114 protein-coding genes and 1 riboswitch (2 of these 115 cut by a window edge) are annotated in these 112,751 nt (G+C 67.4%); of the genes, 58 read left to right on the top strand and 56 right to left on the bottom strand.

What is annotated here, in order from left to right:
* Positions 1–908, top strand: partial view of an exodeoxyribonuclease III gene (locus tag RDCOP1_RS07995; protein WP_072699544.1) — the 3' portion only. It extends 7 nt beyond the left edge of the window; only the last 908 of its 915 coding nucleotides appear in the window; its start codon lies beyond the left edge, outside the window; its stop codon occupies positions 906–908.
* Between the two features lie 14 nt (positions 909–922).
* Here the strand turns inward: RDCOP1_RS07995 and RDCOP1_RS07990 are convergent, their stop codons facing one another.
* The 3 genes from RDCOP1_RS07990 to RDCOP1_RS07980 are packed head-to-tail and all read right to left on the bottom strand — an operon-like array spanning position 923 to position 4,432.
* Positions 923–1,690 (bottom strand): hypothetical protein, encoded by a 768-nt coding sequence (locus RDCOP1_RS07990; protein ID WP_072699543.1) that lies wholly within the window; start codon positions 1,688–1,690, stop codon positions 923–925.
* Between the two features lie 4 nt (positions 1,691–1,694).
* Positions 1,695–4,130 (bottom strand): WXG100 family type VII secretion target, encoded by a 2,436-nt coding sequence (locus tag RDCOP1_RS07985; RefSeq protein ID WP_072699542.1) that lies wholly within the window; start codon positions 4,128–4,130, stop codon positions 1,695–1,697.
* Complete coding sequence (locus RDCOP1_RS07980; protein WP_072699541.1) at positions 4,127–4,432, bottom strand: hypothetical protein; 306 nt, start codon at positions 4,430–4,432, stop codon at positions 4,127–4,129. Before RDCOP1_RS07980 ends, RDCOP1_RS07985 begins: the two co-directional genes overlap by 4 nt.
* Before the next feature lie 80 nt (positions 4,433–4,512).
* Between RDCOP1_RS07980 and RDCOP1_RS07975 the strand changes: the two genes are divergently transcribed.
* Together RDCOP1_RS07975 and RDCOP1_RS07970 are read left to right on the top strand one after the other, a co-directional pair.
* The gene (locus RDCOP1_RS07975) at positions 4,513–5,043 is read left to right on the top strand and encodes a hypothetical protein (RefSeq protein WP_072699689.1); all 531 of its coding nucleotides are present in this window, start codon (positions 4,513–4,515) and stop codon (positions 5,041–5,043) included.
* Positions 5,044–5,072: 29 nt separating this feature from the next.
* Positions 5,073–5,996 carry a ferredoxin family protein gene (locus tag RDCOP1_RS07970; RefSeq protein ID WP_072699540.1) on the top strand — a complete coding sequence of 308 codons (924 nt, stop codon included), beginning with the start codon at positions 5,073–5,075 and terminating at the stop codon, positions 5,994–5,996.
* Positions 5,997–6,040: 44 nt separating this feature from the next.
* On the opposite strand, the gene RDCOP1_RS07965 is transcribed toward RDCOP1_RS07970, so the two are convergent.
* From RDCOP1_RS07965 to RDCOP1_RS07925, 8 genes are all read right to left on the bottom strand, one after another.
* Positions 6,041–8,029 (bottom strand): SDR family oxidoreductase, encoded by a 1,989-nt coding sequence (locus tag RDCOP1_RS07965; RefSeq protein ID WP_072699539.1) that lies wholly within the window; start codon positions 8,027–8,029, stop codon positions 6,041–6,043.
* Positions 8,030–8,082: 53 nt separating this feature from the next.
* Positions 8,083–10,206: an MMPL family transporter gene (locus RDCOP1_RS07960; protein WP_072699538.1), complete on the bottom strand. Its 2,124-nt coding sequence runs from the start codon at positions 10,204–10,206 to the stop codon at positions 8,083–8,085.
* An 801-nt stretch (positions 10,207–11,007) separates the two neighbouring features.
* Positions 11,008–11,328, bottom strand: coding sequence for an ArsR/SmtB family transcription factor (locus RDCOP1_RS07950; RefSeq protein ID WP_072699688.1), 321 nt, complete (start codon positions 11,326–11,328; stop codon positions 11,008–11,010).
* A 37-nt stretch (positions 11,329–11,365) separates the two neighbouring features.
* Positions 11,366–11,824: an SRPBCC domain-containing protein gene (locus tag RDCOP1_RS07945; protein WP_072699536.1), complete on the bottom strand. Its 459-nt coding sequence runs from the start codon at positions 11,822–11,824 to the stop codon at positions 11,366–11,368.
* 119 nt (positions 11,825–11,943) lie between these two features.
* The gene (locus RDCOP1_RS07940; protein ID WP_072699535.1) at positions 11,944–12,477 is read right to left on the bottom strand and encodes a hypothetical protein; all 534 of its coding nucleotides are present in this window, start codon (positions 12,475–12,477) and stop codon (positions 11,944–11,946) included.
* Positions 12,478–12,703: 226 nt separating this feature from the next.
* On the bottom strand, positions 12,704–13,747 hold the full coding sequence (locus RDCOP1_RS07935; RefSeq protein WP_072699687.1) for a Rieske (2Fe-2S) protein: 1,044 nt from the start codon (positions 13,745–13,747) through the stop codon (positions 12,704–12,706).
* 5 nt (positions 13,748–13,752) lie between these two features.
* Positions 13,753–15,324 carry an FAD-dependent oxidoreductase gene (locus tag RDCOP1_RS07930; RefSeq protein WP_072699534.1) on the bottom strand — a complete coding sequence of 524 codons (1,572 nt, stop codon included), beginning with the start codon at positions 15,322–15,324 and terminating at the stop codon, positions 13,753–13,755.
* On the bottom strand, positions 15,321–15,509 hold the full coding sequence (locus RDCOP1_RS07925) for a hypothetical protein (RefSeq protein ID WP_143152185.1): 189 nt from the start codon (positions 15,507–15,509) through the stop codon (positions 15,321–15,323). The genes RDCOP1_RS07930 and RDCOP1_RS07925 overlap by 4 nt, the downstream gene beginning before the upstream one ends.
* Before the next feature lie 188 nt (positions 15,510–15,697).
* Here RDCOP1_RS07925 and RDCOP1_RS07920 point away from each other — a divergent pair, with 188 nt between their 5' ends.
* The 4 genes from RDCOP1_RS07920 to RDCOP1_RS07905 all read left to right on the top strand — a co-directional run bounded on the left by RDCOP1_RS07920 (position 15,698) and on the right by RDCOP1_RS07905 (position 20,933).
* Complete coding sequence (locus RDCOP1_RS07920) at positions 15,698–16,180, top strand: nuclear transport factor 2 family protein (RefSeq protein ID WP_072699532.1); 483 nt, start codon at positions 15,698–15,700, stop codon at positions 16,178–16,180.
* Position 16,181: 1 nt separating this feature from the next.
* Positions 16,182–17,105 carry an SDR family NAD(P)-dependent oxidoreductase gene (locus RDCOP1_RS07915; protein ID WP_072699531.1) on the top strand — a complete coding sequence of 308 codons (924 nt, stop codon included), beginning with the start codon at positions 16,182–16,184 and terminating at the stop codon, positions 17,103–17,105.
* A gap of 104 nt (positions 17,106–17,209) precedes the next feature.
* Complete coding sequence (locus RDCOP1_RS07910; RefSeq protein ID WP_072699530.1) at positions 17,210–20,470, top strand: error-prone DNA polymerase; 3,261 nt, start codon at positions 17,210–17,212, stop codon at positions 20,468–20,470.
* A 154-nt stretch (positions 20,471–20,624) separates the two neighbouring features.
* On the top strand, positions 20,625–20,933 hold the full coding sequence (locus RDCOP1_RS07905; protein WP_072699529.1) for a rhodanese-like domain-containing protein: 309 nt from the start codon (positions 20,625–20,627) through the stop codon (positions 20,931–20,933).
* Between the two features lie 88 nt (positions 20,934–21,021).
* Here RDCOP1_RS07905 and RDCOP1_RS07900 read toward each other — a convergent pair whose 3' ends face one another.
* Both RDCOP1_RS07900 and RDCOP1_RS21460 read right to left on the bottom strand, forming a co-directional pair.
* Positions 21,022–21,486 carry a tRNA (cytidine(34)-2'-O)-methyltransferase gene (locus tag RDCOP1_RS07900; protein WP_072699528.1) on the bottom strand — a complete coding sequence of 155 codons (465 nt, stop codon included), beginning with the start codon at positions 21,484–21,486 and terminating at the stop codon, positions 21,022–21,024.
* Between the two features lie 139 nt (positions 21,487–21,625).
* Positions 21,626–21,766: a hypothetical protein gene (locus RDCOP1_RS21460; protein WP_169619887.1), complete on the bottom strand. Its 141-nt coding sequence runs from the start codon at positions 21,764–21,766 to the stop codon at positions 21,626–21,628.
* 661 nt (positions 21,767–22,427) lie between these two features.
* On the opposite strand from RDCOP1_RS21460, the gene RDCOP1_RS07895 reads away from it, so the two are divergent.
* The gene (locus RDCOP1_RS07895; RefSeq protein ID WP_072699527.1) at positions 22,428–23,282 is read left to right on the top strand and encodes a bifunctional methylenetetrahydrofolate dehydrogenase/methenyltetrahydrofolate cyclohydrolase; all 855 of its coding nucleotides are present in this window, start codon (positions 22,428–22,430) and stop codon (positions 23,280–23,282) included.
* A gap of 19 nt (positions 23,283–23,301) precedes the next feature.
* Positions 23,302–23,586 (top strand): DUF3017 domain-containing protein, encoded by a 285-nt coding sequence (locus RDCOP1_RS07890; protein WP_072699526.1) that lies wholly within the window; start codon positions 23,302–23,304, stop codon positions 23,584–23,586.
* A 94-nt stretch (positions 23,587–23,680) separates the two neighbouring features.
* On the opposite strand, the gene RDCOP1_RS07885 is transcribed toward RDCOP1_RS07890, so the two are convergent.
* Positions 23,681–25,006, bottom strand: a complete 1,326-nt coding sequence (locus RDCOP1_RS07885; RefSeq protein ID WP_072699525.1) for an MFS transporter — start codon at positions 25,004–25,006, stop codon at positions 23,681–23,683.
* A gap of 165 nt (positions 25,007–25,171) precedes the next feature.
* Here RDCOP1_RS07885 and RDCOP1_RS07880 point away from each other — a divergent pair, with 165 nt between their 5' ends.
* Positions 25,172–26,341, top strand: coding sequence for an LLM class flavin-dependent oxidoreductase (locus tag RDCOP1_RS07880; protein ID WP_072699524.1), 1,170 nt, complete (start codon positions 25,172–25,174; stop codon positions 26,339–26,341).
* A gap of 43 nt (positions 26,342–26,384) precedes the next feature.
* Here the strand turns inward: RDCOP1_RS07880 and RDCOP1_RS07875 are convergent, their stop codons facing one another.
* Positions 26,385–27,080 carry a helix-turn-helix transcriptional regulator gene (locus tag RDCOP1_RS07875; RefSeq protein WP_072699523.1) on the bottom strand — a complete coding sequence of 232 codons (696 nt, stop codon included), beginning with the start codon at positions 27,078–27,080 and terminating at the stop codon, positions 26,385–26,387.
* Positions 27,081–27,171: 91 nt separating this feature from the next.
* On the opposite strand from RDCOP1_RS07875, the gene RDCOP1_RS07870 reads away from it, so the two are divergent.
* Positions 27,172–27,915: an alpha/beta fold hydrolase gene (locus RDCOP1_RS07870; protein ID WP_072699522.1), complete on the top strand. Its 744-nt coding sequence runs from the start codon at positions 27,172–27,174 to the stop codon at positions 27,913–27,915.
* Between the two features lie 77 nt (positions 27,916–27,992).
* Here RDCOP1_RS07870 and metX read toward each other — a convergent pair whose 3' ends face one another.
* Positions 27,993–29,120 (bottom strand): homoserine O-acetyltransferase MetX, encoded by a 1,128-nt coding sequence (gene metX / locus RDCOP1_RS07865; RefSeq protein WP_072699521.1) that lies wholly within the window; start codon positions 29,118–29,120, stop codon positions 27,993–27,995.
* Between the two features lie 172 nt (positions 29,121–29,292).
* Positions 29,293–29,404: riboswitch (SAM riboswitch) on the bottom strand.
* A gap of 267 nt (positions 29,405–29,671) precedes the next feature.
* On the opposite strand from metX, the gene RDCOP1_RS07860 reads away from it, so the two are divergent.
* The 4 genes from RDCOP1_RS07860 to RDCOP1_RS07845 all read left to right on the top strand — a co-directional run bounded on the left by RDCOP1_RS07860 (position 29,672) and on the right by RDCOP1_RS07845 (position 34,017).
* Complete coding sequence (locus RDCOP1_RS07860) at positions 29,672–30,889, top strand: NADP-dependent isocitrate dehydrogenase (RefSeq protein ID WP_072699520.1); 1,218 nt, start codon at positions 29,672–29,674, stop codon at positions 30,887–30,889.
* Positions 30,890–31,051: 162 nt separating this feature from the next.
* The gene (locus RDCOP1_RS07855; RefSeq protein ID WP_174555779.1) at positions 31,052–31,852 is read left to right on the top strand and encodes an exodeoxyribonuclease III; all 801 of its coding nucleotides are present in this window, start codon (positions 31,052–31,054) and stop codon (positions 31,850–31,852) included.
* 72 nt (positions 31,853–31,924) lie between these two features.
* Positions 31,925–32,965 (top strand): tryptophan--tRNA ligase, encoded by a 1,041-nt coding sequence (gene trpS, locus RDCOP1_RS07850; protein ID WP_072699519.1) that lies wholly within the window; start codon positions 31,925–31,927, stop codon positions 32,963–32,965.
* A gap of 17 nt (positions 32,966–32,982) precedes the next feature.
* On the top strand, positions 32,983–34,017 hold the full coding sequence (locus tag RDCOP1_RS07845; RefSeq protein WP_072699518.1) for a YhjD/YihY/BrkB family envelope integrity protein: 1,035 nt from the start codon (positions 32,983–32,985) through the stop codon (positions 34,015–34,017).
* A gap of 106 nt (positions 34,018–34,123) precedes the next feature.
* Here RDCOP1_RS07845 and RDCOP1_RS07840 read toward each other — a convergent pair whose 3' ends face one another.
* The 4 genes from RDCOP1_RS07840 to sdhC are packed head-to-tail and all read right to left on the bottom strand — an operon-like array spanning position 34,124 to position 37,519.
* Positions 34,124–34,903 carry a succinate dehydrogenase iron-sulfur subunit gene (locus tag RDCOP1_RS07840; RefSeq protein WP_072699517.1) on the bottom strand — a complete coding sequence of 260 codons (780 nt, stop codon included), beginning with the start codon at positions 34,901–34,903 and terminating at the stop codon, positions 34,124–34,126.
* Positions 34,903–36,654 carry a succinate dehydrogenase flavoprotein subunit gene (gene sdhA, locus RDCOP1_RS07835; RefSeq protein WP_072699516.1) on the bottom strand — a complete coding sequence of 584 codons (1,752 nt, stop codon included), beginning with the start codon at positions 36,652–36,654 and terminating at the stop codon, positions 34,903–34,905. Before sdhA ends, RDCOP1_RS07840 begins: the two co-directional genes overlap by 1 nt.
* 15 nt (positions 36,655–36,669) lie before the next feature.
* Positions 36,670–37,110: a succinate dehydrogenase hydrophobic membrane anchor subunit gene (locus RDCOP1_RS07830; RefSeq protein ID WP_072699515.1), complete on the bottom strand. Its 441-nt coding sequence runs from the start codon at positions 37,108–37,110 to the stop codon at positions 36,670–36,672.
* A gap of 1 nt (position 37,111) precedes the next feature.
* Positions 37,112–37,519 carry a succinate dehydrogenase, cytochrome b556 subunit gene (sdhC, locus tag RDCOP1_RS07825; RefSeq protein ID WP_072699514.1) on the bottom strand — a complete coding sequence of 136 codons (408 nt, stop codon included), beginning with the start codon at positions 37,517–37,519 and terminating at the stop codon, positions 37,112–37,114.
* A gap of 252 nt (positions 37,520–37,771) precedes the next feature.
* On the opposite strand from sdhC, the gene RDCOP1_RS07820 reads away from it, so the two are divergent.
* The 3 genes from RDCOP1_RS07820 to RDCOP1_RS07810 are packed head-to-tail and all read left to right on the top strand — an operon-like array spanning position 37,772 to position 40,596.
* Positions 37,772–38,191 (top strand): cytidine deaminase, encoded by a 420-nt coding sequence (locus RDCOP1_RS07820; protein ID WP_072699513.1) that lies wholly within the window; start codon positions 37,772–37,774, stop codon positions 38,189–38,191.
* A complete protein-coding gene (locus RDCOP1_RS07815) occupies positions 38,184–39,467 on the top strand; it encodes a thymidine phosphorylase (protein WP_072699512.1) in 1,284 nt (427 codons plus the stop codon). Before RDCOP1_RS07820 ends, RDCOP1_RS07815 begins: the two co-directional genes overlap by 8 nt.
* 19 nt (positions 39,468–39,486) lie before the next feature.
* Positions 39,487–40,596 carry an adenosine deaminase gene (locus RDCOP1_RS07810; RefSeq protein WP_072699511.1) on the top strand — a complete coding sequence of 370 codons (1,110 nt, stop codon included), beginning with the start codon at positions 39,487–39,489 and terminating at the stop codon, positions 40,594–40,596.
* A gap of 34 nt (positions 40,597–40,630) precedes the next feature.
* Here RDCOP1_RS07810 and RDCOP1_RS07805 read toward each other — a convergent pair whose 3' ends face one another.
* From RDCOP1_RS07805 to RDCOP1_RS07785, 5 genes are all read right to left on the bottom strand, one after another.
* Complete coding sequence (locus tag RDCOP1_RS07805) at positions 40,631–41,863, bottom strand: SatS C-terminal domain-containing protein (RefSeq protein WP_072699510.1); 1,233 nt, start codon at positions 41,861–41,863, stop codon at positions 40,631–40,633.
* Positions 41,864–41,920: 57 nt separating this feature from the next.
* Complete coding sequence (locus tag RDCOP1_RS07800; protein WP_072699509.1) at positions 41,921–42,220, bottom strand: YbaB/EbfC family nucleoid-associated protein; 300 nt, start codon at positions 42,218–42,220, stop codon at positions 41,921–41,923.
* Positions 42,217–42,558 (bottom strand): hypothetical protein, encoded by a 342-nt coding sequence (locus RDCOP1_RS07795; protein WP_072699508.1) that lies wholly within the window; start codon positions 42,556–42,558, stop codon positions 42,217–42,219. The genes RDCOP1_RS07800 and RDCOP1_RS07795 overlap by 4 nt, the downstream gene beginning before the upstream one ends.
* A gap of 72 nt (positions 42,559–42,630) precedes the next feature.
* Positions 42,631–43,608 (bottom strand): C40 family peptidase, encoded by a 978-nt coding sequence (locus RDCOP1_RS07790; protein ID WP_111731638.1) that lies wholly within the window; start codon positions 43,606–43,608, stop codon positions 42,631–42,633.
* Complete coding sequence (locus RDCOP1_RS07785) at positions 43,605–44,015, bottom strand: hypothetical protein (protein WP_231922911.1); 411 nt, start codon at positions 44,013–44,015, stop codon at positions 43,605–43,607. Before RDCOP1_RS07785 ends, RDCOP1_RS07790 begins: the two co-directional genes overlap by 4 nt.
* A gap of 107 nt (positions 44,016–44,122) precedes the next feature.
* Between RDCOP1_RS07785 and upp the strand changes: the two genes are divergently transcribed.
* A complete protein-coding gene (gene upp, locus RDCOP1_RS07780; RefSeq protein ID WP_072699507.1) occupies positions 44,123–44,746 on the top strand; it encodes a uracil phosphoribosyltransferase in 624 nt (207 codons plus the stop codon).
* Between the two features lie 12 nt (positions 44,747–44,758).
* On the opposite strand, the gene RDCOP1_RS07775 is transcribed toward upp, so the two are convergent.
* Together RDCOP1_RS07775 and RDCOP1_RS07770 are read right to left on the bottom strand one after the other, a co-directional pair.
* Positions 44,759–46,237, bottom strand: a complete 1,479-nt coding sequence (locus RDCOP1_RS07775; protein ID WP_072699506.1) for a phospho-sugar mutase — start codon at positions 46,235–46,237, stop codon at positions 44,759–44,761.
* Positions 46,234–47,046 (bottom strand): purine-nucleoside phosphorylase, encoded by an 813-nt coding sequence (locus tag RDCOP1_RS07770; RefSeq protein ID WP_072699505.1) that lies wholly within the window; start codon positions 47,044–47,046, stop codon positions 46,234–46,236. Before RDCOP1_RS07770 ends, RDCOP1_RS07775 begins: the two co-directional genes overlap by 4 nt.
* Positions 47,047–47,111: 65 nt before the next feature.
* On the opposite strand from RDCOP1_RS07770, the gene RDCOP1_RS07765 reads away from it, so the two are divergent.
* From RDCOP1_RS07765 to RDCOP1_RS07755, 3 genes are read left to right on the top strand one after another with little or no spacing between them, the layout of a single operon-like run.
* Positions 47,112–47,810 (top strand): enoyl-CoA hydratase/isomerase family protein, encoded by a 699-nt coding sequence (locus RDCOP1_RS07765; protein ID WP_072699504.1) that lies wholly within the window; start codon positions 47,112–47,114, stop codon positions 47,808–47,810.
* 49 nt (positions 47,811–47,859) lie between these two features.
* Complete coding sequence (locus RDCOP1_RS07760) at positions 47,860–49,020, top strand: M20 family metallopeptidase (RefSeq protein WP_072699503.1); 1,161 nt, start codon at positions 47,860–47,862, stop codon at positions 49,018–49,020.
* Positions 49,017–50,174, top strand: coding sequence for a M20 family metallopeptidase (locus RDCOP1_RS07755; protein ID WP_072699502.1), 1,158 nt, complete (start codon positions 49,017–49,019; stop codon positions 50,172–50,174). Before RDCOP1_RS07760 ends, RDCOP1_RS07755 begins: the two co-directional genes overlap by 4 nt.
* A gap of 15 nt (positions 50,175–50,189) precedes the next feature.
* Here the strand turns inward: RDCOP1_RS07755 and RDCOP1_RS07750 are convergent, their stop codons facing one another.
* Complete coding sequence (locus RDCOP1_RS07750) at positions 50,190–50,660, bottom strand: gamma-glutamylcyclotransferase family protein (RefSeq protein ID WP_072699683.1); 471 nt, start codon at positions 50,658–50,660, stop codon at positions 50,190–50,192.
* A gap of 180 nt (positions 50,661–50,840) precedes the next feature.
* Here RDCOP1_RS07750 and RDCOP1_RS07745 point away from each other — a divergent pair, with 180 nt between their 5' ends.
* The 3 genes from RDCOP1_RS07745 to RDCOP1_RS07735 all read left to right on the top strand — a co-directional run bounded on the left by RDCOP1_RS07745 (position 50,841) and on the right by RDCOP1_RS07735 (position 53,566).
* The gene (locus RDCOP1_RS07745; RefSeq protein ID WP_072699501.1) at positions 50,841–52,238 is read left to right on the top strand and encodes an NAD(P)H-quinone dehydrogenase; all 1,398 of its coding nucleotides are present in this window, start codon (positions 50,841–50,843) and stop codon (positions 52,236–52,238) included.
* A 69-nt stretch (positions 52,239–52,307) separates the two neighbouring features.
* Entirely contained in the window at positions 52,308–52,733 is a 426-nt protein-coding gene (locus RDCOP1_RS07740; protein ID WP_072699500.1) for a VOC family protein, read from the top strand.
* A complete protein-coding gene (locus RDCOP1_RS07735) occupies positions 52,730–53,566 on the top strand; it encodes a MerR family transcriptional regulator (RefSeq protein WP_072699499.1) in 837 nt (278 codons plus the stop codon). Before RDCOP1_RS07740 ends, RDCOP1_RS07735 begins: the two co-directional genes overlap by 4 nt.
* Here the strand turns inward: RDCOP1_RS07735 and RDCOP1_RS07730 are convergent.
* The gene (locus RDCOP1_RS07730) at positions 53,539–54,180 is read right to left on the bottom strand and encodes a TetR/AcrR family transcriptional regulator (RefSeq protein ID WP_072699498.1); all 642 of its coding nucleotides are present in this window, start codon (positions 54,178–54,180) and stop codon (positions 53,539–53,541) included. The two genes, RDCOP1_RS07735 and RDCOP1_RS07730, sit on opposite strands and share 28 nt — an antisense overlap.
* A gap of 62 nt (positions 54,181–54,242) precedes the next feature.
* On the opposite strand from RDCOP1_RS07730, the gene RDCOP1_RS07725 reads away from it, so the two are divergent.
* A complete protein-coding gene (locus RDCOP1_RS07725) occupies positions 54,243–55,280 on the top strand; it encodes an alpha/beta fold hydrolase (RefSeq protein ID WP_084722492.1) in 1,038 nt (345 codons plus the stop codon).
* A gap of 23 nt (positions 55,281–55,303) precedes the next feature.
* On the opposite strand, the gene glpK is transcribed toward RDCOP1_RS07725, so the two are convergent.
* Positions 55,304–56,818: a glycerol kinase GlpK gene (gene glpK, locus RDCOP1_RS07720; RefSeq protein ID WP_072699497.1), complete on the bottom strand. Its 1,515-nt coding sequence runs from the start codon at positions 56,816–56,818 to the stop codon at positions 55,304–55,306.
* A 130-nt stretch (positions 56,819–56,948) separates the two neighbouring features.
* Between glpK and glpD the strand changes: the two genes are divergently transcribed.
* On the top strand, positions 56,949–58,664 hold the full coding sequence (glpD, locus tag RDCOP1_RS07715) for a glycerol-3-phosphate dehydrogenase (RefSeq protein ID WP_111731639.1): 1,716 nt from the start codon (positions 56,949–56,951) through the stop codon (positions 58,662–58,664).
* Between the two features lie 6 nt (positions 58,665–58,670).
* Here glpD and RDCOP1_RS07710 read toward each other — a convergent pair whose 3' ends face one another.
* Positions 58,671–59,210, bottom strand: coding sequence for a hypothetical protein (locus tag RDCOP1_RS07710; RefSeq protein WP_072699495.1), 540 nt, complete (start codon positions 59,208–59,210; stop codon positions 58,671–58,673).
* 4 nt (positions 59,211–59,214) lie between these two features.
* Positions 59,215–60,252, bottom strand: coding sequence for an oxygenase MpaB family protein (locus RDCOP1_RS07705; protein ID WP_084722491.1), 1,038 nt, complete (start codon positions 60,250–60,252; stop codon positions 59,215–59,217).
* 51 nt (positions 60,253–60,303) lie between these two features.
* On the opposite strand from RDCOP1_RS07705, the gene RDCOP1_RS07700 reads away from it, so the two are divergent.
* Positions 60,304–60,921, top strand: a complete 618-nt coding sequence (locus tag RDCOP1_RS07700) for a TetR/AcrR family transcriptional regulator (protein WP_072699494.1) — start codon at positions 60,304–60,306, stop codon at positions 60,919–60,921.
* Here the strand turns inward: RDCOP1_RS07700 and RDCOP1_RS07695 are convergent.
* The 5 genes from RDCOP1_RS07695 to RDCOP1_RS07675 all read right to left on the bottom strand — a co-directional run bounded on the left by RDCOP1_RS07695 (position 60,897) and on the right by RDCOP1_RS07675 (position 69,870).
* Positions 60,897–61,691: a DNA-formamidopyrimidine glycosylase family protein gene (locus RDCOP1_RS07695; protein WP_072699493.1), complete on the bottom strand. Its 795-nt coding sequence runs from the start codon at positions 61,689–61,691 to the stop codon at positions 60,897–60,899. The genes RDCOP1_RS07700 and RDCOP1_RS07695 overlap by 25 nt on opposite strands.
* Positions 61,692–61,693: 2 nt before the next feature.
* Entirely contained in the window at positions 61,694–66,253 is a 4,560-nt protein-coding gene (locus RDCOP1_RS07690; protein WP_072699492.1) for an ATP-dependent helicase, read from the bottom strand.
* A gap of 31 nt (positions 66,254–66,284) precedes the next feature.
* Entirely contained in the window at positions 66,285–66,848 is a 564-nt protein-coding gene (locus RDCOP1_RS07685) for a hypothetical protein (RefSeq protein ID WP_072699491.1), read from the bottom strand.
* A gap of 83 nt (positions 66,849–66,931) precedes the next feature.
* Positions 66,932–68,323 carry an FAD-binding oxidoreductase gene (locus RDCOP1_RS07680; protein WP_072699490.1) on the bottom strand — a complete coding sequence of 464 codons (1,392 nt, stop codon included), beginning with the start codon at positions 68,321–68,323 and terminating at the stop codon, positions 66,932–66,934.
* Between the two features lie 2 nt (positions 68,324–68,325).
* Positions 68,326–69,870: an AMP-binding protein gene (locus tag RDCOP1_RS07675; protein ID WP_072699489.1), complete on the bottom strand. Its 1,545-nt coding sequence runs from the start codon at positions 69,868–69,870 to the stop codon at positions 68,326–68,328.
* Positions 69,871–70,025: 155 nt separating this feature from the next.
* On the opposite strand from RDCOP1_RS07675, the gene RDCOP1_RS07670 reads away from it, so the two are divergent.
* Together RDCOP1_RS07670 and RDCOP1_RS07665 are read left to right on the top strand one after the other, a co-directional pair.
* The gene (locus tag RDCOP1_RS07670) at positions 70,026–70,280 is read left to right on the top strand and encodes a DUF7218 family protein (protein WP_072699488.1); all 255 of its coding nucleotides are present in this window, start codon (positions 70,026–70,028) and stop codon (positions 70,278–70,280) included.
* Between the two features lie 55 nt (positions 70,281–70,335).
* The gene (locus RDCOP1_RS07665) at positions 70,336–71,277 is read left to right on the top strand and encodes a hypothetical protein (protein WP_072699487.1); all 942 of its coding nucleotides are present in this window, start codon (positions 70,336–70,338) and stop codon (positions 71,275–71,277) included.
* A 32-nt stretch (positions 71,278–71,309) separates the two neighbouring features.
* Here RDCOP1_RS07665 and amaB read toward each other — a convergent pair whose 3' ends face one another.
* Positions 71,310–72,812, bottom strand: coding sequence for an L-piperidine-6-carboxylate dehydrogenase (gene amaB / locus RDCOP1_RS07660; protein ID WP_072699486.1), 1,503 nt, complete (start codon positions 72,810–72,812; stop codon positions 71,310–71,312).
* A gap of 36 nt (positions 72,813–72,848) precedes the next feature.
* Here amaB and RDCOP1_RS07655 point away from each other — a divergent pair, with 36 nt between their 5' ends.
* The 3 genes from RDCOP1_RS07655 (at position 72,849) to RDCOP1_RS07645 (ending at position 75,588) form a co-directional block, all read left to right on the top strand.
* Complete coding sequence (locus RDCOP1_RS07655) at positions 72,849–73,298, top strand: Lrp/AsnC family transcriptional regulator (RefSeq protein ID WP_072699485.1); 450 nt, start codon at positions 72,849–72,851, stop codon at positions 73,296–73,298.
* A 66-nt stretch (positions 73,299–73,364) separates the two neighbouring features.
* On the top strand, positions 73,365–74,741 hold the full coding sequence (gene lat / locus RDCOP1_RS07650) for an L-lysine 6-transaminase (protein ID WP_072699484.1): 1,377 nt from the start codon (positions 73,365–73,367) through the stop codon (positions 74,739–74,741).
* A 10-nt stretch (positions 74,742–74,751) separates the two neighbouring features.
* Entirely contained in the window at positions 74,752–75,588 is an 837-nt protein-coding gene (locus tag RDCOP1_RS07645) for a tyrosine-protein phosphatase (RefSeq protein ID WP_072699483.1), read from the top strand.
* A gap of 35 nt (positions 75,589–75,623) precedes the next feature.
* Here RDCOP1_RS07645 and RDCOP1_RS07640 read toward each other — a convergent pair whose 3' ends face one another.
* The 6 genes from RDCOP1_RS07640 to RDCOP1_RS07615 form a co-directional block, all read right to left on the bottom strand.
* Positions 75,624–75,983 carry a VanZ family protein gene (locus RDCOP1_RS07640; RefSeq protein ID WP_072699482.1) on the bottom strand — a complete coding sequence of 120 codons (360 nt, stop codon included), beginning with the start codon at positions 75,981–75,983 and terminating at the stop codon, positions 75,624–75,626.
* 43 nt (positions 75,984–76,026) lie between these two features.
* Positions 76,027–76,407 (bottom strand): DUF1707 SHOCT-like domain-containing protein, encoded by a 381-nt coding sequence (locus RDCOP1_RS07635; RefSeq protein ID WP_072699481.1) that lies wholly within the window; start codon positions 76,405–76,407, stop codon positions 76,027–76,029.
* A 330-nt stretch (positions 76,408–76,737) separates the two neighbouring features.
* Positions 76,738–78,528, bottom strand: coding sequence for an acetyl/propionyl/methylcrotonyl-CoA carboxylase subunit alpha (locus RDCOP1_RS07630; RefSeq protein ID WP_072699480.1), 1,791 nt, complete (start codon positions 78,526–78,528; stop codon positions 76,738–76,740).
* A 120-nt stretch (positions 78,529–78,648) separates the two neighbouring features.
* Entirely contained in the window at positions 78,649–80,091 is a 1,443-nt protein-coding gene (locus RDCOP1_RS07625) for a condensation domain-containing protein (protein WP_072699479.1), read from the bottom strand.
* A gap of 21 nt (positions 80,092–80,112) precedes the next feature.
* A complete protein-coding gene (locus RDCOP1_RS07620) occupies positions 80,113–80,526 on the bottom strand; it encodes a SufE family protein (RefSeq protein WP_072699478.1) in 414 nt (137 codons plus the stop codon).
* Positions 80,523–81,416 carry a sulfurtransferase gene (locus RDCOP1_RS07615; protein ID WP_072699680.1) on the bottom strand — a complete coding sequence of 298 codons (894 nt, stop codon included), beginning with the start codon at positions 81,414–81,416 and terminating at the stop codon, positions 80,523–80,525. Before RDCOP1_RS07615 ends, RDCOP1_RS07620 begins: the two co-directional genes overlap by 4 nt.
* Before the next feature lie 63 nt (positions 81,417–81,479).
* On the opposite strand from RDCOP1_RS07615, the gene RDCOP1_RS07610 reads away from it, so the two are divergent.
* Together RDCOP1_RS07610 and RDCOP1_RS07605 are read left to right on the top strand one after the other, a co-directional pair.
* Entirely contained in the window at positions 81,480–81,878 is a 399-nt protein-coding gene (locus tag RDCOP1_RS07610) for a group III truncated hemoglobin (RefSeq protein WP_072699477.1), read from the top strand.
* Positions 81,879–81,975: 97 nt separating this feature from the next.
* Positions 81,976–82,344 (top strand): PLD nuclease N-terminal domain-containing protein, encoded by a 369-nt coding sequence (locus RDCOP1_RS07605; RefSeq protein ID WP_072699476.1) that lies wholly within the window; start codon positions 81,976–81,978, stop codon positions 82,342–82,344.
* 25 nt (positions 82,345–82,369) lie between these two features.
* On the opposite strand, the gene RDCOP1_RS07600 is transcribed toward RDCOP1_RS07605, so the two are convergent.
* The 5 genes from RDCOP1_RS07600 to RDCOP1_RS07580 all read right to left on the bottom strand — a co-directional run bounded on the left by RDCOP1_RS07600 (position 82,370) and on the right by RDCOP1_RS07580 (position 86,363).
* Positions 82,370–83,011 carry a DUF6308 family protein gene (locus RDCOP1_RS07600; RefSeq protein ID WP_174555778.1) on the bottom strand — a complete coding sequence of 214 codons (642 nt, stop codon included), beginning with the start codon at positions 83,009–83,011 and terminating at the stop codon, positions 82,370–82,372.
* 1 nt (position 83,012) lies between these two features.
* Complete coding sequence (locus RDCOP1_RS07595) at positions 83,013–83,594, bottom strand: hypothetical protein (protein WP_072699474.1); 582 nt, start codon at positions 83,592–83,594, stop codon at positions 83,013–83,015.
* Between the two features lie 43 nt (positions 83,595–83,637).
* Positions 83,638–84,300, bottom strand: a complete 663-nt coding sequence (locus RDCOP1_RS07590) for a Maf family protein (protein WP_072699473.1) — start codon at positions 84,298–84,300, stop codon at positions 83,638–83,640.
* 1 nt (position 84,301) lies between these two features.
* Positions 84,302–84,640: an acyl-CoA carboxylase subunit epsilon gene (locus RDCOP1_RS07585; protein WP_072699472.1), complete on the bottom strand. Its 339-nt coding sequence runs from the start codon at positions 84,638–84,640 to the stop codon at positions 84,302–84,304.
* Positions 84,641–84,722: 82 nt separating this feature from the next.
* Entirely contained in the window at positions 84,723–86,363 is a 1,641-nt protein-coding gene (locus RDCOP1_RS07580; protein WP_072699471.1) for an acyl-CoA carboxylase subunit beta, read from the bottom strand.
* 116 nt (positions 86,364–86,479) lie between these two features.
* Here RDCOP1_RS07580 and RDCOP1_RS07575 point away from each other — a divergent pair, with 116 nt between their 5' ends.
* From RDCOP1_RS07575 to RDCOP1_RS07560, 4 genes are read left to right on the top strand one after another with little or no spacing between them, the layout of a single operon-like run.
* On the top strand, positions 86,480–87,325 hold the full coding sequence (locus RDCOP1_RS07575) for a biotin--[acetyl-CoA-carboxylase] ligase (protein WP_072699470.1): 846 nt from the start codon (positions 86,480–86,482) through the stop codon (positions 87,323–87,325).
* A gap of 48 nt (positions 87,326–87,373) precedes the next feature.
* Entirely contained in the window at positions 87,374–87,940 is a 567-nt protein-coding gene (locus RDCOP1_RS07570; protein ID WP_072699469.1) for a PH domain-containing protein, read from the top strand.
* 37 nt (positions 87,941–87,977) lie between these two features.
* Positions 87,978–88,661: a response regulator transcription factor gene (locus RDCOP1_RS07565; protein ID WP_072699468.1), complete on the top strand. Its 684-nt coding sequence runs from the start codon at positions 87,978–87,980 to the stop codon at positions 88,659–88,661.
* A 12-nt stretch (positions 88,662–88,673) separates the two neighbouring features.
* A complete protein-coding gene (locus tag RDCOP1_RS07560; protein ID WP_072699467.1) occupies positions 88,674–89,978 on the top strand; it encodes a sensor histidine kinase in 1,305 nt (434 codons plus the stop codon).
* 28 nt (positions 89,979–90,006) lie between these two features.
* Here the strand turns inward: RDCOP1_RS07560 and RDCOP1_RS07555 are convergent, their stop codons facing one another.
* Entirely contained in the window at positions 90,007–90,537 is a 531-nt protein-coding gene (locus RDCOP1_RS07555; protein ID WP_072699466.1) for a GtrA family protein, read from the bottom strand.
* Positions 90,538–90,728: 191 nt separating this feature from the next.
* Between RDCOP1_RS07555 and RDCOP1_RS07550 the strand changes: the two genes are divergently transcribed.
* The 3 genes from RDCOP1_RS07550 (at position 90,729) to RDCOP1_RS07540 (ending at position 93,020) form a co-directional block, all read left to right on the top strand.
* Complete coding sequence (locus tag RDCOP1_RS07550) at positions 90,729–92,003, top strand: 5-(carboxyamino)imidazole ribonucleotide synthase (protein ID WP_072699465.1); 1,275 nt, start codon at positions 90,729–90,731, stop codon at positions 92,001–92,003.
* Complete coding sequence (purE, locus tag RDCOP1_RS07545) at positions 91,966–92,508, top strand: 5-(carboxyamino)imidazole ribonucleotide mutase (protein ID WP_072699464.1); 543 nt, start codon at positions 91,966–91,968, stop codon at positions 92,506–92,508. Before RDCOP1_RS07550 ends, purE begins: the two co-directional genes overlap by 38 nt.
* Before the next feature lie 155 nt (positions 92,509–92,663).
* Positions 92,664–93,020: a hypothetical protein gene (locus RDCOP1_RS07540; RefSeq protein ID WP_174555786.1), complete on the top strand. Its 357-nt coding sequence runs from the start codon at positions 92,664–92,666 to the stop codon at positions 93,018–93,020.
* Between the two features lie 7 nt (positions 93,021–93,027).
* Here the strand turns inward: RDCOP1_RS07540 and RDCOP1_RS07535 are convergent, their stop codons facing one another.
* Together RDCOP1_RS07535 and RDCOP1_RS07530 are read right to left on the bottom strand one after the other, a co-directional pair.
* The gene (locus tag RDCOP1_RS07535; RefSeq protein WP_072699463.1) at positions 93,028–93,738 is read right to left on the bottom strand and encodes a TIGR03089 family protein; all 711 of its coding nucleotides are present in this window, start codon (positions 93,736–93,738) and stop codon (positions 93,028–93,030) included.
* A 58-nt stretch (positions 93,739–93,796) separates the two neighbouring features.
* On the bottom strand, positions 93,797–95,284 hold the full coding sequence (locus RDCOP1_RS07530) for an LCP family protein (protein WP_072699678.1): 1,488 nt from the start codon (positions 95,282–95,284) through the stop codon (positions 93,797–93,799).
* 329 nt (positions 95,285–95,613) lie between these two features.
* Here RDCOP1_RS07530 and rfbD point away from each other — a divergent pair, with 329 nt between their 5' ends.
* The 4 genes from rfbD to RDCOP1_RS07510 are packed head-to-tail and all read left to right on the top strand — an operon-like array spanning position 95,614 to position 99,308.
* On the top strand, positions 95,614–96,471 hold the full coding sequence (gene rfbD, locus RDCOP1_RS07525) for a dTDP-4-dehydrorhamnose reductase (protein WP_072699462.1): 858 nt from the start codon (positions 95,614–95,616) through the stop codon (positions 96,469–96,471).
* Between the two features lie 59 nt (positions 96,472–96,530).
* Entirely contained in the window at positions 96,531–97,451 is a 921-nt protein-coding gene (locus RDCOP1_RS07520) for a glycosyltransferase family 2 protein (protein ID WP_072699677.1), read from the top strand.
* Complete coding sequence (gene manB, locus RDCOP1_RS07515) at positions 97,448–98,533, top strand: mannose-1-phosphate guanylyltransferase (RefSeq protein WP_072699461.1); 1,086 nt, start codon at positions 97,448–97,450, stop codon at positions 98,531–98,533. Before RDCOP1_RS07520 ends, manB begins: the two co-directional genes overlap by 4 nt.
* A gap of 10 nt (positions 98,534–98,543) precedes the next feature.
* Positions 98,544–99,308: an SGNH/GDSL hydrolase family protein gene (locus tag RDCOP1_RS07510; RefSeq protein WP_111731640.1), complete on the top strand. Its 765-nt coding sequence runs from the start codon at positions 98,544–98,546 to the stop codon at positions 99,306–99,308.
* 18 nt (positions 99,309–99,326) lie between these two features.
* On the opposite strand, the gene RDCOP1_RS07505 is transcribed toward RDCOP1_RS07510, so the two are convergent.
* From RDCOP1_RS07505 to cofD, 3 genes are read right to left on the bottom strand one after another with little or no spacing between them, the layout of a single operon-like run.
* On the bottom strand, positions 99,327–99,878 hold the full coding sequence (locus tag RDCOP1_RS07505) for an NUDIX hydrolase (RefSeq protein ID WP_072699459.1): 552 nt from the start codon (positions 99,876–99,878) through the stop codon (positions 99,327–99,329).
* 2 nt (positions 99,879–99,880) lie between these two features.
* Positions 99,881–101,251 carry a coenzyme F420-0:L-glutamate ligase gene (locus RDCOP1_RS07500; protein ID WP_072699458.1) on the bottom strand — a complete coding sequence of 457 codons (1,371 nt, stop codon included), beginning with the start codon at positions 101,249–101,251 and terminating at the stop codon, positions 99,881–99,883.
* On the bottom strand, positions 101,251–102,240 hold the full coding sequence (gene cofD / locus RDCOP1_RS07495) for a 2-phospho-L-lactate transferase (protein WP_072699457.1): 990 nt from the start codon (positions 102,238–102,240) through the stop codon (positions 101,251–101,253). The genes RDCOP1_RS07500 and cofD overlap by 1 nt, the downstream gene beginning before the upstream one ends.
* Positions 102,241–102,618: 378 nt before the next feature.
* Here cofD and RDCOP1_RS07490 point away from each other — a divergent pair, with 378 nt between their 5' ends.
* Positions 102,619–102,846 (top strand): WhiB family transcriptional regulator, encoded by a 228-nt coding sequence (locus RDCOP1_RS07490; protein WP_169848857.1) that lies wholly within the window; start codon positions 102,619–102,621, stop codon positions 102,844–102,846.
* 172 nt (positions 102,847–103,018) lie between these two features.
* Here the strand turns inward: RDCOP1_RS07490 and RDCOP1_RS07485 are convergent, their stop codons facing one another.
* Entirely contained in the window at positions 103,019–103,516 is a 498-nt protein-coding gene (locus RDCOP1_RS07485) for a metallopeptidase family protein (protein ID WP_072699455.1), read from the bottom strand.
* 89 nt (positions 103,517–103,605) lie between these two features.
* Between RDCOP1_RS07485 and RDCOP1_RS07480 the strand changes: the two genes are divergently transcribed.
* The 11 genes from RDCOP1_RS07480 to mtrA form a co-directional block, all read left to right on the top strand.
* The gene (locus RDCOP1_RS07480) at positions 103,606–104,001 is read left to right on the top strand and encodes a DUF3499 domain-containing protein (protein WP_072699454.1); all 396 of its coding nucleotides are present in this window, start codon (positions 103,606–103,608) and stop codon (positions 103,999–104,001) included.
* Between the two features lie 78 nt (positions 104,002–104,079).
* Positions 104,080–105,450 (top strand): phosphomannomutase/phosphoglucomutase, encoded by a 1,371-nt coding sequence (locus RDCOP1_RS07475; RefSeq protein WP_072699453.1) that lies wholly within the window; start codon positions 104,080–104,082, stop codon positions 105,448–105,450.
* An 80-nt stretch (positions 105,451–105,530) separates the two neighbouring features.
* The gene (locus RDCOP1_RS07470; RefSeq protein ID WP_072699676.1) at positions 105,531–106,619 is read left to right on the top strand and encodes a tobH protein; all 1,089 of its coding nucleotides are present in this window, start codon (positions 105,531–105,533) and stop codon (positions 106,617–106,619) included.
* On the top strand, positions 106,619–107,860 hold the full coding sequence (gene manA, locus RDCOP1_RS07465) for a mannose-6-phosphate isomerase, class I (RefSeq protein WP_072699452.1): 1,242 nt from the start codon (positions 106,619–106,621) through the stop codon (positions 107,858–107,860). Before RDCOP1_RS07470 ends, manA begins: the two co-directional genes overlap by 1 nt.
* Before the next feature lie 220 nt (positions 107,861–108,080).
* Positions 108,081–109,319, top strand: a complete 1,239-nt coding sequence (locus RDCOP1_RS07460) for an alkane 1-monooxygenase (protein WP_072699451.1) — start codon at positions 108,081–108,083, stop codon at positions 109,317–109,319.
* Positions 109,320–109,325: 6 nt separating this feature from the next.
* Positions 109,326–109,493: a rubredoxin gene (locus tag RDCOP1_RS07455; protein ID WP_072699450.1), complete on the top strand. Its 168-nt coding sequence runs from the start codon at positions 109,326–109,328 to the stop codon at positions 109,491–109,493.
* Complete coding sequence (locus tag RDCOP1_RS07450) at positions 109,490–109,675, top strand: rubredoxin (protein ID WP_072699449.1); 186 nt, start codon at positions 109,490–109,492, stop codon at positions 109,673–109,675. Before RDCOP1_RS07455 ends, RDCOP1_RS07450 begins: the two co-directional genes overlap by 4 nt.
* 66 nt (positions 109,676–109,741) lie before the next feature.
* Entirely contained in the window at positions 109,742–110,464 is a 723-nt protein-coding gene (locus RDCOP1_RS07445) for a TetR/AcrR family transcriptional regulator (protein WP_084722490.1), read from the top strand.
* Positions 110,465–110,575: 111 nt separating this feature from the next.
* Positions 110,576–112,045 (top strand): adenosylhomocysteinase, encoded by a 1,470-nt coding sequence (gene ahcY / locus RDCOP1_RS07440; protein ID WP_072699448.1) that lies wholly within the window; start codon positions 110,576–110,578, stop codon positions 112,043–112,045.
* A 31-nt stretch (positions 112,046–112,076) separates the two neighbouring features.
* On the top strand, positions 112,077–112,742 hold the full coding sequence (locus RDCOP1_RS07435) for a dTMP kinase (protein ID WP_072699447.1): 666 nt from the start codon (positions 112,077–112,079) through the stop codon (positions 112,740–112,742).
* A 5-nt stretch (positions 112,743–112,747) separates the two neighbouring features.
* Positions 112,748–112,751: the 5' end (the start) of an MtrAB system response regulator MtrA gene (gene mtrA, locus RDCOP1_RS07430; protein ID WP_072699446.1), read on the top strand. 674 nt of this gene lie beyond the right edge of the window; 4 of the gene's 678 nt are visible here — the first part of the coding sequence; its start codon is at positions 112,748–112,750; its stop codon lies off the right edge, out of view.

The raw sequence follows: 112,751 nt of genomic DNA, 5'->3' as shown, positions 1-112,751 counted from the left end.
TCGCGACCTTCAATATCAACGGTATTCGTGCGGCGCAGCGACGCGGATTCGAAGATTGGCTCCGTGAGCGCCAGCCCGACGTGGTTGCACTGCAAGAAGTGCGCGCTCCTGCCGCTGCTGTTCCGCCGGGAGTATTCGGCAAATATCACTTCACCTACGAAGAGGGTGTCATTCCGGGCCGCAACGGCGTCGCGGTCCTGACGATGGACCCTCCCGCCGCGGTACGGACGTGGAGCGGGACGGCACTGGTGCGGGCTCCCGGTGAAGATCACAGCGACACGATCACCCTCGAGCGCGGACCGCTGGCCCGTGGACTGAGGGAATTCGCAGACGAAGGCCGCTATATCGAGGTCGATCTCGCGGATGCGCCGATAACCGTCGCGTCGCTGTATCTGCCGAAAGGTGGCATCCCGGCACACCTGCAGAAACCTGGCCGCATGAGGGACGAACCGGACGGCGGGATCCGGTATGCGCGCAAGATGCGTTTTCTGGACGCGTTCGCTCGACAACTGACGCGATCCCGCCGTGAGGCGCGCGCACGGGGCAGAGAACTGCTGTTGATGGGTGACCTCAACATCGCCCACACCCGGTACGACGTCCGGAACTGGCGGCGCAGCAATCAGGCCGAGGGATTCCTTCCGGAAGAGCGGGAATGGTTCGACTCGCTGCTCTCGCCGCGCACCCTCGTCGACGTCGTCCGCACGCAGTACCCGGGTGTGGACGGCCCGTATTCGTGGTGGTCGTGGATCCCCGGATCGTTCACACGCGATGTCGGGTGGCGGATCGACTACCACCTTGCGACACCGGGATTGGCCCGAACCGCTGTCGCTGCGGGCACCGACCGGGAACCCGCAGAGGATCGCCGGATGAGCGACCACGCACCGGTCGTCGTGGACTACGACATCTGATCCAGCAATTCGGGTCAGGGACCCTCGACGCGCTGTGGCCATCCGGGAACGGAAGGTTGGGCAACGGGAGGAGTCTCGAGAGGCTGGTCGCGGGCGAAACCCCCGTTGCTGGGCGGATGGTCCAGGATGCAGTAGTCATTCAGTGCTCGATCCTCGGGTTTGCTGAGAGCGAAGAAGTCATTCCCCACGCTCGTTCCGAGACGTATCTCCCAGCCCTCGAAGACATTCCAGGACGGGTGGGACGTACGGACCGCCGTATTCACCTGAGGAGCCGGCACATTCCAACCGGTGCGGGTGATGGCGAGAACGCGGGGATGGCTGAGTGCGTAGCTGCTCGTTTTCCACGCGTCACCTGTGGGTACGGCTGTCTCGGATTCGTCGGTGCAATAGGCGACGAGATATGACGGGCGTCCGAATCTATCGGGGAGTGGACGCACCTCGAAGACGTGATTGTTCACCGTCCCGATGCGAGGGTAAGTGCGTCCGCCGTTGTCGAGAAGATATGGCACTGTCTCTGCGAATCCTTCATAGGTCGATTCGAGCCGGCCGGTGATTTCGTAGAACAGTTCGGATTCTCCGAACGCCCGTGCAAGGAGAACTTCGGGTGCGTCCAGGTCGATGCCCGGAACTGCGGTCCAGCGGACTGAAACGTCGTCGATAGCGACCCACTCGTGGGGTTGTGGTTCGGCAACACGCGTGTTGTCAGTGTGTTCTGTCGGCGTGCCGCACCCCGCCGAGAGTGTCAGGAAGGCAGCGGCGAGTATCGCTGTTGTCTGGTGCATCGTCTCAGTTCGAAGTGAAGTGAACGGTGGGAGCGACGTCGTGGTAACTCCGCCGGTATTCTTCCGTGTAACGATTGAGATAGTCAGATCCGAACCCGTTCTCCACGCCATCCTCGATGAGTGTGTGCACCCTCTGAGAGCTTCGCGTCGAGAGCGGATCAGGATTAGTCGAGAGCCTGCCGTCGTCCGCCAATATGCCTGCGTCGGTCAGAGCGCTGATCGCTCTTGGGCTCTCGGGTTCCCAGTTGGTACCGACCAGCAACCGTGCGATCCGGACATCGTTTTCCGCAGTCAGCTGCGCCTCGTTCACGGTGAACGCGAAATCTTCCGCCGGCGTTTCCGGAATCGTGAAGGTGTCGCGAACACCCGGGTTGAGCATGTCCATAGTCATGCCGACCGTGAAGTTGGCGGGAACGAACGACGCGACCGCGTTGCGCATCATCGTGTAGCCGGTGTCGTAAGCCTGGCTGCGGCGTTCGGCAACCGTGTTCGCGATGTTCTCCTGGTCCCGAGACTGTTCGACGGCGGCGGCGTAGATGCCGGTGTCGACGAGTGCCTGGATGTGGGCCGCGTTTCCGGCGGCCGCGGTATCGGGGGATATCTCACCCCACTTGTCGGGCTCGATGAGGCTGCGAACGAACGCGCGATCGTAGGTTTCGTGGAACGCAAGGGCGCCGCCCATGAAGGTGGTGTTCGCGTCGGTTCCCGTCGACATGAGGGCGAACACACGCTGAGCATGGGCAAAACGCTTGTCGCCGGCGTCACTGGATTCTGCTGCACGGTGACCCCACTCGCGGCTGTCGGTGTCGATGCCGGCGAGGTGGGGGATGTACCCGACGAGGCCCTGACTCGTCGCGTGCAGCAGCGCAGGATTCACCTCGCCGAGGTTCGCGGTGTCGGGCCCGCTCATGTCCATGAAGCGTGAGTAGTTTTCACCGTCCGAAAGGTATTGCGCCAGTCCGAGAGCCGCACGGTCCGCGCGGTCGCGGCGTTCCGTGTCGAGCGAGCCGGTCTCGCCGTGCCCGGCGAGGCTCTCCTCCGTCATCCACGATGTCAGCCGGCCGAGCGAGGCGCCGTCGTCGTTCCACTCGTGGACGAACAACGGCGTGAGGATGGCGTCGCGTCGAGTCTCGGGACTGCCGTCGCCGTCGAGGTCGCCGGTGAGGATACGAGCGTTGGTCTCGTTGTTCCGGGTGCCGACGTCGAGCATGGCTTCGCCGAGTCCGATCGGGAATGCGTACGACGCGGAGGCGATTGCCGAACGGCCATCGGAGTCGGAGAGGCCCACTTGTATCGCTGCGGATTCGACGAGTTCTACTCCGAGCCGAGTGCCGGGGATACCTTCGGCGCCGGCTACTCGTCCCCAGAACTCGTTTTGGACGCCGAGGCGCTGGGCGTAGTGGTTTCCCGGATCGCGCAGCATCTCGGCGTGTGCGCGGGCGGCCGCGCCCGGATCGGCTTCCAGCCGGGATCGCTCGAACGGCGAAAGCGAGCGCAGGTAGTCGTCGAGAGTCGCCGGTGCGGAGTCGGCCGGATTCAACTGCACGAGGGCGCGAACGTCCGGCGGAAGTCTGTCCCAGCCACCGCTGTGTCCGTCGCCGTCGACGATGTTCTCGTTCGACAGAGTGAGGATTCCGGCGCTGAGTGCCCGCCCCGCCGCCACGGCCTGCGGGCTGCCGTCCTCGTCGAGTGCGTTCTGCAAGAGAAGGAATTGTTCGGCTCCACCCCGGTGATACAACTCTTCGAGGTATCGGATCGCCCCGGTGGGCAGGTGTGTGACCTCTCTGCCCGTCGCGAGATCGGCGAGGGAGTCGGTGTCGAGGCCGGCAGCGGTCAGGTTGGCCAGCAATCGCCCGACCTCGTCGCCGTCGAGTTTTCCGTCGTCGAAGATGGCCCGGTCGCGGACTGCCTCCTCGGGGGAGAGCGGCGCAGGTTTGGGAGTGCTCGCGATGAGATCCGCAACGATCTCCCGGAGGATTTCTGCATAGTGATCGTCCAGTTCGCCGAGGGTGACCAGCGCGCGCCGGATCGCCTCGGCGTGCTCAGTGGCGGCGTCCTGGGTTGCAGCGGCCGAGTCGTCCGTGTGGCGGTCGGCTTTCACGCCGCTGTCGTCGACAGTGAAACCCGCCCGCTCGGCGTTCGCGATCGCATTGCGCACCGCCAGAACCGACCAGGTGAGCGCGGTATCGGCGCGGCGGAGTTGGTCGGCGACGTGCCGCAGATGCTCGACGACGGCCACGACGGAGCGACGTTCCGTGTACAGGTGTTTCTCCGCCGCGTCTGCTGCACGTCCTTGCCAGGACTGCCACAGCGTGCCTGCGGTGTCCGTCAGAGCGCCGCGTTCGTTGTCGAGGTGTGCAGCAACCGTGTCGACGGCTTTTGCTCTGTCGTGGAGGACGGCGGGCGTCCAGTTGCGGACACCGGTGATCGTGGGGATCACTCGGGAACTGCCTGCGCCAATCCGGCGGCGAAGTACTCGTCGGTGTTCTCGTAGTCCGCGGCGACCCGGTCGATGGTGTCGGACGTCGACCAGGCGCGGTCGGCGAGGAGTGACACTGCGCGTTGCGACGCGGACTCGACTGCTGCGAGTGCCTCGACGACCGCGGCACCGCCCGGGAAGCCCTCGGCTGCTCCCACCGAGATCGAACGGGTGTCGATACGGCCGATACGGCCTGCAATTCCCTGGAAATCCTTTGACAACGACAATAATTCGTCGATGTCTGCCCTGATCGTATCCGCCATCGTCCCCCCAGACGTTCGGTAGCGCGGACACCATAACGCACAAATCCGACACCGGGGGTGTGAGCGCTACCATCATGGGCATGGCACTGACCGAATCGGATCGCCGGCTCATCGGATCGTCGCTGTTGTTCCTGGCGTCCCAGGCAAACATGGGCCGCGTCCTCGGCCCCACCGCACTCACCGTCGGCACGATTCAGGCCACTTTCTCGGCGGACAAGTACCGGAAGATCCTCGACAACCTGGGTCCGGACGAGATCAGCCGGTACCGGCGGCACTACTACTGGGACATGGTGCATCCGTTGACGTTTGCCATCGCGCTCCGGGACGGTGCCCGTGCCCTCGATCATCACCGTCCGCTGGCACCCCGCACACGCAGGCTCCTCGCCGCCGCACCCGTGATCGCTGCGGCCGGGGATTACGCAGAGAACATCACCGGGCTGTACCTGCTCGACCATCGCAACCGCATCGACGATACGACCGTGCGCGCCGCGACGACGATCAGCCTGACCAAATGGGTGCTGGCCCTCGGCTGCTTGGGCTACCTCACGCAAGGTTTTCTGCGGGTGTGGGGGAGAGCAGGACTGCGGCGGGTGCGAGGAAACAGACGCTGATCGGGGAAACGCGCCAGGGCGCCGGTTCCATGAGCGAGCCGAGTGGCGACAATGAACCGGTGACGATCGCTGCGACAACCTGCTCCGCGCTGTCTGCCATCGACGAGCCGTTGCCCGGCACTGCCGCAACTGCGCCCGGGTACGTGTGCCTGGAAGTTCCGTCCGGGTGGGGACGGGACGTTCTCGACGGTTCGGCGCTCGGCGCGGAACTCGCTGCCGAGATCTCCGCCCGCGCGGATGCGGCGGGTGTGCGGTTCATGTTCATCCGCCGACCGGGACGCGACATCGTGCGTCCGACCCGGACGGTGCTGCTTGCCCGCACCGAGCCCGGCAACACGTGGTGTGAGCGCCTCGAAATCGCGAACCCCGACGACCTGCTCGACCTCGTGCCGCGCGTGGTGGCCGGGCCTCCTCCCGGTCTCGGCACTGCGGTCGGCGAACCGGTCGTGCTCGTCTGCGCCCACGGCAAGCGGGACCGATGCTGCGCTGTGCTGGGCCGCCCGGTTGCGGCAGCGCTCGCCGACGAATTCGGTGACGCGGTGTGGGAGTGCTCGCACACCGGGGGACACCGCTTCGCACCATCGATGATCCTGCTGCCCACCGGCTACACCTACGGTCGCCTCGACTCCGTACAGAGCGCAGAGGCGGTGCGTGCCGCGACAACCGGCCGGGTATACCTCCCGGGCCTCCGTGGGCGCAGCACGTGGGACGCGGCGGGGCAGGTGGCAGAGATCGCGGTCCGCGCGCTCACCGGCACCGACCAGCTCGACGAGTTCACAGTCGACGACAGCGCTGTGCCGGTCGTGCATCACCGTGACGGCCGGGCGTGGCGGGTGGACATCGAGAAACGTGATCTGCCGCCGCGGCCTGCGAGTTGTGGGGCTGCACCCAAGCCGGTGCGTCCGGTGGTGGCGACCCGGGCGACGCTTATCGGGGTATTCGACCGCGGGTGACCGCGTACGCAGCCGTGGGCGCCGAACACGGTTGTCCGGAACGACTACCAGTGCACGCCCGGAACGAGTCGTCCGATGCGGCGCAGGGTTGTGCCGCCGGTCAGCGCCGGAAGCGCGCCGAAAAGAGCGGGTGGAGTCGGTTTCCGTTCTTCGGTCTCACCTCGTGCTGCCCCGGAATCCGATGACGTGTGGTGGAGCCGGGACCGGACGCGATTGGCGGTCGACGGGGCGAAGAGGCTCCCGAACTCGGCGAGGGTCGAGACCGGGACGTCGATGCGCGTGGGTCTTTCGATCAGGGCGCGCACGACCATCGCCGCTGCTGCTTCGGGACTCGCGGCGGGTGCCTCGGTGTACTCGTCGGTCGGTGCGATCATCGGAGTGCGCACGAGCGGCATCCGCACGGTGGTGAAAGTGATCCCGTCGCTCAGTGTTTCACCGGCCGCGACTTCGGCAAATGCTTCCAGCGCGGCTTTCGAGGCTATGTAAGCCGCGAACCGCGGCGTGCGGGCGGGGACGCCTGCGGTGGTGATGTTCACGATGTGCCCGAAACGTCGTCGGCGCATGTGGGGAAGCAATGCCAGCACCAGACGGACGGCACCGAAGTAGTTGACGGCCATCGTCCGTTCGAAGTCGTGCATCCGGTCTGTCGAGTGGTACAGCGACCGCCGAATCGATCTGCCGGCATTGTTGACGAGCATGTCGACGTGCCCGTGGTCGGCCAGGAGCGACGACACGGTCCGTTCGACCGATGCGGCGTCGGTGATGTCGCAGGGATAGGCGTACGCGCATCCGTCCCCAGCGCGGATCTGCGCGACCACGGCGTCGAGTTCTTCTTTGCGGCGAGCCAGGAGGAATACCCGCGCACCGCGCTCCGCGACGGCGAGCGCGGTCGCCCGGCCGATACCGGAGGAGGCGCCGGTGACGATCACATGCCGGTCGACCAGTGGGCCGCGAGGGTCGTCCCGTCGTGAGCGGTCGGGATCGAGGTGCTCGCTCCAGTACCGCCACAGCGCCGGTGCATAATCGGCCAGGTCCGGAACTTCGATACCGCTGTCGTACAACACTTCCCGGGTTAGCGTGTCGTCGAACACGGTCGGGAGTGTGAGATGGTCGAGCATCACCGGCGGGATGCCGAGGCGGTCGAGCACCAACCGCCGTGCGGTGTCGAGACCGGGCACAACGGTCGACGACAGGAGTTGCCGAACGAGACCACCGGGCACGGTGGCGACGGGAACGGGTGCTCCCGCTGCGGAAGCGAACGCCGCGAACACTTCCCGCAGCGGCTGTGGACGGGGTGACACGAGGTGGAAGGCGCGACCGTCGAGCCCGGGCCGGTGCACGAGTTCGACGATCGCAGCGGCGACGTAGTCCACGGGCACCAGGTTGGTGTCGCCCAGATCGGGTACGACGAGGGGCAACCCGGAGGGCAGTGCTCCGAGTCGCGCCAGCGCGGGGAAGAAGAAGTACGGGCCGTCGATCTTGTCGATGGCACCGGTGACGGAATCGCCGACGATCGCGGACGGGCGGTACGTGCGCCAGCGGATGTCGCTCTTGCGCACTGTCTGCTCGGCCTCGAACTTGGTGCGATGGTAGGGCGTCGGGAACCGCTGTCCGAGGTCGAAATCGTTCTCGGTGAAGGTGCCGCGATGGTCACCGGCGACGGCGATCGACGAGACGTGATGCAGTGTCGCGTCGAGTCGCCGCGCCAGCGCGACGACCTTCTCGGTGCCGTCGACGTTGGTGGCGGCCTGCTCGTCCCCGGCGGTCAGGTCGTAGATCGCGCCGAGGTGGATGATGTGATCGGCCTCGGGAATCGCCTCGGGTTCGACCCCGAGGTCGCTCGCCGTCAGGTCGCCGACCAAGGCATGCAGGCGCGCTCCGCTGGGCATCGACCCGGCGAGCGCCTCGAACTTGGGAACGGATTCGCGGCGAACCAGGACGTGCACTTCGGCGTCCGGCCTGGTGGCGAGCAGTCGTGCGAGGACGTGCCGGCCGAGAAATCCTGTTCCGCCCGTGACCAGGTAAGTTGCCATGCCCGAGAACCTACTCTGAAGTAAGTAGCGTGGCCGGAAATCCGGGTCGCGATCTAGTGGCCCAGCCCCACCTTTTCATGAATTCGCTTCATCCACGCCGGCGCCCACCAGTTCGCCTCACCCATGAGCTTCACCAGAGACGGCACCAGAAGCATCCGGATGATCGTCGCGTCGATGATCAGCGCGATGATCATGCCGATGCCCAGGAACCGCATGATCGACAGACCGGAGATCGTGAAGGCGCCGGTCACCACGATCAGCAGCAGGGCGGCCGCGGTGACGACCCGGCCGGTCCGCGCGGTGCCGTATTCCACGGCTTCGACGGTGGTTGCACCCGCCGCGCGGGCCTCGACCATCCGGGACATGAGGAACACCTCGTAGTCCGTGGAGAGGCCGAACACGACCGCCAGGATCAGGACCACGAATGTCGGCTCGAGCGCACTCGGCACCACCCCGATCCACGAGGCGCCGTGTCCGAGCTGAAACACCCAGGTCAGTACGCCGAACGTGGCAGCCAGGCTCAACCCGGCCATCAGCACAGCCTTGACGGGCAACACCACCGAGCCGAATGCGAGGAACAACAGCACCAGGGTGGACGCCACCATGATCGCGATCATCCACGGCAGAGCGTCGGCGATCGCGGCGTTCGCGTCGTCCACGAGCGCGCGGCCACCGCCGACCAGCAGGTCGGTCCCGTCGGGTGTGGGAACGGCACGCAGTTCGTCGGTGATGGCACTCGCCCGGGGGGTTCCGTCGACTCCCTGCGCGTAGAGCGCCTGGAGCACCGCCACGTCGCCCTCCGAGCCCACGGTGACGGTCTGTTCGATGCCGTCGACGGACGTCGCCGCGCGGGATACCGCTCGAACCTCCTCGGGCGACGGGGTTTGTCCGTCGTCGCTACGAAGTACGAGGGTCGCGCCGTTCCCGCTGCTGGAGAAGTCATCGAGGAGTTTCTGGGTGGCGGCGCGCGCGGGACTGTTTTCCGGCAGCGCGGTGTATTCGATCTCGCCGAATCCGGCTTTCAGAACCGGGGTCGCGATCACCAGCAAGCCGCCGGTGATGACGACCGCGATGATGGCGGGCCGTCGCATCACCTTCCGCACGACACCGCCCCAGAAACGCACGGCTCGGGCCTCGCTACGTACCGAGGCTTCCCTGTCCCAGGTCCAGGCATTGATGCGGTGACCGAGCAGTGCGAGCACGGCCGGCACGGCAGTGAGCGACAGGACCGCGGCGCTGAACACCGACGCCATGGCGCCCAGTCCGAGCGAGCGCAGCACCGCCTGCGGGAACACGAGCATGCCCGCGAACGCGCAGATGAGCAGCGCTGCGGAGAACATGACAGTGCGTCCGGCGGTGAACATCGTGCGCTTGGTGGCGGCGACGACCTCGGCGCCGGCGTTGAGCTCTTCACGGAATCTGCTGACGATGAACAGGCCGTAGTCGATCGCGAGGCCCAGCCCGATCAACGAGGTGATGTTCAGCGCGTACGAGGACACGTCGGTGAACATCGTGAGCAACCGCAGGGTCGCGAGCGAGGAGAAGATCGCGAGGACACCGACGAACACGGGCACCGCTGCGGCAACGACCCCGCCGAAGATGAACACCAGCAACAACAGCGTCACCGGAATCGCGATCGCCTCCGAGACGATCAGATCGTGTTCGAGGGTCGAGGTGAATTCGACGCCGACTACGGCTCCGCCTGCGAATTGCGAGTCCACCCCGGGGACCTCGAGCATCTCGAGGACGGTCGGAAAGTTCGCGTTCGTGACCCCTGAGTTCTCGCCCAGAATGATCGATGCCGCGACACTGCGTCCATCGGTGGAGACCAGGAGCTGGTCCATCGGGGGAGGTGCCGTCCAATGGGTGGTGATGGACGTGACCGGAACATCCTCGGCGAAGGAACCGAGCGTCTGCTCGACGTCGTCTCGGATGTCGTCGATGGTCTCGCCCTCGGGAGCGGTGTACATCGCGATGATGTCTGCGGTCTGCGGCCCGAAGGTGTCGTAGATGATCTTCTGGGCCTGCATGGATTCACTGTCCGCCACGTAGTAGCCGGTCCCGGAGAGTTTTCCGAACACCCCCACTCCCCAGATTCCGGCAGCGAGGACAATCAACAAAACCGCGGCGAGAACCCACCGACTTCGGGTCACCACGATGTCGGCCCAGCGGTTCATGCACACTCCCGTTTCGGTTGCCTCGGTTACCGAACGGCAACTGTACTGGCGGGAGAATCTGGGTCCGCAGCTGTACCACTCACGAGGTACCGGAGGGCCGCTCGCGGGAGAGAGAAGAAGGCGGACCGACGCGCCCGATGCCTCACGGCGTCTCGCGCAACGTGGCTCCAGCCGGACGGTATTCCACGAAGGCCATTCATACTGGCTCCGGGGCGTACTGACGCGCCGATCCATGCGATTCCAACACAGCGGGTTCGGGAAGTATTCCCCGGTTCGTTTGGGCAGGTCAGCTGCCGTGTCGACGAACTGGGCCATCACTCCGTCGTCCTCGTGCCGCAACAGGTGGCAGTGGCATATGTACGGCATGTCAGGGTCTCGGTCGAGCCTGCCGACCCGCGGCGCACGACTATCTCGGCGCGCTCACCGGGAGAAAGCTGAACGCTGCTCACGGGCGTGGGATGTTCGAGCAGGCCACCGTCGCTGCCGACAAGGTCGAAGGGCATGCCGGACGCCCACGAGAAATTGAACACTCGCGCCGTCGACGCGTTGACCAGAACCGGACTCGTCCGACGGTGTCGACATTCGCACTCATCTATGTGTAGGCCACGGCGGAGGCATTGGCCACAGCCGCCACCAGTGCGACGGCGAAGGCCGCAACGAGGTCCCGGAGCAGACGTTTCATACATCCATGGTTGCCCTCGGCGCGATACGGCACCTCCGGTTCGGAACCGGATCTTGCCCGGGAGGACAACCCCGAAGATCAACCTCGCCGCAGTGGCAGCTTCCGGACGCAGCCTGTGCTCAACGTGGGCGCTCCGCCGCCTTCTTGACTGCGGCGAGCCGCCGGTCCCATCCCGACCCCACGGCTTCGAGCGTCCTGCCCACCGCACTCAACCGGGAGCCTGCTGCGGAGAAACGGACTTCGCGGCCGACGCGCTCCGATGTCACCAGGCCGCAGTCCTCGAGGATCGACAGGTGCTTGGCGATGGCCTGGCGTGAGACGGTGAATTCACCTGCCAGCCCGGACGCGGACGCGGGGGAGAGGCCGAGTCGCTGCAGCAGACGCCACCTCGTGTCGTCGGAGAGTGCTGCGAATACGCGGGTCGGATCGGCCGCCCGGATCGTGCCGGAGTCGTTGCGTTCGTCGGACGATTCCGAGTCACTGTGCGGCAACGGATTTTCCGCTCTCGAGGTACTGGCGTGCCAGATCCAGTTCCACGGTCCACCCTTCGACATTTCCTTCGTATCGGGTGCGGCGTTCGGCGGAGTCGCCGGGAAGCGACTCGAATCCGGTTTCCGTCACCTGCAGAACGGTCGAGGACTCCGAGACGGCATCGATCCGGAACTCGACGAGTGTGGACGGACTGTCGGGGTTCGAAGCGTCGGACAGCCAGCGGAACGCCGCGTAGTGCGGTTCCTTCAGCGTCTCGGTCCGAAATGCGAAGGCGCCGTGGACCGGATCGTGGACGACAGTGAGGTCGCCGTCGCGTTCGAGTCGATGTTCGGTGATCGCGTGGTCGTTGATGTACCAGCCGGGCTCCGCAATCAGTTCCCATACGCGTGCGGCCGGGGCTTCGATAGTGATCTTCCGTTCGATGCGGTCGAGTTCGTCGGTCATGACTGCTCCTCGTTCGATGCGGCCGGAGGTGATTCGATAAGACCGGAGTGCAACTCAATGGTTGCACTCCGGTCGACTCTCGGCAACCCTTCGGTTGCAGGTAGCGAGAAAATGTCAGGTCATGACCGTGAGATGACGTCGATGGTGCCCTGGCAGACGGCGTTCTGCGGGTTGACGAACCACCACCCCGCGCCGGTTTGCAGCGTGACGGTGAAGTCGATGGTTCCCGCACCGGTCAGGGTGCGGTTGACCGGAATGCTGGGCTTCTGTTTCCAGGCTTCCTGATCGCTCACGCTGCGACCGGACTGTCCGGTAGTGGTGTTGCGCCAGTCGACGAGGACCTGTGTGCCGTACCAGTTCGGTCCGATGCTGGGGATCAGACCGCCGGGGGGAGTGGGCAGTTCATTGCCGCCGCTGAGCAGAATGGAAGGTATGAACTCTCCCACGCCGCCGGGGCGGGACTCTCCTGACGAGGCAGTGACGGTCCAGGTGAACGGCGGTGCCCAGAAGAGGGGGTTGGCGCTCGCGCACGTCATGGTGGTGGAGGTGGGGGCGGCCTGCGCTGCACCTCCGCTGCCCACGATCATCGCAAGTCCCATCCCCGCCGCCGTGAGTACAGATGCACTCACGCGACGAAATGTTCGTTCGGCCATGTAAATACTCCAATCGAGTCGAAGGCGAGAGAACTCCCCGTTCATACCGGATTAGTGAGCGCGCCGGTGTGCATTCGTCGAACTACGGTCTGTTCGACGAATCGTGGTCCAGGGAAATCCGCAGCAGGAGAGACAATTCCGTGGTCGCCGCGAATCGGGTGAAACTCACCGGCCGACAGGAGAACTCGTGACGACCCGATTCGGGTTCTCGCCTCGGCTCGGCCCTTCAGGTCGGCGGCCGAGGGCGGGTTGTGTGATCGGTTCGGGTGCGTTGCAGGTAACGCCTTTCGGCGTAAGCGAGGTCGTCGCGCCACAGACGTCTGGCCGCACCGCGAAGCATCGGAGTCAGGGCGCGCTCCACACGGCGTGCAGTGGTGAATCCGTCACGGGGGGAGTAGGCGATGACGGCCTCGATCACAGCGGTGCGGGGGCGACCGTCCGGGCCTGGCCCCAGAGGTGTTGCGTGCGTTTCGATGACACTGCCGGTGCCTTCACCGTCGATGATGCGCATGACGACAGTGCGGGGTTCTGGGCTGGTGAACTCGGCGAGGACCGGGACGCCGATCCGGCCGGCGACGCGGAAGGTCACGGCGACGACGAAACGGTCGTCCTCGTCACCGGTTCGGTCCCGCGTGGGCGCCTCGACGACCTCGAGATGAGCGAAGGAATAGGGGTGGAACCACGCACCGTGCCACGGGTCGAGACGATTGGCGACGATGTCGGCCGGTTCGCAGACTCCGGTGAGGGTTGCTACCGCCGTCAGGTGGGCGTCGGCAGGTGGCCTCGCCGGGACGACAGGTGTATCCAGCGGCGATTCTCCGCCGATCCGGTCGAGGCGGACCCACGTGAGGACCCCGTCGTCGTGACTGGGATAGAGCGGCCACCCGCGTTCGCCGTCAGGCCCCAGACGTAGACCGTGCCATCGGCATACCAGTGCGCCGCAGTCGAGAACTGCCGACGCCAGGGGCGCGCCGAGGTGGGGGCAGGCGCCGGGACCGACGCGAAGTTGCCGCCCCGAGTCGCGCCAGGCGACGAGTTCGACGCCGGCGACGGTGGCGGCAGTGGGGCGATCGGTGCGAATGTCGCTGCTGGCCGCGAAGACGTACCAGTTGCCGGAGGGCTGCTGCTGCGTTCGATCGAGGATCGTCCGGATCAGGCGAGGGTCGGCGGCTCGATAGGTCGGCTCCTGTTTCGTCCAGGTGCTCGGCGCAACGGGTTGCAGCGGCCAGCTGTGCGGCCACCGCCGGTACAACGGTTCCAGAATGCTCATCACGGTCAGCTTTCTTGAGTCGCCAGTCGCCGGAGCAGTGCCGACCGGCCTCGGGTGGGCACGGTGTACAGATCGTGGCCGCGAATACCCCATTGGCCGAGCAGGTGATTGGCGGCCGACCAGCCGGTGGTGGCGGCCCGCTCCATCAACGCCACCGGCAGGTCGATTCGGATTCCGTCCCCGGCCAGCGCCAATCCGCGGTGCGGAGTAGCCACGGTGGGCCGCTCGGCGAAGTCTCCGGGACCGAGGCGGGGGCAGTCCCGCCGATACAACAGCCGTTCGCCGAGGACGCGGGCCTGGGCGGTTTCGGGATACAGGGCGTGCAGTCGCGCGACGATCTGCTGTTGCAGTGCATCCCGGTCCGGGTCGGAGGCCGGGGGCTCGGGCAACGCGTAAGCGTGGAGTTCGACCACCGAGCCTCCGTGCCGTTGCGCCCATTCGCGGGCCTGGCGTTCGTAGCGGTCGACGATGCTGATGTTGTCGAGTGGGTGGAGACTGCCGGTGCCGAGAAACGCCGGGCGGTCGTCGTCGACGGGCCGGTCGAGCCAGAGCCGATGTACGAGGAATTCGGGTGCAGCGTCCAGCTTCCCGATCCTGGTCTGCCAGGCGGTGTCGCCGAGGGTGGGTGAGGCCGCCACGATCCGACGGAGTGCAGTGGCGTCGGTGGCCAGAACCACTCCGTCGGCATCCATGCTCGCACCTGTGGTGTCGAAGAGCCGAAACGGGGGACCGGCGGTGGTGTCGACGGTCGAGATGGCGACACCGGTGTGAAAGCGCACGGTGCCCGTGCGGGACGGGGTCGGCTCGGCCGTCAGGTATTCGCGCAGCGGCAACCACAGTTCGTCGAAATTGGTGTCGGCCACGTCGAAGAGCAGGCCCTCGCTCGAGCCGAGGAAGTAGATGTGGAACATCGTGGCCAGCTCCGCAGCCGACATCTTGCCCGGTTCGGTGAAGAAACTGCGTGAGAACACCTCGAACGCGAGGTGCCTGGCGGCGGGTGGGAAGTTGATCTGCTCGAGAAACGTTTCGGCGTCGAGGTGGTCGAGCCGATGGTAGATCTCGGGAACCGAGACGGCGGCCAGCGGCGCGGCGGCTCGCGGATCGACGCGAATCAGGTCGAGCAAGCTGAAGGTGGGGCTGCGCAGTGCGAAGCCGAGTGCGTTCCACGGCGGTGTGCGGGGAAGACCGCGGAAGCTGTCTCGTCGACCGGATGCATCGATCAGTGGGTAGTCGTCGAGCGCGGTCAGGACCCGGAGTCCGGGGTCGCCGCGGCGCAGCAGTGCCCGCAGGTTGTAGTACTGCCGGAAGAAGGCGTGGAATCCACGGTTGACCGCGACCGGGGTGCCGTCGGCGAGGTGATCGGTCCAGCCTCCGACCCGCCCGCCGATGTGGTCTTCACGTTCGACGACGTCCACATCCACGCCGCGTTCGGCCAGGCCGGTGGCCGCTGCGAGCCCGGCGATACCGGCACCGACGACGACTACGTGTGGGCGCGCCGGGAGCAGTGCGGCGTCGTCGAGACCAGGGGGTGCGCAATGCCGCACGCGCCGCGGATCGACGTGGGGGCGGGTCGTCATCGGGGTCCGGTGTCGCCGAGGGCAGGAAGGCCTGGGCCCGGAGCATCCTCGGGGGAGCAGTGACGGTCGGGGATCAGCACCGGGCACCGGGGGCGATGGGTGTTCTGGGAGTCGAGGACGTCCGACCCGGGGATGATCCGGTCGGCTACTTCGTACCGGGGGCGGGTCCTGGAAGTCGTGGTCATCGGGCGGTCTCCCTCCGGGTGATCTCCGTCGCCGGTGCCGCGCACACCCGCGAACACAGCCAATCACGACATCGGGTCGGCCATGCCCGAACCGCGGAGACAAGCACTCGGTGGAAGGTCCGAAGAATGCGAATCTGTGCCAGGATGGCCCAGCCGACCACGCCACAACCTGCACGGGGGTTCCACGCATGCCGACCATCGAGGATCGATTGGCGCGACTCGAAGCCCTCGAAGAGATCCGGATGCTCAAGCACCGTTATTTTCGCGCCTGCGACGCGAAGGACCCCACCGGTATGCGTGCGTGCTTCGTGGCAGAAGGCGCCGACATCTACTACGGCCCGGCGCTCGGCAGCTTCGACGACGCAGACGGCCTGGTGGCCGTGTACTCCCGGATCGCGCTTCAGCGCGTCGACGATCGATTCGTCGTCCTCGATATGCATCACGGGATGCATCCCAGTATTCGCCTCACGAGTCCGGAGACCGCGACCGGTGAATGGACGTTGCGGTTTCGCCAGGTGGATATGAGCGCTCGGACCGAACGGGTCACCGCACTCGACTACGACGACGACTACGTGGTCGAGGACGGCGAGTGGAAGATCTCGAAGTGTCATGTGCGCGTCCTGTGGTCCATCGAACGCGCTCTGACCGACGACGTGAAAGTGGTGCAGTGACATGACGGAAGCCGACATGACGGGAGCCGACATGACGGAAGCCGACATGACGGGAGCCGACATGACGGGAGCCGACATGACGGGAGCCGAAGCAGTTCGGAAGGTGGCTCTCGTCACCGGCGCCAGCCGAAGTGTCGGCAAGGGCATCGCCTGCGCGCTCGGATCCGCCGGCTGGACGGTCTACGTCACGGGCCGCGGACCCGTCGGTGTGGACGGGCCGTTGGATCGCACCGCAGAGATCGTCACCGAGCGTGGTGGTCACGGCATCGCGGTGCAGTGCGATCATCGCGACGATTCCCAGATCCGCGATCTCTTCGCTGCCATCGCCCGCGAGCAGAACGGGCGGCTCGATGTGCTCGTGAACAACGTGTGGGCCGCCCCGAAAGGTTTCGCCGGTTTCACCGAGCCGTTCTGGCAGCGCCCCGTCGAGGACTGGGACAGCCTCGTCGGTGTCGGCCTCCGCGCTCACTACGTGGCCTCGGTGGAGGCGGCCCGGATGATGGTGCCGCGAAGCACCGGAATGATCGTCAACATCTCGTCTTTCGGTACGCGCGGTCACCTGCACTCGGTGCTGTACGGAATGTCGAAGGCGGGCCTCGACAAGATGGCTGCCGATATGGCGGTGGAATTGCGTGGCACCGGCGTCACCACGCTGTCGCTCTGGCCGGGGCTGGTAAAGAACGAGGCCATGCTGGCTCGCGGACTCGACAACTTCCAGGGTTTTCCGCTGGCCGACGCCGAGACTCCCGAGTTCGTCGGTCGCGTCGTCGTCGCGCTGGCGTCGGATCCTGAGGTGAACCGCCGAAGCGGCTCGACACTCATCACGGCGGAGACGGGACCGGAGTACGGAGTTGTGGATGTCGATGGGAATCAGCCGATTTCGCATCGAGCTTTTTTCGGTGGCGGTCCGGTGTTCGGAGGCTGAGGGCACATCAGCGACATAGGCACCACCGACCGACGCTGCGCTTCTACCAAGTATCGAACATACGTGCGATAATCTGGGTGGATACATGCAGCTGGAGGTATTCCATGGGATGGGGAAACGGCCCACCGACCTGGTCGGAGATGGAACGTGTCCTGTCCGGCCGCCCCGCACCCGGCACCTCCCGGCGCGATCCCGTCCACCCCGGAGACGGCAACGACAGCCCGGCATGGAGTCGCACTCGAGGTGAGTACGAAGGCAGCGCTCGGCCCCCCGACGGCCCGTTGGTGCCCTATGCGGAACTGCATACACACTCGGCGTTCAGCTTCCTCGACGGCGCTTCGACCCCCGAAGAACTCGTCGAAGAATCGGTGCGCCTCGGTCTCGAGGCTCTGGCGATCACCGACCACAACGGCCTGTACGGGGCAGTGCGCTTCGCCGAAGCCGCGCGGGAACTCGACATGCGGACGGTGTTCGGGGCGGAACTGTCGCTCGACGACGCCCATCTGCTGGTGCTCGCCCGCGGCCAGGAGGGATATCGCCGGTTGTCACGGCAGATCGCCGATGCGCACCTGGTCGGTGGGGAGAAGAACGAACCCCGCTACGACTACGACGCGCTCACCGAGGCTGCGGGCGGTCACTGGCAGATCCTCACCGGGTGCCGTCGAGGGCATGTACGCGGTGCTCTCGACCGCGGTGGTGCGGGAGCAGCCGAAGCCGCTCTGCTCGACCTCGTCGACCGGTTCGGGCCCGACCGCGTCACCGTCGAACTCACCTGGCACGGAGATCCTGCCGACTACGAATGCAACGCCACACTCTTCGAACTCGCGAAGCGGCACGGGATTTCGTCCATAGCCAGTACGGCGGCACATTTCGCGCAACCCGGTCGCCGGCGCCTCGCCATGGCGATGGCCGCCATTTCCGACCGGCAGAGCCTCGACGACGCAGCGAGTCGCCTCCCGCCGACCGGAGGCGGACATCTCCGATCCGGAGCCGAGATGGCCAGGCTGTTCGCGGCCTTCCCCGGTGTCGTGCACACCGCGGCGGAACTCGGCCGGGAATGCGCCTTCGACCTGCGCCTCATCGCCCCGAAACTGCCCCCGTTCGACGTGCCCGAGGGACACACCGAATTCACCTGGCTGCGTGCCCTCACCTATGCCGGCGCGCGTCGCCGGTACGGTCCTGCCGAGCGGAACCCGGCGGCCTACCGGCAGATCGAACACGAACTCGGCATCATCGGCAGTCTCGGTTTTCCCGGCTACTTCCTGGTCGTCCACGACATCGTCGAGTTCTGCCGGGCCAACGACATCCTCTGTCAGGGAAGAGGTTCGGCCGCCAACTCCGCGGTCTGCTACGCCATCGGCATCACCAACGTCGATCCCGTGCGCAACAGCCTGCTGTTCGAGCGGTTCCTGTCGCCCGAACGCGACGGTCCACCCGATATCGATCTCGATATCGAATCCGACCGGCGCGAAGAGGCCATCCAGCACGTCTATGCGAAATACGGCCGCACCCACGCCGCGCAGGTCGCCAACGTCATCACCTACCGAGGCAGATCCGCAGTGCGGGACATGGCGCGAGCCCTCGGTTACTCGCAGGGACAGCAGGATGCGTGGAGCAAGCAGATCAGCAGATGGGGAGGGGTGAGCGTCGAAACCGACGTGGACATTCCTGCCCCTGTGCTCGATCTCGCGGAACAGATCGAAGGGTTGCCACGGCATCTCGGGATCCATTCGGGCGGCATGGTGATCTGCGACCGGCCCGTCTCCGATGTCTGTCCTGTCGAATGGGCGCGGATGCCGGGACGCACCGTCCTGCAATGGGACAAGGACGATTGCGCGGCCGCGGGACTTGTGAAGTTCGACCTTCTCGGATTGGGCATGCTCTCCGCGTTGCACTACATGATCGACCTCGTCGCCGAACACGAAGGCGTCCGGGTCGACCTCGCACAACTAGACCTGGCCGAGGACGGCGTCTACGAGATGCTGCGCCGCGCCGATTCGGTCGGCGTGTTCCAGGTCGAGTCGCGCGCGCAGATGGCCACCCTGCCGCGCCTGAAACCGAGGCACTTCTACGACCTCGTCATCGAAGTGGCGCTCATCCGGCCCGGGCCCATCCAGGGCGGGTCCGTGCATCCGTACATCCGTCGGCGCAATGGCCTCGAACCCGTCACCTACGATCACCCCTGCCTCGAACGGTCGCTCGAACGCACCCTCGGCGTCCCGTTGTTCCAGGAACAGTTGATGCAGATGGCGGTCGACGCTGCCGGGTTCACCGCGGCCGAGGCAGACCAGTTGCGGAGGGCGATGGGATCGAAGCGGTCGCCCGAGAAGATGGAGCGTCTCCGCGGCCGTCTCTACGAGGGGATGCGCGAGTTGCACGGCATCACCGGTGCCGTCGCCGACGGCATCTACGAGAAATTGCACGCGTTCGCGAATTTCGGTTTCCCCGAAAGTCATTCACAGAGTTTCGCGTCGCTCGTCTTCTATTCCGCCTGGTTCAAACTGCATCATCCCGCCGCCTTCTGCGCGGGTCTGCTCCGGGCGCAGCCGATGGGCTTCTACTCGCCGCAGTCGCTCGTCGCCGACGCGCGTCGGCACGGAGTGATCGTGCACGGTCCCGACGTGGGAGTGAGCCTCGCACATGCCACGGTGGAGAACGCGGGGAAGGAAGTGCGGCTGGGTCTGGCGTCGGTGCGCCACATCGGCGACGACCTGGCCGAGCGCATCGTGACCGAGCGGCAGGAGAACGGCCCCTACACCTCGTTCCTGGACCTCACCGCCCGGATCGAGTTCACCACTGCGCAGGCCGAGGCGCTCGCGACGGCGGGAGCGCTCGGCAGGTACGACGTGACACGGCGGGAGGCGCTGTGGGCCGCTGCTCCCGCGGCCACACAGCGCCCGGGCCGTCTGCCCGGCGTCGGAGCGACCGCCGTGGCGCCGTCGTTACCGGGCATGAGTGCGCTCGAACTCGCTGCTGCCGACGTCTGGGCCACCGGGGTGTCCCCGGACAGCTACCCGACACAGTTCCTGCGCGAACGGCTCGACGCGCTCGGCGTGGTTCCGGCGTCGCGACTGCTCGACGTTCCCGACGGAACGAGGGTGCTCGTCGGTGGGGCGGTGACACACCGGCAGCGACCCGCGACCGCCGCCGGGGTCACGTTCATCAACCTGGAAGACGAAACGGGCATGGTGAACGTGGTGTGTTCGGTCGGTCTGTGGGCGCGTTACCGAACGCTTGCGCACACGGCGTCGGCCCTACTCGTTCGTGGACGGCTCCAGAATGCCGACTGGGTGGTGACGCTCATCGCAGATCACCTCGAGCCCATGGACCTGAGGATGCCGGGAAAGTCGCGCGACTTCCGCTGACCTCCACCCGCCGACGGCACATACCGGGTGCCTCGGCCGTCGGTGGCTGGGTCGCGCTACCGTGATGGCGTTCCTGATCGTGTGCGTGGAATCGGCTTCTGCGGTGCTCATCCGGAACACCCGACGAAAATCCCTACCGAGAGGACCCGCACCGATGCGTGAGGTCGACCTGGCTACCTTCGAGTCCGCACGCGCCGACGGAGCACCCGTCATCGATGTGCGCGAGCGCGACGAATACGCCCAGGTGCGCGTGCCCGGGGTCACCAACATCCCGCTCAGCGAGTTCGTCGCCCGAATCGACGAGATTCCCGCGACCGGGACCGTGTACGTGATCTGCGCAGTCGGTGGACGCAGCCTCCAGGCTGCCGACTACCTCGCGGGACGGGGAATCGACGCGGTCTCCGTCGCCGGCGGCACCGACGGGTGGGCGCGTTCCGGCCGGCCCACCGAGAGCGGCGCATAGCCACATCGCGGAGACGGTCCGACAGGACGGCGGTGGCCGGGCATCCCGGAGATGCCCGGCCACCGCCGTTTCGAGATGTGCGGACGGGTCAGACGCCGCCCTCGAAGCCGTTCTGGCGCCAGGCTTCGTAACTGACCACCGCGGCCGCGTTCGACAGATTCAGCGACCGCCGCCCCGGCAGCATCGGGATACGGACCTGTGATGTGACGTGCGGGTCGGACAGGACGTCGGCCGAAAGCCCCGTCGGCTCCGGTCCGAAGAGCAGTACGTCGCCCGGCCGGTATTCGATCTCTGCATAACCGGTGGTGCCGTGAGCGGTGAAGGCAAACACCCGCTCAGGCTTCAACGCGTCCCATGCCGCAGCAAGATCAGCGTGGACAGTGACCGACGCGAGGTCGTGGTAGTCGAGACCGGCGCGCCGCAGTTTCGGCTCCGAGAGATCGAACCCGAGTGGCTCCACGAGGTGCAGTTCGGCGCCCGTCGCGGCAACCATCCGAATGGCGTTGCCGGTGTTGGGCGGAATGCGTGGTTCGTGGAACATCACTCTGAACATAACCAAGGAAAGATAGCATCACGACGGCAAACGTTCGGGGTTCGGGGAGGTCGCGCCTCGATGGTGGCAGGGGCGCGACCGCCGCCGATTCGCCCGCAGAAGACGGATGTTGCCGGACGGCGGTGTGATGCGCTGCCGACTAGAAGGATCCCCCCAGCAGGAGGTGGATCACCGCAAACGGCATCCCGAGGAAAGCAATAGCGGTGAAGAGCGCGGACTGTATCGGCTCTCCTGCGACATACCCGTCGCCGATCCATTGCAGGATTTCGACCGAGCCCATGGTGTTCCTCCTGTTTTCGGTTGTGTGTCAACGGGATTGTCGCACCTACACGACAATCCGTTACGGATCGTGTATCGGTTCCGGTCTGTGGTTTCGCTGATGGGGTGCGGTGCGGAGGTGGTCGGATGACCTCGTCCGTCGGCTTGAGGGTTGGAATATGCTTGCTACCAAGTGTTTTGGGTTCGGATTCTCTCGAAAGATCTCGGATTCGGTGTCGGCGCGAACGGGGTGCGTGCGTCCTCGCGGGCGGCCTTTCGCATCGAATGTTGTTGTGCGAAAGCAATTTGATAGGCGAACAAGGCGAACGCGATGCGTTCGGTGGATGGCCTGTGAAAACTCCGCAGGTGCTTCCCGCTGGGTGATCCGTTGGGATCCGCACTCGTCACCGACTGTGCCGTCCCGGCGAGGCCGCTGGGTCGTCGCCGGGTTCCGCCGGGGCTGCGCTGCCGCATGACCGCGAGCGCCGGTCGCCGACGCCGAGCCGGCGGACGACGACGGACGGTCGTGGGCGGGTGCGGGCACGGCGGGGAGCGGCAGGGGAGACCGCGCTCACCGGGCCACCCGCCCGCGTCATCACGAGAACCGGCGATCCGTCGGAGGCGGTGACCCGTGCACGCGGGCTGACGATCCGCGATGTGCGGTCGCCTGGAACAATGGACACGTGACTGCGACGATCCTGGACGGCAAAGCGACCCGCGACGAGATTTTCGAGGACCTGAAGGCCCGCGTGGCCGCGCTGAAGGAACAGGGCATCACGCCCGGCCTCGGCACCATCCTCGTCGGTGACGATCCGGGATCGGCAGCGTACGTGCGCGGCAAGCACAGCGACTGCGCCAAGGTCGGCATCACCTCGATCCGCAAGGATCTGCCCGCCGACATCACCCAGGAACAGCTCGAACAGGCCATCGACGAGCTCAACGCCGATCCGGCCTGTACCGGATACATCGTCCAGTTGCCGTTGCCCGCGCACCTCGACGAGAACGCTGCCCTCGAACGGATCGACGCGGACAAGGACGCCGACGGTCTGCATCCAATCAACCTCGGTCGCCTGGTTCTCGGCAAGGAAGCGGCACTCCCGTGCACGCCGCGCGGCATCCTTCACCTTCTGCGCCGCTACGACGTGCCGATCGCCGGTTCGCACGTGACGGTCGTCGGCCGCGGCGTCACCGTCGGCCGCCCGATCGGCCTGCTCTTCACGCGCCGCAGCGAGAACGCGACCGTCACCTTGTGTCATACCGGGACCAAGGACCTCGCCGCCGAGGTGCGCCGCGCCGACATCGTGATCGCCGCGGCGGGCGTACCGGGCCTCGTCACCGCCGACATGGTCAAGCCCGGTGCGGCGGTTCTGGATGTGGGGGTCTCCCGCACCGCCGACGGACTTCGCGGCGACGTCGCCGAGGACGTGCGCGAGGTTGCGGGTTTCGTCTCCCCGAACCCCGGCGGTGTCGGACCCCTCACCCGCGCTTTCCTGCTCACCAACGTGGTGGAGCGGGCAGAGCAACTCGCGGCGCGCTGAGCGGGCCGGGCACACCGTCATGGGCCGCGCCTTACGATTCGCACGTCTGAACCTGCCGCTCATCGCTGTCGCTCTGGTGATCGCACTAGCGGTGGCTCTCGTTCTCGCAGACCGGTGGCGACGCGGCGCGTTCGTTTTCGGTGGCGCCACGATTCTCGCGGGTTTGCTGCGGTGGGTTCTCGACGAGAGCCGGGTCGGTGTGCTTGCGGTGCGCAGCAAGGGTTTCGACGTCGGTGCGCTGCTCGTCGTCGGCGGCGTGATCGTGGCGCTGGCCGCGTCCATCGACCCGCTCGGCACCGGATAGAGCGAACCGGAGAGACGGCCCGGACAGAAGTTTCGGGAAAGACGACCGCCGGCGTCTGCGAATTCGCAGACGCCGGCGGTCGTCGGAGTTCGGGTCAGAGGCGGAGATCCTGCTTACGGATCAGTGCGGTCGCCACCACGCTGACGGCGGCCGTGCCGACCAGATAGGCGCAGGCGATCCAGGGAGATCCCCCGCCGGCAGCGATCAGGGCCGTGAGAATCATCGGCGTGATGCCGGACGCGTAGATGCCGGAGAACTGGTAGACCACCGACAGTCCCGTGTACCGAATCTCCGCCGGATACAGGCTCGCGTACAGCGTGCCCTGTGCCCCGTAGAACAGCGCGTGCACGATGCCGAAGACCACGACCATGGCGACCGCGAACCACATCAGGTCGTTCGTCCCGAAGAGCCCGAATGCGGGGAAGACTGCGAGGCCGTAGGCCGAGATACCGATGATGTAGATGCGTTTCGCACCGTACCGGTCCACCAGCACGCCCGACAACGGCAGCAGTCCAGCCATCACGAGGGCGGCGACGGTGACCACCAGCAGCACCGGCACCTTCTCGAAGTCCAGGTCCTTCGTGGCGTAGGCGATGGCGAACACTCCCCACGTGTTGAACGCCGCGCCTTCACCCCAGCGCGACAGCAAACCCAGAACCGTGCTGCGACGCACTCCCGGACGGAAGACGTCCACAAGCGGTGCCGCCGACTTCTTGGCGAGTTCCTGCACCTCGCGGAAGGCAGGAGTCTCGTCGACCTTCAGCCGGACGACGAAACCGACACCCACGAGAACGAGGCTGAGCAGGAAGGCGATACGCCAGCCGTACGACAAGAACTGCTCCTCGTCGAATATCACTTGGAGAGCGGCGAAGACTCCGGTGCCCAACGCGAGTCCGAGGGCGAGGCCCACCTGCGGGATGCTCCCGAACAGGCCGCGCTTCTTCTCGGGGCTGTGCTCGACGGCGAGAAGGACCGCGCCCGCCCATTCGCCGCCCAGGGCGAAGCCCTGCAGAATCCGCAGCAGCAGCAACAGAATCGGTGCCACGATGCCGACCTGCTCGTGGGTGGGCAGGACGCCCATCAGGGCCGTGGCGATGCCCATGATGAACATGGTGAGCGCGAGCGTCTTCTTGCGGCCGATGCGGTCGCCGATGTGTCCGAAGACAACACCACCGATCGGGCGGACCACGAAGCCGACGGCGAACGTCGCGAATGCGAGCATCGTCCCGACGAACGAACTCTGGTCGGGGAAGAACAGCTGGTTGAACACCAGGCTGGCGGCCGTGGCATAGAGAAAGAAGTCGTACCACTCCACGGTGGTGCCGAGCAGACTCGCCGCGACGACAGTGCGTAGTCGCTTACGGCGCTCCGGGTCCGATTCGGTCTCGGGAGCGGAACTGGGCTGGGACAGCGTGGTCATGGGCTCGATCCGTCGGTGAGGGGTGTGCAACTCGGCGACGCTAACCATCGCTGCGGCTGCCACACACGTATTCCGCTCACGCTGATTTCAACTGTCGCCTCGTGCCGCCGTGCCTTGGTCTACTGACCCCCGGTTCCATGTCTGTCGTCGACCCGAGGATGTCGCGTGTCTTTGCATCTGCACTGGTTTCTCCCCACCTACGGGGACTCCCGGAATCTGATGGCGGGAGGTCACGGCAGTTCGATGTCGGGAGACCGGGCTGCCACGTTGCGCTACCTCAACCAGATCGGGGCGGCCGCCGAGTCCAGCGGATTCGAGTCGGTGCTCACTCCGACCGGAGCCTGGTGCGAAGACGCGTGGCTGACGACGGCCATGATGATCGACACCACCGAAACCCTGAAGTTCCTCGTGGCACTGCGTCCCGGGCTCATCGCCCCGACCCTCGCCGCGCAGATGGCGGCGACCTTCCAGTGGCAGTCGCAGGGCCGCTTGCTCCTCAACGTGGTGACCGGCGGCGAAGATCACGAGCAGCGCACCTTCGGTGACTTCCTCGACAAGAACCAGCGCTATGCCCGGTGCGGCGAGTATCTGGACGTCCTCCGTCGGCTGTGGGCGGGCAACGGACCGGTCGATTTCGACGGCGACTACATCAAGGTCGAGAACGCCCGACTCCAGCGCATCCCCGAACCGGCGCCGCCGTTGTTCTTCGGCGGGTCTTCGCCCGCTGCGGGAACCGTGGCTTCCCGGTACTGCGACACCTACCTCACGTGGGGTGAGCCGCCGAACGCCGTCGCGGACAAGATCGCCTGGATCCGCGGTCTGGCCGACATTCAGGGCCGCACCCTCGACTACGGCATCCGCCTGCACGTCATCAGCCGGGACACCTCCGAACAAGCCTGGGCGGAGGCCGACCGGCTGCTCTCGGGCCTCGATCCCGCGACCGTCGAGAAGGCCCAGCAGAGCCTGGCGCGGTCGGGGTCGGAAGGGCAGCGGAGGATGGTGGAACTGCACGGCGGTGGCAGCAGCTACGCCGCAGGTGGTGATTCGCGCAGCCTCGAGGTGTCGCCGAACCTGTGGGCGGGCGTCGGCTTGGTCCGCGGCGGCGCGGGCACCGCGCTCGTCGGCTCGCACGAGGAGGTCGCCGATCGCATCGCCGAGTATGCGTCGATCGGGCTCGACCATTTCGTGCTCTCGGGCTATCCCCACCTCGAAGAGGCGTACCGCTTCGGTGAGGGAGTGCGGCCGATCCTCGAGCGCCGCGGTCTCCTCGGGCCAGTGGTGGATCGGCCAGGTGATCTGTCGGGCGCGGCAGCGTTCCTGCCGTCCGGCCGCTAGGGACTCCACTGGCTGTACCGACCGGAGACGCCGATCGAGTACGTCAGTCGCCTTGGTCGTTCACCGGTCTGGCTGTCGTCGGGGGGATTCCGATTTCGCCGATGTCATGGCCGCTGCAAGCAATCTTGGTGGCGCTGGCGTGCTCGATACGGGACACGAGGAACCACCGCATGGCATTGCGTAGCCTGCACCAGCCGATCAGGTACCACTGGCCGTTCCTGGAGGCGAACATCACCGGCTCGACATCGCGGGTGGTCGTGTTGCCGTCACGCGAGGTGTAGCCGATACGCACCACCCGTTGCTCGGACATCGCTTCCTCCAGCGCCGATTTGATCGTGCGCGGAGTACGAGGAGCGTCGACCCAGACGCGACCGGCCAGCTCGTCGGCCTTGGTCCGGGTCTGTGGATCGAGTACGTCCATGATCTTCCGAACGCCCGCCAAGGCGAGATCGGCGTACGGAGCATCGGGTGCGGCAGAGACCGCGGCAAGTAGTGCCACCGCCTGCGTTGGGGTCAGCGTGACCGGTGGCAGGGTTCCTCGGGCGACCAGCCCGTAGCCACCGCCCGGACCCGGGCGCGACCAGATCGGCGCGCCGCTGTTCTCGAGCGCGGTGAGGTCTCTCTTGACCGTCCGCACGGACACGCCGAACTCTCGTGCCAGTCGCTCGGCAGTGCATCCACGCGGTCCGCTGCGTCGCAGCATCTCGGACAGCGCGTGGAGCCGCTCCGCCCTCTTCATGTCCCACCCCGGTTCGTTTCCAGCCCCGGACGAAAAATCATGTCAGAAATGGTGACATACCGTTGTCCTGGAGGCGCGAGAGCATCGTGGTGTGACGAACAACGCGAGCAGCCCGACCATCATCCTGATCGCCGGCCATTGGCTGGGGGCATGGGCATGGGACGAAGTGCTGGAACACCTGACCGCCGACGGCCGGCGAGCCATCCCGATGACGCTTCCCGGCCTCGACGAACGGGACCCCGATCGGGCCTCCCGGACGCTCGACGACCAGGTGACGGCGATCGAACAGACCATGACCCAGGTGGAGGCCTCGGAGGCCGAGCCGGTCGTCCTTGTAGCGCACAGCGGAGCCAACGCGCCGGTAAGCCTCGTACTCGATCGGCATCCTGAACGTGTCCGCCGAGTGGTGTGGGTCGACAGTGGGCCCGTCGCGTCCGGCAGTGTCTTCGCGCCGGATGCGCCCGAGGATCTGGACGAGTTTCCGCTGCCGCCCTTCGACGCGCTGGGGGAGCAGGCCAGCCTCGAGGGACTGAGCGCCGAAGCTCTCGAGCACTTCCGGGCCAGGGCCGTCCCGGAACCGGGTCCCGTCCTCCGCGGGCGAGTCGAGCTCACGAACGATGCGCGTCGGGCGGTCCCGACCACGCTGGTGTGCTGCTCGATCCCGAGCACCCAGATCATGGAGCTGGCCGACGCGGGGCATCCCATGTTCGCCGAAGTGTCGAACCTGGAGCGGGTCGACCTCGTCGACCTGCCGACAGGGCATTGGCCGATGTGGAGCCGCCCCGGCGACCTCGCCCGCGTCGTCACCGCGGCAGCGACTTCCTCGGCCGACTGAACCGCAGACAGACGTGAAGAGGGCCGCCGAAACGGCCGGCCCTCTTCCCTCGTCCGATCGATTTCCCCGCAGTACGGCTACCGCTGCGCGAGCACCATCAGTTCGTCGAGCAGCTTCGCGACGGCTTCAGCCTCGGTGAGGAACCCGTCGTGGCCGTTGCGGGAGGTCAGGACGCGCAGCCGGTCGGCTCCGGGCAGCCCGTCGGCGATCTCCTGTTGCAACCGCAGCGGATAGAGGCGGTCCGAGTCGACACCGGCGACGATGGTCTTCACCGGCGTGGAACCGAGTGCGGCTTCGACGCCGCCGCGGCCGCGGCCCACGTCGTGACGGTTCATCACTTCGGACAGCACGACGTAGGTGCCCGGATCGAACCGTGCCACGAGCTTGTCTGCCTGGTGCTCGAGGTAACCCTCCACCGAGTACCGCCCACCACGCCACGGGTCCTCGCCGTCCTGGGGGTGGTTCGCGAACCGGGCATCGAGTTCGAATTCGGTGCGGTACGTCAGATGGGCGATCCGGCGGGCGATGCCGAGACCGGTCGCGGGGATGCGTCCGGTGCCGTAGTAGTCACCGCCCTGCCAGTCGGGATCGGCGGTGATCGCTGCGATCTGCGTGCTCTGCATCCCGATCTGGTCGGCGGTCGCGCGTGCGCCGGTCGCGAGAACCAGCGAGGAACGTACCCGGTCGGGGTGGGTGACGATCCACTCGAGCGTGCGCATGCCGCCCATCGAGCCGCCGGTCACTGCGGCGAGTGTGTCGATGCCGAGTGCGTCGAGCAGTGCTGCCTCGGCAGCGACCTGGTCGCGCACGGTGATCTGCGGGAAGCGCGAGCCCCAGGCCTTACCGTCGGGCGCGAGGCTTCCCGGGCCGGTGGTGCCACGGCAGCCGCCGAGCACGTTGGTGGAGATCACGCACCAGCGATCGGTGTCGAGCGGGGCTCCGGGACCGACCATTCCCGACCACCAGCCCGGCGACGGATGGTCCGGACCGGCCTGGCCGGTCACGTGCGAATCACCTGTCAGGGCGTGCTCGATGAGGACGACGTTGTCGCGGGAAGGAGAGAGTGCACCCCACCGCTGAACCGCGATCGTGACGTCGGGCAGCGACTCGCCGCTCTCGAGCATCAGGGTGCCGATGCCGATCTTCCCGAGGCGACCGTCGGCGGGCGGCAGTTCGACGGACACAGGCTCCGTATCCGTGGTCATGGGTTGACCGCCTCGGCGCGGAGCGAGAGGGTGGTGAAGCAGACGCCCGGGAGCGACTCGGCGGCCCTGCTGCTCGCTGGGAGGGTGTTCTGGGTGTCGCTCATCGTGTCCTTAACCACGGGGGAGGGCTGGAGTGGAAGCTGTTCGTGACAGCTCGTCATCTCACCCTCCCGGAACCGGCTTGCCGTCGGTGTTCCGACGACCGTGTCCTCACCCGGAGCACCCCACCCTGGCTGGAGGGTTGCCGGCCAGCAAGCCGGGGCTTCACGCTGGCACTCATGACCTCGCGGAAAGTCTAGCGACTCTCGCGTGACGAGGGGCACGGGGTCTCGTAGTGGCTGTGACCAGCGGCAAGGTTACCGGTCGGTAGTTGTCGTATGGCGGTATTGCCGCTTTGCGGACGCGTCGAATAGCAGTACGCTTGTCATGTTTGGTCGCTGTCAGTACGTGGGACAGGGCCATGCTCGCTCGTACCGAGCCGAGGCGATTGCGCTCACAAAGTGCGGTCGATTGGGGACCAAGTAAACGTCCTAGGAGGACAAGAAGCGCACATGTCCAAGATCAAAGTTGAAGGTAAGGTCGTCGAACTCGACGGCGACGAGATGACCCGCATCATCTGGCAGTTCATCAAAGACAAGCTGATCCATCCGTACCTGGATGTGGATCTCGAATACTACGACCTCGGTGTGGAGCACCGCGATGCCACCGACGATCAGGTGACCATCGACGCGGCCAACGCGATCAAGAAGCACAACGTCGGCGTCAAGTGCGCGACGATCACGCCGGACGAGGCCCGGGTCGAGGAATTCGGCCTGAAGAAGATGTGGCGGTCGCCCAACGGCACCATCCGTAACATCCTCGGCGGCACCATCTTCCGCGCGCCGATCATCATCTCCAACGTGCCGCGTCTGGTGCCGGGCTGGACCAAGCCCGTCATCGTCGGTCGCCACGCGTTCGGTGATCAGTACCGCGCCACAGACTTCAAGGTCGATCGTCCGGGCACCGTGACGATCACCTTCACCCCGGAGGACGGCAGCGAGCCGATCCAGCACGAGGTGTGCCAGATCCCCGACGACGGCGGCGTCGTCATGGGTATGTACAACTACAAGAAGTCCATCCAGGACTTCGCGCGCGCATCGCTCTCGTACGGTCTGCAGCGCAACTACCCCGTGTACCTGTCGACGAAGAACACGATCCTCAAGGCCTACGACGGCATGTTCAAGGACGAGTTCCAGCGGATCTACGAGGAAGAGTTCAAGGCCGAGTTCGACGCCGCGGGCCTGACCTACGAGCACCGCCTCATCGACGACATGGTCGCCTCCTCGCTCAAGTGGGAGGGTGGCTACGTCTGGGCATGCAAGAACTACGACGGCGACGTGCAGTCCGACACCGTCGCGCAGGGCTACGGTTCGCTCGGCCTGATGACCTCGGTCCTGATGACGCCGGACGGCAAGACCGTCGAGGCAGAGGCTGCTCACGGAACCGTGACTCGCCACTACCGTCAGCACCAGCAGGGCAAGCCGACGTCGACGAACCCCATCGCGTCGATCTTCGCCTGGACCCGTGGTCTCGAGCACCGCGGCAAGCTCGACAACACCCCCGAGGTGATCGAGTTCGCACAGCAGCTCGAGGACGTCGTCATCAAGACCGTCGAATCCGGTCAGATGACCAAGGACCTCGCACTGCTCGTCGGCCCCGAGCAGGCCTGGCTCACCACCGAGGAGTTCCTCGGCGCGCTCGACGAGAACCTGCAGAAGGCTCGCGCCTGACCCGGTTCTCTTCACACCGGCACGAACACGGGACGCCCTTCGGGGCGTCCCGTTGTGTTTCCGGGACCGGTGCACGGGCGCGCCCGCATCCGGGGTGGTGCACGCCACGAACGGGTACGCCGCGCGCCGGAACAGTCCGATACGTCGGATACGGTGACCCGCGTGTCGCTCATCATCACCACCGTGAACGTCAACGGCGTGCGCGCCGCCGCCGGCAAGGGTCTGCTTGCCTGGCTGGCCGGGTCGGCGGCCGACATCGTCTGCCTCCAGGAAGTTCGCGCGACCGAGCAGCAGTTCCACGCCGCGATCGCACCCGCGCTGGAAGCCGGCTGGCATTGCGTCGGAGCCGAGTCGTCGGCGAAGGGACGAGCGGGCGTGGCGATCCTGTCGCGCACTCCCGCCGACGCGGTGCGCGTGGGATTCGACGCGGAGGAATTCGCTGCCGCGGGCCGGTACATCGAGGCGGACTTCGGCGGCGTGACGGTCGCAAGCCTGTACCTGCCCACCGGCGAGGCGCAGACGCCCAAGCAGGACGACAAGGAGCGCTTCATGAAGGGCTTCGGGGCGTACCTCGCGGAACGATCGGCGGCGGTGACCGCCCAGGGCAGGGACATGGTCGTCTGCGGCGACTGGAACATCGCCCACACTGAGCGGGACATCAAGAACTGGAAGGGCAACGTCAAGAAGTCGGGGTTCCTTCCGGGCGAACGAGCCTGGGTGGCGGACCTGCTCGCCGCCGGATGGCGGGATGTGGTCCGCGACGTCCACGGCGACGTGGCCGGCCCGTACTCGTGGTGGTCGTACCGCGGCAAAGCATTCGACACCGACGCCGGGTGGCGGATCGACTACCACCTCGTGACCCCGGCGCTCGCCGCGCGGGTGACCGATGCCCGTGTGGAGCGGGCGGCGAGCTATGACCAACGGTGGTCGGACCACGCGCCGGTGACGGTTACCTTCGACTGAGCGCCGGCGCGCCGGGCGCACAGGCGGACCTCGGTGGCATCACCCGAATCGATTCGTGAAATTATCGAACGCATGTCGAGCACTGCAGTTCCGAACACCACGAAGCCCAAGGCGCGCCCGCGTGTGCTGTCCGGCATCCAGCCCACCTCGGATTCCTTCCATCTCGGGAACTTCCTCGGTGCGCTGGCGCAGTGGGTTCCCGCGCAGGACGAGAACGACGCTTTCTACTTCATCCCCGACCTGCACGCGATCACGGTTCCGCACGAACCCAAACTCCTCCGCAAGCGTGTGCTCGTCTCCGCCGCGCAGTTGCTCGCCATCGGCATCGACCCGGAGAAGTCGGTGCTCTTCGTGCAGAGCCAGGTGCCCGAACATGCCGAACTGGCGTGGGTTCTGAGCTGTATCACCGGATTCGGTGAAGCATCGCGAATGACGCAGTTCAAGGACAAGGCCGCGAAGCAGGGCACCGACCACGCGGGAGTCGGGCTGTTCACGTACCCGATCCTCATGGCCGCCGACATCCTGCTCTACCGCGCCAGCCACGTTCCCGTGGGCGAGGATCAGCGCCAGCACCTCGAACTCACCCGCGATCTCGCTCAGCGGTTCAACTCCCGTTTCGGGAAGACCTTCGTCGTACCGGAGCCGATGATCGTCAAGGAAACCGCCAAGATCTACGACCTGCAGGACCCGACCGCGAAGATGAGCAAGTCCGCGGCGACCGACGCGGGCCTGATCAATCTCCTCGACGACCCGAAGGTGTCGGCGAAGAAGATCCGCTCGGCGGTGACCGACAACGAGCGCGAGATCCGGTTCGATCGCGAGACCAAGCCCGGCGTCTCGAATCTCCTCACGATCCAGTCGGCCCTGTCCGGACGGAGCATCGACGACCTCGTCGCGGGCTACGAGGGCAAGGGCTACGGCGATCTGAAGGCCGACACGGCAGAGGTGCTCACCGAGTTCGTCACACCGATCCGCGCGCGCGTCGACGAGTACCTGAGCGACGAGGCGGAACTGCTCCGGATACTCGAGCACGGCGCGGATCGGGCCCGTGAGGTTGCGTCCCGCACGCTGGCGCAGGTCTATGACAGGGTTGGATTCCTGCCCCGAAAGTAGACGAAGGAGTTCCCCTGATGGCCGGCGAGCCTGATGGCGACAAGAAGCCGAGTTTTCTCGAGCGTCAGCGCGCCGCACATCCTTCGTTCGACCGTCTGATGCGGGCTGTGGACCGCTATCAGAGCCAGAAGGGGGACTATTACGCCGCCGGGCTGACCTACTTCACGGTTCTCGCGATCGTGCCCATCATCATGGTCGGTTTCGCGCTCGTCGGTTTCGTGCTCGCCGGGCGGCCCGAGTTGCTCGACGAGGTGCGCGACGCGATCGCTCAGAACATTCCCGGGAAACTCGGCGGCACGGTCCAGAACCTGATCGACTCCGCGATCAACGCGCGTAGCACGGTGGGTCTCATCGGCTCGCTTGCCGCGGTGTACGCCGGGCTCGCGTGGATGTCGAACCTCCGGGACGCCCTGACAGCGATGTGGGACTACGCCCGGGACAAGCCGAACTTCGTGATCGTCAAGCTCAAGGACGGTGCGGCACTGCTCGGCCTCGCACTGGCCATGGCGGTCTCGCTCGGTCTGTCCGCCGTCAGCAGCGGACCGATCATGCGCCGGGTGGTCGAATTCTTCAATCTCGAGAACATCGTCGGTATCGGAGTGGCCCTCCGCATCGCAGCGCTGCTCTTCTCCATCGCCGCGACCACGGCTGTGTTCACCTGGGTGATCGCGCGGTTGCCGCGCGAACCCGTCGCGTTCCACAGCGCGATCGTCGCCGGAATGCTCGCCGGAATCGGATTCGAGATTCTCAAGCAGGCCGGCTCGCTCTACCTCGAAAGGGTGCTGGTCGGGCCTGCCGGTGTCGCGTTCGGTCCGATCCTCGGTCTGCTCGTGTTCGCCAATCTCACCGCGCGCCTGATTCTGTTCTGTACCGCGCTGGCGGCATCGTCGCGCGCGAATCTGGCTCTGGCACACCGTCCCGCGCCGGACACCGTCGTGATCACTCCGCGCCTCGAGATCCGCGACGGACTCGATGCGCGACGGGGGATCGCCTTGTTCGGAGCGGGCGTTCTCGGCGGTGTCCTCGCGGCGGTGCGCCTACGTCGCCGGTGACTGCGTGCGTCCGTGCGGAGCGGGTACGCCGAGACCCACCGCGCGAACGAAAGCGCGGGCCCGGCTCCCCGAGGGGAGCCGGGCCCGCGCTTTCGTCGGTCCGGTGTCAGCGAGCGAACATCAGTGCGCGCTTGACTTCCTGGATGGCCTTCGTCACCTGGATGCCGCGAGGGCATGCGTCGGTGCAGTTGAAGGTGGTGCGGCAGCGCCACACGCCTTCCTTGTCGTTGAGGATGTCCAGACGCTCGGCAGCACCTTCGTCACGCGAATCGAAGATGAAGCGGTGAGCGTTGACGATGGCAGCGGGACCGAAGTAGCTGCCGTCGCTCCAGTACACCGGGCACGACGTGGTGCAGCAGGCGCAGAGGATGCACTTGGTGGTGTCGTCGAACCGCGCGCGGTCGGCCTGCGACTGGATGCGCTCGCGAGTCGGCTCGTTGCCCGTCGTGATGAGGAACGGCTTCACGGCGCGGAACGCGTCGAAGAAGGGTTCCATGTCGACGATCAGGTCCTTCTCGACCGGCAGGCCACGGATGGGCTCGACGGTGATCGTGACCGGCTTGCCGTCCTTGGGGAGCATGTCCTTCATCAGGATCTTGCACGCCAGACGATTGACGCCGTTGATCCGCATCGCGTCGGAGCCGCAGACGCCGTGGGCGCAGCTACGACGGAAGGTGAGGGTGCCGTCGAGGTAGCCCTTCACGTACAGCAGCAGGTTGAGCATGCGGTCCGTGGGAAGTGCCGGCACCTGGAACGAATCCCAGTGCTGACCCTTGTCGTCCTCCGGGTTGAACCGTGCGATCTTGAGCGTGACCATCACGGCGCCCTCGGGAACAGGAGGCAGATCCGCGGCGGCGGTGTCGTTTGTTCGTTCGACTGTTGTCATCAGTACTTCCGCTCCATCGGCTCGTACCGGGTCTGGACCACCGGCTTGTAATCCAGGCGGATGTCGGAGATCAGGTCCTCACCTACTTTGTACGCCATCGTGTGCTGCATGTAATTGGCGTCGTCGCGGTCCGGGTAGTCCTCGCGCGCGTGGCCGCCGCGGGACTCCTTGCGGTTGAGCGCGCCGACCACGGTGACCTCGGCCATCTCGAGGAGGAAGCCGAGTTCCACGGCCTCGAGCAGGTCGCTGTTGTAGCGCTTGCCCTTGTCGTGGACGGTGATCTCCTTGTAACGCTTCTTCAGTTCATGGATGTCGTCGAGCGCCCGCGTGAGGGTTTCCTCGGTGCGGAAGACCGACGCGTTGTTGTCCATCGTCTGCTGCAGATCGCTGCGGATGTCGGTGACGCGTTCCTTGCCACCGGCGTGCAGGATCCGGTCGAGCCACTCGTCGACGTACTTCGTCGGCTCCTCGGGGAGGTCGGCGAACTCGTGACCGTTCGCGTACTCGGCAGCCGCGATGCCGGCGCGACGGCCGAACACGTTGATGTCGAGGAGCGAGTTGGTGCCGAGACGGTTGGCGCCGTGCACGGACACGCAGGCGCACTCGCCTGCGGCGTAGAGACCCTTGACGACCTCGGTGTTGTTCCGCAGAACTTCACCGTCGACGTTGGTGGGGATACCGCCCATCACGTAGTGGCAGGTCGGGTACACGGGGACGAGCTCGGTGACCGGGTCGACGCCGAGGTAGGTGCGCGCGAACTCGGTGATGTCGGGCAGCTTCTCCTCGAGGACGTCCTCGCCGAGGTGGGTCACGTCGATGTAGACGTAGTCCTTGTTCGGTCCGGCACCGCGACCCTCGAGCACCTCGAGCACCATGGACCGGGCGACGATGTCGCGAGGCGCGAGGTCCTTGATGGTGGGCGCGTACCGCTCCATGAAGCGCTCGCCGTCGGCGTTGCGGAGGATGCCGCCCTCGCCTCGGACGGCTTCCGAGATGAGGATGCCCAGACCCGCGAGACCTGTCGGATGGAACTGGTGGAATTCCATGTCCTCGAGCGGCAGGCCCTTGCGGAAGATGATGCCCATGCCGTCACCGGTGAGGGTGTGCGCGTTGGACGTCGTCTTGTACATACGGCCCGAGCCGCCGGTGGCGAACACGATCGACTTCGCGTGGAAGACGTGGATCTCGCCGGTGGACATTTCGTACGCGATCACACCGGTCGCGACGGGGCCGTCCGGCGTCTCGGTCAGCGCGATGTCGAGCGCGTAGAACTCGTTGAAGAACTCGACGTCGTGCTTGACGCAGTTCTGGTAGAGCGTCTGGAGGATCATGTGGCCGGTGCGGTCGGCGGCGTAGCAGGCGCGACGCACCGGTGCCTTGCCGTGATCGCGGGTGTGGCCACCGAACCGGCGCTGGTCGATCTTGCCTTCGGGCGTGCGGTTGAAGGGAAGACCCATCTTCTCCAGGTCGAGCACCGCGTCGATGGCTTCCTTCGCCATGATCTCGACGGCGTCCTGGTCGGCGAGGTAGTCGCCGCCCTTGACGGTGTCGAAGGTGTGCCATTCCCAGTTGTCTTCCTCGACGTTCGCGAGGGCCGCGCACATGCCGCCCTGCGCCGCGCCGGTGTGGCTGCGCGTCGGGTAGAGCTTGGTGAGCACCGCGGTGCGGGCGCGGGGGCCGGCTTCGATGGCCGCGCGCATGCCGGCGCCGCCGGCACCGACGATGACTACGTCGTAACGATGTTCCTGCATGGAGTACTGGCTCCCCTAGCTCGCGGTGATGTTGGGGTCGAAGGTGAAGATCACGTAGGTGCCCAGACCCATGATCAGGATCATCGACACGACCAGGATCGTGTTGAGCCAGAACCGGGTGGAGTCCTTGCGTGCGTAGTCCGCGATGACGGTGCGCAGGCCGTTACCGCCGTGCAACTGCGCAAGCCAGAGCATCGAGAGATCCCAGACCTGCCAGAACGGGCTGGACCAGCGACCCGCGACGAAGGCGAAGTTGATGCGGTGCACACCGTCGTCGAGCATCAGCATGATGAACAGGTGACCGAGCACCAGGATGATGAGGGCGAGGCCGGACAGGCGCATGAACAGCCACGCGTAGAGCTCGAAGTTGTTGTTCGAGACACGGCGCGGGGAGCGCGGGTTGTCCAGGCTCGCGGGGCGGTCGTACGACGTGCCCAGGGTCTTTGCTTCGCTCATGTCAGTGCCCCGCAAACATGTTGTAGAAGATGCGTCCGGCCGCGGGGATCATCACCACGACCCAGATCGCGAGAATGGTCCAGAGCATCACTCGCTGGTATTTCGGGCCCTTGGACCAGAAATCGATGAGCATGACTCGCAGACCGTTCAGCGCGTGGTAGAGCACCATCGCGACGAGACCGATCTCCATGAGACCGACGATCGGGTTCTTGTAGGTCTCGATGACACTGTCGTAGGTCTCGGGATTGACCCGGACGAGTGCGGTGTCCAAGACGTGGACGAATAGGAAGAAGAAGGTCGCCACGCCGGTGATCCGGTGTAGAACCCAGGACCACATGCCGGGGTCCCCCCGGTAAAGCGACCGTGTGCGCCCCGCCTGTGCGGGGGCGGCTTCAGTCGTGCTGCTCATCGAGTGCTGTGCCTCCAACGTCAATGGTGGACGCGTCGAGCCGTTCATTACTGTCGGGGAATACCGCAGCACGGGCTCGACGAACCGGAACCGACTTGGATCGACTCTAAACCCAACGCAAACCTTGGAACTAATCTCGTAGCCGATTCGTACTGCCCCCAAAAGGCAAGTTAGGTTTGCCTTTCCAACTGTGACGGCGGCCCGAGGGGGCACCTGAACGTTGCCTGTGCCACCGTGACAGGATGATCAACTATGCCGGACATTGACTGGAAAATGTTGCGCGCCAAAGCACATGACGTTATGACACGTGCCTACGCGCCGTATTCGAACTTTCCCGTCGGGGCCGCGGCCCTCACGGTCGATGGTCGCATAGTGACCGGGTGCAATGTGGAAAATGTCTCACACGGGCTGGGACTTTGTGCCGAAACTGTACTCGTCGGTAACTTGTTTTCCGAGGGTGGCGGGCGTCTTGTCGCCGTGACGGTGTGTGACGCGCGAGGCGAAATTCTGATGCCGTGCGGACGCTGCCGCCAGCTTCTCCTCGAGCACGGAGGGCCCGAGCTCGTCGTCGACTGGGATCCCCGCCCGCGGACCATGTCCGAGTTGCTGCCCGATGCCTTCGGTCCCGACCAACTCGCCGCCGTGCAGGCCGAGCGGGGGCGAAATGCCTGACATCATCGGCATCATCCATCGCAAACGTGACGGACATGAACTTTCCGGCGCCGAGATCGACTGGGTGATCGAAGCGTTCACCCACGGCGTCGTCGACGACGCACAGATGTCCGCCCTCGCGATGGCCATCTGGTTCCGGGGCATGAGCCGCGCGGAAATCGCACGGTGGACCACCGCGATGACCGATTCCGGACGCCGGCTCGACTTCACCGGACTCGGTTTGCGCACCGTGGACAAGCACTCCACAGGCGGGGTGGGCGACAAGATCACCCTGCCTCTCGCGCCGCTCGTCGCAGCGTGTGGTGCCGCGGTCCCGCAGCTGTCCGGCCGGGGACTCGGACACACCGGCGGCACCCTCGACAAACTCGAGTCGATTCCCGGGTGGCGAGCCGACCTGACCACCACGGAGATGGCCGAGATCCTGACCGACCCCGACGTCGGGGCGGTCGTGTGTGCAGCGGGCGCCGATCTCGCCCCCGCCGATCGCAAGCTCTACGCGCTTCGCGACGTCACCGGGACGGTCGAATCGATCCCGCTCATCGCCAGTTCGATCATGAGCAAGAAGATCGCGGAAGGTGCCGGCGCCCTCGTGCTCGACGTCAAGGTCGGCACCGGGGCCTTCATGACCGAGCTCGGCGAGGCACGAGAACTCGCCCGCATCATGGTCGAACTCGGTACCGACGCCGACCTGCCCACCACCGCGTTGATCACCCGCATGGATACTCCGCTCGGGCGTACGGCAGGCAACGCGCTCGAGGTTCGCGAGGCCGTCGAGGTGCTCGCCGGTGGCGGACCCGCCGATGTCGTGGAGCTCACCCTCGCCCTGGCCCGGGAGATGCTCGCTGCTGCGGGAATCGACGATGTGGACCCGGCCGAGCGCCTGCGCGACGGCAGCGCCATGGACCGGTGGCGGTCGATGATCGCGGCGCAGGGCGGAGACCCGGACGCAGTCCTGCCCGTCGCGTCGCACACCGAAACGGTCTGTGCCGACGCAGACGGTGTGCTGGCCGAACTCGATGCTCTCGCGGTCGGGAAGGCGGCGTGGCGGCTCGGAGCCGGACGTGAACACCAGGGCCAGGTCGTCCAGCCGGGCGCGGGGGTCGAATTGCACGCCGTCGTCGGCGACACCGTCCGTCAAGGGCAACCCGTTGCGACGCTCCACACCGACACGCCCGGGCGCTTTCACGCTGCCGCGGCGGCACTGCGTGGCGGGATCCGTATAGCCGACACGGCGCCGGCGCCGCGCCCGCTGATCGTCGAGCGGATCACGCCCTAGCGGACTACCGTCCCGACACATGAGCGACAAGTCGTTGGTTCCCGGATTGTTCGACGGTTCGGCCGAGTCGGTGAAGCTCGCGCCGAAAGTTCTCCTCCACGATCATCTGGACGGTGGGCTACGGCCGGGCACCGTCCTCGAACTCGCCGACGCGTGCGGCTGGTCGCTTCCGGCGGATACCGAGGAGGACCTCGCGCGCTGGTTCCGCGAGTCGGCCGACAGCGGGACCCTCGTCCGGTATCTCGAGACGTTCGAGCACACGGTGGCGGTGATGCAGACCCCCGAGGGCCTCGAGAGGGTGGCGCGTGAGTGTGTGGCGGATCTGGCCGACGACGGGGTGGTCTACGCCGAAGTCAGATTCGCGCCCGAGCAGCACCTCGAGCGGGGGCTGACACTCGACGAGGTGGTCGAGCACGTGCTCGAAGGTTTCCGGGCCGGTGAATCGGAGGCCCGGGCCGCCGGGCGCGACATCCGGATCGGGTGCCTGCTCACGGCGATGCGGCATGCCGCGAGATCGCGGGAGATCGCCGAACTCGCGGTGCGGTTCCGCGATCGCGGTGTCGTGGGCTTCGACATCGCCGGCGCAGAAGCAGGCAACCCGCCCAGTCGCCACCTCGACGCGTTCGAGTACACCCGGGCTGCCAACGCGCACTTCACAATCCACGCCGGAGAAGCGTTCGGTCTGCCGTCCATCCATGAGGCTGTCGCGTTCTGCGGCGCCGACCGGCTCGGTCACGGCGTCCGCATCCTCGACGACATCGTGCTGGGCGAGAACGGTGAGCCACGGCTCGGGCTGCTGGCGAGCTACGTCCGCGACAAGCGCATCCCGCTCGAGCTGTGCCCGAGTTCCAACGTGCAGACCGGGGCCGTGCTGACACTCGCGGAACATCCGTTCGACCTGCTCGCGCGGTTGCGCTTCCGCGTCACCGTCAACACCGACAATCGGTTGATGAGCGACACCACCATGACAAAGGAGATGGTGCAACTCGCCGACATGTTCGGCTACGGCTGGGCCGACCTCGAACGCTTCACGATCAACGCGATGAAGTCGGCGTTCCTGCCGTTCGACCAGCGCCTCGAACTGATCGACGATGTCATCAAACCGGGCTACGCCGTACTGATCGGCTGACAAGGAAGAGCCGGGCGGCTGACGCGGCAGGCGATCAGTACTTGTTCAGCCGTGCTTCGAACTCGCGCTCGAGTTCCCGCCACGCGAGCGCTTCGGCGTCGAACGGTGCGCTCGGAGCGAGGCGCCTCGTGTCGGGCTCGAGCACGTAGTTGACGAACCAGCCCAGCTCCGTCGAGCCTGCGAGCGCAGCGTCCGTGGAGTTGTCGTTCGCGTAACCGGCAGCGTCGGTGAACAATTCGACAGCGAGCTCGAGTTGTTCCGGATCGACCGCCGCGACGCCCTCGGTGATGTCGTCGGCGATGCCGGTGAGCACGTAGACGTTGTCGTCGATGACCGAGACCTCGAGCGAACCGTCCACAGCCGCGATGCGAACCTCTTCGTAGGTTTCCAGCGGGGCCAGGTCATGGTCGTGGTTGTCCGCCAGATACCGCGCCAGGTTGCGCTCGGAGGGGAAGACGAAGATCCTGCCCTCGCGGCCCAGGAACAACGCGTCGTCCTCCAGGTAGCACCGCAGCGTGAACCAGGTGCCTTCCGAAGTGATGATCTTGATGGGGTCGATGCCGACCGAGGCCCAGAAGTCGTCCTCGTCGTCGTCTTCGTCCAGGAACTCGTATTCGTCGTTGTCGACCTCGTCCTGGACGGTGTCGTCCGCTTCCAGTTCGTTCTCGTCGGAGGCCACGAGTTCCGACTCGATCTCGGCCACGACCGCTTCGTCCACTACCGGCGTCTTGACCACGGCGTCGAGCGCGTCGATCACCGCGTCCCAGTCGTCGGCGATCGCTGTGCCGACGCTGTTCCACAGCTCGCGGCCCTCACGCCCCGCCACCGCCGAAGCGCCGTCGCGGATCAGGGTGTCGATCTCGGCGCGCTCGAAGAACTTGGTGACCACGTCGAGTTCGCACACATCGCCCAGGATGCTCACGATGTCGAACGTGTCCTGCAGTTCGGAGATCGATTCGGCGTCGGGGTCGGCAGCCGCCAGTTCCGGTACGCCGATCAGGTCGTACGAATGGGCGGCGTCGGGTTCGAACTCGACGGCGGCGAGCTTGGAGACCACGGGCCACGCCGGATGCTCCACAAGGTCGTTGTCGCCGCCGGAACGGACGAACGCCACGAGCGCGGCAACCGTCGGGAATCCGTAGAGGTCGTCCCCGTGGCCGAGAAACGCCTCCCATTCGTCGTCGCCCTCACGCCAGCGCGGTGCCCACAGGGTCACGAGGTCGCCGTCGGTGAGACCGAGCTCTATCGGGACGATGTCTCCAGCCATGGCGGGAAGCCTAGCGATGTCGACGCCGAGAATATAGGCGGGGTGGCACCGAGCACCTCAACGGAGCGCGCTCCGGAGGTCGTCCATCAGCGCGACCCGCTGCATCGCGGCTGCTTCCGCCGCTGCACGGGCCGTCGTGAGAATCGATGCCGCGAGTTCGCGTGCATCCATCCGGCATGCCGCCTCCTCGAGCCGGAGGTTCGCGAGTGCGCCGGTCCCGTCCACGCGTGCGACGATCCGCCCGTCCGGGCTGTGCGCTGCGGCGCGGATGCCGTGCAGTCCCTCGAGTGTGGTCTCGAGGGCATCGAGTCTTCCGCGGACGCTATCGACGATCGCCGACACCTGCTGTTCGCTCATCGGCCTTCCTCCTCGAGTCGTGTCCGGCCCGGCGGGACGTACGGCGGCGCCGTCGCGTCGCCGCACGACAGCCGGCGCATCCGGTCGACGACCTCGCTCGGGACGCCCTGTTCGCGAAGGTCCCGATGACGGATCGCCGCCGCCTCCTGTGCGGCACGGCGATTGAGTGCCAGGATCTCGTCGGCGAGTGCGGCGGCGCCGTAACGTAGTTCGCGCGGATCGATCCGGAGTTCGACCGGAAGACCGTCGTCGGTGGTCCGCACCGAGATCGTGCCCGCACGGTTGTGGACGATCGCGGTGACCGGGGAGGCCGCCGGAATGTCGGTCGTGAAGTCCATAGCCGGTTGGACGCACGCGGCGCCCCCGTGGTTCCCGTCCCGCGCTTCTCCTTTCGCGGCCGGTGTCGCGGCTCAGACACTCGTCGGCCGATAGAAGCCCTGGAATGCCATCCCGGCGTTGCCCGTGCGGATCGGGGTGACCGCGACAGGGTCACCCGCTTCCACCATCAGTCCGTTGCCGACCACCATCGCGACGTGCCCGTCCCACACCGCGAGGTCTCCGGGCAGCACCGACCCGGCATCGACTCGTTGCCCGACGTCCTGTTCCTGTGCCAGACGCGGGATCTCGACACCGGCTTCGCCGTACGCGTATTGCGTCAGAGCACTGCAGTCCAGTCCCTGTCCCGGCGTCGTGCCACCCCAGACGTACGGGGTGCCCTGCTGGTCGAGCGCGCGACGAACCGCCGTCGCCGCGGCGGCGTTGGGGGCGACGCTCACACTGCCGTCGGGCAGCACCACTTCGGTTCCGGTGCCCCCGGCGCGGCTACCGGTCAGCGCCTGGATTCCGGGATCGGTGGGGGAGTGCGCAGTCTGACCGCCGGGATCGGGCATCAGCGCGGTCAACCGGTCGGTGAGGTCGGCGAGTGACGAGACCACCCGGGTGAGCACGTGCAGGCCGTCCGCGATGTGCTCGACCGCGACGGTGAGAAGCATCAGCTGACCGTGCGGCAGACCCGCCACGGGCGCTGCCTGCTGTGCGAAAGCGTGGAAGGAGTCGACGAGTTGTTGCAGTTCGGCGGCGCCTGTGACCACGGTGACGGTGGCCTCGAGTGCGACGGCCGCGATGTCGAGTCCGCGATCGGCGGCGGTCAGGACGTCGGACACCACGCGTTCGGCGCTCGTGAGCGCGTTCTCCGCGGCGGGCCCAGCCCACGCCCACGCAAGCTCCGCCACGGCATCCCGGCCGGCGGCGTGGACCTCCTCCGCGAGTCGCGCTCCCTCGCGGACGTGAGCGCCCGGGTCTCCTCCCGGCGGTGACGCGGATCCGAAGGCGACGAGCAACTCCTGTAGAGGCGCGGTCAGCAGGTCGGCGCCCGCGGACGTGATCACGACTCGTCCTGCGTGGCCGTCAGGCGACGCGCGACGGCCTGAACCGAACGCTCGTATGCCGCCGCCGACGCCGCGGCTGCCGAGCCCATGCCGGCCAGCGCGTCGCCGAGTCGCTCGAGGTCGCGTCCGTGGGCGTCGTGGGTCGCGACGAGCGCGGCGACGAACGCCGCCCCCACCGCTCCGAATGCGGGCCCGAGCGGAGTGGGATCACCGTCGCGCGTGTGCAGTGCCGCACTGCGCAGTTGCTCTGCCAGCACGGTCGCTTCCTGCCCGAACCCTGCAATCGAGGTCGTGTCGGCGTCGACCGCCGCGTTCCCTGCTGCGTGCCGTGGGCCCTCGAACTCCCCGATCACGCCGAGTTCTTCCGGCACCCGTCCCCCCGTGGTCGATGCGGTGTCCGTGGTCACATCGCGTGCCGCGACGCGCGGACATTCGTCATCAGGGTTCGACGCACCGCACGCCCGTCCGGTTCCCTCGTTCCGGCCCGGCCCCCGCGCGCTCTATCCTTTTCTGCATGGACATGCTCGTTGTCGACCATCCGCTCGCTGCTTCTCTTCTGGCCACCCTCCGCGACGAACGCAGCGACAATGCTGCCTTCCGGCACGCGCTGAGCCAGCTCACCCAGATGCTCGTCTACGAAGCGGTCCGCGATGCGCCGATCGAGAAGTTCGAGGTCAAGTCGCCGGTCGCGGTCACCGAGGGCGTCCGGCTGAAGCAGCCGCCGTTGCTCGTCCCCGTGCTGCGGGCCGGACTCGGAATGGTCGACCAGGCACACGCTCTGATCCCTCAGGCGCGGGTGGGATTCGTGGGCCTGGCCCGCGACGAGAAGACCTTCGAGCCCGTGCCGTATCTCGAGTCGCTGCCCGAAGACCTGTCCGGCTTGCCGGTGTTCGTGCTCGATCCGATGCTCGCGACAGGCGGTTCGATGGTGCACACCCTCGATCTGCTCGTGGCGCGCGGCGCGACCGACATCACCGCGGTGTGCGTCGTCGCGGCCCCGCAGGGTGTGGACGCGCTGGCCGCCTCCGGGCATCCGGTCCGGCTGGTCACCGCGTCGGTCGACGAGGGGCTCAACGACAACAAGTACATCGTGCCCGGCCTCGGTGACGCGGGAGACCGCCAGTTCGGTCCCCGCTGATCCCGAGCGGGATCAGCTCACGGCGTCGCCGACGGTGACAGCCCACGTACGCAGGGCTCCGAGTTTCGCCTCCGCGGCGGAGCGGTCACCGTGGGCGACGACCTCGAGATAGAACTTGAGTTTCGGTTCGGTTCCGGACGGTCGCACCACCACCCGAACGGCCGGGCCCTCGAACACGATTGCGTCGGTGTTCGACGGGCCCTCGACCGTCGCCAGGTCGGTGACGGTGACAGGTTCATCCGCGAGGGTCTGCGGTGGAGCCGACCTCACGTTCGCCATGATCGCGTCGATGCGTTGCAGATCGTCCACCCGCAGCGAGACCTGCCCGCCCAGATGGATCCCGAACTCGCGATACAGGTCGTCGAGGGCATCGAGGAGTGTGCGGCCCGACGCCTTCAGCTCCGCGACGTAGTCCGCGACCACGACGGCGGTGGCGACGCCGTCCTTGTCGCGTACCGCGTCGGGGTCGACACAGTGGCCGATCGCTTCCTCGTACGCGTAGACCAGTCCGTCTCCGGCGCGGGCGAGCCACTTGAAGCCGGTGAGGGTCCGGGCGAACCGGGCGCCGCGTGCCGCGGCGACCTTACCGAGAAGCGTCGACGACACGATGGTCGTGGCGACGAGCGAACCGTGTGGTGCCGAGTCGAGGATGCGGTCCCCGAGCAGCACTCCGGTCTCGTCCCCGCGCAGCATCCGCCATCCGTCCGCGGTCGGGACCCCGACGGCGCACCGGTCGGCGTCGGGATCCAAGGCCAGTGCGACGTCCGCGTCGACGGACGCGGCGAGATCGAGCAGCGCGTCGGCCGCACCGGGTTCTTCCGGGTTGGGAAACGCGACAGTGGGGAAGGCCGGGTCCGGCGCGAATTGCGAGGGCACGACGTGTACGTCGTCGAATCCTGCGGCGCGCAGCGCAGCGACGGCCGTCTCCCCGCCGACCCCGTGGAGTGGGGTCAGGGCGATCCGCACGTCGCGATGTCGTGACCGCGGCAACGTCGCCACCCGCGCGAGATACCGGTCGACGATCTCCTCCCCGGAGGTGACCACCGTGACGCGCGGAATCTGCGCAGCGTCCGGCGCCGCGTCGATGGCCGCTTCGATCTCACGGTCCGCAGGTGAAATCAACTGTGCGCCGCCGGAGAGATACACCTTGTAACCGTTGTCGGCGGCGGGGTTGTGCGACGCCGTGATCTGCACTCCCGCAACGGCTCCGAGTTCCCGTACCGCGAACGCGGTGACGGGTGTCGGGAGCGGGCGAGGTAGCGCCACCACGTCGAACCCGGCTGCGGCGAGTACCTCGGCGGCGGCGGCGAAGAAATCGGCCGAGCCGGTCCGCGCGTCGCGTCCGACGACGACCGTCCCGCCGCCGTGCCCGTGGTCGGTAAGCCAGCGTGCGAGTCCCGCGGTGGCACGCGTGACCACGGGAACGTTCATCCGGTCGGGTCCGTCGCCCACCGGGCCGCGCAACCCAGCGGTGCCGAAACGCAACGTCACAGCCGGGTCGCCAGGTCGCGGAGGAGGTCGCCCATGCGGGTGGCGGCATCACGCCCTGCCGCGAGTACTTCTGCGTGGTCGAGGTGCTCACCGGTGATGCCTGCGGCCGCATTCGTGACGAGGGAGACGCCGAGCACACGCGCTCCAGCGGCACGCGCGGCGATCGTCTCGTGGACGGTGGACATCCCTACGAGATCGGCGCCGAGCGTGCGCAGCATGCGGATCTCCGCGGGCGTCTCGTAGTGGGGGCCGGGCAGTCCCGCGTAGACACCTTCGGCGAGCGTGGGATCGATCTCGCGGGCGAGCGCACGCAGGTCGGCGGAGTACGCGTCGACGAGGTCGACGAACTGTGCTCCCCGCAGCGGTGATCGACCGGTGAGATTGAGGTGGTCGGAAATCAGAACGGGTTGTCCCACGGAGAATTCGGGATCGATGCCGCCGGCCGCGTTGGTGAGGATCACCGTGTGCGCACCCGCCGCGATCGCCGTGCGGACGGGATGCACGACACGGGTGAGGTCGTGCCCTTCGTACGCGTGGGTACGGCCGGCGAGTACGAGGACCGCGTTGTCGCCCGCCCGCACCGAGTGCACGGTGCCAGGATGCCCGGCGGCGGTGGGCGGCGCGAAGCCGGGGAGTTCGCTCATCGGAACGGTGGCGACGGGGGTTCCGAAACGCTCGACGGCCGCGCGCCACCCCGACCCGAGTACGACGGCGATCCCGTGTGCGGGAACGGCCGACCGCTCGGCGATGACGGCGGCGGCCGCGATCGCTTCGGCGGCAGGGTCGAGGATGACGTCCGGGTGTCCCATGACACGGACCCTAATGCCACAGCGCTCATTACTCGCGGGTAACCACAGACGTTATCCTGGCTGGCATGCCCTACCTCGAACGTGACGGAGACGTCTTCGTACTGCACCTCGGCGACCGTGATGCGGACGCGACCGACAACCGATTCCATCCGGATCGGCTCGCCGCGATCAGCGCGTTGCTCGACGAGGTCGAGGCCCACGACGGCCCCGCCGCCCTGGTGACGGCGGCGACGGGGAAGTTCTGGAGCAACGGCCTCGACACCGACTGGGTGTTCGCGAACCTCACCGAACTGCCCGGATACCTCGATTCCGTGCACGACCTCTACGTGCGGATGCTGACCTTCCCGGCCGCTACCGTCGCCGCCGTGCAGGGACACGCGTTCGGCGCCGGAGCCATGCTCGCGCTGACGCACGATTTCCGCGTCATGCGCGCGGACCGCGGATTCTGGTGCCTGCCCGAGGTACAGCTGAACATGCCGTTCACGGTGGGCATGTCCGCGCTGGTGCGGTCCCGGCTGCCGATCCAGACCGCCGTCGAGGCCATCACGACCGGCCGCCGATTCGGCGGGTCCGACGCGGTCGCGGCGGGGATCGTCGAACACGCGGTCGACGGAGACACGGTGCTCGCCGCAGCCGTCGAACGCGCGGCTGCGCTCACCGGAACCCGGGGGAAGAATCTCTCGACGATCAAGCGGGGTCTGCATGCCCCGCTGATCGCCGCGCTCGAAATACGGACGGACGCGTCGAACTTCACGCTCGGCTGACGCTGCCGCCGGATCCGTCGGGGAGGTCCGGCATGACAGACTGGATGGCGTGACGATTAATGCCGACAGCGCGATCGAGGCTGCTACCGACACCTTGATCTCGCTGTCGCATTCGATCCACGCCGAGCCCGAGCTCGCGTTCGAGGAACACCGCAGCGCCGCGAAGATCGTCGACGTGCTGCGCGGCAGCGGTTTCGAGGTGCGCACCGGCATCGCAGACCTGCCGACCGCCTTCGACGCCCGGTTCGGTAGCGGTGACCTGGTGCTCGCGTTCTGCGCCGAGTACGACGCGCTCCCCGGCATCGGACATGCGTGCGGGCACAACATCATCGCTGCGTCCGCAGTCGGCGCGGGGATCGGTCTGGCCGCTCTAGCCGACGACCTCGGCGTCACCGTCCGGGTGATCGGAACGCCCGCCGAGGAAACCGGTGGCGGCAAGGTACTCATGCTCGAACGGGGAGCGTTCGACGACGTCGGCGCCGCGATGATGGTTCATCCCGGGCCGATCGACATTACGGGTGCGACCTCGCTCGCACTCTCCGACATCGCTGTGGACTACCTGGGCCGGGAGGCCCACGCGTCGGCGGCTCCCGAATACGGACGGAACGCGGCCGACGCCGCGACCGTCGCGCAGGTCGCGGTCGGTCTGCTGCGTCAGCACCTGCATCCGGGGCAGCAGATCCATGGCATCGTCGGCTACGGGGGCGCCGCCCCCAACATCGTGCCGAGCCACACGGAGCTTCTGTATTACCTGCGAGCGACCTCGGCCGATCTGCTCGAGGACCTCGAGAGGCGAGCGGAGGGTTGTTTCGCCGCCGGGGCTCTCGCAACCGGCTGTACGCACCGAATTCGGACGGTCTCGCCGCAATACACGGAACTCACCCCCGACCCCTGGCTCGTGCAGGCATATCGTGAGGAGATCATCGGGCTCGGGCGCACGCCGTTGCCCGCCGAAGAGGAAGGATCGCGCCCGCTGGGCAGTACCGACATGGGAAACGTGACGAACGTGATGCCAGGAATCCACCCGGTCATCGGATTGGACTCCGGTGGGGCCGTGACGCATCAGGAAGCGTTCGCTGCGGCATGCGTCACCGAGTCGGCCGACCGGGCCGTCGTGGACGGCGCGCGCGCTCTCGCCGCTACCGCTGCACGCGCCGCCGCCGATCCGTTCCAGCGCGGCCGCCTGCTCGAAGGGGTCGAGCGCCGATGAATCCGTATGTGGAGAAGTGGCTCGGTGCGCACACCGAGGATCTGGTGGCGTGGCGTCGGCACCTGCACGCCAATCCGGAGCTCGCGCGGCACGAGTACGCCACCACGGAGTTCGTCGCGGCACACCTGACGGCCGCCGGCCTCGTCCCGAAGGTCCTGCCCCGCGGGACCGGCCTGATCTGCGACCTCGGCCCGGCGGACGGGCCGCGTATCGCGTTGCGCGCCGACATGGACGCTCTGCCGCTCCAGGAGATGACCGGCCTGCCGTTCGCGTCGACCGTGCCGGGTGTCTCCCACGCGTGTGGTCACGACGCGCACACCACGGTCCTTCTCGGCGCCGGGCTCGCGCTCGCGTCGTTGCCCGAACTGCCGATCGGTGTACGACTGGTGTTCCAGCCCGCCGAGGAAGTGATGCCCGGCGGCGCCCTCGACGTCGTCGCCGCCGGGGGCCTGGACGGGGTCTCGCGCATCTTCGCGCTGCACTGCGACCCGCGCCTCGAAGCGGGCAAGGTCGGGATGCGCGTCGGCGCGATCACCTCCGCCGCCGACACCGTCGAACTCGTCCTGGACTCGCCGGGCGGCCACACCTCGCGCCCGCATCTCACCAGCGACCTCGTCTACGGCCTGGGTGCTGTGATCACCGGGCTGCCGGGATTGCTCAGTCGTCGCATCGACCCGCGCACCGGCACCGTCATGGTGTGGGGCACCGTCAGTGCCGGCAAGGCGCCCAACGCTATTCCTCGCACCGGCATGCTCGCCGGCACCGTACGCACCGGCGACCACGCGACCTGGCAACTGCTCGAACCGATGGTGCGGGAAATCGTGCACGGGCTTCTCGCTCCGACCGGGGTCCGCTACCAGCTGAACTATCTGCGCGGTGTACCGCCCGTCGTCAACGACGACGTCTCGGCGCGCATGTTCGAGGATGCGATCCGCCCGGTCGGGCCCGACGCCCTGTCCGATACTCCGCAATCCGGTGGCGGGGAAGACTTCTCGTGGTATCTCGAGCATGTGCCCGGCGCGATGGGCCGTCTCGGCGTGTGGTCGGGCACCGGACCTCAGCTCGACATCCACCAGCCGGGCTTCGATCTCGACGAGCGAGCCCTGCCCGTGGGTGTCCGGGTGATGACGAATCTGGTGCTGGGCGTCGGATAGACCGCCCGGTCGAGTCTAGAAGCTGTCCGGGCGCCCGGGGCCGACGTTGCGGCTGTTGCGGGTGCGCAGATCCCGCACGTAGTCGGCGGGCGCTCCGGCGATCTCGGCGGCGTCGGCCATCACGCCCAGATAGCGCGCGGACGGGAGGCCGCCCTCGTAGCCGTCGACGACATACAGCCACGCGAGGACCGGTCCGTCACCCGTGTCGACGCGCACCCGGATCTTTCGGTGGAATCCGAGCTCCGCGCCTTCCCAGCTGTCGAGGCTGCGTTCGTCGTCCTCGGTGACGTCGTACAGGACGATGAAAACCTTCGACGCCGGATCTTCGACCACCGTCGCGAGGGCACCCTCCCAGCCGATGTCGGCGCCCGCGAACGTCAGCCGCCAGCCGTGCAGCCAACCCGTCCCGGCCATCGGGGAGTGCGGGCAGCGCTTCAGCATCTGCTCGGGATGCATGTTGGACCCGTAGGCGGCGTAGATCGGCACGAGCATAAGGCTAACGGGTCACCGCCCGACGCAAGATCAGGGGCACTCGTCGCCTGCATTACCAGGTCCGTATGCGAGTCGACGTGGTCGTGGCATAGCGTTGTCGGGGACGCCTGCACACCCCAGCGTGCGTTTTGCGTGACCCCCGACAACCCTTCGGAATCGATACAGAGGAGAACCATGACCCGGATCGTCATCATCGGCGGCGGCCCCGCGGGATACGAGGCCGCGCTGGTCGCATCGCAATACGGCGCATCGGTGTCACTGATCGATTCGGACGGAATCGGCGGCGCATGCGTTCTGTTCGACTGCGTCCCCTCCAAGACCTTCATCGCCTCGACCGGCATCCGCACCGACATGCGCCGCGCCGAGGACCTCGGCATCGAACTCGAAGGCGCCAGCGTCGCGCTGCCGCAGGTACACGAACGTGTCAAGAGTCTCGCCCGTGCGCAGTCGTCCGACATCCGCACCAAGCTCGAGGCCGCCGGGGTGAATCTGTACTCGGGACGCGGCGAACTCATCGACAGCCGGCCGGGCATGGCCGCGCACAAGGTCCGTGCGAACCTCCACACCGGCGAAGAGAAGGTGTTCGACGCCGACGTGGTGCTGATCGCGACCGGCGCGAGCCCGCGAATCCTGCCGGGAGCCGAACCGGACGGCGAGCGCATCCTCACCTGGCGTCAGTTGTACGACCTCGACACGCTGCCCGAAGAACTGGTGGTCGTGGGGTCGGGCGTCACCGGTGCCGAGTTCGTCTCCGCGTACACCGAGGCCGGAGTGCACGTCACACTCGTCTCGAGCCGCGACCGCGTGTTGCCGCACGAAGACGAGGACGCGGCGCTCGTGCTCGAGGACGTCCTGGCAGAACGGGGAGTCACCCTCGTCAAGCACGCCCGCGCCGACGCCGTCGAGCGCACCGAGAAGGGCGTCCGGGTACTGCTCGCCGACGGCAGGATCGTCGAGGGCAGCCACGCGCTGATGACCGTCGGTTCCGTCCCCAACACACAGGGTCTCGGACTCGACAAGGTCGGCCTCGAACTGGACCGCGGGGGCTTCCTTCCCGTCGACCGCGTGTCGCGCACCGCGGTTCCCGGGATCTACGCCGCCGGTGACTGCTCGGGTCTGCTGCCGCTGGCCTCGGTCGCCGCGATGCAGGGCCGCATCGCGATGTACCACGCGCTCGGTGAGGGCGTCAGCCCGATCAAGCTCAAGACCGTTGCGGCAGCGGTCTTCACCCGTCCCGAGATCGCAGCCGTGGGCGTGAGCCAGGCCACGATCGACGCCGGGGAAGTACCCGCTCGTACGGTCATGCTCCCGCTCAACACCAACCCGCGAGCCAAGATGTCGGGTGTGCGCCGCGGTTTCGTGAAGATCTTCTGCCGGCCCGCGACAGGCGTCGTGATCGGTGGCGTCGTCGTTGCTCCGACCGCATCCGAGCTGATCCTGCCGATCGCGCTCGCGGTGCAGAACAATCTCAGCGTGTCGGATCTCGCGCAGACGTTCGCGGTGTACCCGTCGTTGAGCGGTTCGGTGACGGAAGCGGCGCGCCAGCTCATGCGCCACGACGACCTGGACTGATCCCCGCGCGGCGTCACGTCCGTGCGCGGGGCTTGACTCCCCCCTCGGGGGAGGAAAGAGGGTGGGTGCATGACAACGAACAGCATCTTTCCCGTTATCCCTGCCCGCGACGTGGCGCGCAGCCGCGACTTCTACTCCGGACTGCTCGAACTCACGGTCGTCTTCGACAGCGGTTGGTACGTGCAACTGCAGGCGCCCGGCAACGACGTCGTGCAGCTGGGGATCCTGGAACAGGGGCACCACACCGTGCCCGTGGGGTTCCGCACGACGCCGGCGGGCGTACTCGTCTCGGTCGAGGTCGACGACGTCGATCGGCTCTACGCCGGGGCGGTCGAGGCGGGACTGCCCGTCGTGTCACCGCTGCGGGACGAGGTCTTCGGCCAGCGGCACTTCATGACGACCGACCCCGATGGGCTGCTGGTGGACGTGATCACTGTCATCCCGTACGCGGCGGAGATCACCGAGAGCGCTGCGGTCACCGGCGGGGCTCGATGACCGAACCGGTGCGCTGGATGAGCATCGGCGAATTCGCGCGCGCCGCACGGCTGACGATCAAGGCGCTGCGCTACTACGACCGCGAAGGTCTGCTGGTGCCTGCCCGGGTCGATCCGGGCACCGGCTACCGGTTCTACACACCCGCGCAGTTGGCCACGGCACTGCGGATCGGGCTGCTGCGCCGCGCCGACGTCTCGATCGCTGCGATCCGGGTGATCCTGCACGATCCGACGCGGGGGAGCGAAGTACTCGCTGCCGAACGCGCCCGCATCGAACGTGAGGCCGCTCGGGCGGCACGTTCGTTCGCGCTCGTCGACACCCTCGGAGCTACGGTGGCGACGGATCTGCCCGTCGCCGTGCACCGCATTCCCGACCGGAGGGTGTTGTGGCGGGAGGCCACCGCGGCAGCCGAGGCGCTCGAGCACGCTGCGGCGGAGGCCATCGAGGCGGTGCTCGCCCGGGCGCGCCGACTCGGGCTGGACACGACCGCTCCCGTCGTGGGTCGTTACCCCGCCGCGCTCGACGGCGAGGTGTCCTTCGGGGTCGGCGTGGAGATCGCACCCGGCGCGCCGGTCGATACGGGTACCGGGTCCGAGGTCGTGACTCTGCCCGGGGGAGTCTTCGCGGGAGTGGACTTCACCGGTGCGCCGGCACTGTTGCCGGTCGCCTACCACGCCCTGTTCGCGCGCCTCGCCGACGACGGTGTGCCTGTGGAAGGTGCTGTGCGGGAGTACTATCTCGCCGACCCTGCGGAGGTCGGGGAAGACGAGATGCTCACACGCGTCGTGCATCTCGTGCCCGACGACTATCGACCCGGGTGGGTTCGGTCGTAGGTGCGTTCGGCCGCCTCGGTCCGAGACGCGATCGGTCCGTCGGTATCGTCGAACGTCCGGTCGATCTCCTGGGTGATGAGGCGGTTCGCGACGTCGGCATCCATCGCGCCGATGAGCACCGATTGCGTGGCGCCGTTGCTGAGAGCGACCAACCGCATCGCCCCGGCGCGCGCGTGTTGTGCCGAGAACCCGGCGCAACCGAGAAGCCGCTCCGCCTCACGGACCGTTCCCCGTGAGGCGTCCGTCATGAAGCCCCGGATCCACGGATCGCTCACGGCGCGGGCCAGATACGCGTACCAGACCGAGGCGCCGATGAGGGACGGGACGGTCGTCGGAACAGGTTGCGTCAGGAGAGTATCGAGCGCTGCACGAGGGTCGGTGTGCGAGTCGCCCTCGCGGTAGGACTGCTCGGCGCCGGCCACGATTTCCTCCGCACCGCACCGGATCAAGTGTTCTTTCGACTCGAAGTAGTGCTGAATTCGGCCGATCGAGACGCCCGCCTCGGCTGCGACCGTCCGAAAGGTCACGCCGTCGATGCCTCGTTCGTGGATGACGGCCCACAGAGCCCACACGATTTCCCTGCGACGTCGCGCGTGATCGACAACCTTCGGCATACCGGGAACTTTACAATATGCGTATACTGTAAAAACTCGAATCGTCGTCCTCGGGATACCTCATGAGCGAACGCACGAACAGCGCGGACGTCCGGCCGGATGTTCCACGACGCGGCCGCAGCCCTCACCGATGGCTGCGCCGCACCGGGGTGGCGCTGGTTGTCGTGCTGTCCGCCGTGGGTGTGGTGGGGATCTGGCAGTTCTTCATCGGTGCTCCGGGCGTCGGCCACTTTCGAGACGCCGAGGGACGCGAAATCTATGTCGAGGCCTACGACCGGGCGATGTCTGCTCTTCCCCCGCCGACCGCGACCCGCGACATCGCGACTCGATTCGGATCGGTACGCGTGTACGAATGGTTCTCGGTCGGGGCGGATAGTGCAGTTCCGGTCGTCCTGATCCCCGGCATGTCTTCGGGTGTTCCGATGTGGGCGGAGAACCTCGGGACGTTCCTGCCTCACCGCCGTGTGCTCGCGTTCGACGCGCTCGGCGATGCCGGTTTGTCGATCCAGAATGTTCCGCTGTCCTCGACCGAGCAGCAGGCACTGTGGATTTCCGAGGTGCTCGACGAACTCGCACCCGAGGGCGCTCACGTTGTCGGTCATTCGTTCGGCGGCGCGAGCGCGGCGGCCTACGCCCACCGGTTCCCCGAGCGCGTCCGCTCGTTGACGCTTCTCGAGCCCGTGTTCACCTTTGCGTACCCGCCGGTGCGAATGCTCGCCTGGACGATGGTCTCGACCATCCCGTTCCTGCCCGAGAGCTGGCACAACACCGCACTCGGAAAGGTGGGAGGCGCCGAGTTCGACCCGAACGACGATATGGCAAAGATGATCGCCGCCGCTTCGGAACACTTCTCGGCGCAGCTCCCGACCCCGTCACCGTTGAACGACGTCGCGCTGAGTTCGCTGGTGATGCCCACGTACGTCGCTATTGCAGAACGAGATTCGCTTGCCGGAGGTGCGTCTGCCGCCGAGCGGGCCCGCCGTCTCCCGAAGGCGACGGTCGATATCGTGCCGGACACCACGCATTCGCTTCCTATGCAAGCGAAAGACTTTCTGGCCGTCAGACTTCCCGAATTCTGGCGTGACGCCGAGCGGGAGTGACCGACCGAGAGGACGCGGTGTGGTCAAGCCCAGTCGTAGGTGCGTTCGACCGCCTTCTTCCACTCCGAGAACAGACGCTCGCGGTCGTCGTGTTCCATCGTCGGCTCCCAGGTCTTCTGGGCTTCCCAGTTGCGTCGGATGTCGTCCTCGCCGCTCCAGTACCCCACGGCGAGGCCGGCTGCGTATGCCGCCCCGAGCGCGGTGGTTTCGGCGACCACCGGTCGCACGACCGGCACGCCGAGGATGTCTGCCTGGAACTGCATGAGCAACTCGTTCACGACCATGCCCCCGTCCACCTTCAACGTGTGCAGTTCGACACCGGAATCGGCGTACATCGCATCGATGACCTCACGGGTCTGATAGGCGGTCGCCTCGAGGGCTGCTCGTGCCAGGTGTCCCTTCTCGACGAACCGCGTCAGGCCCGCGATCACACCGCGCGCGTCGGGCCGCCAGCGCGGCGCGAACAGGCCCGAGAACGCCGGCACGATGTAGGCCCCGCCGTTGTCGGGAACGGACGCGGCGAGATCCTCGATCTCGGCGGCCGTCCTCAGCATTCCGAGGTTGTCGCGCAGCCACTGGACGAGCGAACCCGTGACCGCCACCGACCCTTCCAGCGCGTAGACCGCCGGCCGGTCCCCGATGCGGTAACACACGGTCGTCAGCAGTCCGTGTTCGCTGCGGACCGGCGTCGAACCGGTGTTCAGGAGAAGGAAGTTTCCTGTGCCGTAGGTGTTCTTGGCCTCCCCGGGGGAAAGGCACGCCTGGCCGAAGGTTGCTGCTTGCTGGTCGCCGAGGATGCCGGCGATGGGGACGCCGGCGAACGGGCCGCGTTCGCGAGCGTGTCCGTAGACCTCGGACGAACTCCGGATCTCGGGGAGCATGGAGGCGGGAATGCCGAACTCCGAGCAGATTTCCGGATCCCATTGCAACGTCTCGAGGTTCATCAGCATCGTCCGCGACGCGTTGGTGACATCGGTGATGTGGACTCCCGGTCCGTGTCCGTCCTCACCGGCCCCGCCCGTCAATTTCCACACGAGCCAGCTGTCGATGGTGCCGAAGAGAAGTTTCCCGGCGGCGGCCTTCTCCCGGGCGCCTTCGACGTTGTCGAGGATCCATCGCACCTTCGGACCCGCGAAATAGGTCGACAACGGAAGACCCGTCACCTCGCGGTACCGGTCCACACCTGCGTCGCCCGCGAGTTCCTCGACGAGCCGGTCGGTCCGCGTGTCCTGCCAGACGATCGCGTTGTACACCGCCTTGCCGGTCTCGCGGTCCCACACGACGGTCGTCTCACGTTGATTCGTGATGCCGATCGCCGCGATGTCCTGCCGTCGCACATCAGCCTTGGCGAGAGCCGCCGCACCCACCTCGCGAGTGTTGAGCCACAGTTCCTCGGGATCGTGCTCCACCCAGCCGGCCTGCGGGAAGAACTGCCGGTGCTCCTTCTGCGCGACGGCGACGATGTGTCCGTCGTGGTCGAAGATGATGCACCGGCTCGACGTGGTGCCCTGGTCGAACGCGGCGATGTACTGGTTCACGGATGTTCCTCGATAGGTGCGGACAGGGTGCTTCCGAGCAGTAACTACTCAGCGCTGCGCGGTCGAAACTACTAGCCTTGTCGGAGATACGTCGGCGACTCACGGGAGCGGTGCGGTGAATCAACCAGGTGTGCAACCCCTCGGACCGCAACAGCGCGCCGACGCATGGCGGCAACTAGCCACCGAGCAGTTCGACGTCGTCGTCATCGGCGGCGGGGTCGTGGGTGCCGGCGCAGCGCTCGACGCAGCGACACGTGGACTGCGGGTCGCCCTCGTCGAAGCCCGCGACTACGCGTCCGGGACGTCGAGCAGATCCTCGAAGATGTTCCACGGCGGTCTGCGTTACCTCGAACAACTCGAGTTCGGGCTGGTGCGAGAAGCGCTGCACGAACGCGAACTTGCGCTCACCACCCTCGCGCCGCATCTCGTCAAACCGCTGAAGTTCCTGTTCCCCCTCACCCATCGGCTGTGGGAGCGTCCGTACGTCGGCGCCGGAATCTTCCTGTACGACCGGATGGGTGGCGCGAAATCGGTGCCGGCGCAGAAGCACCTGACGCGCGCGGGAGCATTGCGAATGGTTCCCGGCCTCAAACGCTCGGCGCTGACCGGCGGAATCTCCTACTACGACACCGTCGTCGACGACGCGCGTCACACGATGACCGTCGCGCGGACCGCCGCGCACTACGGGGCGGTGGTGCGAACGTCGACGCAGGTCGTGGGTTTCCTACGGGAGGCGGACGGCGTGGCGGGGGTGCGCGTGCGCGACTCGGAGGACGGCTCGGTCATCGAGGTGCGCGGTCGCGCGGTCATCAACGCCACCGGGGTATGGACCGACGAGATCCAGGCGCTCTCACGCCAGCGGGGCCGATTCCGGGTGCGGGCGTCGAAAGGTGTCCACATCGTCGTTCCGCGCGACCGCATCGTGAGCGATTCGGCGATCATCCTGCGCACCGAGAAGTCGGTGCTCTTCGTCATTCCGTGGGGCAACCACTGGATCATCGGGACCACCGACACCGACTGGAACCTCGACCTCGCCCACCCCGCTGCGACGAAGGCCGACATCGACTACCTCCTCGGGCACGTCAACAGCGTGCTCGTAGTGCCCCTCACCCACGACGACATCGACGGCGTGTACGCCGGTCTCCGTCCCCTCCTGGCGGGGGAGAGCGACGAAACCTCGAAGCTGTCGCGAGAACACGCGGTCGCGAGGGTGGCGCCCGGACTGGTCGCCATCGCCGGTGGCAAGTACACGACCTACCGCGTGATGGCGGAGGATGCAGTCGATCTCGCGGCCGAGGACATTCCGACTCGCATCGCCCCGTCGATCACGCACAAAGTGCCCCTCGTCGGAGCCGACGGGTACTTCGCCCTCGTCAATCAGACGATGCCCCTCGCCGAGGAGTGCGGTCTGCACCCCTATCGGGTCAAGCACCTGCTCGACCGGTACGGCTCGATGATCGACCAGGTCCTCGAGTATGCAAAGGAGAGGCCGGAGCTGCTCGAGCCGCTGACCGACGCTCCGCGTTATCTCCAGGTGGAGGCGGTATATGCGGTTGCTGCGGAGGGAGCCTTGCATCTCGAGGACATTCTGGCGCGGCGCACCCGGATCGCAATCGAGTACTCCCACCGCGGGGTGCATTGCGCCGAGCAGGTGGCACGCCTCGTCGCACCCCTCCTGGGATGGGACGACGCGTCGGTCGACCGCGAGGTCGAGATCTACCGGGCGCGCGTGGAGGCGGAGATCAGGTCGCAGACCCAGCCGGACGACGAGTCGGCGGATGCGCTGCGGGTAGCGGCGCCCGAAGCGCGCCGGGAGATCCTGGAACCGGTTCCCCTCACCAGCTGACCGAGGTCAGTGCGTCAGGACGAGCTTCACCGCTACGACGACGCCCGCGAGCAAAGCGATCCCCACCGCGGCGAACACCGTCGACGTTCCGGGCGGGCGACCCTGCAAACCCTGGACGACGAAGACCGTCGAGCCGATGCGGATCAGTATGACCAGCTCGGCGAGGAGTTGCGCCGTACGTGGTTCGAGCCATCCGACCCACGCGGTGAGAAGGATCAGGCATGGGAACGAGGCCGACGACAGGATCGGGACGGAGTTGCGGAGTTCCTCCCAGCGCTCGTTGCCGGTTAGGGTCCGGGCCGAGCGCACACTCTGTGAAACCGATTCGGCGAACACGTGCGCCAGAAACGTGGAGAACGCGGTGCCCAGAACGATCGCGATACCGATGTACTGCCGACTGGTGGTGAGGGGAACCAGCGCCGCAAGGACGAGCACGTTGCCGTAGACGTAGGCACTGATCCGGCTTGCCGCCGCATCGCGCGAGAGCGGAGCGCGACGGGCCGGAACCAGCCGGCGCGCTACCGTGCGAGCCGAAGTCGGGGACACGCCATCAGCGTGTCACACCGGGCCGGTGCTGTGAGGTCACTTTCGGGCTGTAGTGGACGGGCGAATCGCGGCGGTCCACCGGCGGCAGGTTGCGGGCCGGGGTGTGAATCACTGCGGCGTCCGGTGAGATTCGGCCGGCGGCGCGGTCCCAGCCGGCGCGGGCGCGAGGGTGGTAGCGGAAACGCCGCGGTACGAGCGCACCCCCGAGGCCGATCGCACGACCGACGAGTTTGTGGAGCTTTTCGTCCCGCGCAGTCCAGCGGTAGCCGAGCAGGTCGCGTACCGGCTGGTCGTACAGGCCGACAGTGAGCCAGAGGAAAACCCCCACGCCGTGCGGACGCGTGAGCTTCCACAGCGGCTCGGGAAACCATCGCAGGAACGGGGGACGATCGAGGTTCGACAGGTCGAGTACGTCACGCGTTGCCTTGTTGTCTTCGAGAACGTTGCGGCACATGTGATCCCAGTACTCGAGGAACGCCTCCCACGACTCGGGTACCGAATGCATCGGCATGCCGTAGAGGCGGTACCACTGCACGTGCTCGTCGAAGAGTTTGTGCTTCTGTTCGAGGGTGAGAGGCCCGTCGAACCACTCGATCGAGATCATCAGGCTGTAGAAGAACGTCGCGTGCGCCCAGTAGAAGGTGCCGGGGTCGAGGGCGTTGTACTTACGGCCCTTCTTGTCGACGCCCTTGATGGTGTTGTGATACCCGCGTACCTGCGCAGCGGTCTCCGGCGCGTGCGGGCCGTCGAAGACGACTCCGTAGATCGGGTACAGCGACCGGTACAGGCGTTCCCAGCGCTCGTCGAAGAACTCCGAGTGCTCCTCGACGCCTGCGCCGAGTCCCGGATGCATGTTCTGCATGGACCCGGCCCACGGCCCGAACAGCATGCCGCGCCATCCGCCGAAGTACTTCCACGTCAGCGAATCGGGACCGAGAGGTTCGGGAGCAGAGACCGGGCGCGTCGACTCCTCGGTGCGGGCGGACGGATCGTCGACGCTCGGCCGCTGGAGGCCGGGCCCGCCGGAGTGCTGACTACGCATGTTGTCAGAGTAGGATCTGTCCGGCACGTAGTCAACGACGGGAATCGAGATTTGGGCACCACGCGCCGCAGTTGGGCCGGGGTCGGCATCGAAGAACGCCGGCGGGTACGCCGGGAACGGCTCCTCGCCGCCGGAACCGACCTGATCGGAACCCCTGACGGATCGACCGCGAACGTGCGTGCCGTGTGCCGTGCCGCCGAACTCACCGAGCGGTACTTCTACGAGAGCTTCGCCGATCGGGACAGCTTCGTGCGCGAGGTGTACGCCCACGTCGCGGAACAAGCGCGCCAGGCGCTGGCGGCGGCGGTCGCCTCGGCACCGCCCACCGGCATCGCCGAGGCGGCGGTGCGTGCCTTCGTCGAACTCGTGGTCGACGACCCCGCCAAGGGGCGCGTGCTGCTGCTCGCTCCGTTGCGGGAGCCCGCTCTCAACCGGCGCGGTGTCGAACTGGCGCCGGCATTCGTCGCGCTGGTGGAGGGTCAACTGGGCGGCGTCGAGGACGCTGCGCATCGGCATCTCGCCGCGGTGGGGCTGATCGGTGCCTTCACCAGCATGTTCATGGCATACCTCGAGGGCGACGTCACCGTGTCGCGGGAAACGCTGGTCGCGCATTGTGTGTCCCTGATCGAACACGCCGCCGAGGCCTACACTTCCGACCCTCGCGGCTGACAGCGCGGACACCGGTAGACCACCCGTTCCGGGTCGGCGGCCGTGCCCAGGTCCCAGGATTCGACGCGAGTCCCGCAGCGGCGGCACGGGTCGCCTCGCCTTCCGTACACCCACAGGTTCCGTCCACGGCGACGATCACCGGTGGTGATCCGCACCGCCCGGTCCCGGTTCGCGGTGAGGATGCGGTGGGCGAGGTCGACCCACCCGCGGGGATCACCCGCCGAACCGACCGGCTCCCGGGGGTCGACGCCGCGCAGGAAGCACAACTCGGACCGGTACACGTTCCCGACACCTGCCATGACCCGCTGGTCGAGCAGCGCGGTCCCGATCGGGCGGGAGGGGTCGCGGGAGAGGTTCTCCGCAGCGCGCACCGCGTCCCAATCGGCGCCGAGCAGATCGGGCCCGAGATGTCCCACCGCTTGCTCCTCGCGGTCGCGGGGGAGAATCTCGAGGATGCCCAGTTCGAATCCGACGGCCTGGATATCTTCGGTGCCCAGGACCACGCGAGCCTTGAGGCCGGGCTTACGCCACCGCGCGCCTCGCTCGTAGACGTGCCACTCACCTTCCATCTTCAGATGCGAATGGATCGTGTACTCGGGCAACCGGATCAAGATGTGCTTGCCTCGCGACACCACCTCTTCGACGACACAACCCGTGAAATCTGCTGTGGCGAAACGGGGTACGCGAAAATCTGTCTCGGTGAGCGTTCTCCCGGCCAGAGAGGCGTTCAGCCGCGCCGCCGCCCGGTACACGGTATCTCCCTCGGGCATCGTCAGAACCTGATCCGGTATCCGCGCGGCGTCGCCGAGAATCCCTCTTCGGCCAGCAGTTCGGCGAAGGTGTGACCGTGAATGGATGCGCCGTCGACCTTTTCGACGACGATCTTGTCCACCCCGCCGCGCTTGACGGTCGCGGCCAGTGACGCGCACGCACTGCGCAACCGTCCCGGGTCGTCGTCGAATGTGAGCATGGTGCGGCCCCCGCGTTCGATGAACAGCACGAGATCTCCGTCCACGAGGACCACCAGGCCCCCGGCTTTACGGCCCGGCCGGTGACGAGGTGCGTCGTCGGGAGCCGCGGACTTCGGCCACGGGAGCGCTGCGCCGTACGGGTTGGCCGGGTCGCACGCCGCCAGCGTGATCGCCGCGGTCTCGTCGTGGCGCCCCTCGATCGAGTCGGCGAACGAACGCAAACGGTCGACGACAGCCGGTGTCGAGAACTGCGCCCCGCCCAGCGAGTCGACGAAATACCCGCGCCGACAGCGACCCCGCTCCTCGAACCGGCTGAGCACCTTGTACATCGTGGCGAAACCGCCGGGTACGCCCTCGCTCACCACGACACCGCGGGTGACCACTCCGTACCGCTCCAACAGCAGTTCGGCTGTGCTGTGCGCACGGACCGTCGCGTCGGTCTCACGTTCGGGGAGCAGTGACCACCTGCCGCTCACGGTGGGAGGACCTGTGCGTGACGGCATCGCCGGGCGCGCCCGGTACATCCGCGCCCGGGGCGCGCGCCGCGGGGTCCGGTGGGCGGGTGTTGCGCGGGAGGTATCGCCGATCAACGCGCGCAACGGCGCGAGGGTGTCGCCCGAGAGATATCCGCCCCACACCAGTTCCCACAATGCTGCGGCGACATTCGAGTCGGTGGCGGTCGAATCGCGGGCGGAGACCGCATCGGTGAGCTGGCGGAAGAAGTACGCGCCCCCGCCGGCGAGAGAGTCGAGGATCGCTCGATGGACGGGTGAGAGGCCGATGTCCTCGGCGGGCGCGAGCGTCACCGGCGCGAGGTCGGCGGGATGCAGCAACACCCAGCCGTCCTTGCCGGAGATCGAGCCGGCGCCCGACCACACGACCTCGCCTGTCGACGTCAATTCGTCGAGCATCGTGGGTGCATAGTCGCGGACCCGGGGAGCGAGGACGAGCGGTTCGAGGGCGCTCGCGGGGATCGGGACCCCGGCGAGTTGTTCCACCACGGTGAGAACGCCGTCGAGGCCGTAGAGGGCGCTGCCCCCGGCGCCCCGGCCGAGATGGTGCCAGTCGGGAAGAAAGCGACCGAGCGTGGCGGTGCTGACCGGTTCGACGTCCTGGCGAGCCGCCGCAAGCGACCGTCGCCGTAACCGCCGCAGCACCTCGGAATCGCACCACTCGGAACCGGTCGAGCCCGGACGGAACTCGCCCGACGTGACGCGCCTGTCGGCGGCCAGTCGCCGCAACACCGCGTCGACGACCGCCGTGCCGAGGCCGAACCGGGCGGCGACCTCGCCTGCGGTGAACGGACCGTGGGTGCGCGCATAGCGGCCGACGAGATCGCCGAGCGGGTCGGCGACGGGCTCGACGAACGCGGTGGGCACCCCGATCGGCAGCGGCACTCCGAGCGCGTCGCGTAACCGGGACGCGTCTTCGATGGCGGCCCACCATTGTTCACCCGCGTACGACACGCGGAGCGCACGCCGCTGGCGGGCGAGGTCGGCGATCCACTCGGTGGGGTCGTCGGTGGTGCGGTCGCGCAACTCGGCGTCGGTCAGCGGACCGACCAGCCGTAGCAGGTCGGCGGCACCTTCGGCGTCGCGCGCGCGCCGGTCCGGTGTCAGCCGCTGCAGTTCGCGCTCGGCGTCGGTGATGACGTCCGCGTCGAGCAGTTCGCGCAATTCGACCCGGCCGAGCAGCTCGGCGAGCAACGTCGAATCGAGGGACAACGCGGCCGCCCGGCGCTCGGCGAGCGGGCTGTCTCCCTCGTAGAGGAATTCGCCGACGTAGCTGAACAACAGCGACGACGCGAAGGGGGAGGCCGTGGGCGTTTCCACCTCGACGAGCCGGATCTGCCGCCGGGCGATGCGGCCGAGCAGGTCGTGGAAAGCGGGCAGGTCGTAGACGTCCTGCAGGCATTCCCGGACGGTCTCGAGGAGGATCGGGAAGGTCGGGTAGCGCTGGGCGACATCGAGCAACTGCGCCGAGCGTTGCCGTTGCTGCCACAGGGGTGCCCGCTTGCCGGGGTTGCGGCGGGGCAAGAGCAGCGCGCGTGCCGCACACTCCCGGAACCTCGACGCGAACAGCGCCGAACCGCCCACCTGCTCGGTGACGATCTCGTCGATCTCGTCGGGATCGAAGACGAAGATTTCCGACCCCGGAGGCGCATCGTCGGTGTCGGGAAGCCGCACGATGATGCCGTCGTCGGAAGCGGTCGGGTGGGACTCGACGCCGTGACGCTCGAGCAGCCGTGCTCCCACCGCAAGCGCCCACGGTGCGTGTACCCGCAGCCCGAACGGCGAGTGCAGCACCAGCCGCCAGTCGCCGAGTTCGTCGCGGAACCGCTCGACAACCAGAGTGCGGTCGGTGGGGAGCTGTCCGGTGGCGGTGCGTTGCTCGGCGAGCAGGGCGATCAGGTTGACCGTCGCGTTGTCGTCGAGCCCGCTTTTGCGGCAGCGTGATTCGGCCTCGTCGGGGTCGGCGTGCCCGAGCTCGCGGATGAAGGCGCCCAGCGCGGCCCCGAGTTCTGCGGGGCGGCCCTGGCTGTCGCCGTGCCAGAACGGCAACCGGCCGGGACGACCGTACGCGGGGGAGACCAGCACCCGGTCGAACGTGATCTCCTCGATCCTCCAACTCGTGGCACCGAGCGCGAACACGTCGCCTACCCTCGACTCGTAGACCATCTCCTCGTCGAGTTCGCCGACCCGGGTGTTCTTCTCGCCCACCATGTATACGGTGAACAATCCGCGGTCGGGGATGGTGCCGCCCGAGGTCACGGCGAGTCGCTGCGCGCCCGGGCGACCGGTGAGCGTGCCGTCGGTGCGGTCCCACACCACCCGCGGACGGAGTTCGGAAAACTCGTCGGACGGATAGCGTCCGGCGATCAGGTCGAGCACCGATTCGAACACCGGCCGCGACAGGGACGCGAACGATCCGCTGCGCCGCACGGTGTCGAACCAGTCGTCCACGTCGAGAGGTTCGAGAGCCGTGGCAGCCACCGTCTGCTGGGCCAGCACGTCGAGCGGGTTCGAGGGCACCTGAAGGGCTTCGATCTGTCCGGCGACCATGCGCTCCACGGTGACCGCGCAGTGGATGAGATCGGTGCGGTGCTTGGGGAAGAGCACGCCTCGCGAGGTCTCGCCCACCTGGTGCCCCGCGCGGCCCACCCGTTGCAGGCCGCTCGCGACCGACGGAGGCGCCTCCACCTGGATCACGAGGTCGACCTCGCCCATGTCGATGCCGAGTTCGAGGCTCGACGTCGCGACCACGCAGCGCAGGCGGCCTGTTTTGAGGTCATCCTCGATGAGTGCGCGCTGATCCTTGCTGACGGAGCCGTGGTGTGCGCGGGCGAGCAACGGTTCGGCGCCGTAGGTGACTTCGGTGGGCGCCCCGATCTGCGCCGGGGGTTTGCCCGCTCGCTCGACCTCCGCGCCCGTGCGTTCGGTGTAGATCTCGTTGAGGCGGGCGGTGAGCCGCTCGGCCAGGCGACGCGAATTCGCGAACACGATGGTCGATCTGTGTGCGGTGATGAGGTCGACGATCTGTTCCTCGACGTGCGGCCAGATCGACCCGGCCTGCGGGGTCGGGGACGCGGAATCCTCGTCGGGTTCGGCGACGCCCAGTTCGGTCATGTCCTCCACGGGCACCCGAACTGTCAGGTCCCAGGTCTTTGCGGCCGGAGGCGCGACGATCCGGATCGGCGCGCCGCCGACGAGGAATCTGCCGACCTCCTCGTGCGGCCGCACCGTCGCCGACAATCCGATGCGCTGGGCAGGCGCGCGCAGCAACAGGTCGAGCCGTTCGAGGGACAGCGCGAGATGACTGCCGCGTTTGGTACCGGCGACCGCGTGTACCTCGTCGACGATGACCGTTTCGACGCCGGTGAGGTTCTCCCGCGCCGACGAGGTGAGCATGAGGAACAGTGATTCGGGCGTGGTGATCAGGATGTCGGGCGGTGTGCGCGCGAGTTTGCGCCGGTCGGCTTGCGAGGTGTCGCCGGAGCGGACCCCCACGGAGATGTCCGGTGGGGTGAGGCCGAGCCGTTTGGCGGTCTGGGTGATCCCGACGAGCGGCGAGCGGAGGTTGCGCTCGACGTCGACGGCGAGCGCTTTGAGGGGCGAGATGTAGAGCACCCGCGTGCGTTGTTCACGTGCGACGGTCTCTTCGGCGGGGGTGGAGGCCAATCGGTCGAGAGACCACAGAAATGCCGACAGCGTCTTGCCGGAACCGGTCGGTGCCACCACCAGGGTGTGGGCGCCGGACGAGATCGCGTCCCATGCACCGAGCTGTGCGGGGGTCGGGGCATCGAAAGCTCCGCCGAACCATTCGCGGGTCGGCGCGGAGAAACGGTCGAGGACAGAGCTCACCTGTCCATCGTGCACCCGGCCCCCGACAGTCTCAGTCCTCGAACGCGAATTGGGCGATCTGAGGCGAATGCAGGTCCGCCCAGCGGTTGCGTCCCATCCGGACGAGTTCGGTGACGAGGGCACGCGCCGGAGCCCGCCACGGCAGCGCGTCGAACTGCGCCCTGCTCTCCGGCGTCTCCGTCCATTCGATCGTGGCCGTGGCGCCGCTTTCCGTGATGCGCAGGGCCGGAGACGCCGCAGCGACCTGGCTGAGAGGAGCCCCGCATGCTTCTTCGAGATCCGTACGGGTCACCGTGATCCACCCCTGGACGTTCCGGAGACCCGGCCCCGGGGTGTCGAGGCGCAGACCCGCCACTTCGAGGTCTCCGGCGTAGATGGTGACCAGTCGGTGACCCTTCGGAGACACGGAGGCGTCGGGAAGACAGGAGACCGACCAGTACTCCCGCTCGCTCATCCGCGCGTTCGGCACACTCGAGCGGACGTAGTCGCGTAACCATGCTGTGACGACGCCGAATTCGGGGTAACGCGCGAGCTCCCGGTACTTGGTGTCGCGCAGGGGAAGCTCGGATACGGAGTCGGGCGCAGGCGTGTTCACGCGACGATTATGGCTGTTCACGGGTCGCCGCGGGTGCGGGGTCGCACTCGGCGCTGCCGCACGCCCGGCGCGCAGCGGTGCCGTCACAGCACCACTCCCGGGTTGAGGATCGACCGAGGGTCCAGCGCGTCCTTGATTTGCCTGGTCAGAGCCATGACATCGGGGCCGACCTGGTCGGGAAGCCACGCCTTCTTCAAGCGGCCCACCCCGTGCTCACCGGTGATCGTGCCGCCCAGTTCGATGGCGAGATCCATGATCTTTCCGAACACGACTGCCGCCCGCGCCGTCATCTCGTCGTCGGCGGGGTCGTAGACGATCAAGGGGTGGGTGTTGCCGTCCCCGGCGTGAGCGATCACCGCGACCGTCACATCGTGCTCCGCTGCGAGCGCGGCGATCCCCTCCACGAGCGCGGGAAGCGCCGGCAGCGGCACCCCGACATCCTCGAGCAGCAGGCTCCCGGTCCGCTCCACCGCGGGGATCGCCATCCGGCGGGCGGCCGCGAACGCTTCCCCCTCGTCGGGGTCGTCGGTGGTGAACACCTCGCCGGCACCCGAGTCACGGCAGGCCTGCGCCATCGTCGCGATCTCCTCGGCGGCGGCCGCACCCGGCGCATCGGAACGCGCGATGAGCATCCCCTCGGTCGACCGGTCGAGGCCCATCCGGAGCATGTCCTCCACCGCTCCGATCGTGGTCCGATCCATGAACTCGAGCATCGCGGGGCGCAGAGTGCCCGTGATCGCGACGACCGCGTCGGCGGCGGCCTGCACCGAACCGAAGGTGGCGACCATCGTCGACGCCGGCGGTTGCGGCGGGAGGAGGCGCAGGGTCACCTCCGTGATGACACCGAGCGTGCCTTCGCTGCCGACGAACAGTTTCGTCAGGGACAAACCCGCGACGTCCTTGAGCCTCGGGCCGCCCAACCGCACCGCCGTCCCGTCGGCCAGCACCACTTCGAGGCCCAGAACGTAGTCGGAGGTGACGCCGTACTTCACACAACACAGACCGCCGGCGTTGGTCGCGGCGTTGCCGCCGATCGTGCAGATCTCGAACGACGACGGGTCCGGCGGGTACCACAGCCCGTGTTCGGCGGCGGCCCGCTTCACCTCGGAATTGAACAGCCCCGGCTGCGCGACGGCCGTCCGGGTGGCGGTGTCCACCGTGATCGCGCGCATCTTCTCGGTGCTCAGGACGATGCAGCCCGCGATGCCTCCCGACCCGCCCGACAGGCTCGTTCCGGCACCGCGTGGGACCACCGGAACGCGGTGAGAATTCGCCCACCGCAGGGTGGCCTGCACGTCCGCGGTCGATGTGGCGCGCACCAGGGCGGCGGGCACGGCTGCATCCGGGTCCTGCGCACGGTCGTGGCGGTATCCGGCGAGGATGTCCGGGTCGGTGACAAGTACGCCCTCCGGCAACTCGACGTCCAGATCGGCGAACGAGATCACAGCCGGCTCGGTTCCGTCGTGGGTGGACATGATCAGCCCACCGCCGGAACGTAGCGAGCACGCAACTTGTGTTTGACCAGCTTGCCGGTCGGTGTGCGTGGGAGGTCGTCGGAGAAGTCGATGCTGCGCGGTGCCTTGAAATGCGACACCCGATCGCGGACGTAGTCGAGCAGTTCTTGCTCGAGTTCGGGACTCGGGACGATCCCGTCGGCGAGTTGCACGACGGCCTTTACCTGTTCACCCATCTCCGGGTCGGGCACACCGATCACCGCGACGTCGTAGACCTTCGGGTGCAGGGTGAGAACGTTCTCCGACTCCTGGGGATAGATGTTCACGCCCCCGGAAATGATCATGAAGGCGGCGCGGTCGGTCAGATAGAGGAAGCGCTCGTCGTCGAGATATCCGATGTCCCCGCTGGTCGTCCACGTCGGATGCGCGGGATGCGTTGCCTTCGCGGTCTTCTCGGGGTCGTTGTGATACCGGAACGGATGTTCCTCACGCTCCCACCACACCGTCCCGATCGAACCCGTGGGGAGTTCGTTCCCGTCGTCGTCGCAGATATGGACGATGCCCATGACGCCGTCACGGCCCACGGATCCCGGATGAGAGAGCGCCTGCTCGGAGTCGATGAACGTCGCGCCGGCACCTTCGGTGGAGGCGTAGTACTCGTGGATCACCGGACCCCACCACTCGATCATCGCCTGTTTGATCTCGGGCGGGCACGGCGCCGCGGCGTGGATCGCGACCTTCATGCTCGACACGTCGTACTTCGCCCGCGTCTGCTCGGGCAGTTTCAGCATCCGGACGAACATCGTCGGTACCCATTGGGAGGCGGTGACCGAGTATTTTTCGATCAAGGCGAGCGCTTCCTCGGCGTCGAAGCGGTCCATGAGGACCACGGTTCCGCCCACGGACTGGATCGTGCCGCAGAACCGCAGTGGGGCAGCGTGATACAGCGGTGCGGGACACAGGTAGACGGTGGTGTCGTCGAACCCGTACATCGGCGCGAAGACCGCGGTGTACGGGTCGGGAACGTCCTGTACCTGTCCCACGGCCAGCGCAGGTTTGATCCCCTTCGGCCGGCCCGTGGTGCCGGACGAGTACAGCATGTCCCGGCCACGTGGCTGATCCCCGAGCGGAGAGGCGTCATGTCGCGCGAGGGCCTCCTCGTAGTCGTCGAAGCCCGGCACCTGCCCGCCGAACGCAAGACGGTGGGTCACACCCGGGTAGGCATCGGGTGAGGTATCGACGGCGGACGCGGCCCCGGCCGAAACGATCAGCGCCTCCGCATCGCAGTCGGAGACGATGTACGCGGCCTCTTCGGGGGTGAGATGCCGGTTGACGACGGTGATGTAGAGACCGGAACGCAGGGCGGCCCAGTAGACCTCCATGACCCGCAGATCGTTGTCGGCTATCAGCGCGAGATGGTCGCCGGGTTGCAGTCCGGCGGTGCGCAGGTGCTTCGCCAACCGGATCGAGCGTTCGTCGAGTTCCCTGTAGGTGAGCGACTCACCGGTCGCGGGCCGGATGATGGCCGGCTTGTCGGGAGTGGTGGCGACGAAGTTCCCTGGGTACATGGTCCCCGGTCTACCACAGGGTGTGGCGCAGGACACATCTCTCGGTGGACTTGCCGGGAGCGCCGCCGGATGCGGCGGGCGGTTTCGTGCCGCCGGACGTGTCGGTGTGTCGCCGGGCGGGTACACCACCACACACCCCGAGAGACGAGAGCGCGATGCCGAACTCGATCAAGAACGAAAAGATGTACCAGGAACTGCGAGACGACGGCGCGTCGAAGGAGAAGGCCGCCCGGATCTCCAACGCTGCCGCTGCCGAGGGGAAGTCGAAGGTCGGAAAGCGCGGCGGAGAATCCGGGTCGTACGACGATTGGACCGTCGACGACCTGAAGAAGCGAGCGAAAGAACTCGGTTTGAGCGGTTACTCGAGTATGCGCAAGAGCGAACTCGTGGACGCGCTGCGCAACCACTGACCGGCGGGCAACCTGATTCTCGCGTTTCGACTCCGGCACGCGGGGAAGGTGAGGCATGGCACTGAGCATCGACGTCGACACGCTGTACTTCGAGTTTCCCGACGTCCACGTGGACGCCGAACTGAAGGTGTCGTTCCACCGCACCGTCCGGGTTCCCGACGACGGGAACGAATACCCGCTGCCGCCGAGTCTCGGCCGGTTTCCCCTGCGTGTCGTCGACGATCGACCCGTGCTGCCGGTGTGGCAGTCCGAAGCCTGCTGGATCAAGTTCGACACCCGATATCCGTTCCTCGTCAAAGTCGGAGCGGGCGATATCGACGCGGTGACCGGCGGGCCGTGGACTCCCGGCCCGGATTTCGAGGCCGAGGACTATCTCGAAGTTCCTGCGCAGCCGTGGATCGACGGATTCGGCGCGGACGGTGATGCGGTTCGCCAGTTCGTGGCGATGCCGCTCGGCGCGGGTTACACGGTCGAAGAACAACTCGCTCGTGGCCCGGCCTCCGGCGGAATCCGGATCGCGGTGTCGCCGATGCGGGCCGAGGTCTACGACCGGCGGCGGGACATCGCCGACAGCCGACCGCCCGTCATGACCTTCGCCTCGCCGGTGCCGGACGGGATGGGGGTCGGGGCGGGTGGCTCGATCTCGCAACGGATCGCGTCGCCTGTGGAGGAACGACGGGTGTGGGATCTCGACCACCGGACGGCAGTGCACGTCGCCTTGATCAACAGCGAGCAGTGGGAATCGCTCACCGGGGCGGCCCCGCCGACCGAGCCGATCACCGCCCGCGAGTACACCGAACGCGGTTACCCGTGGTTCGAGTTGTACGACGAGTCCGTCGCGCGTCGCGCGTCGGCGACGCTGCCGGGCGTCGACAGCGTCGACAGCGTCGCCGAGGTGCTGGCGCGGCGAGGGGAGGGGCCGCTGCCCAGCAACGAGTCCGTGGAAGTCCCGGAACCGATTCGGATCCGTCCGCGAGGTCGCCGGCGCCGCGGATGACGTGGATGCGGGTTACTCGTTCCTGCAGTGGCTCAACCGAATTCGACACCCTGTGCGAGTGGGAGCTCGGTCGAGTAGTTCACGGTATTGGTCGCGCGTCGCATGTACGCCTTCCACGAATCCGAACCGGACTCGCGACCCCCACCGGTTTCCTTCTCACCACCGAATGCGCCGCCGATCTCCGCGCCTGACGTGCCGATGTTGACGTTCGCGATTCCGCAGTCGGACCGTGAGAGGAACTGTTCGGCCTCCCGCTGGTCGAGCGTGAAGATCGACGACGACAAGCCTTGCGGCACGGCGTTGTGCAGAGCTATCGCCTCGTCGAGGTCGTCGTAGGTGAGGACGTACAGGATCGGCGCGAACGTCTCCTCCTGTACGACCTCGGTCTGGCCCGGCATGCGGACGAGAGCGGGGGAGACGTAGACGCCGTTCCCGGATACGTCGACACGTTCGCCGCCCGCGACGACGACCCCGCCGTCGGCTGCGGCACGGTCGAGGGCAGAGCGCATCGCCTCGTACGACTTCTCCGAGACCAGCGGCCCGACGAGAACCCCTTCGTCGAACGGGTTCCCGACCCGCAACCCGGAATAGGCCTTGCCGATCCGCTCGACGACCGTGTCGACGATCGATCGGTGCACGATGAGGCGGCGGAGCGTGGTGCACCGCTGCCCCGCAGTACCTGCCGCCGAGAAGACCACGCCTCGCACGGTGAGGTCGAGGTCTGCCGACGGGGTGACGATCGCCGCGTTGTTGCCGCCGAGTTCGAGCAGGCACCGGCCGAACCTCGCGGCCACACGCGGAGCGACGAGGCGTCCCATCCGTACCGAGCCGGTGGCACTCACCAGTGCGATCCGTGGGTCGTCCACAAGTGATTCTCCGACGGTGGCGTCCCCGAGTACGACGTGGTGAAGGCCGTCGGGCGCGCCCACGTCGTCGGCGGCGCGGCGTAGGAGCGCGTCGCATGCGAGCGCGGTGAGCGGCGTGGTCTCGGACGGTTTCCACACCACCGGATCACCGCACACCAGAGCGATCGCGGTGTTCCACGACCACACCGCGACCGGGAAGTTGAAGGCCGAGATCACCCCGACCACACCCAGCGGATGCCACGTCTCCATGAGGCGATGGCCGGGACGCTCGGACGGCATCGTTCGCCCGTAGAGCTGACGCGACAACCCGACTGCGAAGTCGCAGACGTCGATCATCTCCTGGACCTCGCCGGCGGCCTCGGACGGAATCTTGCCGACTTCGAGGGTGACGAGTTCTGCCAGGTCGCTCTTGTGCTCGACGAGGAGTTCACCGAGTCGGCGGACGAGGCGGCCGCGAACCGGAGCGGGCACGTCACGCCACTGCTCGAATGCGCGCGCGGCATGCCCGATCGCGACATCGACATCTTCGGCCGAATGGAGTGGCAGTCGGGCGAGTTCGGTGCCGTCGACGGGGCTGGTGACGGCCAGTGCACCCCCGTCGGGGAGGTCGACCCCGCACCGGCCCAGTGCGGCGGCGGCGCGTGTGCGGAGATCGGAGGTGGCATTCATCGATGTCGTCCTTTCGTGCTCGGATAATCTGCGCGAGTGCCGGAATCCACTAAAGACGGGCTGGACGACATCGATCGGTTGCTGCTGCGCGAACTGGGAGTCGACGGCCGGGCAACCTTGGCGGCGCTGGCCGACAGGGCGGGCTTGTCCGTGTCCGCCGTCCAATCCCGGGTGCGCAGGCTCGAAGCACGCAATGTGATCCGGGGGTACAGCGCACGGATCGATCCGGAAGCGCTCGGTCTCGCGCTTTCGGCGTTCGTCGCCATCACCCCTCTCGATCCGTCTCAGCCGGACGACGCCCCGGCGCGATTGCGCCACATCGACGCCATCGAATCCTGTCACTCCGTGGCCGGGGACGAAAGTTACATCCTTCTCGTGCGGGTCGCCTCCCCGCGAGAGCTCGAGAGGCTCCTTCGGGAAATCCGGGCGACCGCGAACGTAGCGACCCGCAGCACCGTCATTCTCCAAACCTTTTACGAACGGTAGGCGATCGATCGGACAAAATTCCGGCAACAAGGGTCAACAGCCGGAAAATGCACGTATCGTGGGCGCATGAGTACGGCATTCCGGCACTCGGGCAGTGCCGAATCCCTCTTGCCCGGCCGGGTGCACGACGTCCTGCGACGACACCTGCTCGCCGACGGAGCAGACCTCGTCCTCGACCTCGAGCGCTCACGCGGTCTGCGGCTCGTCGATCAGCGCGACGGCACCACCTACCTCGACATGTTCGGGTTCTTCGCGTCGTCGGCGCTGGGCATGAACCATCCCGCTCTCGCCGACGATCCCGGCGCCGCAGAGGAATTCGCCAGGGTCGCGCCGAACAAGCCGAGCAACTCCGATATCTACACCGTGCCGATGGCCCGGTTCGTCGACACCTTCGCCCGGGTCCTCGGAGACCCGGCCCTGCCGCACCTGTTCTTCGTCGACGGCGGAGGACTCGCCGTCGAGAACGCCCTCAAGGCGGCGTTCGACTGGAAGAGCCGTCTCAACGAGGCCCGAGGACTCGACCCCGCGCTCGGAAGTGCGGTGCTGCACTTGAGCGAGGCCTTCCACGGTCGCACCGGGTACACGATGTCGCTCACCAATACCGACCCGGTCAAGACCGATCGCTTTCCGAAGTTCGACTGGCCACGAATCGACGCGCCCTATCTGTGCGACGGACGCGACATCGCCGAGGCGGAGGCGCGTGCGCTCGACCAGGCACGCGCCGCATTCGCCGAGCGTCCCGACGACATCGCGTGCTTCATCGCCGAACCCGTCCAAGGGGAGGGCGGAGACCACCATTTCCGTGGGGAGTTCTTCCGGGCGATGGCGGATCTGTGCCGCGCGAACGACGCCTTGTTCGTGTTCGACGAGGTGCAGACGGGTGTCGGACTCACCGGCAGCACGTGGGCGTATCAACAGTTCGGCGTGGCTCCCGACATCGTGGCCTTCGGCAAGAAGACCCAGGTGTGCGGGATCATGGCGGGCGGACGTATCGACGAAATACCCGACAACGTGTTCGCGGTGAGTTCGCGACTCAACTCGACCTGGGGCGGCAACCTCACCGACATGGTCCGTGCGCGCCGCATCCTCGAGGTCGTGGAACGCGATGGTCTGGTGGAGCACGCCCGTCGGTGCGGAACCCATCTGCTGACCGGTTTGCAGCAACTTGCCGCACGCCACCCCGCGGTCACCGAACCACGCGGTCGCGGGTTGATGTGTGCGATCACCCTCCCGTCGCCTGCGGTGCGCGACGAGGTGCTCGCCGTGCTGTACGGCGACGAGCACGTCCTTATGATCGGCACCGGTGCGCGAGGAATCCGTTTCCGGCCACCGCTGACGGTGACGACCGACGAACTCGACGAGGTACTCGTCGCGCTGGACCGGGTGCTGGCGCGCCACGACGGAACCGTGCAGGAGTGTTCGGATCCGATGACGACGCCGTAGGTTGTCGGGTATGACCGAAGCACTCGGCAACGATCAGGCCGCAGACACCACGACCTTCGCGATCCCGTCGCTGGCCAATCTCCGCGACATCGGCGGGCACCCGAGTTCCTTCGGCGGTGTGGTCCGTACCGGAGTGGTGTACCGGTCGACCGATCTGAGCCGGATCACCGAGACCGATCTGGATACGCTCGCGGCGCTGCGCATCGCGACCGTGTTCGACCTTCGGACGACGGCCGAACAAGAACTCCGCCCGGACAAACTTCCGGCGCGGGCGCGTCACGTCGCGTTGGACGTGCTTGCGGACAGGCACAAGGGTTCCATCGCCGCGGCGCTGCCCGACATCGTCGCCGATCCGGCACTGGCCGCCCAGGCGTTCGGTGACGGCCGCGCCGCGGAGTACCTGCGCGGAAGCTACCGCGACTTCGTGACGTTGCCGAGTGCCGCCGCGTCGTACCGGGTTCTGGCGGAAAACCTTGCGCGCGGCGATGTTCCGGCTCTCGTCCACTGCACCGCCGGGAAGGACCGGACGGGGTGGGCGGCAGCATCGCTGCTCATGTTCGCGGGCGCCGACCAGGACACGGTGTTCGACGACTACCTGCGTACCAACGACATGCTGCTTCCGACCTTCGAGACGATGTTCGCCCGTTTCGCCGAGCAAGGGGGCGATCCGGAGATCCTGATTCCCATCCTCGGTGTGCGACGCGAGTATCTCGAAACTGCCATCGACGAGGCCCTGACGCGGTACGGCACCATCGACGGCTATTTCGCGTCCGGTCTCGGCCTGAACGACGAGCAATTGCAGGCACTGCGCGACCGCCTCGTCGCACCGGCCGGTTCGGCGAACTGAGCGCACCCCGAGCCGAAGTGCCTTCCGAGCCGAGCTCAGTTCGCGCGCGCCGCGCGGGTGCGGCGGCGGAGCACCTCGAAGACGGCCAGGCCGACGAGGATGCCGGCGAGATCGGCGCACCAGTCCCAGAGCGATCCGGATCGTCGCACCGCGACCGTCGCCTGCAACACCTCGGTGAGGACTCCGTACGCCGCGAGACCCGCCAGCGTGATCGCGGGCGAGAATCGGGCATACCGCGAGCAGAACGCGAGTACCGCGAACATCAGCGCGTGGGTCACCTTGTCGGCGTGCGGAGGCCCCGAAGGAGTGGTGTCTCCGGGAAGGAGGAGCATCACCGTGATCACGACGACGGCAACCACGAGGGGCAGCAGTCGCCGCCAGGTGAAACGGGGCATGGGGAAACATTAGTCGGCTCCGGAACCCGGACGACGAACCCCTTCAGTCGCGCGCTCGCCACTCGGTGAGCAGCCGATAGGCCCGGCGCCCGAGCATCCACAGTGCGACGAGAGCCAGGACGATCGCGATCGGATGCCGGATCGCCAGCAGGAGCAGCAACGCGACGAGCACGAGCGGCACCAGCATCACGAGGTTGAGGTAGATGTTCTCGCGGGGCTCAGGCGGCGCCAGTGCGGGCGGCGCCGACGGCAGGTCGCGGAACAATGGAACGAGGTCGCCGCGGGTACGGGCTTGCGTCGCGCGGGTCACCCGCTCGTCGAATTCGTCGAGAGTCAGCCGACCGGCGGCGAAGTGCTCGCCGAGCAGATGCACGGCTTCCTCGCGTTCGGCCGTTCCGATACGGACCTCGGGACGCTCGCCCATGTGTCCAGCCTAGTGGAGATCGGGCGCGTGGGAAGCCCACGATGAATCCCGGAAACCTCAGCGACCTCACGGTCGTCCCGCTGGGCTGAGGGGCCGCCGGCGAGATGTGCACCGCGACCTGGCCATGCCGGTGTAGCGCTCGAAGAGCCAAAACTTCCCATCGAGAAGTGGGGAGTTCGTGCGTATGCGTCCCCTGCGAAGGATGTCGGCAGGCCCCGGTGAAGTAGGGACCAAGTTCCGAACCCGGACGTGATACCGATCACGTCCCCGCATGCGGCGAAGGCCCCCGCACCGGCGACGCGGTGCAGGGGCCTTCCAAACCTGTTGGTGCTACTTGAGTTCGGCGAGAACCGTACCCTGGGTGATCGCAGAACCCGGCTGGACCGTGAGGCCGGTGACGACGCCGGACTTGTGCGCGGTGACGGGGTTCTCCATCTTCATCGCCTCGAGGACCGCGATGAGATCGCCCTCGGCGACTTCCTGTCCCTCGGTGACCGCGACCTTGACCACGGTGCCCTGCATCGGCGCGGTGACCGCGTCGCCCGATGCCTTGCCGCCCTGTCCGCCCCCGCGCTTGCGCGGCTTCGGCTTCTTGCGCACGACACCGACTGCGCCGCCGCCGCCGCCGAGCGAGAACTGGCCGGGCAGCGACACCTCGACGCGACGTCCACCGACCTCGACGACGACGTTCTGGCGGGGGAGACCCTCGTCCTCGTCCTCGACCGCACCACCCGGGGTGAACGGCTCGATGGAGTTCTCCCAATCGGTCTCGATCCACTTGGTGTAGACGTCGAACTTCTCGCCGTCGCCGACGAAGGCCGGGTTCTCGACGATGTGGCGGTGGAACGGGATGACGGTGGCGAGGCCGTCGACCTCGAACTCGGCGAGGGCGCGCGCCGCACGCTGGAGTGCCTGCTCGCGGGTCTCGCCGGTGACGATCAGCTTGGCGAGCATCGAGTCGAACTGGCCGCCGATGACGTCGCCCTGGACGACACCGGAGTCGACGCGCACGCCGGGGCCCGTGGGCTCGCGGTAGACGGTGATGGGGCCGGGAGCGGGCATGAAGCCGCGGCCGGCGTCCTCACCGTTGATGCGGAACTCGAAGGAGTGGCCGCGCGGTGTCGGATCTTCCTTGATCTCGAGTTCTTCGCCGTTGGCGATGCGGAACTGCTGGCGGACGAGGTCGATGCCGGAGGTTTCCTCGGTGACCGGGTGCTCGACCTGCAGGCGGGTGTTGACCTCGAGGAAGGAAACGGTGTCGCCCTGCACCAGGTACTCGACCGTGCCGGCGCCGTAGTAACCGGCTTCCTTGCAGATCGCCTTCGCCGACGCGTGGATGCGTGCGCGCTGCTCGTCGGTCAGGAACGGCGCGGGGGCCTCCTCGACGAGCTTCTGGAAGCGGCGCTGCAGCGAGCAGTCGCGGGTGCCGGCGACGATGACGTTGCCGTGCTGGTCGGCGAGGACCTGAGCTTCGACGTGGCGGGCCTTGTCGAGGTACTGCTCGACGAAGCACTCACCCCGGCCGAATGCAGCGATGGCCTCGCGGGTCGCGGACTCGAAGAGCTCGGGGATCTCCTCGATGGTCTGCGCGACCTTCATGCCACGACCGCCGCCACCGAAGGCAGCCTTGATCGCAACCGGAACGCCGTACTGCTTCGCGAACTCGACGACCTCGTCCGCGTTCTTGACGGGATCCTTGGTGCCGGCTGCCATCGGAGCGTTTGCGCGCTCGGCGATGTGCCGGGCCGTGACCTTGTCGCCGAGGTCACGGATGGACTGAGGGGAGGGGCCGATCCAGATCAGGCCCGCATCGATGACGGCCTGAGCGAAGTCTGCGTTCTCCGAGAGGAAGCCGTAACCGGGGTGGATCGCGTCGGCGCCGGACTTGGCCGCGGCGTCGAGGATCTTGTCGAACACCAGGTAGGACTCGGCGGAGGTGTTGCCGCCCAGTGCGAACGCCTCGTCTGCGAGCTTCACGAACTGTGCGTCGGCGTCGGGCTCAGCGTAGACAGCGACACTGCCGTACCCCGCATCCTTCGCCGCGCGGATGACCCGCACAGCGATTTCGCCGCGGTTCGCGACGAGCACCTTCGTGATCTGCGCGCTGGCATGACTGGGCACGGAGCCTCCTGCTATCGATCGTTAGGTTATTTCCGTCAAGCGGCAGTCTAAGCACCAATCCGCTAGACGATGTAACCGGATGGCTTCTACACATTACGGTGCCCATCTGAGCGTGCAACGCTACTCGCCGGTAGGTGGGACCTCCCGACCAGGGGCTCCGGGGACCCGCGCGGAGGAAGTCACCACGTCGCACATCAGTTCGCGAGTCCGGTGGAGGAAGCGGAGGACGTTCGCCGCGGCGACGGGATTGTCGGGGAAGCGGGCGGACATGTTGACACCCTCGGGTGTGCGGTTGATCCAGATGTAGACGTCGTGGGCGAAGCTGCGGCTGCGCAGCGCCCGGGCGTTCCATTCCGGCCACTGCGCAGCCATCGGAACGAACCGAACATCCATGTAGGACACGACGAACTTCGGTCTGATGGGCACGCCGAGCAACTCGCCGACCCGGTCGAACGGCACGACCGCGGCGGCTCGAGTACGACGCAGCTCACGAGCCGCACGGGCAGCAAGGACGGCGAAATCCGTTGTCCCCGTAAGGTCGAGGTCCACCGGCCGCACACCGACGAACCAACCGAGGGCACCCGCCCACATAGGCCCCGTCCGGGTGTGGGAGGGCGCGACCACACGGAAATTGTCGACACCGGTCAGTTCGCGGGTCGCCGCGCCGAAGCACGCGAGGACACCCGCGAAGAACCCGGCGCCCGCATCGCGGCATCGCGCCGCGAACACCGACGCCTGAGCCTCGTCGAACCACCGTTCGGAGGCTCGATGCTGCGGGATCGGGTGCGCGGGACGGGGACCGATGGGCAGCGGGAACGACGGTGCATTGCCGCCGCACACTTTCAGCGTGTGCTTCCAGATGCGCACGGCTTCGTGGCCCTCGTCGAGCTGATCGGACTCGTCGCGTTCGGCGGCACCGAAGTCGATGTAGCTGCCGACGGGGAACAGTTCGGCGCGACGGCCGGTTCGTTCCTCCTCGTACAGAGCGGTGATCTCGTGGGCGACGAGCACGATCGAGTAGCCGTCGATGATGGAGTGATCCGCTCCGAAGAAGACCGTGAAATACGGTGCGGCATCCGGCCGGTCGCCCGGGGTCTGCTCCAGCGTCGCGAATACGTAGGCGGGCCACCGGTGCGGAGTCGTGTAATCGTCGAACAATCCGTGCAGGTGATCGCGGATGGTTTCCGGGTCGCTCGGATCGTGACGGATACGGCGGACGGTGACTTTGCCCGGTGGCACCGTGCGACGGATGAGGGGGCTCGCCGCACGATCGGCGACCGACAGGCTCGTGTGGCTGCGCAGAGTTTCGTGCCGGTCGATCCACCGCTGCAGGGCGCGGCGGAACTTCTCGGGGTCGATCTCGCCGTCGATCTCGAAGGCGGTGCCCAGCCACGACTCCCGGCCACCTCCGTAACGGGCATCACTGCACCGCCGCAGGTGGGCTTCGTGGATATAGGAGGCCGGCCGGCTGTCCTGCTTCCATTCGGCTGCCGGGGCGTACGGAAGCCATTCCGTGAGGACTCCCGCCGAGATCGGAAAGTCGGCCAACTCGGTGAACTGCATCGGACTCGTACTACCGCGGGTTCAGGCGCGAAGGTGTCGCTTGATGCGCGCCAGCATCGCGCTCATCCCGCGCAACCGTAGCGGGCTGACGACAGCGGCCAAACCGAGCGCGGAGTAGAAATCGTCCGGGACACCGAGGATCTCCTCGGCGCTGAGTCCGTCGAGCCCCTGGTGGAGGATCGATGCGAATCCGCGCGTGGTGGGCGCCTCGGCGGGTGCACTGAAATGCAGTGTCACACTGCCGGGGTCGGCCGCGTCGACCGACAGGAACAGCGGCGACTGACACTCGGGCACAGGTTCCATGGCCGCTTCCTCCAGTTCGGGAGGCAACGGCGGAAGTTCCCGGCTGAACTCGAGGAGAAGCTGGAGTTTGTCCTGACCGTCGACGGCAGCGAAGTCGTCGACGATCTCTGCGAGGGGTGCGGGAATGCTCATGCGACCGGCACGGCTCCCGGCTCGTCGCCCCGGACGATCGGCACGCGTACCGCGTTGCCCCATTCCGTCCACGAACCGTCGTAGTTGCGGACGTGCGGGTATCCGAGCAGGTGCGTCAGAACGAACCAGGTGTGGCTCGACCGCTCACCGATCCGGCAGTACGCGATGACGTCGGAGTCCTTGTCCACACCGGAGTAGATCTCGTCGAGTTCGGCGCGGGAGCGGAAACGTCCGTCGGGTGCCGCGGCCTTCGCCCACGGAATGGAGATCGCGGTGGGGATGTGACCGCCGCGCAGGGCGCCTTCCTCGGGGTAGTCCGGCATGTGGGTGCGTTCACCTGTGTATTCCTGCGGCGAACGGACGTCCACGAGCGGCACTTCTCCGAGATGCGCGAGGACATCGTCCTTGAAGGCGCGGATGGGCGCGTCGTTGCGTTCGACGACGGGATAACCGGTCGTCGTCGTAAAGGGGATCTCGAGGGTGGTGTCGCGGTTCTCCGAGATCCACGCGTCGCGCCCGCCGTCGAGGAGTCGCACGTCCTCGTGCCCGAAGAGGGTGAACACCCACAGCGCGTACGCAGCCCACCAGTTCGACTTGTCGCCGTAGATCACCACTGTGTCGGTGCGGCGGATGCCTTTGCGGTCCATCAGTGCCGCGAACTGTTCGCCGTCGATGTAGTCGCGGGTCACCGGGTCGTTGAGGTCGAGATGCCAGTCGATCTTCACTGCGCCCGGAATGTGCCCGACGTCGTAGAGCAGCACGTCCTCGTCGGATTCGACGACCTTCATCTCGGGATGCCCGAGGTGGGCCGAGAGCCACTCGGTCGATACGAGTCGAGCGGGATCCGCGTAGGCGGCGAACGACGAGTTGCTATCGGGTGCGACGGGCACTGAGAGCTCCTGGGGCAGTGGTGGCAGGTGCGCAGTCGATTCTAGGCGGTAGCGTTCGAGGACGTGACCTGCCGTCGATCCCACCTCCCGGATCTCAGCTGTCGCGCCGACATCGACGTCCTGGTACGACGGTTCTACGAGCGGGCACTAGCCGATGCGGTACTCGCGCCGGTGTTCGACGTGCTCGCGGTCGTCGGGCTCGACGAACACCTCGTCGTCGTCGCCGACTTCTGGGAACAGATCCTGTTCCGCACTACGCGCTACGACGGAGCGTTCATCCCCGTTCACCGGGCGCTGCACGGCCACCACGGCCTGACGTCCGCGCGTTTCGAGCGCTGGCTCACGTTGTGGACCGAGAACGTCGACGCGCTTTTCGCGGGGGCGAATGCCGACCGCGCCAAGATCAAAGCCGATGCGATGGCACGGTCGCTCGCCCGGTCGCTGGGCGTCGGCATGTCGTAGTATCCGCGCCGATGCCGTGACGAGCACACGCGGTAGTGATCGACAGGCGAACCGATCCGGGGCGCCCGGGGGCGACGACATACAGGGGTGGGCGGGAATGCCGTATTTCGGGTTGATCGTGATGATCGTGTGGGTGGCGTGCCTGGTCGACGTGATCCGTGCCGACGAGCACGAGGTGCGGAACCTGCCCAAGCCGCTGTGGCTGATGGTCGTGATCCTGCTGCCGCTGGTCGGATCGGTGCTGTGGTTGCTCGTCGGACGGCCGGACGGGGTCGGCTGGTCGCGGACGCAGACGTCGGCGTCTGCGTACCCGGAGTACGACCGGCCCGGGCGGCAGGCCGGGCAGCAGCCCGAAACCGACGAGGAGTTCCTGCGGCGCTGCCGCGAACGCGCAGAACAGCAACGTCGCGTGGCCAGGGAGCAGGAGAAGCGCCGGCTGGAACGCGAGGGCGGCACAGGGGCGTGATGGCGGCACAGGGGCGTGAGCCCGTTCAGCCGGAGACGGGGGCCTTCAGTTGCATCCACGCGAGCACATCGAGTACCCGCAGCGCCGGCACGGCGTCCGGCAATCCCGCCCGCTCCCGCAGTCCGACGAGGCGTTCCTGTAGCTCGCCGTCGTTGTGCCGCAACGCTTTCCGGATCGGCTCGAAATGCGCCTGCTTGGTGCCGAGCACCTCGCCGACGACGCGATCGTAGATCGGGTAGAGCCGGGGCCGCTTCCGGGCGATCAGCTTCGACGCGACCGTGCGTCCGATGCTCGGCACCGTCCGCAGAGCCGTCTCCAGTTGCCACGCGGGGGATCGGGACGTCATCTCGTCTGCTCCGTCGGCAAGATCGCGGTCCGGGCCGATCGCCGCGAGCAACTCGGCGAACTCGTCGTGGCGTTCCCGGAGCACGATGTCGGCGCCGTCGGGTGACACCTCCACCGAGAGAAACGTGACGGCGACGAGGTCGTCGGAGGTGAACACGTCGACGTCGCGTCCCCTGGTGCCGGAAGGATCCCACCCGTCCCACAGTGCGCCGCTGCGGAGCCGCCCGGTCTTCGTCAGCGGCACACGGTAATAACGGTCGAGAACGTGGAGGGCGGCCGAGTCGTCCGTGGATGCCAGCACCTTCGGGAGCCGGATCGTCACGTCAACCCTCGGTGACGACGTCGAGGATGTGCTGCGCGAACCACCGGTTGTGATACTCCTCATACGGTCCTGCGCCCCCGCCGGCGAGACGCTCGGCCAGGGGGCCGATGGTGGTCTCGTCGAGCGGCAGCGCGAAGAACTGCTCGTCGGCGCCCTCGTCGCTGAGAAACCAGTCGATCACCACCGCGTCGCCGCCGGTGGCCACGTTGTCGCAGGGGTTGAACTTCAGCAGCGGAAAGCGCATCGACAGCTCGTCGAGTGACGAGCCGGTCTGCTGGACCAGCGCGGACGTCGACGTCGTGAGCACCGTGCGGTAATCGACGGTTCGGCCTTCCTCCGTGTAGCGCTCGATGTAGAGCACCTCCACAGGCCCGAGGGCCAAGGTGAACAGCCGCTGCTGCTCTGCGCTCCGACCGGTCGCCGGCAGGCAGGTCAGCGTCCACCCGGACACCTCGCAGTCCGCCGGATCCACGAAGGCCGACGCGAGATACCCGGCCACCAGGTCGACGACCACGTCGAAGAAAGGGTCCTGGCTCAGCAACACGAAGCTTTCCCGCGTCGCGGACCCCGCGATGTCATTCATGCCAGTCCTCGGATTCGGTGGTGGGGATGCTCCGGGAACCCGGTCAGTTTTCTAGAGCTTCGATAGGGATGGCCGCGTTCTCCGCCCACAACTGCGCCACCGAGATGTCGACCTCGGCGAGCAGCCGGCGGACCAGAGGCAAACCGATGCCCACGACGGACGAGGGATCACCCTCGATGCTGTCGACGAACCAGCCGCCGAGGCCGTCGAGCGTGAAAGCGCCCGCGACCTCCAGCGGTTCGCCGCTCTCGAGGTAGGTCTCGAGTTCCTCGTCGGTCGGGGTACCGAAATGCACGACGGTGCCGCTGTGAGCGGACGCCTCGGCTACCGGTTCGCCGTCGGCGACCCGAAGCACGCTGTGCCCGGTGAGCAGTTCGGCGCTTCGTCCGGCCATCGTCCGCCAGCGTTCGCGTGCAACCTCGGTCGTACCGGGCTTGCCCTGCAGTGCCCCGTCGACGAAGAGCATCGAGTCGCACCCGATGACGATCGCGTCCTTCAGGCCGCTCTCGTCGAGAGCCGGAAGGACGGCCGCGGCCTTCTCCCGGGCGAGTGCCGTGACGACGGCACCCGGCGGGGTCCCGGGTTCGAGTGCCGCGACGACGGCATCCTCGTCGACGCCGGACACCTGAACGAGCGGCTTGACTCCTGCCGCGTGCAGTACCGACAGGCGCGCGGGAGAGGCCGAGGCCAATACGAGCCGGGGCATCTCAGCCTCGGTTCGGATACGAATACGGCGAGAACGGAGCCCACTGACGGTGCATCCGTGTCGGCTCGCCCCACGTCTCGGGCGGCTTGACGTCGCCCTCGGGGGCAGTGGATCCCGCCGCCACGGCGAGCACGGACACCAGGGCCGCGATCTCCTCGTCGGAGGGGTTGCCCTTGACGATGCGCAGTGCGACGGCGACCTCGTCGGCCGCATTCGGCGCGGGAGCCGGGGGCTCCTGCTCGGCCGACGCGGGGGTGAGGCCGTCGTCGGTCTCCGACACGGCGCCGGTCGGCTCGATCTCCGTGTCGGTGATGATCTTGTCCTCTGCGGTCGCGGTCACAGCGCGCCACCCGTGTGCGACGTCGCGAACTGGGTCGCTGTCATGTGTATCCCTCTCGTTGAGGTCACAGGGGTCGTTGAGGTCACAGGGGAATGTTTCCATGCTTCTTCGGCGGAAGCGAAACCATCTTCCGCTCGAGCAGCCGCAGCGCGGAGACGATCTGACCGCGGGTGTGCGACGGCGGGATGACCGCGTCGACATACCCACGCTCGGCCGCGATATACGGATTCACGAGGGTGTCCTCGTATTCGTTCTGCAACTGCAGACGCAACGCGTCGACGTCCTGGCCCTCGGCGGCCGCGTCCTTGAGCTGCTTGCGGTAGACGAAGCCCACGGCGCCGGAAGCACCCATGACGGCGATCTGCGCGGTCGGCCACGCGAGATTGACGTCGGCACCCATGTGCTTGGAACCCATGACGTCGTAGGCGCCGCCGTACGCCTTGCGGGTGATGACGGTGATCTTTCCGACCGTCGCCTCGCCGTACGCGTACAGCAGTTTCGCGCCGCGACGGATGATGCCGTTGAACTCCTGCTCGGTACCGGGCAGGAAGCCGGGCACGTCGACGAGGGTCACGATGGGGACGTTGAACGCGTCGCAGGTCCGCACGAAGCGGGCGGCCTTCTCGGAGGCGTCGATGTCGAGGCAGCCGGCGAACTGCGTCGGCTGATTCGCGACGATGCCGACGCTGCGGCCGTCGATGCGGCCGAAGCCGATGATGATGTTCCGGGCGCGCTCCGCCTGGACCTCGAGGAACTCGTCGTCGTCGAGGAGACGGCGAATGACCTCGTGCATGTCGTAGGGCTGGTTCGCGGAATCCGGAATGATCGTGTCGAGCTCGAGGTCTTCGTCGGTGAGCGAATCCTCGATGGCACCGTCGATCGGGTCGGTCGGGGCGGTGCGCGGCGCAGCAGCCTGATTGTTGCTGGGCAGGTAGGACAGCAGGTCGCGGACGTAGTCGAGCGCGTCCTGCTCACCGTCTGCGACGTAGTGCGCGACACCGGACTTGACCATGTGCGTGTGCGCGCCGCCGAGGTCCTCCATCGTCACGTCTTCGCCCGTGACCGTCTTGATGACGTCGGGGCCGGTGACGAACATCTGGCTGGTCTGGTCGACCATGACGACGAAGTCCGTGAGTGCGGGGGAGTAGACGTGACCACCGGCTGCGGGACCCATGATCAGCGAGATCTGGGGGATGACGCCGGACGCCTGCACGTTGCGGTGGAAGATCTCGCCGTAGAGACCGAGCGAGACGACGCCTTCCTGGATGCGCGCGCCGGCACCTTCGTTGATGCCCACCAGCGGACGCCCGGTGCGCACCGCGAGATCCATGACCTTGACGATCTTCTCGCCGTAGACCTCGCCGAGGCTTCCGCCGAACACCGTGGCGTCCTGCGAGAAGACGCAGACGTCGCGACCGTCGATCGTGCCGTACCCGGTGACGACACCGTCTCCGACGGGACGGTTCTCGGCCAGGCCGAAGTTGGTGCTGCGGTGGCGGGCGAGAGCATCGAGCTCCACGAACGAGCCTTCGTCGAGCAACGCGTGGATGCGCTCACGGGCAGTCAGCTTGCCCTTGGCGTGCACCTTCTCGATGGCGGCTTCACCGACGGGTGCCTGAGCCTTGGCCTGACGATTGCGCAGGTCGGCCAGCTTGCCGGCGGTGGTGTGAATATCGGGCGTACTCGCCGCCTCGGACGCGGAGGGCTCCTGGACAGTGGTCATGGCCAGTCAGCTTAGCGAGCGTCATATACCCGTGCCGCGCCGGTCCCGGTTGTGTTGAATTATTGAACTGAAGCTACCGGCGGGTAGGACGGATCACCCCAGCCTAGTCTGATCTCATGGCTGGATTTCGCGAGCCGACAGATGTCGCCGCCCTGCGCACACCCCTCGACGCCGCTCGTCTGCAGAGCGCGCTCTGCTCGCGCGAAGACGCGGCGTTCTATACGCACGTCGACGTCGTGGAGGAGACCGGCTCGACCAACGCAGACCTGCTCGCGGTCGCTCCCACCGGCGCCGACCGCCGGGTGCTGCTGGCCGAGTTCCAGAGCGGGGGACGCGGACGGCACTCACGGACCTGGAACGGTGTGCCGTCCGCGCAGGTCATCGCGTCGGTGCTGCTGCGCCTGCCCGGTTGCCCGCTGAGCGACCTGGGGTGGCTGCCGTTGATCGCCGGGATCGCCACCGTCGACACCGTGCGATCCGTCGGAGGAGTCCCGGCTCAGCTGAAATGGCCGAACGACGTGCTGGTGGACGGCCGCAAACTCGCCGGGATCCTGGTGGAGGTCGCGTCGACCTCGCCGGAGCCCACCGCCGTCGTCGGCATCGGGCTCAACGTGACTCTCACGGCCGGCGAACTCCCCGTTCCCACCGCGACGTCGTTGTTCCTCGAGAACGCGTCCGGCCTCGACCGGACGGTGCTCGCGGAAACGTTGCTGACCGAGTTCGCCGACCGCATCCGTGCTTGGGCGCGCGCGGGATGGAATACCGCGGGACCTGCCGTCGCGTACCGCGAGCGGTGCGGCACGATCGGGCAGAACGTCCGCGCGGTGCTGCCCGGCGACACCGAACTGCACGGGGTCGCCGTGGACGTCGACGACCAGGGCCGGCTCGTGATCCGGCCCGACGCCGGCGGGGAACCGGTCGCCGTCGCGGCGGGGGACATCACACACCTGCGTCCCGCCTGACGGTGACGGGCGGAAGCCCCGTCACGGGCATGTGCCATCGTGGGCGCCATGGGATATCCCGACGACGCGTTGGCACCAGGGGAAGAGCTGCTGCTCCATCGTCATCCGCACTGGAAGGCGTTGATCGTTCCGGCAGCGATCCTGCTCGTAGCGACGCCGCTCGCAGGCTTCCTGCTGGGAGTCGTCGCGGCTCGGCTCGACGGTGTTGCCGCGACGGTACTGAGTGTGCTGACCCTGCTGGTGTGGGCAGCAGTCGTGGTGTGGCGCTGCCTCGTCCCGCTCGTCGGCTGGCTCACCACCCACTTCATCGTCACCGACCGCCGGGTGCTGGTGCGCACGGGTGTCCTCACCCATACCGGCATCGACATTCCGATGGGCCGGATCAGCAATGTGCAGTTCCGGCACGGTCTGATCGACCGGATGCTGCGCACCGGAACGCTGGTGGTGGTCTCGGCCGCCGACGACCCGCTCGAGTTCGACGACATTCCCGACGTGCGGCAAGTCCATGCCCTGCTCTACCAGCAGGCGTTCGACGCGCACGACCGCACCGCCGGGGATCCACACCACGCCCGGCGGCACCCACACGAAGAGGACACCCGGCGCAAAGCGTGGTAATCCCGACAACCGGGCCACCGGTCCGTACCCTGAGGTCGTGACTGCCGTTCTACTCGCCGAAGACGACGAAGCCATCGCGGCCCCGCTGTCGCGCGCCCTCGGACGCGAGGGATACGAGGTAACGGTCGAACACAGCGGCCCGGTCGCGCTCGAGCGCGCGCTGTCCGGCGACTACGACCTCCTCATCCTCGATCTGGGCCTGCCCGGGATGGACGGACTGGAGGTGTGCCGTCAGATCCGCGCGGACCGCTCCGAACTCGCCGTGCTCATGCTCACCGCCCGGACCGACGAAGTCGACTTCGTCGTCGGACTCGATGCCGGTGCCGACGACTACGTGGGTAAACCGTTCCGCCTCGCCGAACTGATGGCGCGGGTCCGCGCGCTGTTACGCCGCCGAGGTTCCGGCGAACAGGACGACGTCGTCGACGTGTCGGGGATCCGGCTCGAACGGGCGGCCAGGCGCGTCCTGGTCGAAGGTTCCGAGGTGACGCTCGCCAACAAGGAATACGAACTGTTGCGGGTGTTGCTCGAACACGCGGGGCAAGTGGTCTCGCGCGACGTGATCCTCGAAGAGGTGTGGGGCGACACCGACCTCCGGGGATCCAAGACGCTCGACATGCACATGTCGTGGCTGCGACGGAAGATCGGCGACGAGGGCCCCGCGGGTGAACGACGCATCGCGACTGTGCGCGGTGTCGGATTTCGTCTGAACACCGACTAGTGGCACGCGCACGTGCGTAGTCGCATCCTCAACGCGGTGATGGCCACCGTACTGCTCGTCGCGTTGCTCCTCGGTGTCCCGCTCGCGTACACCGCCTACCTCTTCGTCGAGGACACCGCGCGTCGCGACCTGCAGGATCGGCTCGGGCGGATGGCCGACGAGATCATCGCCCAGGAGGGCACCGACGGCCTGGTGGTCGGCGGACTCGACACGAGTTCCCTGCGTCTGCTGGTGCCCGCGGACGGCCGGGTGGTGGTGGTCTACCCCACCCCGGAGAACATCGCGGCGCGACTCGACATCGGCGAGCCGGTCGTGGAGTCCCCGATCGTGGAATCACTGTCGATGGGTACGTCGGGGTCGTTGCGGATCGAGGTGCCGTCGGAGAGCCTGCGCACGCTCCAGCAGCAGGTGCTCGCGGCGGTCACCCTGCTGGTGCTGCTCTCGGTCGCCGTCGGTGCCCTGGTCGCAGTCGCGACAGCACGACGGCTCGCGGACCCGCTTCGGGATGTTGCGCGTCGCGCCGCACGCTTGGGCGAAGGTGACTTCCGGCCCGAGCCGCGCCGGCACGGCATTCCCGAACTCGATCGCGTCTCCGAGGTGCTCGACGCCACGGCCGTCGAGATCTCCAACCGGCTCCAGCGCGAACACGGCCTGGTCGGCGACGTCTCCCACCAGTTGCGGTCGCGCATGACGGCGATCCGCCTGCGCCTCGACGAACTGTCCACCCACGACGATCCGGCCGTGGTGGAGGAAGCCGAGGCCGCGATGGCTCAGGTGGACCGGCTGACCAGCGCGATCACCGATCTGGTCCGGCAATCGCGCAACAGTGCGGCAGAGCTTCGGACGGAGGTATCGGTGGTGGGTGATCTGACCGGCGTGATCGCCGACTGGCGTGGCCCGTTCCAGGAGGCAGGGCGCGAACTGGTGCTGAGCGGCGACCCCGCACTCCGCTCACCGGTGACCGGATCCCGCTTGCGCGAGGCCGTCGCTGTCCTCGTCGACAATGCGCTGGTCCACGGAGGCGGAACCTGCACGGTGTCGGTGCGATATGTGGCCACGCGCGGTGATGCGACGGTGTGTGTGGAGGTCAGCGACGAGGGTGAGGGGGTGTCGGACGACCTGGCGCCGCACATCTTCGAGCGCGGATTCTCCGGCGGCGGGTCGACCGGACTGGGCCTTGCGCTCGCGCGCGCCCTCGTCGAAGCGGACGGCGGGCGGCTCGAACTCCAGCGTCGCAGACCCGCGCTGTTCGCGCTGTTCCTCGGGGCGAGCAAGGACCGCGGAGCGCCGGAGCGGCGCACCCGGGAACCGAGATGAGCCGGGCGGCGTGTCGCCGCCGCGAATCTCAGGTGCGCGGGTCGTCGGTGAGCTCACCGGGCACGTCGTCGGGGGTCATCTCGTCGGGGAAGACGAACCGTCGGAAGCAGTAGAAGCGGAAGATCATCTGCAGCAGATTGCCGATGATGTATGCGCTGAAGAAGTCGGCGATGTTCTCGACAGTGAGGCTGACCGCCGGAACCCGCAGGTTGAACACGTAACTCGAGATGTACAGCGGGATGAACGACAGGATCACCCCGATGCCGCTGACGAAGAAGAACAGGAACGCTTCGTGGGTGCGCTCACGTCCGCCGCGGTTCTTGAACGACCACTCCCGGTTGAGGATGTAGGAGCAGATCACCGCGACCACACCCGCGATGATCTTGGCGGTGACGGGCTTTTCCGACAGGACGGTGAGCTTGAGGGTGTAGAAGATCGTGGAGTCGATGACGAACGTGGTCCCGCCGACGATCGCGAACTTGACCAGCTCGCGGTGACGAACCAACAAGTCCCGAAGGGGCTGCGGAACTCTGTTCAGGGTTTCATCAACGAATGACACTCGGAGAAGTCTACGAAACGTTTGCGTGAATCCACGAACCTTGCGAGAAACTATCAGCGATGCCACAGGTTCGCGGGGTCCACTCGGGACTTGGCACCATCCTGTGTCGCGGGAGTTTCCGCGCACAGCCCGCGACGTGCTGTGACACCGCTGCGAGATGCCCCCGACGTGCTGTGACAACATGGATAGCCGTGACCGGCAGACCCGATTCGTCCCCTCGCTCCGACGCTCCTCGTGCGCTCACCGGCGGCATGCCGGTCGTCGCCATGATCGGTGGGGGCCAGCTCGCCCGCATGACCCATCAGGCCGCGATCGCCCTCGGCCAGACCCTGCGCGTTCTCTCGGGTACCGCGGACGAGCCGGCGGCCCAGGTCAGCCCGGATGTCGTCCTGGGGAGCCACAACGATCTCGACGCGCTCCGCCGCGCCGCCACCGGCGCCCACGCACTGACCTTCGATCACGAGGGTGTACCCACCGAGCACCTCGAGGTGCTGCAACGTGAAGGCGTCAACGTGCTGCCGCCGCCGCAGGCACTGATCTTCGCCCAGGACAAGATCGCGATGCGCAAGCGGCTCGGCGCGTTCGGCGCACCGATGCCGAAGTTCACCGAGATCACGTCCGTCGACGACGCCATCGCCGCGACCGAGGCCCTGGGCCACCCGTACGTACTCAAGGCCGCGCGCGGCGGATACGACGGTCGCGGCGTGTGGATCCTCGACGACCGCGCCGAACTCGAGCGTGTCGTCGCCGAACAGCTCGCTGCCGGTGTGCCGCTCCTCGCGGAAGAGAAGATCGAGTGGAAGCGCGAGCTGTCCGCGATGGTCGCCCGCTCTCCGTTCGGACAGGGCGCATCGTGGCCCGTGGTCGAGACCGTCCAGCGTGACGGGCAGTGCTCAGTCGTCATCGCTCCGGCACCCGACCTCCCCGCCGAGGTCGCGGCCGCCGCCGAACAGCTCGCCCTGCGCATCGCCGGTGAGCTGGGCGTGGTGGGCGTCATGGCGGTCGAGCTGTTCGAGACCACGTCCGGCGAGCTGATCGTCAACGAACTCGCGATGCGCCCACACAACTCCGGCCACTGGGGCATGGACGGCGCACGCACCGGTCAGTTCGAACAGCACCTGCGCGCGGTGCTCGACTATCCGCTCGGCGACACGACCCCGCTCGCCCCGGTGACGGTGATGGCCAATGTCCTCGGAGCTGCCGAAGCACCCGAGATGAGCATGGACGAGCGCCTGCACCACCTGTTCGCCCGGATGCCCGACGCGCGGGTGCACCTGTACGGCAAGGGTGAGCGCAAGGACCGGAAGATCGGCCACGTCAATCTGCTCGGCGATCCGAACGGGTCGATCGACGACCCGGCGTACGTCGCTGCGGTGCGCGAGCGCGCCGAACGTGCGGCGCACTGGCTCTCGCACGCGGTCTGGACCGATGGTTGGAACGAACACACGGGAGACAACGGTGAGTGATGTGTCGCAGGGTGCGCAGGTCGGCCTGATCATGGGCAGCGACTCGGACTGGCCGACGATGGAGGCGGCCGCCGAGGCGCTCGCCGAGTTCGGCATCCGTTTCGAGGTGGGCGTGATCTCGGCGCACCGCACACCGCAGCGGATGCTCGACTATGCCGCGAACGCGGCCGGTCGTGGCATCAAGGTGATCATCGCCGGCGCGGGTGGCGCCGCGCACCTGCCGGGCATGGTCGCGTCGGCGACGCCGTTGCCGGTGATCGGTGTGCCGGTTCCGCTCAAGTACCTCGACGGCATGGACTCGCTGCTCTCCATCGTGCAGATGCCCGCGGGAGTGCCCGTGGCGACCGTGTCCATCGGGGGCGCGCGCAACGCGGGTCTGCTGGCGGCACGCATCCTCGGCGCTTCCGATCCGGCGCTGCGCGAGCAGATGGAGCGGTTCCAAGCGGGTCTCGAGAAAATGGTGCTCGAAAAGGACGACGCGCTGCGCCGCACGCTCCTCGGCTGACAGACCCAACCGTCCAGACGACGTCGCTGGTGGATCCGCAGAACCGGCGGTCGCGGGCCGCATGTCGGGACGTCGACGCCGCTAGGCTCAGGACCGTGCGTGACGAACGCGGGACCCCGAGCCGAGCGGTGCGAGCATCGCGCGGTGTGCCGTCCATGCGCATCGCCACGGCGGCGGCACTGCGCTGGGCGAAACTGTGGGGCGGCACGGTGACGTTCGACGACGAGTTCGGCATCTACGTCTGCACCGGGATGCGCGGCGGCTTCGCCCGCTCGGGCACCACGGTCGGCGGGGTGTTCCTCACCCGTGCGCGACCGTCCCGCAACTTGGTGAGACACGAAGCCGTACACGCCGACCAGTGGGCGCGCCACGGCCTCGGGTTCGCGCTGCGGTACTGGTGGGAGGAAGCACGTAACCCCGGTTCCCGCAACAGGTTCGAAATCGAGGCCGGACTTGCGGACGGCGGCTACCGGACCGACCGCGGGCGGCGCGCCGACCCGCCCCGAGAGTAACCGGTACTCACCCGCCGAGACGCACGGTGATCTTCTCGCTCGCGACTCGCCGTTCCTCGGCCGCAGGGTCGGGGTGCGAGACCTGTACCAGCGACGCGCCCACGGCGAACACGGCGAGCAGGGTGTCGATCAGGTCGCCGGGGGTCTCCCACGACCGCGACGAAAGCACCCGGTCTCCGCCGCCGATCCCGGAGTCCGCCGCGGCGGCGCGCGCCGCCGCGAGAACGTCCGCGGCCGAACGGCCGTCGAGCGCGACACCGCCGTCGCCCGCCGAGCGGAACTGGTCTCCGTGCACCCGGACATTCGTCGCGTAGTCGGTGACGCCGGGCGGCAGATCCTTCACCGGCGCGCCGAACGCGTCCAGCGACAGCGCCGCGACCTCCGCGACGTGGTCGACGTCGGCGAGACGGCCGGCAGTCACGAGCGCGACCTCCGCATCGTCGACGGGTTCGAGGACGACCTCGGCGCCCGCCCACCACGTGCCGAGAAGCACCGCCGCGGTCTGCCAGTGCGCGGGCAGCAGCATCGCCACGCGCGCGCCGGGCAGCACTCCGAACTCGTCACGCAACAGGTTCGCGGTCTTCGCAGCCCAGTTCGCCAGCGTGATCGCCGACAGTTCGATCCGCCCGCCTGTGGCGTCGTCGTACCAGGTGATCCGGGGTCCGGCCGGGTCGGCCGCGAGGATCGGGTCGAGCAGAGCGTCGGTCAGGGTGGTCACTTCTACCTCGTTCTTCGTACGGTCGGGATACTTGCCGTGCAGTTGGGTTGCGGCGCCGTCAGTTGACGCACCGTGGCCCGTCCGACCCGGCGTCGATCGGAGGGGACGCCGGAGCGGGCGTGGCGGTACCGTCCGCGGGGGTCAGGCCGGCCGTGTTCGACGTGGTCGTCGATCCGGAACCCGAACCCGAACCCGCGAGCGACGACGTGCCGGGGCCGGCGTAGTCGTCGGCAAGCACCACACGCACCGTGCCCGGGTCGAGCGTCGAGTCCGATGCGGTATCGAGTCCCCCGAGCGCAGCGGCCACGGCACGGGTCTCGTCGGAATCGGCGTCGGCGCCGTACACGACCGACGACCGGACCGACGTGCCCGTGTAGTTGCCGACCTCGCCCTCGCGGTAACCCTCGGACGACAGTTCCGCCGAGACCACCGAGGCCAGACCGGCTACGTCGCCCGCGTTCGTGACCTCGACGGTGACCGTCGACGGGTCGATCTCCGGTGCGGGCTTCGACGATGTGGTGGCGTCGTCGTCGGAGCGGCGATCGTCGGGAGCGGCCCCGATGAGACCGGCCACGAAGTCACGCACCTCGTCGGGGTCGACCTGCACGACGGATTCGCCGTAGTCGGTCATCGCGTTGATGTCCTCGACCGGGATCGTCGAGAACGTCACGTCGCCTCCGGCCAGGCCCTGCATCTGGGTCGCGAGGTCCATGATGTCCCAATCCGAGTCCAGCACGACCGACCGCTGCACCGCCGCCGTCAACTGGTTCAGCTTCGACGGGTTGCTCAGGGTCTGCGCACTGAGGACCTTCTGGGCGAGGGAGGCCATGAACACCTGCTGGCGAACGATCCGATCGAGGTCGCCGCGCGGCAGACCGTGTCGTTGCCGCACGAAGCTCAGCGCATCCGGACCCTCGAGGGTCTGGGTACCGGCGTCGAATTGTGCGCCGGAGAGGGGTTCGTCGACCGCTTCGTTGAGACACACCTCGACGCCGCCCACGGCGTCGGTCAGCAGCACGAAGCCGAGCAGGCCGACCTCCGCGTAGTGATCGACCGTCACGCCCGTCAGATCGGCCACGGACTCGATGAGCGCTTCCCGACCTGCTTTCGTCGAGTCGGCCTCCGCCTCCGCTTCGTCGGCACCCGATTCGACCAGTTCGAGGCGGGTCGTCTCCTTGGTGGCGCCGTAGGCGGCATTGATCTTGGACATGCCGATATCGGGAACCTCGACGTACGTGTCGCGCGGGATCGACAACGCGGTCGCGGACCGCCCGTCGTTCGGGACCCGGATCAAGATGATGGTGTCGGTGTTGTTGGCGACCTCTTCGCCCGCGCGCAACGCGTCGAGTTCGCGCTGGGAGAGCGGATTGCCGTGGGCGTCGGTGCGGCTGTCCGTGCCCACCAGGAGGATGTCGACGGCACCGTCCTCGCCGCTGCCGAGACCGAGACCGCCGATGGAGGCGAGGGACGAGCGCAGCGAGTCGATCCGCTGCCAAGCGACGCCCGTGACGACCAGAGCCAGGGCTGCGGCGACCGCCACGAGCATCTGCAGCGGCCTGCCGGTGAAGACGCGTGGGGCGGCAACGGCCACGACCACGTCGCGATCCGGGCTTCTGCGAGCCCTGCGGACGCGGCGGCCGGTGCCCGTCGGCGGTTCGGACCCGGCTGCGGGCTGAGGGCTTCCCGCGCGGGTGCGGCGACCGGCCGTGGGACGTCGCCCGCCGGTCCGGCGGCGGGGCGGCTCTGGCGGCACCTGGTTCTCCTGTCGATGGATCGCTGTCGGGTGGGCTGATGTCGGTGTCCGGACTCTCTTGAAGGCTACTGGGGCGGGCGCTCCCCGGGCAGGCACCACTCCGCCGTGCCAGACTTCACAGCGTGCCCTCCCTTCTCGTCACCGGATCCCACGGACAGTTGGGCAGCGCTCTCGTCGCCCGTGCCGCTGCGGCCGGAGTACCCATTCGAGGCGTCGGTTCCACAGACCTCGACATCACCGACCCTGCTGCCGCCGCGGCGGCGATCGAGCCCGGTGCGGTGGTGATCAACTGCGCCGCCTACACCGCCGTCGACGCTGCGGAAACGGACGAAGACCGCGCCGCGGTGGTAAACGGAACGGGGCCCGGAGTGCTCGCCGCCGCCTGCGCAGACAAGGACGCGCGCCTGATCCACATCTCCACCGACTACGTGTTCGCCGGTGACGCATCCCAGCCGTACGGTGTGGACGCCGCCACCGGGCCGCGCACCGCGTACGGACGCACCAAGCTCGCCGGCGAACAGGCCGTCCTGAGCGCGCTGCCCTCGGCGCATGTGGTGCGCACCGCATGGGTGTACACGGGTGAGGGCACGGACTTCGTCGCCACCATGCGCCGGCTCGAGCGCGAACGCGACACGCTGCGCGTCGTCGACGACCAGCGCGGATCCCCGACCTATGCGTACGACCTCGCCGATGCCCTGCTCGAACTCGCCGGGCGCACGGATCTCCCGGGTGGGGTGTTGCATGCGACCAACGCGGGCGACGCCACCTGGTTCGACCTCGCGCGGGCTGTGTTCGAGGAGGTCGGCGCCGATCCGGCGCGGGTGCAGCCGTGCGGAAGCGACGAGTTCGTACGCCCCGCCCCCCGTCCGGCGTATTCGGTTCTCGCCGGCGACGCGTGGGTGTCCGCCGGTCTGACACCCCTGCGGCCGTGGCGGGAGGCCCTGCACGCTGCTGTCGAAGCGCTGGCCACGCGCGGATGACATGCGAGTGCGCAGCCTGTGTTTCGCCCCACACCGATCGAGTCGCTATGGTTGCCCGCGTGGATTCGACGCTGGCCGTGGTGACGGTGACGTACTCGCCCGGCGAGCACCTCGAGAACTTTCTGACTTCGCTCTCCGGAGCGACCGAACGCCCGACGCGGGTGATCATGGCCGACAACGGGTCGACCGACGGCACGCCGGAGGCGGCGGCGGTCGCGCATCCGAACGTCGAGCTTCTGCGCACCGGGGGAAACATCGGTTACGGCGGTGCGGTCAACCGGGCTGTCGCGGAGATCGATTCGTCGGTCGAGTTCGTGGTGGTCGCCAACCCTGACGTGCGATGGGAACCGGGTTCCCTCGACGCGCTGATCGAGGCGGCCGGCCGGTGGCCGCGTGCAGGGTCGCTCGGGCCGCTGATCCACGAACCCGACGGCAGCATCTACCCGTCCGCCCGTACCGTCCCGACGCTGGTGTCGGGCGCCGGGCACGCGCTTCTCGGTACGGTGTGGCCCGCGAACCCGTGGACGCAGCGGTACAGGCAGGAGAACGAGGAGATCAGCGAGCGGCCCGTGGGCTGGCTGTCCGGATCGTGCCTGCTGCTGCGTCGCTCCGCGTTCGACGCGGTGGGCGGATTCGACTCGCGCTACTTCATGTACATGGAAGACGTGGATCTCGGCGACCGGCTGGGCCGCTCCGGGTGGCTCAACGTCTTCGTGCCGTCGGCGCACGTCACGCACGCGAAGGGGCATGCCGCCGGGAGACATCCCGAGCTCATGCTGCCCGCGCATCACGAGAGCGCGTACCGCTTCCAGGCCGACCGGCATCCGCACCGGTGGCAGGCGCCGTTGAGGTGGGCTCTTCGAGGCGGACTGTTCGTGCGCTCGAAGCTCGCGGTCGCGGCCGCGGTTCGTGAGCGCAGCAAGACGAGCGCCGAACCCGGCGCGGCGCCCGGCAACGACACGAAACAGGGGAAACGATGACCAGTGCTGCAGCACCGCAGACCGATGCGGTGATTCTGGTGGGCGGCAAGGGAACACGCCTGCGTCCGTTGACGCTGTCCGCGCCGAAGCCCATGTTGCCGACAGCCGGTGTGCCGTTTCTGGTTCATCTGCTCGCCCGGATCCGCGAGGCCGGGATCAAGCACGTGGTGCTGGGCACCTCGTTCAAGGCCGAGGTGTTCGAGGAACACTTCGCCGACGGTTCGGACTTCGGGCTCGAGATCGAGTACGTGACCGAATCCGAGCCTCTGGGTACCGGCGGCGGTATCCGCAACGTGCTGCCCAAGTTGCGCGGTGACAACATTATGGTGTTCAACGGCGACGTGCTCGGCGGCACCGACCTCGGCGCCGTGCTCGACACGCACGTGCGCAACGAGGCGGACGTGACGATGCATCTGGTGCGGGTCGGCGATCCGCGCGCCTTCGGATGTGTGCCGACCGACGCCGACGGGCGCGTGACGGCGTTCCTCGAGAAGACTCAGGATCCGCCGACGGACCAGATCAACGCGGGTTGCTACGTGTTCCGGCGGGAGATCATCGAGCAGATCCCGGCGGGACGGCCGGTGTCGGTCGAGCGGGAGGTCTTTCCGGCGCTGCTCACCGAAGGCAAACGCGTCTTCGGGCACGTCGACGCCGCCTACTGGCGCGACATGGGAACGCCGGAGGACTTCGTGCGCGGATCCGCCGACCTGGTGCGCGGAATCGCCCCCTCGCCGGCGCTGGAAGGCGCTCGCGGTGAGTCGCTGGTGCATCCGAGCGCCTCGATCGGTCCGGGGGCACTGCTCATCGGCGGCACGGTCGTGGGCCGGGGAGCGGAGATCGGTGCGGGCGCACGACTGGACGGCGCGGTCGTCTTCGACGGCGCCCGGATCGAGGCCGGTGCGGTGATCGAACGGACCATCATCGGGTTCGGCGTGCGCGTCGGCCCGCGGGCGTTGATCCGGGACGGTGTGATCGGTGACGGTGCCGACGTCGGTGCTCGATGCGAATTGCTGCGCGGTGCGCGGGTGTGGCCGGGGGTGAAGCTCCCGGACGGGGGCATCCGGTTCAGCACGGATGTGTGAGAGGTTTCAAGTGGCATTCGAACGTTATGTGGCACTGGGTGATTCGTTCACCGAGGGTGTCGGGGATGCGGATCCGTCCCGCCCCAACGGTTTGCGCGGCTGGGCCGATCTCGTGGCCGGGCAGCTTGCCCTCGCGAGCGAGGACTTCGGCTACGCGAATCTCGCGATCCGGGGACGGCTGCTGCGCCCGATCATCGACGAACAGGTCGGCACGGCCGTGGCGATGCGACCCGATCTCGTCACCATCTACGCCGGTGGCAACAACCTGATGCGACCGAAGGTCCACTTCGACGAGCTAGCCGCCGACTACGACGAGGCGATCGGCCGGCTCGCCGCCACCGGCGCCCGGATACTGATGTGGACGGCGTACGACGGAAGCTGGGCTCCGGTCTTCGGGGCGCTGCGTGGCCGCTGGGCCGTCTACAACGAACTGATCCGCGAGATCGCCGACCGGCACGGCGCGACCATCGTCGACTTCTGGCGGTTCTCGGAATACCGCGATCTGCGGATGTGGGACGACGACCGGTTGCACCTGTCGCCGGCCGGACACCACAACATGGCGCTCAGGGTCCTCGACGTGCTCGACGTCCCGCACACGCTCCCACTCGTGCAGCTCGACGAGCCCGTGCCCCTCACGCCCGCTGCGCAGCGCGCCGACGACCGGCGCTGGATGCGCGAATTCCTCATCCCGTGGGTGGGACGCCGCGTGCGCGGACTCTCGTCCGGCGACGGCATCACGCCCAAATACCCGGCGCTCACCCCGATCGGGGTATAGCCCGGAGGCTGCGCGACATCAGCGTCGCGCAGCCGCGAGCCGGACCAGGTGGTCGATCGTCTCGTGCTCGGCACCTGGCGGGAGGTCGTCGACCGGCCACCAGCGCAGGTCGGTCGACTCGTCGCTGCGCACCGGTTCCGCACCGGCGGGCGCCGTCACCAGGAACCGCAGGTCGAGGTGACGGGTCGGCACACCCAGTGAGCACGTGATCGGATGCGTGTGCGCGGACAGCAGTTCGGCGTCGATTCGCAGACCGCCGATTCCCGACTCCTCGGTGGCTTCGCGGAGCGCCGCGTCGACCACCGTCTCGTCGGACTCCTCGCAGTGCCCGCCGAGCTGGATCCAGCGGCCCACCCTGGGGTGCAACGTGAGGAGCACGTTGCGGTGGTCGGCGTCGAGGACGAGCGACGACGCGGTGATATGGCCCGGGACGTGTGCGCGCATGCACCCGTCCGGTGCGGAGTCGAGGAATGCGAGCATGGTGTGCCGCAACGAGTCCGCGTCGGCGGAGTCGGGACTCCACGCGGTGAGCACCTCGACCGCCGATCGGTGCAGGGAACGTGACGACATCGCTACAGCTCCACGAGTGCGTGTCCGGGATCGGCGGGGTCCCGCGGCGTCGGGTCGTCGAGGGGATATCCCACCGCGACAGCGCCGAGCGGTGACCAGTCGGCCGGCAGTCCAAGTTCGTCGCGGACCACCTGGGGTGCGAAGATCGTCGAACCGATCCAGCAGCTGCCGAGCCCGCGGGTGGCGAGCGCGACGAGCAAGCCCTGGACTGCGGCTCCCGCCGCGACCGTGAACATCGTTGCCTCGGCGGCGGTTCGTCCCGCGTCGGGGTAGTGGTGTGCGCCGTCCGGCACCCAGAACGGGACGACGATCTCCGGGGCGTCGTAGAGAATCGCGCCGCGCGAGAGTCGTCGCTCGATCGCCACCGCATCGAGTCCGTCACGTTCGAGGTCCGCGGCCCACTGCTCGCGCATGGCGTCGAGCAGCCGTCGCCGGACCTGCTCGGTGCGGACCCACACGAATCGCACCGGACGGGTGTGGTGCGGTGCCGGGGCGGTGAGCGCATCCGCGACCGCCTCGCGAAGATCCTCGGGATCGACGGGCTCGGAAGCGAATTCGCGAATCGAGCGTCGCAACAGCAACGCCTCACGGCGTCCCCGGTCGAGAGCTTCGGCAGTGCCGAGCCAGAAGAGGTCCTCGTCGCCGCTGCGGATGAGCGCGCGGGCATCGGATCCGTCGTCGGGGAGGTCGAGCCCGCGCACGACCGCCACGGGCACGCCGCCGAGCTTTCCTTTCACGAGATCGCCCGCGGCGGCGATCTCGTCGGCGAGGGCGACCGCCGTGACGAGAAGTTCGTTGCCCTGGCTGTCGCGCGAGCCGGCGTATTCGTGCAGCACCGGCAGCCCGGCGGAACCGATGGCGGCGTCGGTCTGGCCGTTCCGCCAGGCACGGCCCATCGTGTCGGTCACTACGACCGCGACGGTGACGCCGAGCAGCGCCGAAAGCCGGTCGCGAAGCGCCGCCGCGCTCGCGTCGGGATTCTCGGGGAGGAGCGCGAGTTCGGCGTTGTCGACGTTGGAACCGTCGATCCCCGACGCGGCCTGCACGATGCCGAGGCGGTTCTCGGTGATGAGGGTGCGGCCCTTGCGGGCGAGCACGCGCACCGCTTCCTGGTCGACGAGGCGGCGTCGCAGTGCGTCGCGCGCGTCGGGATCGGTGGGCGCCGGGACGATCCGTCCTTCGACCTTGGAGATCACCTTGCTCGTGACGACGAGGACGTCGCCGTCGGCCAGCCACGGCGCGGCGCCGGCGACTGCGCCGGCGAGATCGTCCCCGGGGCGGAACTCCGGAAGCCCGGCCACCGGCAGGATTTCGACGGGGCCGCCGGGAGCGTGGTCACGCACGGACGTGTGCGGAGCGGCGTCGGGGGACATCACAGGGTCACTCCAGCGAGTTCCAGAGCGGCGCGCGCCATGTCGGCGGTCGCGTCGGGGTCGGTCATGAGGAGGGGAACGGATCGCACCTGGACGCCGGGGACGTCGGCGCTGTCGGTGCTGTGCACCAGCCACCCGTCGAGGATGCCCGTTCCGCTGCGACTGCCGTAGTGACGGCCGACGGCTTCCGCGGTGGTGTCGACGCCGATCACGTCGAGGCATGCATCGGCCATGCCGCGCAGCGGTTTGCCGCCGATGACGGGGGACAGGCCGACGACCTTCGCCTTCGTCGTCCGCAGCGCGCCGCGCACGCCGGGAACGGCAAGGATCGCGCCGACACTCACGACGGGGTTGGACGGCGCCAGCACCACCGCGTCCGCGTTCTCGATCGCTTCGAGCACTCCGGGTGCGGGCTTCGCCTCGTCAGCGCCGATGTGCGCGAAACTGTGCGTGGGAACCTGCGCCCGGTAGCGGACCCACCACTCTTCGAAGTGGATCGCACGTTGCATGCCGTCCGCGGGATCGGTGATCACCACGTGTGTTTCGCTGCGGTCGTCGGTCACGGGCAGAAGGGTCACGCCGGGCTTCCAGCGCGTGCACAGGGCTTCGGTCACCGCGGAGAGCGGATATCCGGTGCGCAGCATCTGGGTACGGATCAGGTGGGTGGCGATGTCGCGGTCGCCGAGGCCGAACCAGTCGGGAACCGCGCCGTACGCGGCGAGTTCCTCCTTGGCATTCCACGTTTCGTCGACGCGTCCCCATCCACGGTCGGTGTCGATTCCGCCGCCGAGGGTGTACATGCAGGTGTCGAGGTCGGGGCAGATCCTCAGCCCGTGCATCCAGACGTCGTCACCCACGTTGACGATCGCGGTGATCCGGTGGGGTGCGTCCGGATTCGTGTCGGAGCCGGGGGAAATGCCGAGAAGTTGGCGCAGACCTGTGAGAAAACGGGCCCCACCGACACCTCCGACCAATACAGTCACATTCACGGGGCAAGCCTAGGCGGTGCGGCCCGTACCCGGTTCAGTGACGTCCTAAACCGGAAGTGGCAAAGTCGTCGATGGTAAGCGACAGATGCCGCACAGCTTGACCGCGACACGCCCGACGTGTCTAATCACATACGTGTCATTCCGAGTTTTCGGATCGAGATCGACTGCGGGGACCCGCATTCGAACGAAGGTTCGACGGGTGGCCGGCGGGGGAGATCCCCGGTCCGAAGATCGGCGCTGCAGTTGAGGAGGCGACCTATGGCCGACGAGCGCGAGGGATTCGAGATCGTTCGAATCGGAACTGCAGTCGAGGGTGTCTGTGACGAGCCGGACAGTGGGGCACCGATCCTGAATCTCGTTTCGGGATTCGGCGACCTCATGGAAGGCGACGAGCAGTGGCAGGAGCGTGCGCTCTGCGCGCAGACCGACCCGGAGGCATTCTTCCCCGAGAAGGGTGGTTCCACGCGGGAGGCCAAGCGCATCTGCCTGGGGTGTGAAGTTCGGGGCGAATGCCTCGAATACGCCCTCGCCAACGACGAACGGTTCGGAATTTGGGGCGGACTGTCGGAAAGGGAACGGCGGCGTCTCAAGCGCGGCATCATCTGACGGGGGCAGGGTCCGGTACGGGGAGTTCGGGCCCGAGTCCGGTAATCCCGTAAAGCCGTGCGACGAAGGCCGGGTTGTCCGACGGGGGTCGGGGCAACCCGGCCTTTCGTATATCCGGTGTTCTCGAATCGGGCACTTCGGAATCGAGGAGCGGTCGACGTTCGGGCTCCGCTCATTCCTCGTCGTCGAGTCCTCCGAGTTCGGGGTCGACGACTTCCGGTTCGATGCCGAGATAGGTGGCGACCTGGTGCACCAGGACGTCGTGCACGAGGTCCGCGAGATCCTCGGGATCTTTCGCGCGCAGCTCGAGGGGACGCCGGAACAGCACGATGCGGGCCCGCGTCGCGGCACCGCGACGGTCGATGCCCGCCGGCACGAGACGCGACAGCGGCACCGGTCCGTCGGCGACGACCTCGTCCGGCCAGTTGACCGTGTCGGGATCACGCGCGCGGATCTTGGGCACCTCGTCCACCGCGATATCGAGTTTGGTGAGCCTCTTGTGCCACCGCGCGTCGATCGGCGCGAATGCGGTCAGTACGAGAAGGTCGAATTTCTCCGCCCTCGATTTCCACACCGGCAGCTCGTGCGGGAACACCGGTCCGCGAATTCCCCGGCCACGCCTCGTCACGGAGCGGGACGAGAGCGGGCGGGAACGACGTGCACGGGCCATGTAGTGGACAGTACGACACGAAAATTCCGTCGGCTCGAAACGGTGTGTCCGAATAGTCGCCGGGACCGCGGCGCGCTACGCTCCCTACCGTGAGAACACTGCGTCGATGCTGCCGGCCTGGGTGCAAGAACCCAGCTGTTGCGACGCTGACCTACGTGTACTCGGATTCCACCGCTGTCGTCGGGCCGCTGGCCACCGTTGCCGAACCTCATTCGTGGGACCTGTGCGATACGCACGGTTCGCGAATCACCGCTCCGAAGGGCTGGGAGCTGGTGCGATACGAAGGCGCCTTCTCGTCGGGTACGCCGGACGAGGACGACCTCACAGCGCTGGCCGAGGCCGTGCGGGAAGCCGGACTCGGTGAGCGTGCCCGTGGCGAAACCGACGCCGAGCAATCCGAAAGCTCCCACCGCGTCGCCGTCGCGCCCACCGGCCGTACAGGACGCCGCGGTCACCTGCGAGTCCTTCCCGACCCGACATCCTGACGGCGTCCCACTAGGCTGACCACGGGCCGTGTCACGCAGGATGGCGCGGCTCGAAGTCGAGTAGCAGGAGCGGAACAAGTGGCGAGATCTGCCGAGTCGGTGTCAGCCGTGATCAAGGCGTACGACGTCCGAGGTGTTGTGGGGGAGCAGATCGACGAGGACTTCGTCCGTGAGGTCGGCGCGTCGTTCGCGCGGCTGATCCGGAGCGAGCAGACCTCCGATCGGGTGGTTGTCGGGCACGACATGCGGGAGTCGTCACCGAAGTTGTCGCAGGCATTCGCCGACGGGGTCACCGCACAGGGTCTCGATGTCGTCCTGATCGGGCTGGCGTCCACCGACCAGCTGTACTTCGCGTCGGGCCTGCTCGACGCGCCCGGTGCGATGTTCACCGCGAGCCACAATCCGGCGGCCTACAACGGCATCAAGCTGTGCCGCGCGGGTGCGAAGCCGGTCGGGCAGGAGACGGGTCTGGCGATCATCTCCGCCGAACTCGTCGACGGTGTCCCCCAGTTCCAGGGTGACCCCGGCACCGTGACCACTCGCGACGTGCTCGACGACTACGCCTCGTTCCTCCGCGGCCTCGTGGACCTGTCGCAGATGCGGCCCCTCAAGGTCGCGGTCGACGCCGGGAACGGAATGGGCGGGCACACCGTGCCCGCGGTGTTCGGTCCGCTGCCCATCGAACTCGTGCCGCTGTACTTCGAACTCGACGGCACCTTCCCCAACCACGAGGCGAACCCCCTCGACCCCGCCAACCTCGTCGACCTGCAGCGGCTGGTCGTGGAGTCGGGTGCCGATGTGGGCCTGGCGTTCGACGGCGACGCCGACCGGTGTTTCGTCGTCGACGAGCGGGGCGAGCCTGTCACTCCGTCGGCGGTCACCGCACTCGTCGCGAGTCGTGAACTGGCCAAGGAGCCGGGTTCGACGATCATCCACAACCTCATCACGTCCCGGATCGTGCCCGAACTCGTCCTCGAGCAGGGCGGCGTCCCGCTGCGCACCCGTGTGGGGCATTCGTTCATCAAGCAGCAGATGGCCGAGACCGGCGCCGTCTTCGGCGGTGAACACTCCGCGCACTACTACTTCCGTGATTTCTGGGGTGCCGATTCGGGCATGCTCGCGGCGCTGCACGTGCTCGCCGCGCTCGCCGGGCACGACGGCACACTTTCCGACCTGATGGCGTCCTACGACCGGTACGCGGCGTCGGGCGAGATCAACTCCACCGTGAGCGATGCGGCGGAGCGGACCGAGGCGGTCATCGCCGCGTTCTCCGACCGCGCCGTATCCGTCGACCGCCTCGACGGCGTGACCGTGGACCTGCCGGACCATGCATGGTTCAATCTCCGCGCCTCGAACACCGAGCCGCTGCTGCGGCTCAACGTGGAGGCCCGCAGCGGGGACGAGGTCGATGCGCTGGTGAAGGAGATCCTTGCTGTTGTGCGTGCGTGACGTAGGTCGTCGCGCGGGGAATAATCGAGGTGCTCGGCATCGGGGTGGGGCCGGGCCGGCGGAAGGAAGGTGACGCGGTCGTGACGGCTCCCTCGCCGCTGTTCGACTTCGACGATGTCGACGAAGTGATCGCAGCAGACATCGACGGCGTCCTGCGCAGCGCCGCTCTCGGCGGAGCGCAGATCCGGGCGGTGGCCACCGCCGTCGACGAACAGGCGCTCGACCGCCTCGTCGACGTGCGGCCACGCAGCGTCGTGTTCGTCGGCACCGACTCGCGGTCGAGTCGCGCCGCCGATCTCGTGCTGTCGCTGTTCGCCGAGCACTCGTCGGCCCCGTTGGTGCACGCTGCCGAAACACCTCCGTGGGTGGGGGCACTCGACGTCGTGGTGGTGGCGGGGAACGACGCAGGCGATCCGGCCCTGGCCGGATCGATCGACGCGGCCCTGCGGCGCAGCGCCGAAGTGATCGTCGATGCGCCGGACGAAGGTCCGGTGCGCGCCGTCACCGCCGGCCGGGCGGTGCTGCTCCCGCCCCGGGTGCAGGTACCGACGCGATATGCGCTGGCCCGGCACGTCGCCGTGTTCTACGCGGTCCTGGCGGTCATGCGCGACGTACTGCGCCGAGACGCCGCCGGGGTGGACCTTGCCCGGCTCGCGGACGCGGTCGACCAGGAGGCGCTGCGCGATCATCCGTCGAACGAGGTGTTCCACAACCCCGCGAAATCCCTCGCCGTACGGATGCAGTCGCGACGGGTGATCCTGGCCGGAGACCGGCCGGCCACGGTCGCGTTGGCACGGCACGCGTCGGAGTCGTTGCTGCAGAGCGCAGGCGTCGTCGCGTCGGCGGCGTCGCTGTCCGACGTGCTGGTCGCCCGTGATCGGTTGCTCGAGGCGTTGACGGTCAGTGGTGAACGCTACGATCCGCTGTTCCACGACGAGGAGCTGGACGGTCCCGCTCCGCTGCCGCCGGCGCGCGTCTTCGTGTTCAGCACGGACTCCGATCGGTTCGCGGCGCAACGTCGTATCGCTGCGCTACCCGACGCCGAACTGGTATCGGTGGTAGGCGAATTCGACTCCGACACGGTGCCCCCCGTGCTCGAACAGATTGCGGTATCGATGGTGCGAATCGAAATGGCAGCGGCCTACCTCAGACTGGCCGGGGGCCGATAGTGCATTCACTCGAGGGGGCGGTGCGTTCGTATGCGTGGGGGTCGCGCACCGCGATCGCCGCGCTCTGCGGCAGGAAGGTGCCGTCGGACCATCCCGAGGCCGAACTCTGGCTCGGAGCCCATCCCGCGGACCCCGCACGGGTGGTGCTCCCCACCGACGACACGGTCTCGCTGCTCGAGGTACTCGACTCCGATCCCCACGGGCATCTGGGAACCCCCACCGTGGAGCGGTTCGGCGCCCGGCTGCCGTTCCTGCTCAAGCTGCTCGCAGCCGAGGAACCGCTGTCGTTGCAAGCGCACCCGAGTGCCCGCCAGGCGGCCGAAGGTTTTGCCCGCGAAGATTCCCTGGGTTTGGCGATCGACTCGCCGATCCGCAATTACAAGGACGCGAGCCACAAGCCCGAACTGGTGGTCGCGCTGACGCGGTTCGAGGCACTCGCCGGCTTTCGTGAAGCGCACCGCACCGTAGCTCTGCTCGAGGCGTTGCACGTGCCCGAACTCGAGCCGTATCTCGGTTTGCTTGCCGGACAACCCGATTCCGGCGGCTTGCGGGCCTTGTTCACCACCTGGATCACCTTGCCCCCGACGGCGCTGCTCGCGCTTCTGCCGCGAGTGCTCGACGGGTGTGTGGCCTACCTGACCGGACCGGAGAACGGTCGCGAGTTCGTGGAAGAGATCCGGACCACGCTCCAGCTCGCCGAGTTCTACCCCGGTGACGCCGGGGTGCTGGCGTCGCTGCTGCTCAACCGGATCACCCTCGAGCCCGGTGACGGCCTCTACCTCGCGGCCGGGAACCTGCACGCCTACCTGCACGGTATGGGTGTCGAGATCATGGCGAACTCGGACAACGTGCTGCGCGGCGGCTTGACGCCCAAACACGTCGACGTGCCGGAGTTGCTGCGCGTCCTCGATTTCGGCGCGGCCTCCGTCCCGATTCTCGCGGCCGAATCGGTCGGACCGTTCGAGTGGCGGTACCGGACCCCGGCTCCGGAGTTCGCGTTGTCGCGCGTGGAACTCGGCCCGGGCGACGAGGCCGTGCTCGCCCCCGGCGGCCCGCAGATCCTCCTGTGCACGAACGGGGCGGTGAGCGTCGAGTGCGACGGCGGGACCGTCGACCTGGACTCGGGCGATTCGGTGTGGCTGTCGCATTCCGACCCGGAGTCGGTCGTGCGGGGCCGCAGCGACGGCGCGCAGGTGTTCCGTGCACGCCTGGGCGAATTGGGCGACGACTCCGTCGGCTGAGGTGTTCGTCCGGTCCCGTCGGGCACGTCCCCGCGTCGGGACGATCTTTCTTTTCGGTGGTGAGTCCTCTGCCGTACCGCTCTGCGCCAGGATTCTTTACAAATTGGGACGAATGTCTAGACCTCTGACGCGAAGGGTCCTATAGTCCAATTTGTAGTGATGTGCATCACCCATGGGGTGGGGTGGTCGCAACGACCACCGAGCGACGAGGGGATTCGGCATGAGTACGGACTCGGAGGCGGGGGCGCGGGATATCCCGGACCTGCAGTGGCGTGACCGCAAGAAGAAGCTGTGGCTGCTCGGGCTCGTTCCGCCCACCGCGCTCTTTGTTGCCACCGCTCTCGTCTGGGCGGGAAACGCCCTGGGCTGGCAGGCGGTGACCCCGGCGCTGTGGTGGATCGGCCCGCTGCTGGTCTACGTGCTGGTTCCGACCCTCGACGTCTTCGTCGGACCCGACGGTGAGAACCCTCCGGAAGAGCTCGTCGAAGCACTCGAAAACGACCGCTACTACAGGTACTGCACCTACATCTACCTGCCGTTCCAGTTCGCCACCCTCGTCTTCGCCTGCTACCTCTGGTCGGCGGACAACCTGTCGTGGCTCGGCATCGACGGTGGCCTCGGCATCGTCTCCAAGATCGGTCTCGCGCTCTCCGTGGGTGTCGTCGCCGGTATCGGTATCAACACCGCGCACGAAATGGGCCACAAGAAGGTCCAGTTGGAGCGACGCCTTTCGAGGATCGCGCTCGCGCAGTCGTTCTACGGCCACTTCTACATCGAGCACAACCGGGGACACCACGTCCGCGTCGCGACGCCGGAGGATCCGGCGTCCGCCCGATTCGGGGAGAGCTTCTGGGCCTTCCTTCCGCGCACGGTCGTCGGCAGCGTCCGCTCGGCGTGGCAGCTCGAACGGGCCCGCCTCGAGCGTCTCGGCAAGCCCGTCTGGAGCCTGCGCAACGACGTGCTCAGCGCATGGGCGCTGTCGGCGGTGCTCTTCGCCGGCCTCATCGCGGTGTTCGGCTTCGGGATCGCGCCCTATCTGGTGATCCAGGCGGTCTTCGGCTTCGCGCTGCTCGAAGCCGTCAACTACCTCGAGCACTACGGGCTGCTCCGTCAGCGCACCGCCAACGGCAGGTACGAACGGTGCAGTCCCGCACACAGCTGGAACAGCGATCATCTCGTGACCAATATTTTCCTCTACCACCTGCAGCGGCACAGCGACCATCACGCCAACCCCACCCGCCGCTACCAGACGCTGCGGAGCATGGAGTCGTCGCCGAATCTGCCCGCCGGGTACGCGACGATGATCGGCCTCGCCTACATCCCCCCGCTGTGGCGCAAGGTGATGGACCACCGGGTTCTCGACCACTACGACGGCGACATCACACGGGTCAACATCCAGCCGAGCAAGCGCGAGAAGATCCTCGCCCGTTACGGCGCTGCTGCCCCGGAAGGGAACTGAACAACCATGGCTGCGTACCGCTGCCCGGTGTGCGACTTCGTATACGACGAGGCGCTCGGCGTCCCGCGAGAGGGATTTCCCGCAGGCACTCCCTGGGATGCCCTTCCCGACGACTGGTGCTGCCCCGACTGCGGGGTCCGCGAGAAGGTCGATTTCGAGGAGCATGCGCGATGAGTACCGAGTTCCTGCTGTTCCGCTGCTTGGTGTGCGGATTCGAGTACGACGAGAAGCTTGGCTGGCCCGACGAGGGCATCGAGCCGGGCACCCGCTGGGAGGACATCGACGAGGACTGGTCGTGCCCCGACTGCGGTGCCGCAAAGGCCGACTTCGAAATGATCGAGATCGTCCGGCGATGAACCGCCGTCACCGGGACGCGTCGCTCTGCTTTGACGCGCACGTGGAGCCGTGAGAGCGTCACCGCCATGGTGAGTGCGCAACCCGGGGGCGGGTCCGACGGGTCGACCGGGTTACCGGGCGCCGCGGGCGTTGCCGCACCGCAGGGCCCCGGCACGGCAGCGCGACCGGGCGACACACCGGCCTCGGCCTCCGTGCGTGTGCTGTTCCACGAGGCGAGTCGTGTCCTTCTACGCTCGACGATTCTGGATGCGATGCGGGACCTGCTCCTCGAGCGGGACTGGTCCGCCGTCACGATGAGCGACGTCGCGCGAGCCGCGGGAATCAGCAGGCAGACGCTGTACAAGGAGTTCTCGTCGCGCCAAGGGCTGGCCCAGGGGTACGCGCTGCGCCTGGTGGACGAGTTCACCGACGCCGTCGCCGACTCGGTGTATGCGCACGTCGGAGACGCGCGTGCGGCACTCGTCGACGGATTCACGTTGTTCTTCACCGCGTCGGCCGCCGACCCGCTGGTGCGATCACTCCTCGACGGCGAGGCCAAGCCCGACCTGTTGCGCCTGATCACCACCGATGTCGCGCCGATCCTCGAACGCGGTTCGGTCCGGCTGGCGGACACCTTCGAGCACAGCTGGGTGTCGGCGTCCGCCACGGACGCGGGGATCCTGGCGCGCGCGATCGTGCGTGTCGCCCTCAGCTTCATCTCCATGCCGCCGGTGTCGGGCAACGACGTCGCCGCAGATCTCGCCGACCTGCTCGTGCCGTTCGTGGAAAAGGCCGCGCTCACCGGCTGACCGCTCAGCGGAGCGCTCGTACCGGGCGTACCGTAGCGCCGCAGGTTGTATAGCCTGGTTGCAACTGATTTGTTCGAAGAATTGTCTGCCGACAGGAAGAGGCATCTGCACGTGTCTGACACCACGCTCGTCGCCGACCGGATCAACGGTCTCGATTTCAAGGTCGCCGATCTTTCCCTCGCCGAGTTCGGGCGCAAGGAGATCCGGCTGGCGGAACACGAGATGCCGGGGCTGATGTCGTTGCGTCGCGAATACGCCGAAGTGCAGCCGCTGAAGGGCGCACGGATTTCGGGCTCGCTCCACATGACGGTGCAGACCGCCGTGCTGATCGAGACGCTCGTGTCGCTCGGCGCCGAGGTCCGATGGGCCTCGTGCAACATCTTCTCCACCCAGGACCACGCCGCGGCCGCCATCGTCGTGGGCCCGCACGGCACCCCCGAAGAGCCCAAGGGCGTACCGGTGTTCGCGTGGAAGGGTGAGTCCCTCGAGGAGTACTGGTGGGCTGCCGAGCAGATGCTCACCTGGCCCGGCGAACCCGCCAACATGATCCTCGACGACGGTGGCGACGCCACCATGCTCGTGCTCAAGGGCGCGCAGTTCGAGAAGGCCGGCGTGGTGCCGCCCGTCGACGAGGAGCACGACTCCGCCGAGTACCAGGTGTTCCTGCAGTTGCTGCGCAACTCGCTCGACGCCGACGCCGGCAAGTGGTCCGCGATCGCCGCGTCCGTACGGGGCGTCACCGAGGAGACCACCACGGGTGTGCTGCGGCTGTACCAGCTCGCCGCAGGCGGTGAACTGGCGTTCCCGGCCATCAACGTCAACGACTCCGTCACCAAGAGCAAGTTCGACAACAAGTACGGCACCCGGCACTCGCTGCTCGACGGGATCAACCGCGGCACCGACGTGCTCATCGGCGGCAAGGCCGCTCTGGTCTGCGGCTACGGCGACGTGGGTAAGGGCTGCGCCGAGGCACTCCGCGGCCAGGGCGCCCGCGTGTCGGTCACCGAGATCGACCCGATCAACGCGCTTCAGGCGCTGATGGACGGCTACGACGTCGTCACCGTCGAGGACTTCATCGGCCAGGCCGACATCGTCATCACCTCGACGGGCAACAAGGACATCATCACCTTCGATCACATGAAGGCGATGAAGCACCAGGCGATCCTGGGCAACATCGGTCACTTCGACAACGAGATCGACATGGCCGGCCTCGAGCGGTCCGCCGACGTCACGCGGATCAACATCAAGCCGCAGGTCGACGAGTTCACCTTCGCCGACGGGCATTCGATCATCGTGCTGTCCGAAGGCCGTCTGCTCAACCTCGGCAACGCGACCGGCCACCCGTCGTTCGTGATGAGCAACTCCTTCGCCAACCAGGTGATCGCACAGATCGAGTTGTGGACCAAGCCGGACGAGTACGACAACGAGGTCTACCGCCTGCCCAAGCATCTCGACGAGAAGGTCGCGAAGATCCACGTCGAGGCGCTCGGCGGCAAGCTCACGAAGCTGACCAAGGAGCAGGCCGAGTACATCGGTGTCGACGTCGAGGGGCCGTACAAGTCCGAGCACTACCGCTACTGAGAGCGGGATCGGCGGCGAGAAGCGCAGCACTATGGGTGGTCTGATTGTCGTCGAGGGTCTCGACGGGGCCGGGAAACGGACGTTGTCCGCCGGTCTCGTCGAGGCGTGGCGTGCCGAGGGAGCGCGGGTGGCGACGCTCGCGTTTCCCCGGTACGGCGAGTCGATCCACGCCGATCTCGGCGCCGAGGCGTTGCGCGGGCAGCACGGCGACACCGCGTCGAGCATCGAGGCGATGGCGCTCTTGTGGGCGCTCGATCGACGCGACGCCGCCGACGGCCTGAGGAACATGCTCGCGGCCAACGACATCGTGCTTCTCGATCGCTACGTCGCCTCCAACGCGGCGTACACGGCCGCCCGGCACCACGAAGATGCCGCAGGGCCGTCGGTCGACTGGATACAGCACCTCGAATACGAAAGGTTCGGGTTGCCCGTACCCGATCTTCAGGTTCTGCTTCGCGTTCCCGTTGCATTGGCGGCGGAGCGCGCAAGAAATCGCGCGCAGACCGACGCCGGCCGGGAGCGCGACGCCTACGAACGCGACGGCGACCTCCAGCACCGGACCGGCGAGGTATACGACGGCCTGGCGCAGCGGCACTGGATGTCACAGTGGACGGTGGCGGACGCCGAGACCGATACGCAACAACTCGCCGTTCGCATCTCAAATCTGCTTCGCGAAGGTGAAGGGGTGACACGATAGAGGTTATGA

It is taken from the genome of Rhodococcus coprophilus NBRC 100603, from assembly GCF_001895045.1.
Lineage (GTDB): Bacteria > Actinomycetota > Actinomycetes > Mycobacteriales > Mycobacteriaceae > Rhodococcus > Rhodococcus coprophilus.
Note: the sequence above shows the minus strand (reverse complement) of the source record. Positions and strands in the feature narration are given on the sequence as shown.

Bases quoted from the DNA above. Each gene is read 5' to 3' on its own strand.
- RDCOP1_RS07990 (WP_072699543.1), bottom strand. From the start codon at position 1,690: ATGCACCAGACAACAGCGATACTCGCCGCTGCCTTCCTGACACTCTCG.
- RDCOP1_RS07980 (WP_072699541.1), bottom strand. From the start codon at position 4,432: ATGGCGGATACGATCAGGGCAGACATCGACGAATTATTGTCGTTGTCA.
- RDCOP1_RS07975 (WP_072699689.1), top strand. From the start codon at position 4,513: ATGGCACTGACCGAATCGGATCGCCGGCTCATCGGATCGTCGCTGTTG.
- RDCOP1_RS07970 (WP_072699540.1), top strand. From the start codon at position 5,073: ATGAGCGAGCCGAGTGGCGACAATGAACCGGTGACGATCGCTGCGACA.
- RDCOP1_RS07965 (WP_072699539.1), bottom strand. From the start codon at position 8,029: ATGGCAACTTACCTGGTCACGGGCGGAACAGGATTTCTCGGCCGGCAC.
- RDCOP1_RS07960 (WP_072699538.1), bottom strand. From the start codon at position 10,206: ATGAACCGCTGGGCCGACATCGTGGTGACCCGAAGTCGGTGGGTTCTC.
- RDCOP1_RS07945 (WP_072699536.1), bottom strand. From the start codon at position 11,824: ATGACCGACGAACTCGACCGCATCGAACGGAAGATCACTATCGAAGCC.
- RDCOP1_RS07940 (WP_072699535.1), bottom strand. From the start codon at position 12,477: ATGGCCGAACGAACATTTCGTCGCGTGAGTGCATCTGTACTCACGGCG.
- RDCOP1_RS07935 (WP_072699687.1), bottom strand. From the start codon at position 13,747: ATGAGCATTCTGGAACCGTTGTACCGGCGGTGGCCGCACAGCTGGCCG.
- RDCOP1_RS07930 (WP_072699534.1), bottom strand. From the start codon at position 15,324: ATGACGACCCGCCCCCACGTCGATCCGCGGCGCGTGCGGCATTGCGCA.
- RDCOP1_RS07925 (WP_143152185.1), bottom strand. From the start codon at position 15,509: ATGACCACGACTTCCAGGACCCGCCCCCGGTACGAAGTAGCCGACCGG.
- RDCOP1_RS07920 (WP_072699532.1), top strand. From the start codon at position 15,698: ATGCCGACCATCGAGGATCGATTGGCGCGACTCGAAGCCCTCGAAGAG.
- RDCOP1_RS07915 (WP_072699531.1), top strand. From the start codon at position 16,182: ATGACGGAAGCCGACATGACGGGAGCCGACATGACGGAAGCCGACATG.
- RDCOP1_RS07910 (WP_072699530.1), top strand. From the start codon at position 17,210: ATGGGATGGGGAAACGGCCCACCGACCTGGTCGGAGATGGAACGTGTC.
- RDCOP1_RS07905 (WP_072699529.1), top strand. From the start codon at position 20,625: ATGCGTGAGGTCGACCTGGCTACCTTCGAGTCCGCACGCGCCGACGGA.
- RDCOP1_RS07900 (WP_072699528.1), bottom strand. From the start codon at position 21,486: ATGTTCAGAGTGATGTTCCACGAACCACGCATTCCGCCCAACACCGGC.
- RDCOP1_RS21460 (WP_169619887.1), bottom strand. From the start codon at position 21,766: ATGGGCTCGGTCGAAATCCTGCAATGGATCGGCGACGGGTATGTCGCA.
- RDCOP1_RS07890 (WP_072699526.1), top strand. From the start codon at position 23,302: ATGGGCCGCGCCTTACGATTCGCACGTCTGAACCTGCCGCTCATCGCT.
- RDCOP1_RS07885 (WP_072699525.1), bottom strand. From the start codon at position 25,006: ATGACCACGCTGTCCCAGCCCAGTTCCGCTCCCGAGACCGAATCGGAC.
- RDCOP1_RS07875 (WP_072699523.1), bottom strand. From the start codon at position 27,080: ATGAAGAGGGCGGAGCGGCTCCACGCGCTGTCCGAGATGCTGCGACGC.
- metX (WP_072699521.1), bottom strand. From the start codon at position 29,120: ATGACCACGGATACGGAGCCTGTGTCCGTCGAACTGCCGCCCGCCGAC.
- RDCOP1_RS07860 (WP_072699520.1), top strand. From the start codon at position 29,672: ATGTCCAAGATCAAAGTTGAAGGTAAGGTCGTCGAACTCGACGGCGAC.
- trpS (WP_072699519.1), top strand. From the start codon at position 31,925: ATGTCGAGCACTGCAGTTCCGAACACCACGAAGCCCAAGGCGCGCCCG.
- RDCOP1_RS07845 (WP_072699518.1), top strand. From the start codon at position 32,983: ATGGCCGGCGAGCCTGATGGCGACAAGAAGCCGAGTTTTCTCGAGCGT.
- RDCOP1_RS07840 (WP_072699517.1), bottom strand. From the start codon at position 34,903: ATGACAACAGTCGAACGAACAAACGACACCGCCGCCGCGGATCTGCCT.
- sdhA (WP_072699516.1), bottom strand. From the start codon at position 36,654: ATGCAGGAACATCGTTACGACGTAGTCATCGTCGGTGCCGGCGGCGCC.
- RDCOP1_RS07830 (WP_072699515.1), bottom strand. From the start codon at position 37,110: ATGAGCGAAGCAAAGACCCTGGGCACGTCGTACGACCGCCCCGCGAGC.
- sdhC (WP_072699514.1), bottom strand. From the start codon at position 37,519: ATGAGCAGCACGACTGAAGCCGCCCCCGCACAGGCGGGGCGCACACGG.
- RDCOP1_RS07820 (WP_072699513.1), top strand. From the start codon at position 37,772: ATGCCGGACATTGACTGGAAAATGTTGCGCGCCAAAGCACATGACGTT.
- RDCOP1_RS07815 (WP_072699512.1), top strand. From the start codon at position 38,184: ATGCCTGACATCATCGGCATCATCCATCGCAAACGTGACGGACATGAA.
- RDCOP1_RS07810 (WP_072699511.1), top strand. From the start codon at position 39,487: ATGAGCGACAAGTCGTTGGTTCCCGGATTGTTCGACGGTTCGGCCGAG.
- RDCOP1_RS07805 (WP_072699510.1), bottom strand. From the start codon at position 41,863: ATGGCTGGAGACATCGTCCCGATAGAGCTCGGTCTCACCGACGGCGAC.
- RDCOP1_RS07800 (WP_072699509.1), bottom strand. From the start codon at position 42,220: ATGAGCGAACAGCAGGTGTCGGCGATCGTCGATAGCGTCCGCGGAAGA.
- RDCOP1_RS07795 (WP_072699508.1), bottom strand. From the start codon at position 42,558: ATGGACTTCACGACCGACATTCCGGCGGCCTCCCCGGTCACCGCGATC.
- upp (WP_072699507.1), top strand. From the start codon at position 44,123: ATGGACATGCTCGTTGTCGACCATCCGCTCGCTGCTTCTCTTCTGGCC.
- RDCOP1_RS07770 (WP_072699505.1), bottom strand. From the start codon at position 47,046: ATGGGACACCCGGACGTCATCCTCGACCCTGCCGCCGAAGCGATCGCG.
- RDCOP1_RS07765 (WP_072699504.1), top strand. From the start codon at position 47,112: ATGCCCTACCTCGAACGTGACGGAGACGTCTTCGTACTGCACCTCGGC.
- RDCOP1_RS07755 (WP_072699502.1), top strand. From the start codon at position 49,017: ATGAATCCGTATGTGGAGAAGTGGCTCGGTGCGCACACCGAGGATCTG.
- RDCOP1_RS07745 (WP_072699501.1), top strand. From the start codon at position 50,841: ATGACCCGGATCGTCATCATCGGCGGCGGCCCCGCGGGATACGAGGCC.
- RDCOP1_RS07740 (WP_072699500.1), top strand. From the start codon at position 52,308: ATGACAACGAACAGCATCTTTCCCGTTATCCCTGCCCGCGACGTGGCG.
- RDCOP1_RS07735 (WP_072699499.1), top strand. From the start codon at position 52,730: ATGACCGAACCGGTGCGCTGGATGAGCATCGGCGAATTCGCGCGCGCC.
- RDCOP1_RS07730 (WP_072699498.1), bottom strand. From the start codon at position 54,180: ATGCCGAAGGTTGTCGATCACGCGCGACGTCGCAGGGAAATCGTGTGG.
- RDCOP1_RS07725 (WP_084722492.1), top strand. From the start codon at position 54,243: ATGAGCGAACGCACGAACAGCGCGGACGTCCGGCCGGATGTTCCACGA.
- RDCOP1_RS07705 (WP_084722491.1), bottom strand. From the start codon at position 60,252: ATGCGTAGTCAGCACTCCGGCGGGCCCGGCCTCCAGCGGCCGAGCGTC.
- RDCOP1_RS07695 (WP_072699493.1), bottom strand. From the start codon at position 61,691: ATGCCCGAGGGAGATACCGTGTACCGGGCGGCGGCGCGGCTGAACGCC.
- RDCOP1_RS07680 (WP_072699490.1), bottom strand. From the start codon at position 68,323: ATGTCCACCCACGACGGAACCGAGCCGGCTGTGATCTCGTTCGCCGAT.
- RDCOP1_RS07675 (WP_072699489.1), bottom strand. From the start codon at position 69,870: ATGTACCCAGGGAACTTCGTCGCCACCACTCCCGACAAGCCGGCCATC.
- RDCOP1_RS07670 (WP_072699488.1), top strand. From the start codon at position 70,026: ATGCCGAACTCGATCAAGAACGAAAAGATGTACCAGGAACTGCGAGAC.
- RDCOP1_RS07665 (WP_072699487.1), top strand. From the start codon at position 70,336: ATGGCACTGAGCATCGACGTCGACACGCTGTACTTCGAGTTTCCCGAC.
- amaB (WP_072699486.1), bottom strand. From the start codon at position 72,812: ATGAATGCCACCTCCGATCTCCGCACACGCGCCGCCGCCGCACTGGGC.
- lat (WP_072699484.1), top strand. From the start codon at position 73,365: ATGAGTACGGCATTCCGGCACTCGGGCAGTGCCGAATCCCTCTTGCCC.
- RDCOP1_RS07645 (WP_072699483.1), top strand. From the start codon at position 74,752: ATGACCGAAGCACTCGGCAACGATCAGGCCGCAGACACCACGACCTTC.
- RDCOP1_RS07640 (WP_072699482.1), bottom strand. From the start codon at position 75,983: ATGCCCCGTTTCACCTGGCGGCGACTGCTGCCCCTCGTGGTTGCCGTC.
- RDCOP1_RS07635 (WP_072699481.1), bottom strand. From the start codon at position 76,407: ATGGGCGAGCGTCCCGAGGTCCGTATCGGAACGGCCGAACGCGAGGAA.
- RDCOP1_RS07625 (WP_072699479.1), bottom strand. From the start codon at position 80,091: ATGCAGTTCACCGAGTTGGCCGACTTTCCGATCTCGGCGGGAGTCCTC.
- RDCOP1_RS07620 (WP_072699478.1), bottom strand. From the start codon at position 80,526: ATGAGCATTCCCGCACCCCTCGCAGAGATCGTCGACGACTTCGCTGCC.
- RDCOP1_RS07605 (WP_072699476.1), top strand. From the start codon at position 81,976: ATGCCGTATTTCGGGTTGATCGTGATGATCGTGTGGGTGGCGTGCCTG.
- RDCOP1_RS07595 (WP_072699474.1), bottom strand. From the start codon at position 83,594: ATGAATGACATCGCGGGGTCCGCGACGCGGGAAAGCTTCGTGTTGCTG.
- RDCOP1_RS07590 (WP_072699473.1), bottom strand. From the start codon at position 84,300: ATGCCCCGGCTCGTATTGGCCTCGGCCTCTCCCGCGCGCCTGTCGGTA.
- RDCOP1_RS07580 (WP_072699471.1), bottom strand. From the start codon at position 86,363: ATGACCACTGTCCAGGAGCCCTCCGCGTCCGAGGCGGCGAGTACGCCC.
- RDCOP1_RS07575 (WP_072699470.1), top strand. From the start codon at position 86,480: ATGGCTGGATTTCGCGAGCCGACAGATGTCGCCGCCCTGCGCACACCC.
- RDCOP1_RS07570 (WP_072699469.1), top strand. From the start codon at position 87,374: ATGGGATATCCCGACGACGCGTTGGCACCAGGGGAAGAGCTGCTGCTC.
- purE (WP_072699464.1), top strand. From the start codon at position 91,966: ATGGTTGGAACGAACACACGGGAGACAACGGTGAGTGATGTGTCGCAG.
- RDCOP1_RS07540 (WP_174555786.1), top strand. From the start codon at position 92,664: ATGCGCATCGCCACGGCGGCGGCACTGCGCTGGGCGAAACTGTGGGGC.
- RDCOP1_RS07530 (WP_072699678.1), bottom strand. From the start codon at position 95,284: ATGCTCGTGGCGGTCGCCGCAGCCCTGGCTCTGGTCGTCACGGGCGTC.
- manB (WP_072699461.1), top strand. From the start codon at position 97,448: ATGACCAGTGCTGCAGCACCGCAGACCGATGCGGTGATTCTGGTGGGC.
- RDCOP1_RS07505 (WP_072699459.1), bottom strand. From the start codon at position 99,878: ATGTCGTCACGTTCCCTGCACCGATCGGCGGTCGAGGTGCTCACCGCG.
- RDCOP1_RS07500 (WP_072699458.1), bottom strand. From the start codon at position 101,251: ATGTCCCCCGACGCCGCTCCGCACACGTCCGTGCGTGACCACGCTCCC.
- RDCOP1_RS07490 (WP_169848857.1), top strand. From the start codon at position 102,619: ATGGAAGGCGACGAGCAGTGGCAGGAGCGTGCGCTCTGCGCGCAGACC.
- RDCOP1_RS07485 (WP_072699455.1), bottom strand. From the start codon at position 103,516: ATGGCCCGTGCACGTCGTTCCCGCCCGCTCTCGTCCCGCTCCGTGACG.
- RDCOP1_RS07460 (WP_072699451.1), top strand. From the start codon at position 108,081: ATGAGTACGGACTCGGAGGCGGGGGCGCGGGATATCCCGGACCTGCAG.
- RDCOP1_RS07455 (WP_072699450.1), top strand. From the start codon at position 109,326: ATGGCTGCGTACCGCTGCCCGGTGTGCGACTTCGTATACGACGAGGCG.
- RDCOP1_RS07450 (WP_072699449.1), top strand. From the start codon at position 109,490: ATGAGTACCGAGTTCCTGCTGTTCCGCTGCTTGGTGTGCGGATTCGAG.
- RDCOP1_RS07445 (WP_084722490.1), top strand. From the start codon at position 109,742: ATGGTGAGTGCGCAACCCGGGGGCGGGTCCGACGGGTCGACCGGGTTA.
- RDCOP1_RS07435 (WP_072699447.1), top strand. From the start codon at position 112,077: ATGGGTGGTCTGATTGTCGTCGAGGGTCTCGACGGGGCCGGGAAACGG.